This is a genomic window from Shimia sp. R9_2 (assembly GCF_017743735.1).
GTDB lineage: Bacteria > Pseudomonadota > Alphaproteobacteria > Rhodobacterales > Rhodobacteraceae > Shimia.
Window position 1 is genome coordinate 1 of record NZ_JAGHRO010000009.1, and the last position, 115343, is coordinate 115343.

Annotated in this window: 96 protein-coding genes (1 of these 96 running past the window's edge); 31 read left to right on the forward strand and 65 right to left on the reverse strand. The window is 60.3% G+C overall.

The window, feature by feature from the left end; genetic code table 11:
• Nucleotides 1–298 precede the first annotated feature (298 nt).
• Genes J7400_RS17740 through J7400_RS17775 form a run of 8 tightly spaced genes read right to left on the reverse strand, consistent with a single transcriptional unit; the run spans nt 299 to nt 6535 of the window.
• The gene (locus J7400_RS17740) at nt 299–1279 is read right to left on the reverse strand and encodes a TonB family protein (protein WP_209065434.1); all 981 of its coding nucleotides are present in this window, start codon (nt 1277–1279) and stop codon (nt 299–301) included.
• Entirely contained in the window at nt 1276–1659 is a 384-nt protein-coding gene (locus J7400_RS17745; protein ID WP_209065435.1) for a biopolymer transporter ExbD, read from the reverse strand. The genes J7400_RS17740 and J7400_RS17745 overlap by 4 nt, the downstream gene beginning before the upstream one ends.
• Before the next feature lie 5 nt (nt 1660–1664).
• Entirely contained in the window at nt 1665–2042 is a 378-nt protein-coding gene (locus J7400_RS17750; protein WP_209065436.1) for a biopolymer transporter ExbD, read from the reverse strand.
• A gap of 1 nt (nt 2043) precedes the next feature.
• Complete coding sequence (locus J7400_RS17755; protein WP_209065437.1) at nt 2044–2709, reverse strand: MotA/TolQ/ExbB proton channel family protein; 666 nt, start codon at nt 2707–2709, stop codon at nt 2044–2046.
• Nucleotides 2710–2760: 51 nt separating this feature from the next.
• Nucleotides 2761–3537, reverse strand: coding sequence for a heme ABC transporter ATP-binding protein (locus tag J7400_RS17760; protein WP_209065438.1), 777 nt, complete (start codon nt 3535–3537; stop codon nt 2761–2763).
• Nucleotides 3538–3540: 3 nt separating this feature from the next.
• A complete protein-coding gene (locus J7400_RS17765) occupies nt 3541–4617 on the reverse strand; it encodes an iron ABC transporter permease (RefSeq protein ID WP_209065439.1) in 1077 nt (358 codons plus the stop codon).
• Nucleotides 4617–5486: an ABC transporter substrate-binding protein gene (locus J7400_RS17770; protein ID WP_348540194.1), complete on the reverse strand. Its 870-nt coding sequence runs from the start codon at nt 5484–5486 to the stop codon at nt 4617–4619. The genes J7400_RS17765 and J7400_RS17770 overlap by 1 nt, the downstream gene beginning before the upstream one ends.
• A complete protein-coding gene (locus tag J7400_RS17775) occupies nt 5483–6535 on the reverse strand; it encodes a ChuX/HutX family heme-like substrate-binding protein (protein WP_209065440.1) in 1053 nt (350 codons plus the stop codon). The genes J7400_RS17770 and J7400_RS17775 overlap by 4 nt, the downstream gene beginning before the upstream one ends.
• Nucleotides 6536–6768: 233 nt before the next feature.
• Between J7400_RS17775 and J7400_RS17780 the strand changes: the two genes are divergently transcribed.
• Nucleotides 6769–8796, forward strand: coding sequence for a TonB-dependent receptor (locus J7400_RS17780; RefSeq protein WP_209065441.1), 2028 nt, complete (start codon nt 6769–6771; stop codon nt 8794–8796).
• A gap of 115 nt (nt 8797–8911) precedes the next feature.
• On the opposite strand, the gene J7400_RS17785 is transcribed toward J7400_RS17780, so the two are convergent.
• The 5 genes from J7400_RS17785 to J7400_RS17805 all read right to left on the reverse strand — a co-directional run bounded on the left by J7400_RS17785 (nt 8912) and on the right by J7400_RS17805 (nt 11385).
• Complete coding sequence (locus J7400_RS17785; protein ID WP_209065442.1) at nt 8912–9175, reverse strand: WGR domain-containing protein; 264 nt, start codon at nt 9173–9175, stop codon at nt 8912–8914.
• A gap of 1 nt (nt 9176) precedes the next feature.
• Entirely contained in the window at nt 9177–9770 is a 594-nt protein-coding gene (locus J7400_RS17790; protein ID WP_209065443.1) for an SMC-Scp complex subunit ScpB, read from the reverse strand.
• A gap of 4 nt (nt 9771–9774) precedes the next feature.
• A complete protein-coding gene (locus tag J7400_RS17795; RefSeq protein ID WP_209065444.1) occupies nt 9775–10689 on the reverse strand; it encodes a DUF1403 family protein in 915 nt (304 codons plus the stop codon).
• A gap of 144 nt (nt 10690–10833) precedes the next feature.
• Nucleotides 10834–11127 (reverse strand): CcdB family protein, encoded by a 294-nt coding sequence (locus tag J7400_RS17800; protein ID WP_209065445.1) that lies wholly within the window; start codon nt 11125–11127, stop codon nt 10834–10836.
• Nucleotides 11128–11133: 6 nt separating this feature from the next.
• Nucleotides 11134–11385 carry a type II toxin-antitoxin system CcdA family antitoxin gene (locus J7400_RS17805; protein ID WP_209065446.1) on the reverse strand — a complete coding sequence of 84 codons (252 nt, stop codon included), beginning with the start codon at nt 11383–11385 and terminating at the stop codon, nt 11134–11136.
• A gap of 42 nt (nt 11386–11427) precedes the next feature.
• Here J7400_RS17805 and J7400_RS17810 point away from each other — a divergent pair, with 42 nt between their 5' ends.
• A complete protein-coding gene (locus J7400_RS17810; protein WP_209065447.1) occupies nt 11428–12378 on the forward strand; it encodes an integrase in 951 nt (316 codons plus the stop codon).
• A gap of 46 nt (nt 12379–12424) precedes the next feature.
• On the opposite strand, the gene J7400_RS17815 is transcribed toward J7400_RS17810, so the two are convergent.
• Entirely contained in the window at nt 12425–13549 is a 1125-nt protein-coding gene (locus J7400_RS17815; RefSeq protein WP_209065448.1) for a ParB N-terminal domain-containing protein, read from the reverse strand.
• A complete protein-coding gene (locus J7400_RS17820) occupies nt 13542–14945 on the reverse strand; it encodes an AAA family ATPase (RefSeq protein WP_209065449.1) in 1404 nt (467 codons plus the stop codon). The genes J7400_RS17815 and J7400_RS17820 overlap by 8 nt, the downstream gene beginning before the upstream one ends.
• Before the next feature lie 523 nt (nt 14946–15468).
• Here J7400_RS17820 and J7400_RS17825 point away from each other — a divergent pair.
• Nucleotides 15469–16665: a replication initiation protein gene (locus J7400_RS17825; RefSeq protein WP_209065450.1), complete on the forward strand. Its 1197-nt coding sequence runs from the start codon at nt 15469–15471 to the stop codon at nt 16663–16665.
• Nucleotides 16666–16683: 18 nt separating this feature from the next.
• Here J7400_RS17825 and J7400_RS17830 read toward each other — a convergent pair whose 3' ends face one another.
• Nucleotides 16684–17625 (reverse strand): aminotransferase class IV, encoded by a 942-nt coding sequence (locus tag J7400_RS17830; RefSeq protein WP_209065451.1) that lies wholly within the window; start codon nt 17623–17625, stop codon nt 16684–16686.
• Nucleotides 17626–17955: 330 nt separating this feature from the next.
• Here J7400_RS17830 and J7400_RS17835 point away from each other — a divergent pair, with 330 nt between their 5' ends.
• The 3 genes from J7400_RS17835 to J7400_RS17845 are packed head-to-tail and all read left to right on the forward strand — an operon-like array spanning nt 17956 to nt 20856.
• The gene (locus tag J7400_RS17835) at nt 17956–19011 is read left to right on the forward strand and encodes a C4-dicarboxylate TRAP transporter substrate-binding protein (protein WP_209065452.1); all 1056 of its coding nucleotides are present in this window, start codon (nt 17956–17958) and stop codon (nt 19009–19011) included.
• Between the two features lie 7 nt (nt 19012–19018).
• Nucleotides 19019–19516 (forward strand): TRAP transporter small permease, encoded by a 498-nt coding sequence (locus J7400_RS17840; protein WP_209065453.1) that lies wholly within the window; start codon nt 19019–19021, stop codon nt 19514–19516.
• Nucleotides 19516–20856: a TRAP transporter large permease gene (locus tag J7400_RS17845; protein WP_209065454.1), complete on the forward strand. Its 1341-nt coding sequence runs from the start codon at nt 19516–19518 to the stop codon at nt 20854–20856. The genes J7400_RS17840 and J7400_RS17845 overlap by 1 nt, the downstream gene beginning before the upstream one ends.
• A 61-nt stretch (nt 20857–20917) precedes the next feature.
• Here J7400_RS17845 and J7400_RS17850 read toward each other — a convergent pair whose 3' ends face one another.
• The 5 genes from J7400_RS17850 to J7400_RS17870 all read right to left on the reverse strand — a co-directional run bounded on the left by J7400_RS17850 (nt 20918) and on the right by J7400_RS17870 (nt 26801).
• Complete coding sequence (locus J7400_RS17850) at nt 20918–23239, reverse strand: PAS domain-containing hybrid sensor histidine kinase/response regulator (RefSeq protein WP_209065455.1); 2322 nt, start codon at nt 23237–23239, stop codon at nt 20918–20920.
• 258 nt (nt 23240–23497) lie between these two features.
• Entirely contained in the window at nt 23498–24553 is a 1056-nt protein-coding gene (locus tag J7400_RS17855) for an adenylate/guanylate cyclase domain-containing protein (protein ID WP_209065456.1), read from the reverse strand.
• 1 nt (nt 24554) lies between these two features.
• Entirely contained in the window at nt 24555–24917 is a 363-nt protein-coding gene (locus tag J7400_RS17860; RefSeq protein WP_209065457.1) for a group 1 truncated hemoglobin, read from the reverse strand.
• Between the two features lie 150 nt (nt 24918–25067).
• Nucleotides 25068–25940, reverse strand: coding sequence for a class I SAM-dependent methyltransferase (locus tag J7400_RS17865; RefSeq protein ID WP_247738900.1), 873 nt, complete (start codon nt 25938–25940; stop codon nt 25068–25070).
• A 33-nt stretch (nt 25941–25973) separates the two neighbouring features.
• Nucleotides 25974–26801: an alpha/beta hydrolase gene (locus J7400_RS17870; RefSeq protein WP_209065458.1), complete on the reverse strand. Its 828-nt coding sequence runs from the start codon at nt 26799–26801 to the stop codon at nt 25974–25976.
• Between the two features lie 264 nt (nt 26802–27065).
• On the opposite strand from J7400_RS17870, the gene J7400_RS17875 reads away from it, so the two are divergent.
• The 4 genes from J7400_RS17875 to J7400_RS17890 all read left to right on the forward strand — a co-directional run bounded on the left by J7400_RS17875 (nt 27066) and on the right by J7400_RS17890 (nt 32691).
• The gene (locus J7400_RS17875) at nt 27066–29294 is read left to right on the forward strand and encodes an ATP-binding protein (protein ID WP_209065459.1); all 2229 of its coding nucleotides are present in this window, start codon (nt 27066–27068) and stop codon (nt 29292–29294) included.
• Nucleotides 29287–30003, forward strand: coding sequence for a response regulator (locus tag J7400_RS17880; protein WP_209065460.1), 717 nt, complete (start codon nt 29287–29289; stop codon nt 30001–30003). The genes J7400_RS17875 and J7400_RS17880 overlap by 8 nt, the downstream gene beginning before the upstream one ends.
• A 371-nt stretch (nt 30004–30374) precedes the next feature.
• Nucleotides 30375–31310: a hypothetical protein gene (locus J7400_RS17885; protein WP_209065461.1), complete on the forward strand. Its 936-nt coding sequence runs from the start codon at nt 30375–30377 to the stop codon at nt 31308–31310.
• Between the two features lie 13 nt (nt 31311–31323).
• Nucleotides 31324–32691 (forward strand): sigma-54 dependent transcriptional regulator, encoded by a 1368-nt coding sequence (locus tag J7400_RS17890; protein WP_209065462.1) that lies wholly within the window; start codon nt 31324–31326, stop codon nt 32689–32691.
• Nucleotides 32692–32701: 10 nt separating this feature from the next.
• Here the strand turns inward: J7400_RS17890 and J7400_RS17895 are convergent, their stop codons facing one another.
• The 18 genes from J7400_RS17895 to J7400_RS17980 all read right to left on the reverse strand — a co-directional run bounded on the left by J7400_RS17895 (nt 32702) and on the right by J7400_RS17980 (nt 57504).
• The gene (locus J7400_RS17895) at nt 32702–35854 is read right to left on the reverse strand and encodes a hypothetical protein (RefSeq protein WP_209065463.1); all 3153 of its coding nucleotides are present in this window, start codon (nt 35852–35854) and stop codon (nt 32702–32704) included.
• 38 nt (nt 35855–35892) lie between these two features.
• On the reverse strand, nt 35893–36798 hold the full coding sequence (locus tag J7400_RS17900) for a hypothetical protein (RefSeq protein ID WP_209065464.1): 906 nt from the start codon (nt 36796–36798) through the stop codon (nt 35893–35895).
• Between the two features lie 14 nt (nt 36799–36812).
• Entirely contained in the window at nt 36813–41558 is a 4746-nt protein-coding gene (locus tag J7400_RS17905) for a hypothetical protein (RefSeq protein ID WP_209065465.1), read from the reverse strand.
• Complete coding sequence (locus J7400_RS17910; protein WP_209065466.1) at nt 41558–43153, reverse strand: hypothetical protein; 1596 nt, start codon at nt 43151–43153, stop codon at nt 41558–41560. Before J7400_RS17910 ends, J7400_RS17905 begins: the two co-directional genes overlap by 1 nt.
• Nucleotides 43153–43620: a hypothetical protein gene (locus J7400_RS17915; RefSeq protein ID WP_209065467.1), complete on the reverse strand. Its 468-nt coding sequence runs from the start codon at nt 43618–43620 to the stop codon at nt 43153–43155. Before J7400_RS17915 ends, J7400_RS17910 begins: the two co-directional genes overlap by 1 nt.
• A 16-nt stretch (nt 43621–43636) precedes the next feature.
• Entirely contained in the window at nt 43637–43969 is a 333-nt protein-coding gene (locus J7400_RS17920) for a hypothetical protein (RefSeq protein WP_209065468.1), read from the reverse strand.
• A gap of 9 nt (nt 43970–43978) precedes the next feature.
• Nucleotides 43979–44779 (reverse strand): phage baseplate assembly protein V, encoded by an 801-nt coding sequence (locus J7400_RS17925; protein WP_209065469.1) that lies wholly within the window; start codon nt 44777–44779, stop codon nt 43979–43981.
• Nucleotides 44776–45789, reverse strand: coding sequence for a hypothetical protein (locus J7400_RS17930; protein ID WP_209065470.1), 1014 nt, complete (start codon nt 45787–45789; stop codon nt 44776–44778). The genes J7400_RS17925 and J7400_RS17930 overlap by 4 nt, the downstream gene beginning before the upstream one ends.
• Nucleotides 45786–46205, reverse strand: a complete 420-nt coding sequence (locus J7400_RS17935; RefSeq protein WP_209065471.1) for a hypothetical protein — start codon at nt 46203–46205, stop codon at nt 45786–45788. The genes J7400_RS17930 and J7400_RS17935 overlap by 4 nt, the downstream gene beginning before the upstream one ends.
• A 9-nt stretch (nt 46206–46214) precedes the next feature.
• Complete coding sequence (locus J7400_RS17940; protein ID WP_209065472.1) at nt 46215–50117, reverse strand: peptidoglycan-binding protein; 3903 nt, start codon at nt 50115–50117, stop codon at nt 46215–46217.
• A gap of 15 nt (nt 50118–50132) precedes the next feature.
• Nucleotides 50133–50552, reverse strand: coding sequence for a hypothetical protein (locus J7400_RS17945; RefSeq protein WP_209065473.1), 420 nt, complete (start codon nt 50550–50552; stop codon nt 50133–50135).
• A 17-nt stretch (nt 50553–50569) separates the two neighbouring features.
• Nucleotides 50570–51112, reverse strand: a complete 543-nt coding sequence (locus J7400_RS17950) for a DNA circularization N-terminal domain-containing protein (RefSeq protein WP_209065474.1) — start codon at nt 51110–51112, stop codon at nt 50570–50572.
• Nucleotides 51113–51123: 11 nt separating this feature from the next.
• Nucleotides 51124–52344, reverse strand: a complete 1221-nt coding sequence (locus tag J7400_RS17955; RefSeq protein WP_209065475.1) for a hypothetical protein — start codon at nt 52342–52344, stop codon at nt 51124–51126.
• The gene (locus J7400_RS17960; RefSeq protein ID WP_209065476.1) at nt 52341–52802 is read right to left on the reverse strand and encodes a hypothetical protein; all 462 of its coding nucleotides are present in this window, start codon (nt 52800–52802) and stop codon (nt 52341–52343) included. The genes J7400_RS17955 and J7400_RS17960 overlap by 4 nt, the downstream gene beginning before the upstream one ends.
• A gap of 6 nt (nt 52803–52808) precedes the next feature.
• Entirely contained in the window at nt 52809–53348 is a 540-nt protein-coding gene (locus J7400_RS17965; protein ID WP_209065477.1) for a hypothetical protein, read from the reverse strand.
• A gap of 12 nt (nt 53349–53360) precedes the next feature.
• Nucleotides 53361–55043 carry a phage tail sheath subtilisin-like domain-containing protein gene (locus J7400_RS17970; protein WP_209065478.1) on the reverse strand — a complete coding sequence of 561 codons (1683 nt, stop codon included), beginning with the start codon at nt 55041–55043 and terminating at the stop codon, nt 53361–53363.
• A 25-nt stretch (nt 55044–55068) separates the two neighbouring features.
• On the reverse strand, nt 55069–56082 hold the full coding sequence (locus tag J7400_RS17975; protein ID WP_209065479.1) for a hypothetical protein: 1014 nt from the start codon (nt 56080–56082) through the stop codon (nt 55069–55071).
• A 213-nt stretch (nt 56083–56295) separates the two neighbouring features.
• Nucleotides 56296–57504: a hypothetical protein gene (locus J7400_RS17980; RefSeq protein WP_209065480.1), complete on the reverse strand. Its 1209-nt coding sequence runs from the start codon at nt 57502–57504 to the stop codon at nt 56296–56298.
• A 386-nt stretch (nt 57505–57890) separates the two neighbouring features.
• On the opposite strand from J7400_RS17980, the gene J7400_RS17985 reads away from it, so the two are divergent.
• From J7400_RS17985 to J7400_RS17995, 3 genes are all read left to right on the forward strand, one after another.
• Entirely contained in the window at nt 57891–61070 is a 3180-nt protein-coding gene (locus tag J7400_RS17985; RefSeq protein ID WP_209065481.1) for a CHRD domain-containing protein, read from the forward strand.
• 66 nt (nt 61071–61136) lie between these two features.
• Nucleotides 61137–62882, forward strand: a complete 1746-nt coding sequence (locus tag J7400_RS17990; RefSeq protein WP_209065482.1) for a type I secretion system permease/ATPase — start codon at nt 61137–61139, stop codon at nt 62880–62882.
• A complete protein-coding gene (locus tag J7400_RS17995) occupies nt 62879–64249 on the forward strand; it encodes an HlyD family type I secretion periplasmic adaptor subunit (protein ID WP_209065483.1) in 1371 nt (456 codons plus the stop codon). The genes J7400_RS17990 and J7400_RS17995 overlap by 4 nt, the downstream gene beginning before the upstream one ends.
• Before the next feature lie 9 nt (nt 64250–64258).
• Here J7400_RS17995 and J7400_RS18000 read toward each other — a convergent pair whose 3' ends face one another.
• The 4 genes from J7400_RS18000 to J7400_RS18015 all read right to left on the reverse strand — a co-directional run bounded on the left by J7400_RS18000 (nt 64259) and on the right by J7400_RS18015 (nt 68108).
• Nucleotides 64259–65179 carry a LysR family transcriptional regulator gene (locus J7400_RS18000; RefSeq protein WP_209065484.1) on the reverse strand — a complete coding sequence of 307 codons (921 nt, stop codon included), beginning with the start codon at nt 65177–65179 and terminating at the stop codon, nt 64259–64261.
• A gap of 112 nt (nt 65180–65291) precedes the next feature.
• Complete coding sequence (locus J7400_RS18005; RefSeq protein WP_209065485.1) at nt 65292–66935, reverse strand: pyridoxamine 5'-phosphate oxidase family protein; 1644 nt, start codon at nt 66933–66935, stop codon at nt 65292–65294.
• Nucleotides 66936–66989: 54 nt separating this feature from the next.
• Nucleotides 66990–67613, reverse strand: coding sequence for a glutathione S-transferase (locus tag J7400_RS18010; RefSeq protein ID WP_209065486.1), 624 nt, complete (start codon nt 67611–67613; stop codon nt 66990–66992).
• A gap of 18 nt (nt 67614–67631) precedes the next feature.
• A complete protein-coding gene (locus tag J7400_RS18015; protein ID WP_209065487.1) occupies nt 67632–68108 on the reverse strand; it encodes a nuclear transport factor 2 family protein in 477 nt (158 codons plus the stop codon).
• Nucleotides 68109–68236: 128 nt separating this feature from the next.
• Here J7400_RS18015 and J7400_RS18020 point away from each other — a divergent pair, with 128 nt between their 5' ends.
• Complete coding sequence (locus J7400_RS18020; protein ID WP_209065488.1) at nt 68237–69133, forward strand: LysR family transcriptional regulator; 897 nt, start codon at nt 68237–68239, stop codon at nt 69131–69133.
• Nucleotides 69134–69146: 13 nt separating this feature from the next.
• On the opposite strand, the gene J7400_RS18025 is transcribed toward J7400_RS18020, so the two are convergent.
• The 14 genes from J7400_RS18025 to ugpC form a co-directional block, all read right to left on the reverse strand.
• The gene (locus tag J7400_RS18025; RefSeq protein WP_209065489.1) at nt 69147–69842 is read right to left on the reverse strand and encodes an RraA family protein; all 696 of its coding nucleotides are present in this window, start codon (nt 69840–69842) and stop codon (nt 69147–69149) included.
• Nucleotides 69839–70534 (reverse strand): alpha/beta hydrolase, encoded by a 696-nt coding sequence (locus J7400_RS18030; protein ID WP_209065490.1) that lies wholly within the window; start codon nt 70532–70534, stop codon nt 69839–69841. Before J7400_RS18030 ends, J7400_RS18025 begins: the two co-directional genes overlap by 4 nt.
• Nucleotides 70531–71664 carry a cobalamin-independent methionine synthase II family protein gene (locus J7400_RS18035; protein WP_209065491.1) on the reverse strand — a complete coding sequence of 378 codons (1134 nt, stop codon included), beginning with the start codon at nt 71662–71664 and terminating at the stop codon, nt 70531–70533. The genes J7400_RS18030 and J7400_RS18035 overlap by 4 nt, the downstream gene beginning before the upstream one ends.
• 126 nt (nt 71665–71790) lie before the next feature.
• A complete protein-coding gene (locus J7400_RS18040) occupies nt 71791–72750 on the reverse strand; it encodes a cupin (RefSeq protein ID WP_209065492.1) in 960 nt (319 codons plus the stop codon).
• Nucleotides 72751–72916: 166 nt separating this feature from the next.
• Nucleotides 72917–73906 (reverse strand): ester cyclase, encoded by a 990-nt coding sequence (locus J7400_RS18045; protein ID WP_209065493.1) that lies wholly within the window; start codon nt 73904–73906, stop codon nt 72917–72919.
• Between the two features lie 5 nt (nt 73907–73911).
• Nucleotides 73912–74952: a LacI family DNA-binding transcriptional regulator gene (locus J7400_RS18050; protein ID WP_209065555.1), complete on the reverse strand. Its 1041-nt coding sequence runs from the start codon at nt 74950–74952 to the stop codon at nt 73912–73914.
• Entirely contained in the window at nt 74949–75713 is a 765-nt protein-coding gene (locus J7400_RS18055; protein WP_209065494.1) for an SDR family oxidoreductase, read from the reverse strand. Before J7400_RS18055 ends, J7400_RS18050 begins: the two co-directional genes overlap by 4 nt.
• Nucleotides 75713–76762: an ester cyclase gene (locus J7400_RS18060; protein ID WP_209065495.1), complete on the reverse strand. Its 1050-nt coding sequence runs from the start codon at nt 76760–76762 to the stop codon at nt 75713–75715. The genes J7400_RS18055 and J7400_RS18060 overlap by 1 nt, the downstream gene beginning before the upstream one ends.
• A 63-nt stretch (nt 76763–76825) precedes the next feature.
• Entirely contained in the window at nt 76826–78157 is a 1332-nt protein-coding gene (gene hisD / locus J7400_RS18065; RefSeq protein ID WP_209065496.1) for a histidinol dehydrogenase, read from the reverse strand.
• A gap of 78 nt (nt 78158–78235) precedes the next feature.
• Complete coding sequence (locus J7400_RS18070; RefSeq protein ID WP_058239333.1) at nt 78236–78769, reverse strand: ester cyclase; 534 nt, start codon at nt 78767–78769, stop codon at nt 78236–78238.
• Between the two features lie 126 nt (nt 78770–78895).
• On the reverse strand, nt 78896–79780 hold the full coding sequence (locus tag J7400_RS18075) for a carbohydrate ABC transporter permease (protein ID WP_058239334.1): 885 nt from the start codon (nt 79778–79780) through the stop codon (nt 78896–78898).
• Complete coding sequence (locus J7400_RS18080) at nt 79780–80808, reverse strand: sugar ABC transporter permease (protein WP_209065497.1); 1029 nt, start codon at nt 80806–80808, stop codon at nt 79780–79782. The genes J7400_RS18075 and J7400_RS18080 overlap by 1 nt, the downstream gene beginning before the upstream one ends.
• Before the next feature lie 78 nt (nt 80809–80886).
• Nucleotides 80887–82122, reverse strand: a complete 1236-nt coding sequence (locus J7400_RS18085; RefSeq protein ID WP_209065498.1) for an extracellular solute-binding protein — start codon at nt 82120–82122, stop codon at nt 80887–80889.
• Between the two features lie 80 nt (nt 82123–82202).
• Nucleotides 82203–83252, reverse strand: a complete 1050-nt coding sequence (ugpC, locus tag J7400_RS18090) for a sn-glycerol-3-phosphate ABC transporter ATP-binding protein UgpC (protein WP_209065499.1) — start codon at nt 83250–83252, stop codon at nt 82203–82205.
• A gap of 183 nt (nt 83253–83435) precedes the next feature.
• Here ugpC and J7400_RS18095 point away from each other — a divergent pair, with 183 nt between their 5' ends.
• The gene (locus J7400_RS18095) at nt 83436–84458 is read left to right on the forward strand and encodes an ester cyclase (protein WP_209065500.1); all 1023 of its coding nucleotides are present in this window, start codon (nt 83436–83438) and stop codon (nt 84456–84458) included.
• Entirely contained in the window at nt 84448–85323 is an 876-nt protein-coding gene (locus J7400_RS18100) for an amidohydrolase family protein (protein ID WP_209065501.1), read from the forward strand. Before J7400_RS18095 ends, J7400_RS18100 begins: the two co-directional genes overlap by 11 nt.
• 10 nt (nt 85324–85333) lie before the next feature.
• Here J7400_RS18100 and J7400_RS18105 read toward each other — a convergent pair whose 3' ends face one another.
• Nucleotides 85334–86131, reverse strand: a complete 798-nt coding sequence (locus J7400_RS18105; protein WP_209065502.1) for a sulfotransferase — start codon at nt 86129–86131, stop codon at nt 85334–85336.
• A 228-nt stretch (nt 86132–86359) separates the two neighbouring features.
• Here J7400_RS18105 and J7400_RS18110 point away from each other — a divergent pair, with 228 nt between their 5' ends.
• Nucleotides 86360–87040: an AraC family transcriptional regulator gene (locus J7400_RS18110; protein ID WP_209065503.1), complete on the forward strand. Its 681-nt coding sequence runs from the start codon at nt 86360–86362 to the stop codon at nt 87038–87040.
• A 144-nt stretch (nt 87041–87184) separates the two neighbouring features.
• Here J7400_RS18110 and J7400_RS18115 read toward each other — a convergent pair whose 3' ends face one another.
• The gene (locus J7400_RS18115; protein WP_209065504.1) at nt 87185–90628 is read right to left on the reverse strand and encodes an SdrD B-like domain-containing protein; all 3444 of its coding nucleotides are present in this window, start codon (nt 90626–90628) and stop codon (nt 87185–87187) included.
• Nucleotides 90629–91299: 671 nt separating this feature from the next.
• On the opposite strand from J7400_RS18115, the gene J7400_RS18120 reads away from it, so the two are divergent.
• A complete protein-coding gene (locus tag J7400_RS18120; protein ID WP_209065505.1) occupies nt 91300–91935 on the forward strand; it encodes a hypothetical protein in 636 nt (211 codons plus the stop codon).
• A 3-nt stretch (nt 91936–91938) separates the two neighbouring features.
• A complete protein-coding gene (locus tag J7400_RS18125) occupies nt 91939–92832 on the forward strand; it encodes a hypothetical protein (protein ID WP_209065506.1) in 894 nt (297 codons plus the stop codon).
• Here J7400_RS18125 and J7400_RS18130 read toward each other — a convergent pair.
• The 6 genes from J7400_RS18130 to J7400_RS21425 form a co-directional block, all read right to left on the reverse strand.
• Nucleotides 92740–93834: a glycosyltransferase gene (locus tag J7400_RS18130; protein ID WP_209065507.1), complete on the reverse strand. Its 1095-nt coding sequence runs from the start codon at nt 93832–93834 to the stop codon at nt 92740–92742. The genes J7400_RS18125 and J7400_RS18130 overlap by 93 nt on opposite strands.
• Before the next feature lies 1 nt (nt 93835).
• On the reverse strand, nt 93836–94789 hold the full coding sequence (locus J7400_RS18135; RefSeq protein ID WP_247738901.1) for a glycosyltransferase family 2 protein: 954 nt from the start codon (nt 94787–94789) through the stop codon (nt 93836–93838).
• Between the two features lie 183 nt (nt 94790–94972).
• Complete coding sequence (locus J7400_RS18140) at nt 94973–95137, reverse strand: hypothetical protein (RefSeq protein ID WP_209065509.1); 165 nt, start codon at nt 95135–95137, stop codon at nt 94973–94975.
• A 1-nt stretch (nt 95138) separates the two neighbouring features.
• The gene (locus J7400_RS18145) at nt 95139–95465 is read right to left on the reverse strand and encodes a hypothetical protein (protein ID WP_209065510.1); all 327 of its coding nucleotides are present in this window, start codon (nt 95463–95465) and stop codon (nt 95139–95141) included.
• 13 nt (nt 95466–95478) lie between these two features.
• A complete protein-coding gene (locus J7400_RS18150; RefSeq protein ID WP_209065511.1) occupies nt 95479–97068 on the reverse strand; it encodes a GMC family oxidoreductase in 1590 nt (529 codons plus the stop codon).
• 210 nt (nt 97069–97278) lie between these two features.
• Nucleotides 97279–98031: an acyltransferase gene (locus tag J7400_RS21425; RefSeq protein WP_209065512.1), complete on the reverse strand. Its 753-nt coding sequence runs from the start codon at nt 98029–98031 to the stop codon at nt 97279–97281.
• A gap of 224 nt (nt 98032–98255) precedes the next feature.
• On the opposite strand from J7400_RS21425, the gene J7400_RS18160 reads away from it, so the two are divergent.
• The 12 genes from J7400_RS18160 to J7400_RS18215 all read left to right on the forward strand — a co-directional run.
• Entirely contained in the window at nt 98256–99827 is a 1572-nt protein-coding gene (locus J7400_RS18160) for a glycerol-3-phosphate dehydrogenase/oxidase (protein WP_209065513.1), read from the forward strand.
• Between the two features lie 671 nt (nt 99828–100498).
• Complete coding sequence (locus J7400_RS18165; RefSeq protein ID WP_209065514.1) at nt 100499–101989, forward strand: UbiA family prenyltransferase; 1491 nt, start codon at nt 100499–100501, stop codon at nt 101987–101989.
• Nucleotides 101986–102405: a GtrA family protein gene (locus tag J7400_RS18170; protein WP_209065515.1), complete on the forward strand. Its 420-nt coding sequence runs from the start codon at nt 101986–101988 to the stop codon at nt 102403–102405. The genes J7400_RS18165 and J7400_RS18170 overlap by 4 nt, the downstream gene beginning before the upstream one ends.
• A complete protein-coding gene (locus J7400_RS18175) occupies nt 102402–103748 on the forward strand; it encodes an FAD-binding oxidoreductase (protein WP_209065516.1) in 1347 nt (448 codons plus the stop codon). The genes J7400_RS18170 and J7400_RS18175 overlap by 4 nt, the downstream gene beginning before the upstream one ends.
• Nucleotides 103745–104488, forward strand: a complete 744-nt coding sequence (locus J7400_RS18180; protein WP_209065517.1) for an SDR family oxidoreductase — start codon at nt 103745–103747, stop codon at nt 104486–104488. Before J7400_RS18175 ends, J7400_RS18180 begins: the two co-directional genes overlap by 4 nt.
• Nucleotides 104489–104504: 16 nt before the next feature.
• Nucleotides 104505–106139 (forward strand): hypothetical protein, encoded by a 1635-nt coding sequence (locus J7400_RS18185; RefSeq protein ID WP_209065518.1) that lies wholly within the window; start codon nt 104505–104507, stop codon nt 106137–106139.
• Nucleotides 106140–106145: 6 nt separating this feature from the next.
• On the forward strand, nt 106146–107603 hold the full coding sequence (locus J7400_RS18190) for an oligosaccharide flippase family protein (RefSeq protein ID WP_209065519.1): 1458 nt from the start codon (nt 106146–106148) through the stop codon (nt 107601–107603).
• A 498-nt stretch (nt 107604–108101) separates the two neighbouring features.
• Nucleotides 108102–109847 (forward strand): hypothetical protein, encoded by a 1746-nt coding sequence (locus tag J7400_RS18195; protein WP_209065520.1) that lies wholly within the window; start codon nt 108102–108104, stop codon nt 109845–109847.
• Nucleotides 109848–109992: 145 nt separating this feature from the next.
• Entirely contained in the window at nt 109993–110985 is a 993-nt protein-coding gene (locus J7400_RS18200) for an NAD-dependent epimerase/dehydratase family protein (protein WP_209065521.1), read from the forward strand.
• A gap of 347 nt (nt 110986–111332) precedes the next feature.
• Nucleotides 111333–113504: an exopolysaccharide transport family protein gene (locus J7400_RS18205; RefSeq protein ID WP_209065522.1), complete on the forward strand. Its 2172-nt coding sequence runs from the start codon at nt 111333–111335 to the stop codon at nt 113502–113504.
• A gap of 90 nt (nt 113505–113594) precedes the next feature.
• Nucleotides 113595–115007 carry a GMC oxidoreductase gene (locus J7400_RS21430; protein WP_209065523.1) on the forward strand — a complete coding sequence of 471 codons (1413 nt, stop codon included), beginning with the start codon at nt 113595–113597 and terminating at the stop codon, nt 115005–115007.
• A protein-coding gene (locus J7400_RS18215; protein ID WP_209065524.1) for a hypothetical protein crosses the window boundary here: on the forward strand, nt 115004–115343 show its 5' portion. It continues 86 nt past the right edge of the window; only the first 340 of its 426 coding nucleotides appear in the window; its start codon is at nt 115004–115006; the stop codon falls past the right edge of the window. Before J7400_RS21430 ends, J7400_RS18215 begins: the two co-directional genes overlap by 4 nt.

Consider the following 115343-nt stretch of genomic DNA (forward strand, 5'->3'; position numbering starts at 1 on the left):
TCAAAAACTTTCTTGCAAAAATAAACAATATCAATGACTTAACCACACGCAACCACGCCAGAAATCCCACAAACCATACCCAAATCCCAACAAATCAACCTTATCCACAGAATAACCCACAGACTCGACGAAAGACTCGCTGAAGACTCGCTCCAAAATCAGAACGATCTCCCGAAACACACCGCGCAACACCAAACTCAAACGTCGGTATCGCGTCGGTAACGCATACGTATCGCGGAGGTGGAATAATCGGACTGCAGGACCCAACGCACGCTGAGAGGCGAAAACCGCAACTGGGTTATTTGGAAGAAATGGGGATGTCCATTTTCAGGCTGGGCACACCGAGACCGGCTGGGGCCTTTGGCATACGGCCTGCCGCGCGCACGGCTTTGAGGGCGGCTTGATCCAATCGGGTGTTACCGGAGCTCTTTAATAGAGAGATGCCGGAGACCTTGCCGTCTGCAGAAACGGTGATCCGCACAAAGGCTTTGCCTTTGCCCACACCACGGGGGGCGCGTTGGGCAATGCGGGCGCGCACTGACTGGGCCCATTTGCGGGCGAGGCTTTTGCGTTTGGCGTTGGACACCGAAGCGGTCTGTTCATCGCCGTTTTTGCCTTTGGCGGTTTTGCCGCCTTCGCCCTGTGCACGCCGTGCGTTGATCTGAATGGAGTCTGTGGCCGATTGCGCGGCTTTCTTCTCCGTCTTCTTCTTCTCAGGTGCCGGAGGCTTTGGCGGCGGGGGCGGAGAGGCCGGTGCCTTGGGCGCGGCTTCTAATACCGGTGCCTCCATGGGCTTGGGCAATTCAGGGGGCGCAGCTCTGGGGGGGACCTGAGATGGGGCCGCCTGAGGAGGGGCCGGTTGCTCCGGGGGCAGCTGTGCCGGAGGGGTCGCCATATCTGATTGCAGGTTTGGCGCTTGGGCCGCAGGTGTGACGGGCAAAGGCGGGCCATCTGCAGAGGGCAGGTTCAACGCCTGCATTTCACTCATCTGGGGTGAGACCTCTGCAGCGGTCACCGGCATTGGCGGCGGCGCGTCTTGCGGCGCGCTGTGTTGTGGCATGGAAAGGTCCATGGCCTCGGGTAGATCAGGCGGCGCATCCCAGGTTTCCACCAAAGCGGCAATGCTGGCATTGGAGGCCATCATCTGCAGAAGGTCGGCACCTGCATCCCCTGCGCTTTGCAGGCCGCTTTCCAATTGCGGAGCAAAGAAGGCGAGATGGCCAGCGGTGACGATGCCACCAAACACAAGGGCTTCGGAGGTGATGCGCGCCAATCTCATTGCAGGGCCGACACCAGTTTGAGATCCCGTACGCCTGCTGCCGCGAGTTTTGGCAGAAGTGCTGCGATCTCCTGTGCGGAGACGGCGCGATCTGCGCGCAGCATCAGGGGCTCATTTTCGGGATAATCGGTCAATGCGGCGAGAACATCCGCCTCGCCGCGTGCCTCCTGATACGCCAGCTCCCCTTCTGCGGAGACATGCAAGATGGCCTGACCGTCTGCGGGTGTGTCCAAATCGGCAGCGGGCGGGGAGACTTCGAAAGGTTCCGGCGGCGTGATCTGCGCGGTCATCAGAAAGAAGATCAGCAACAGGAAGACCACGTTGATCATCGGGATCACACTTTCGGCGGCGGCACGTTTGGGGGCTGTCGCAATGCGCATGAGGGTTACTCCACCAGAACCAATGTTTCATATCCGGCATCAGACAGGCGCTGCATCACATCCACGACGCGCTGCAGATCGGCCTCGTCGCGCGCGCGCACCACAATGGCGTCGCTGTGTGAGAGCATCATGGTGCCCAGTTCCGCCAGCAGATCTTCGACCGGTGTGGCCACCCCGTTTAGGCTGACACTTTCGGGGCGCACTTCGACCAGTCGCGGCGGGCCTTCATAGGGGCGATCAGAGGCAGCACTGAGCGGCAGCGGGATTTCCATTTCCTGCCCAAAGCGCGAGGCCAGCATGAAAAACACCAGCAACAGAAAGACCACGTCGATCATCGGTGTCAGGCTGGGCCTGCGGCGCGTGGGGGCAGCGGCGAATTTCATCTTATTCCGCCGCCATCAGCTGCGTGCTGTTGTCTTTGCCGCTGGTGAGAATGCGGGTGGCCGCATCTTCCATATCTTCTTGTGAGCGCGTGACCACGGATTCAAACCATGTGAGCGCGATGGAGGCCGGGATGGCCACAGCCATTCCGGCGGCGGTGGTCAAAAGCGCTTCCCAGATGCCCCCGGCCAAAGCGGCGGGATCGGCGCGCGAGCCTGCCTGTTGCAGGGTTTGGAAGGCGGCGATCATGCCAAGCACTGTGCCCAGAAGCCCAAGCAGCGGCGCGATGGTAGCAATCAGTTCAAGCGCGCGCAGGCCGCTGCGGCCATCCGCCAGCTTGCGGCGCGCAACCCGTTCGATCTCTTCACGTTGCTCTTCGGGCGAGAGCCGCCCCTCAGCACAGACCTGCATGGCGGCATTGGCCACAACCGCGCGCAGGGAGCGCCGACCGTTGAGCACCGAAAGCGCGCCTTTGCGGTCTCCCTTGGTCCAGAGGGTCACAGCGTATTCGGTTTTCTCCCCCGCCCAGGCCCCGAGCAGCAGCAGACGCCAGATTTTCCAGAGGATCAGCGCGCCAGTGATGACCGACAGCGCCGAGATGGCCCAGATTGCCGGGCCACCCTGCTCCAGAAACGCCAGAGCTTCCAACCAACGAGACTCAAGATGCATGGTATCTGTCCTTATTCATTGCGGCGCATTCCCTATAAGGCGCTTGCCGCCTCACGCCTGCGCCACATGGGGCAATAAGAAGGTGCCGGAGGGCGGCGTGGTGTTGACCTGAACCGCGCAGTGGTAGGCTTGGCTCAGCAAGGTGTTGGTGAAGACCGCTTCCGGCGTGCCTTGCGCGAGAATGCGGCCGTCGCTGATCAGGGCGACGTCATCGGCAAACATGGCGGTGAGATTGAGATCATGCATCACCGCCACAACGCCGCCGCCCGCATCGGCAAAATCGCGGGCGATCTGCATCACCAGAAGCTGGTGGCCGATGTCGAGCGCGGAGACCGGCTCGTCCAGAAACAGCCAGCGCGGGGTGTTGTTGTGCATCGGCTCCCAGACCTGCGCCAGAACGCGGGCAAGCTGCACCCGCTGTTGCTCACCACCGGAGAGCTCCTGATAAAAGCGCGCGGCATAGCCGCTGAGGCCGACACGTTCCAAGGCGGCGGGCACCAGATGCGGGCTGCCGCCAGAGGTGCCGTTCATCAGCCCCAAACGGACCACTTCGGCCACGGTGAAGGGAAAGGCCAGCGGCGTGGCCTGAGGCAGCACGCCGCGCATGGCGGCAAGCTGCCAGGGTTTGGCTGTGTCGATGTCGGTGCCGTTGAGCAGCACTTTGCCGTCGTGGGGCACTTCGGCGGTCATGGCTTTCAAGAGCGTGGTTTTGCCGGAGCCGTTGGGGCCGACGATGGCGGTCAACGCGCCGGGGGCGGCATTGAAAGACACATCATGCAGCACGTCGCGGCGGCCAAAGGTGACGGTGATATTTGTGGCTGAGAGCATGGCTTACATATCCACGAGGCCGCGGCGGCGCAGCAGGATCCAGAGGAAGAAGGGGCCACCGATGACGGCCATGATGATGCCGATGGGCAATTCGGCGGGCGCGATGATCATGCGGCTGATGATGTCGGCCACCAGCAGGAGCGTGGCCCCCAAGAGCGCGGAGTTGCGCAACAGATAAGTGTGGTCGGGCCCCACAGCGAGGCGCAGAAGATGTGGCACCACAATGCCGACAAAGCCGATGCCACCGCTGACCGCGACAGCTGCGCCCACGGCCGCGGCGACCGCAAGGATGGCGACGTTTTTGGTGCGCTGCACGTCGATGCCCATGTGGCTGGCGGCGGCTTCGCCAAGCGCCAGACCGTTGAGGCCTTTGGCAATGAAAGGCGTGGCAATCAGGGCGGCCAGCATCAGCGGCAGGGCGGCAAAGAGTTTGGACCATGTGGCCCCGGCAATGGAGCCCATGCCCCAGAAGGTGAGTGTGCGCAGTTGGGCGTCATCGGCGATATAGATCAATACGCCGCCAACAGCGCCGGTCAGCGCCCCAAGACCGATCCCCGCCAGCAGCATGGTGGCGACAGAGGTGCGCCCCTTGCGAGTGGAGACATGATAGAGGATCAGGGTCATGGCCCAGCTGCCCGCAAAGGCAGCAATCGGCACAATGTAATAGCCAAGCGCGGCGCTGATCGCGACGGGCAACAGGCCGCCAAGCACGATGGCGACGATGGCCCCGAAGGCAGCACCGGCGCTGACGCCGATCAGGCCGGGGTCAGCCAATGGGTTGCGAAAGAGCCCCTGCATGGTTGCGCCGGACACCGCAAGGGCGGCGCCAACCGCCACGCCCATCAAGGTGCGCGGCAGGCGGATGTCCCAGAGCACGACGCGCTCGCGCAGCTCAAGCTCTTCGCCGCGGGCCAGATCCCAGAGCGCCTGCCAGAGCGAGGTGCCCGATGCGCCGATGGCGAGAGAGGCCAGCATGGCAAGCAGCAGACCACCCACCAGCACCAAAGTGAGCCGATGGGCGCGCAGGCTGCGGTCGCCCTCAAGGGCAGTCGCAGCTGGGGAGTGCAGTGCGAAGGCCATCAGCTTTCAAGGTCCGCCAAAGCGTCGGCCAGCTCGGAAATCGCCTGCGCGGTGCGGACGGAAAAGCCAAGCAGCAACATGCCATCCATACGCACCACCGCCTCGTTGAGCGCGGCCGGCGTCTGGCCAATGGCAGGATGGGCGCGCAGGGTTTCATTGCTGGCGCTGTGATCGCCCTGACGGCCCATCATCAGAATGACCTCGGCCCCGCTGGTGGCGATGGCTTCGTCGGTCATGGGTTTGAAGCCTTCAAAACCGGTGGCGGCGTTCTGGCCACCAGCGAGCGAGATGATCGCATCCGCGCTGGTGTTGGTGCCAGCCGCCATCACGCGGCCCCCTGCGGCGGACAGGATAAAGAGCACTTTGGGGCGGTGGGTGGTATCAACTTTGGCAAGCGCCTCAGCGATGGCCGCGTCGGTTTGAGCCGCCAGCGCCTCGCCTTTCTCCTGAACACCGAGGATTCCGGCCACGGTGAGGATCTTTTCGCTGATCGCTTCGCGGGTGAAGCCGTCGTTGATTTCGGCCACGGGAATGGCGGCCTCGCGCAGAAGTTCCATGGTTTCCAGCGGACCAGCGCCCGCCTCACTGATGATCAGATCAGGATTGACCGACAAGAGGCCTTCCGGGGACAGGCGGCGGATGTAGCCCACATCGGGCAGATCGCGTGCCTCAGCCGGGAAGTTGGAGGTGGTGTCACGCGCAACAAGGCGGTCTTCTTCCTCAAGCGCGTAGACGATTTCGGTGACCGCGCCGCCAACCGCGACAATGCGGGAGGCTGGTTCATCCGCCTGCAAGGTGGTGCCCAGCAGGATCGCCAGTGCGCCCGCCATCACAGACTGTGTGGCCGCTATTCCGCTCAACTTCATCATGCCGGAACCTCCGCAAAGCTGTCTTCAAGATCGGCCATCAGGGCATTCCAGCCCGCCGCCGCATCGTCATCACGCAGCACACCGAAGAATTGCGCAATCAACGCGCCCTCGGCGTCAAAGGCCTCGACCGAGATAGCCGGCCCGCGACGGGTGCTTTTGGTGACCGCATAGACCTCGGCGATGTGGTCCTTGCGCAGATGCAGATCGTGGCCGGGATCAAGCACATTGATCCATGGGCCCATTTCCACAATGCGCGACACCGGGCCGGTGTGAATTTCGATGCAGCCCGCATTGCCGACGAAGATCATCACCGGCACTTCTTTCTCAGACGCGCGGTGCAGCAACGCTTCGACGGATTTGGGCGCAAGCGACCGGGCATAAGGCGCGCCCGCAATGCGGTAGGCCCCAAGACGGTTCATCTTCATTTTACGGGTGAGCTGCATGAACTGATGGGTGTCGGTAAGCTTGTCCCACTCCGCGCGCAGCTTATCAGCTTTCTCCGCATCGCCCTTCGCGCCCTCAACAGGCTTGCGCGGCTCGACGGTCAACGCATCGGATTGCTCAGACAGTTTCAGATCCGCAACAATCGCGTCCCAGTCTTGTGTGTTGGAGGCCTCGCGCAGGTGGACCTTGTGCACCGCATCACCAGCCGCATCAAACACCTGAATGGAGCGCTTCACGCCTTTGTCGGTGGACTTCTCCACGGCAAAGGCATGTTTCCAGTGGCCGGGGAACATGCGCAGGTCGATCTCTTCATTGACCACCAACGCCGCGTGGTCGCCTGACCGGTAGTTGGCATATTCGCCCACCTTCTCGATCACGCAGGAGCGGTTGCGGGTCAGGGCCATCACCTCGCCCAGACGCTCAAAGGCGGCAAACAGCGGATCCAGCTCTGCGGTCACGCAGGTCACGCCCTCGCCAACATGGGCGGCCATCAGCTCCGCTTCGGAAATGCCAAGCTGGTCTGCGAGGTCACGCTCCCGAAGGGTGCTGTGTTCTGCGCGAGCGTCGCGGATTGCTTGCGGAGTAAGGGCGGAAGTGGCGGCCATAGTGCGCGCTCCTGTCAGTCGTCAAGGCGTAAAGGTCTGGAGACAGGCTGGCGTGTGCAGAATAGTCACAGGGAGCTGGCGTCGGTGATCGAGTTGAATCACATTGTTGACAGAAATAGTGTGATTTATTAACGAGCGCAAGTCGTTCGCCGGAGAGCGAACAGACTCACTCAACAAGTCGTCGCCAGCCTCCCCCGCCAGCATCTTGAAAAGACTATTGGAAGGGGATTTCCATGTTTGCCTGCACCTCTCGCAGAGCAGCACTGCTCTGCAGTGCCGCGCTCATTTCAACCACATCCGTCATGGCGCAAGACAGCCTGGGCGACGGTGTTCTGGACGGCGTGACCGACGGTATCATTCTGCTTGATGAAATTGTGCTGAAACGCTCCAAGCGCGACATTCAAACGGACACGGCCAACTCCATCACTGTTATTGAACAGGAAGAGATTGATGACCGTCAGGCCACCACCGTTGCCGAGCTGATCGACAGTGTGCCCGGTGTGACCCTGATCAACGGTGCAACGCCACAAGGCTCCGGCATCAATATCCGTGGCTTTGGCGCAAACAGCACCTTTGGCAGCGACCAGAAAGTTCTGATCCAGGTGGACGGCGCCTCTGTTGGCTCCGAAGAGCTATACCGGATCAGCACCCAGCTGTTCACCGACCCGGCGCTTTATAAAGAAGTCTCTGTTCTGCGCGGTCTGGGCGGCTCTTTTGAATATGGCTCCGGTGCCATCGGCGGTGTGGTTCTGTTGGAAACCAAAGACGCTTCTGATTTCACCGGTGGTGAAGTTGGCTTCAAGTTCCGCCAAACCCTGCAAGGCAACTCCAACGGCAGCGGGTTCTCAAGCTCCTCCATTCTGGCCTGGCAGCCAACTGAGAATTTCGAGGTGCTCGGCAACTTTACCTACAGCGAGCAAAAAAACCAGAAAGATGGTGCTGGCGAAATCATCGGGAACTCTGCGTTTGAACTGCCGTCTTATGCGCTCAAAATGCGCGGCGTTTTTGGGGACGATCTCTCCCACCGTCTGGAGCTTAGCCTGAGCCACACCAACTCGTCTGAAAAAGACGTGCCATACGACAGCTTTGGCACCACCACTGATGCCTTTGGCAACGTGGACCGGGATCTGGAAAACACCATTGGCGTGCTGACCTATGGCTACAATCCGGCGGACAATGACCTGATCGATCTGGAAGTGAAGCTGAGCTACTCCGATCAGACCATTGACCAGAGCTATGTGGCGGGGTCGTCCTCTCTGGAAGGCACGCCAAGCTTCCCGTTCCTTGAGCCTCTTGTCGAAGCCGATCACCAGTATGAAACCACCAAGCTGCTGGTGAAGAACACCTCGCTGTTCAGCACCGGGCAGGCCACACACGATATGCGCTACGGTGTTGAACTCAGCCGTCGCGATCGTCTGGATGCGTCTTCTGCGCCGGGCGGCACCGATGACCGGATTGCTGTGTTCGTCGTGGATGACATCGACTTTGGCAACGGGCTGACCCTGACGCCGGGTGTGCGCTTTGAGGATCAGACCATTGAGGGCAACGGTTCTGCAGCTGGAAAATATGACAACAGCGCCCTGATGGGCGGCGTGTCTGCGCAGTATAAATTCGCCAGCGGCTGGTCGGTTTTGGGCAGCGTGGGCTACACCGAGAGCATGCCGATTATTGATGACCTCGGCACGCCGGTCTTCATGACCCAGAGCGAAAAAGCACGCAACTATGAGATTGGCACCTCCTATGCCAACACCGGTGTGTTCCGCGAACAGGACAGCATCGCGTTTAAGGCAACCGTGTATCAGACCGACATCTGGGACATCACCTCTTACCGCAACGTGGACAGCGTGGAACTGACCGGTATCGAGCTTGAAGGCCGTTACGCGCTGGAGAGTGGTTTTTATGCGGATGTGAACGCCAACTTCCAGGATGGCGACGAGATCCGCACCAATGGCGATGTGCTGGACTGGCGCAACCTGCCTGCTGATCAGCTGCGCCTGACACTTGGTAAGCGCTTTGACCGCAAGTGGGATCTCAGCTGGGAAATGGTGGCCAATGCCGAAACCGAGGTCAACGGCAGCGAGGCCCCGGGCTATGTGGTGCACAATCTGCGTGCCACCTATCGCCCGCAGGAAGGCGCCTTTGAAGGGCTGGAAGTGCGCATGGGTCTGGAGAACGCCTTTGACAAACTCTACACCCCCTACCTTGCCACCCGCCCGGCGCCGGGCCGGACCCTTAAGGTCTCGCTGGCAAAAACCTTCTAAGGTTTGAGACATAAGAATTTCCGGCGGCTGCGGTCGCCGGAAAACGCGGATTACCCCATCCCGTAAACGGGTTCCCCAACACTATACTGTACCAGATCCGCGCCAAGTCTGCGCGTCAGAGGCTGTCGCCAAACAGGGTCAGCTGCACCGGGATTGAGGCATAGCCGTTGCGCATCTTGGCGGCCTTCAGATCAATACAGACATCATGAGCCGCGGCCTCGGTTGCGAGATACTCGATGCGGCTTTTGCTGCCCTTGTGGCCAAGGCGGCCCCATTCGTGGATCACGCACCATTCGCCAAAGAGCGTCTGCGTGACATAGAGCACGTAGAAGCGGCGCTGGCGGCGGCCAGGATTGATTTTCTCTAGTCGGATCAGCACCTCAACCCTCCGGATGCAGACCCGCATCTGTCAGCATTTCACGATCGGGCAAATCTCTAAGGCTTTCCAGATCGAACGCCACCAAAAACTGATCGGTTGTCACAAAAGTGTAAGGCGCGCCGCGTCTTGGGCTGCGGGGGCCGGTGCTGATGAGGCCGCGATCATGCAGGCGGCCGATGAGATCGCGGCTGATGTCTTTGCCAAAGATGTCTTTGAGACCGTCGCGGGTGATCGGCTGGCGGTAGGCGATGGCGGCGAGCACGGCGATTTCAAACTCGCCAAGGTCCACCAGATGCGCGCCCAGATGCGCGGCGGCATGGATGGCGGGCGCATAGGCCGGGCGGGTGCGCAGGACCCAGCCGTCATTCACGGCGGCGATCTCAAAGGCGCGGCCTTCCAGATCAGCGGCAAGATCATCAATCAGCAGATCCACAGACGCCCCCTGCCCCACCACGCGGGCCAGATCCTCCTTGGGCACCGGGGATGCGGAGGCAAAGAGCACCGCCTCAATCCGGCGCATCCATTCGCGCCAGCGTAGGGCGGGCTCAATGCCCTGAAGTTCGCGATCCAAAACAGGCTCTGTGCGGTCTTTCATCGGCTCAGATCCCGTAAAGCCGGAAGCTTTCGCGCCCGGTCAATTCGCGTGCGACGCCGAGGCTCACCAGCCGTTCACAAAACCGCCGCGCGGCACGATCTGACATGAGATGGGTCAGCGTCTGAGGGGCCACGGCATCATGAGACAGAAAGAGGTCGACCGCCTGCGCTGCTCCTTTGGCGCGCAGCTTTGGCGCAATAGCGCGCAGAGCCTCTGCCTTGCGGATCAGGCCAAGCGCCAGTCCGATGGCCTGCTCTGCACCAGAGGCTGCGGCCTGATGGCAGGCCATATGCAGCGCATCGCCGGTTTTGCGCAGATCGCGGGGCGTGAGGCTGAGCGCGAGCAGCGGGATCTGATAGGACCAGCGCATCTTTTTTGACAGGGTGGCATCCGCAAGCGCCAGCGCCAGGGGCTCGGCCTTTGGCTGATCGCGCAGAACCGCCTCCAGAGTCGCGGCGGCGCTGGACAGCGGGTTGCGCGAAGCCCCCGCGCCCGCAGCGGCCATCCAGGTTTCGATCTCCGCCGTGTCATATTGCGGAAACGCCCTATGCAAGGCGACCGCGCTCAGCGGTCTTGCCGCCGCGCGCCGCCAGCTTTGGTAGGTATCTCCGGCCGGGCCGGGTTGATCCTCGGGGCGCAGAAACAGAACCGCATCCCGCAGCTCCGCCAGACGCTCCGGCCGACCGGTTGCAATCACACAGGCTTCGGCCGCGCGCAGGGCCAATCGCTCACGCAGCAAGGGCTGTGGCAAAGCCGCCTGCGAAAGAACGATATTGAGCCGTGACAGCGCTGTGCCTGAAAGAAAAGCGGCATCTTCCAGCGATTGCGCCGCCAGCGAAGAGGCCGCGCGCCCCTGATCCAGCGGAGGCAGATCAAGACTCAAATCCTGCAAAGAGAGAGAAGACGGCGCGACTATCATATTTGAGAGCCTAATCGCGCACGGCGCTTATGGCCAGATATTTCCACAAAAAGCGCCGCAACATGCAAGACCCAGTAATGTCCAATAATCTTGATTTATCGGTCACAGTAGGCGAATCTCACGCTTATGAGGCCTTTAAACCGCTCATATGCCATTTATCAGGATGTCCAACGCCCTCTTCAAGGGCTCTTTATGCGCCGCCAGAGAGCCCAGAGGGCCGCTCAGCGCGCCTTGTGGCACCGCTTGCACCTCCGGGACGCGCACAAGCCACAGAGCGCCCTCAAACGCGACCTCAGGGGTCAGACTTGGCAGTGCCGTGAACCGCGCGGCCTCCCGCAAGGGCGCGACGATGCGCGAGGCCTCAATGCCGATCAGATCGGTCTGCAGATCCACAACCAGTTGCCCGTCCGCAAGACGGTAGACATCAAACTGCGCCATGGTCCCCTACCCTCGCTTTGGCCCCTGTTTTGGCCCCCGTGTTGGGACCGTTTCAGACGGTCTGACAGCCCCGCTGGCAACCTCCTGACCATAGGCCTCAATCGCGGCACGGTTTTCCTCGCGCCAGCGGCGGTTCTGCTCCGCTTTGCAGGCCTCGACGATGGCCGCCTCCGCAAGACGCGACATGTTCAAGCCCAGATCCCGCGCTTTGGCGACCACCTCTGCCTCCAGCGTCAGATTGACTTTGATACGGCTCATCACGGCCCTCAAAAATTTATACGTATATTTTAAGAGTATATTGTGACCGAGACCTCCAAACAAGCCACGCCCTCTTCGGAAAACACCAACAAAGCCTATGCGGCGGATTGGCGGCATTTTGCGCGGTGGTGCCGGATGAACGGGGCGGAGCCCCTGCCCCCGGCCCCGCTGATCGTGGCGCAGTATTTGACTGAATTGGCCAAGCCCTCAGGCGGCACCCCTGCCCTGCAAAGCGCGAGCATTCGGCGGCGGCTCTCCGGGTTGGTCTGGAACTTTGCGCAACGCGGGCTGGCCCTTGATCGCGCGGCGCCAGAGATCGCAGCCGTGCTCGACACGCTACGCAGCACTGAGGCAACGCCGAAGCGCAAAGACCCGATCCGTCCGGATGAGATCCTGATGATGACCGCCACCCTGCCCTTTGATCTGCGCGGGTTGCGGGATCGTGCGCTGCTGTTGATTGGATACGTCGGCGGGTTGAGCCGCTCAGAGATTGTCGGGCTGGATCTAGGCGACGCGCCCGGCCCGGAGGCCACCGGCTGGATCACGATCCTTGAGGGTGGCGCGGTGCTGACCCACGCCACGCGCACTGGCTGGCGTGAGGTGGAAATCGGGCGCGGCTCTGGTGAGCAAAGCTGCCCTGTTCATGCGCTGGAGCAATGGCTGCATTTCGCAAAGATCCAATCCGGCCCGGTGTTTGTGCGCACCTCGCGCAATGGCAAACGCGCGCTGGAGACGCGGCTGAATGACAAACATGTGCCGCGGCTGATCAAACAAACAGCCCTCGCGGCGGGCCTGCGACCGGAGCTTTCGGAAAAGGACCGGATGGCCCTGTTTTCCGGGCATAGCCTCCGCAGCGGGTTGGCCCATGCGGCGAAGGTTGATCGAACTGTGGGGGTAAATGCGGCCGGCGTGGCATCCGCCGAAATGACCCACCCCTCTGAGGACAACCGCGTCAGGTTTCAGGTGAACCTAACCAAAGCGGCGGGTCTGTAAATCTGGGTCCGCGAAACCCGCACAAAGGTTTCGCGGCGAAACCCTCTTAGGGGCGTTCCAGGAAAACGCGGATCTCTTCGAGCAGGTTTTCCATCATTTCACCGTCAAGCTGACGGCCTTCAAAGCGCAGCGAATAGCCATCCGCATCGGCCTGACGACGGATCGTGATGCCGTTGGATGTGACCAGCGTTTCCGCGTCGCGCCAGCCAGACGCCGGTGTCGTGGTGCGCGGACGACCGCCACGTTTGGGATCCCGCTCTGGCGCGTCCAGCGTAGAAATCACCCCTTCGATCACCGCCCATTCCTCATCGGCTGTCGCCGAAGACGCCGCCGCGAGGCCGTTGCGAATGCGGGTCTCGCCGCCCTGACGCAGCGCCTGCGCCAGTTTCAGGCCGCGCTTTTCGCTGAGCGCATCGGGGAATTCCAGCATGTCGCCAAGCTCTTCAAAGATCAGAGCAAAGCTGCGGACTTTGGAGCGCTTGGCCTTGGAGCCAGTTGCGAAGAGATTGTTGACCGCATCCTCGACATTGAGGAACGCGCCTTGCTGCGCAGAGATCACCGCAATGCGGCCGCGCTCAAAATGGCTCAGCTCGGAGCGCACTTCGTTTTCTTCGACCATAGCGACAAAGGCGGCATCGGTTTCCGCCGGTGGACGGATGATGGCGCGAATGGATTTAAACTGGGCTTCCTCTGTCAGCCCCAGCAATTCGCGCACCGCCATCAGACGACGGTAACCGGACAGCAATCCGTAGCGCGGCGCATCCACCCGATCGCTCGCGGGCAGCTCATAAACCTCGATGGGCAAACGCAAGCCGTTGGCGGAGATCGAAAGACGCAGCTCCAGCATATCGTCGGCATCCAGCGCCGCGCGGTCTCGCACCATGGCGTCGGCGTCAATCTCGCCCACGGGGATGTCGACCAGCAGGCGGCCATCTGTCTCTGCTTCCTGCAGCTTAGCCTCGCTGGCCTCAAGTTGCGCCTGACGCGCGCGATCTGCGGCACTGGCCGGTTGGGAGACCGCAGCAGCCTCCGCGGCAATCTTGGCAATGGGGGCCACGCCGCGCACCTGCGAGGCGGCGGGTTCGGGGACGGAGGTTTCGCGGCGAAACTCCTCTTCCAGTTTGCTCAGGTCGGCGCTGCTTGGCGCCACAAGTTTTCTGCGTTTAGCCATCGTTTGCCTCCGTGTTCATCTGCTCTGCTTTGAGGTCTTCGAGATCGCGCCACCATGTGCCGACGATGATCTCTTTCACCTCGGCCCATGTGCGGTCGAAAGTTTCGCGCCCACGCACATAGGTGTCGCGGTTGAATTCGCGATAATCCGCCTCGTAGATGCCGTTCACCTGTTCGCCGGCCTGACCAACCATTGCGGTCATGTCCTGACGGTAGGTTGTCATGAAGTCGCCGAAATAGGCCTGAATGACATTGGCGAGATCGGTCTGTTGCCCGGCATCAAAGCGGGTGATCAGCGCGCGCACCGCATCCCATTCAAACTTCACCTCCGGCAGGCCATCGCGGCGGCGGGCGGCGTTTTCGCCTTCTTCGACACTGGCGAAGGTGGAATAGAGCATGTCAAAGAACCGGCCCGTGGAGTCAAACTCAAGGAAAGACGCGCCGAGCGGGACCAGCAGGATGTCGGCCGCGGCAAGCGCGTTGATCGTGAGGTAGCCGAGGGCAGGGGGGGTATCGAGGAAGATGATGTCATAGTCGTCCACGATGCTCTCGTTGGTGAGCGCGTTTGTGAGCGCATCCCACAGCGGCCAGCTGCGCAGCCCCATGCGCCAGACAGGGATCTGGAATTCCGCCCAGTAGAGATTGAGCTGCGCGCCGAGCAGGTCGATGTTCGGCCAGTGGGTTTCCTGAATGATGTCGCGCGCGGTGACATTGAGCGCTTCGGTCAGGGTTTCATCGAAGGGCAGGGGGGTGTCGCCGGAGGCTTCGCGCACGCTGTTCTCTGCCAGCACCGCCTGCGCGTAGTCTTTGGCCATGAGCGGGAAAGCGGTGGACCATTCGTCCTGCACATCGCCGCCCATGATGGAGGTCAGCGAGCCCTGGCTGTCGAGATCGATCACCAGCACCTTATAGCCGTCAAGCGCGGCGGACATGGCGAGGTGCGCCGTGGTCGTGGTTTTCGACGTGCCGCCCTTGAAGTTGGAGACAGCGACGATTTTCGCGGGGAGACCCTCAGGGCGCCAAGGCTGGTACTCACGGTCTTGCGCGCCTTCAGCGGCGAAATGTGCGCGAAGGGCCAGAACGTCCTCCAGAGAGAACCACTTGGAATTTCCTTCGCCCACGCCCTGGGGAAGTTCCGGATATTTCTTCAGCACGCGCCGGAAGTGGGCCGGTGCCACCGGGATCAGAAACTTGCAGATCTCCCAAGTGGAGAATCGGCGGAGCCTTTTCTTGCCGTCAGGGGCGTAGCCGCGTCGAGCGAGATCTTGTCGCCCCTTCGTTGCGAAGGCCGCCGCTTTTGCGAATCGGGCGGTGTCGATAGGGTCAGATAGCTTGGCGGCGGCTTCGGCTGGGTTGATGTTGAAATATGGGGGCAGGTTATCTTTGCCTGATACCATCTCAGTTCCTCTGCGATGTACTGCTTCGATCGTGATTTTGCCGGAACTATCGCACATGAATTTGCCAATGTGAATCAAAGATGGCGGTTTCGCGGCGAAACCTTCCAAAAATCACAAAAAACAGCGACGTAAAGCTTGTAGTGTTTTTAGGATATTTAGAATCTTTACGATCAGGATCAAAAATAAAATCAAAGGCTTAGATAAGTTTGGGGACCTGCCTACGGGATCAAAGGGACCCAACTACAGGATAAGAGGTGCCTGTTTGCAGGGGGTAGGGGCCCGATTCGCGGGAATAGGGGTACCAGAGTCCAGTTTTGGCTCTTTCAGCCCCAGATTTTGCAAAATCCTGTGGATAACTCAGTGGGGCATCCCGTATTTGGGTCCCTTAAGGGGGGTGCCGGTCCCGGTGGAAATCCTATAGGTACCCGCCTACGGGATCAGTTATCCACAGATTTAAGCACCCATATTGAGTTTGCGTTAAGGTTCCTTTCAGCGCATAATGTGCGCAAAAAAGGGCAGAGCGATGAACGATATTCCTCGCGACCAACTCACAGGCGCATTGCGGCGTGGAGCGGTGAAAAAACATGTGGCGGCGATTCACGTCTCCGGCAAACTGACGCTGTTGCAGCGGAAGTTGTCGAACGTGCTGTTGCTGAACGCCTATGACACACTCACCAGCCAGAGCAAACACTCAATTGATGCGCGCACCCTGTGTATGATGATTGGTTACAACTCCAATGACATGGAAACGCTCAAGGCCTCGCTGCGCGGATTGGCGGAAACGGTGGCCGAGTGGGACATGCTGGACGAGAAAGGCCAGCAGGAATGGGGTGTGTCGAGCCTTCTGAGCTATGCCAAGCTGAAAGGCGGCGTCTGCGAATACTCTTATTCCCACGCATTGGCTGAGAAATTGCATGACCCGAAGGTCTTTGCTCTCATCAATCTCAACATTCAGCGTAAATTCACCTCGGGCCACGCGCTGGCGCTTTATGAGAACTGTTACCGGTTTATCCGCACCGGCAGTACCGGCTGGTGGTCGATGGATCTGTTCCGGCGGCTGATGGGGCTGGATGGTTCGAGCTATTATGAGAGCTACAAGCATCTCAATGCGAAGGTCATCAAGCCTGCGGTCGCCGAGGTGAACAAGACCAGCAATATTCTGATCGAACCTGAGACCCGCAAACAGGGCAGGGTGGTCACGGATATCCGTTTTCGTATCAAAGAGAACCCGCAGCTGGCGATTCTGGACATTGATGACGGGGAAGGAATGCGCCACGGGCCGGTCTATGCGCGGCTGCGCGAGCTTGGGGTCAGTGACCGTCTGGCGCGGCAATGGCTGGGGGCCTATGGCGAAGAGCAGGTCATGGCCAAGCTGGATTACGTGCGCCAGCGCAAAGATGTAAAAAGCATGGTCGGATATCTGACCGCGGCGCTGAAAGAAGATTACAAAGAGGTCGAAGAGGTGGCCGCGCCTGCGGTGCCCCGATCTGAGCGGGCCGAACGGCTGCGGCGTGTTCAGGCGGCAATTGAGGCGCGCACCCCAACGCAGCGGGATGCGGACAAACGCCTGTTTGCAAGCCAACTTGAAGATGATGTGGCGCGCGGAGACTTTGAGCGCTTTGGCTGGGTGTCACCGCTGAACATCCGCGCGATCTTTGCCTTCTGGGAAGACATGGATCCGGAGATTTTTGAGGGGTTGGAGGCCGAGCCGGTCTCCTGACCCCGATTTCTGTGCGGATTACCCGCGCGCCGCTTTCTGAGCGGCGACGTTTTCGGCCACCAGCTCTTTGTAAAGCGCGCGAATGCGGGCCATCACCGGACGCTCGCCGGTGCCAATGGGCTTGCCGTCGATCTCTGCCACCGGGGTTTGCGCGCCAAAAGTACCTGTGAGAAAGGCCTCATCGGCGCCGTAAGCCTCGTATAGCGAATAGTTTTTCTCGCGCACGGGGATGTCGTTGGCGCGGCAGAGGTCGATCACCTTCTGACGGGTCACGCCGTTCATGCAGTAATCCCCGGTGGAGGTCCAAACCTCGCCCCGGCGCACAATGAAGAAGTTGCAGGCGTTGGTGGTGTTCACAAAGCCATGCGGATCGAGCATCAGACCTTCGTCTGCGCCCGCCTGTTCGGCCTGAAGGCAGGCAATCACACAGTTGAGCTTGGAATGGCTGTTGTATTTTGCGTCCTGGCTCATCGGCAGGCCGCGCACCTGCGGCACGGTGGCCAGACGGATGCCCGCGTTTTGCAGGCTGTCGACCGGCTTGGAATGTTCGATGATGGCGACGATGGTGGGCCCCCATTTGGAGAGGGCAGGGTGCTGGAACGGTTTGGCCTTGCGGCCACGGGTGATCATCAGGCGGCAATGGGCATCGCCGGTCATGCCGTTGGCGGCCGCGGTGTCGTCGAGGATTTTGCGGATATCCTCCGGCCCCATGTTGAGATCAATCGACACCGACTTCAGCGAGTTGAAGAGCCGGTCCATGTGTTCGTCAAAGAAGGCCCACTGCCCGTCATAAAGGCGCATCCCTTCCCACATGCCGTCACCCAGCATGAAGCCGCTGTCATAGACGGAGACCTTTGCCTCGTCTTTGGGGACGATTTCCCCATCCACATAGATCTTGATGTGATCGTTGCGGTCGTCTGATTTGGCGTCATGGGTGGAGTGGCGATCTGTGTCGGTCATGGGCGGCTCAAAGCTGATTGATGGGCAATCTGCGCCTGATGGGCACAGCTATGAGCGAGACCTTAGAGCGTTGAAATTGCTTTGGAAAGAGCGATGTTGGCGGGTCGGCTCCCGGTTTGGGGTACAGGTTGGGGCCAGTGGGCGTCACCGGTTCCCAATGCGCTTTTGAGCCCGGCTAGCAACGGTTTTTGGCTGTCGTGACGCAGCGGATCGCGTGAGGGGGCGCGCGCACAAAACACTTGCGTGGTCTCTGACGCGGCACTAGCGTTAACTTATCTTCGCGAAATTAAATTTCGCATAGCGGAAAAGGCATGTCAAGGGAGGAGTGATATGTTGAAGATCAAACAATTTTTGGGAGCCGCCGTTCTGGCGGGATGCGCCGCTACAGCCGGGGCGGAAACAGTTTTGATCCACGGGGAAGCCGGGCCGAACCGCGGGGCGCGGGCGGCGGCGTTGTCGTGGTATGCCGAACAGGTCGCGGCGCGCTCGGAAGGCGACATGCGTATCGACGTGCAGTGGGGCGGGGCCTTGTTCAAAGCCAACGCAGCCCTTGCAGGCGTGAAAGACGGCATTGCGGATCTGGGCACGGTGATTGCAGTTTACTACCCGCAGGAGCTGGTGGGTTATGGCATTGCGGATCTGCCGCTGAACAACCCGGACGCCTGGGTTGGCATGCGCGCAACCGATGAGTTCATGCGCACGAACGCGGCGATCCAGGCGGATCTGGACGCAAAGAACCTTGTCTATATCGGCACCTGGACAACCAGTCAGGTGAACATTGGCTGCAAAGACGCCGCCATCCGCACCGCAGAAGACGTCGAAAACCTGAAAGTGCGCGGTGTGGGCGCTTATGGCAAGGTCTTTGGCGAGATGGGCGCAAATATGGTGCGCATGTCAATTTATGATGCTTATCAAGGGCTTGATACCGGTCTGATTGATTGCTCGCAGGGCTATTCCTATGCGGTGGCCGCGCTGAAGCAATATGAGGTCATGGATAGCTACACGATGCTGAACTGGGGTCAGGTTGGCGGCGTTGGCATGTTCATGAACAAGGACAGCTATCAGTCGCTGAGCGCGGATCAACAGGTGCTGTTGCAAGACGTTGGCTCTGATATGGCGGATGAGTTTGGCCGCATCATCACCGCAGCCAATGAAAAAGCCATCACCCAGATGAAAGACAACGGTGTTGAGGTGATCGAGCTGGCGCAGGAAGAACGCGCCGCGCTGGTGGAAAAAGGCCAGCAGTTTGTTGCGGCCTGGTCTGAAAATGCCGCCAAGGCGGGCATGCCGGGTGAAGAGATGCTTGCGGAATATCAAGCGCTGATCGCCAAGTGGACCGAAACACGGGACAGCGAGGGCTATCCCTGGGATCGTCAGACGAACTGAGCTGAAGATGATCAAACGATGCGAGCGGGCGCTGCTGGCTTGCGCGGCATTGGCGGTGATCGGGATGGGTGTCCTGATCACAGCCAATGTGATTGCGCGGAGCTTTGGCGGCAATATCCCTGACAGCAATATCATTGTCGAAGAACTGATGGTGGCGGCGGTGCTGCTGCCGCTGGCCATCGCAACCGCGCAGCGCGCCCATGTGGTGGTGGAGTTTGTCTCCAACCGCTTTCCGGCGCGGCTGAGATCATGGCTGATCGTGTTTGGCTCCCTCGTCGGGCTGCTGGCGCTGGCGCCGATGATCTATGCCGGAGGGCGGGCGTTCTTGGCGGAATGGAGCTCGGGGAGCTTCTATTTTGGTGATCTTGGTCTGCCAAAATGGCCGGGGCGGCTGTTGTTTGTGCTGGGGCTGTCGGCCTGTTGGCTGAGGCTTCTGATGCTGGCCATCTCCGATATCAGAACGATCCTGAACGGCGAGGCCGTCAGTGACCAAGGAGGCCATTGATGGATCCGGCAACGATTGGGCTGATCGCCTTTGCAACCGTGTTGGTTTTGCTGGCGCTGCGGGTGCCGATTGCCTTTGCGCTTGGCGCGGTGGCGGTTGTGGCGACCTTTGTCATCTTTGCGTTTCGCACCGGCACCTTCATGCCGGAACGCGCGATCCGCGCCACCACGTCGATGGTGTTTAACAACGCCTTTGACCTCATACACTCTTATTCTCTGTCGATGATCCCGCTGTTCGTGGCGCTGGGGCATATCGCCTATCACGCTGAAATCACGACAAAAATCTACTTTGCCGCCAAGGTCTGGATGACCCGCATTCCGGGTGGGGTGGCTATGGCCAGCGTGATTGGCTGTGGCGGGTTTTCGGCGATCACCGGATCCTCGATTGCCTGCGCCTCGACCATGGGGCGGATCTGTACGCCGGAAATGCTGCGGATGGGGTATGATCCGCGACTGGCCACCGCCAGTGTGGCGGCCGGGGGCACGCTGGGATCGCTGATCCCGCCATCGGTGTTGTTCATCATCTTCGGGATTTTCACCGAAACCTCGATTTCAAAGCTGTTTCTCGCAGGCATTCTGCCGGGATTGCTGACGCTGCTGGGTTTTGTTGCGGTGATCTGGATCTGGGTGCTGCGCGCGCCGCATATCGCGCCGGATGTTGGCGAAACCTACACCACCGAAGAGCGCAAGGCCGCCGCAATTGCCGCTTGGCCCGCGCTGTTTCTGTTTGTGGTCATTGTGGGCGGCATCTATGGCGGGATTTTCACCGCGACCGAGGCGGCGGCGGTCTGTGTGTCCGCAGCCACTGTGATCGGGTTTGCCCAAGGCACGCTGACCTTGCAGGGGCTTTGGGACAGTGTGAAGGAGACCTGCGTTCAAACGGCGGCGATCTTCTTTATCGCGGCGGGGGCCAAGGTCTTTGTGTCCTTCATCGCGCTGACCGGCATTGCGCCAGCGATTGTGGAATTTGTGTCGGCGGCGGATATGTCCGTTGTGGTGCTGTTGTTCTGTATTGCGCTGATCTATCTGGTGCTGGGCATGTTCCTTGATCCGATTGGCATCATGGTGCTGACATTGCCGCTGTTGGTGCCGCTGGTGGAGAGCTACGGGTTGAACCTGATCTGGTTTGGCGTGGTGGTGATTAAGCTGCTGGAGATCGGGCTGATCACGCCGCCGGTGGGGCTCAATGTCTTTGTGATTGCCAATGTGGTGGGGAAAGAGGCGCCGATTGACCGGATTTTTGCCGGGATCGCGCGGTTCCTGTCTGTGGATATCATCGTGCTGGGGCTGATTATGGCCTTCCCGATCCTGTCGCTGTGGATTCCCACCGGTGCGGGGTAAGGCGCGGAGTAGGGCGTGAACTGGCGGCCCTTGATCTGAGAGAGGATCGGGGGCCGGGTGCCTAAGAGGCGGCTTTCAGGCAGCTGTCGATCTTGCCAAAAAGCACGTCGCGGCGGACCGGTTTGGCCACATGGCCGTCACAGCCCGCGTCCAAAGCGTCGCGCACATTGTGGGCCATGGCGTTGGCCGAGAGCATCAGAATGGGGGTGCGCTGTTTGTTGGTCTGGGCCTCAAAGGCGCGCATCCGGCGCACCGATTGTTCGCCATCCATGACCGGCATCCGCATGTCCATCAACACAAGATCAATCGGCTTTTTGGGGGATTGAAAGATCTCCAAAGCTTCCAAACCGTTGGAGGCAAAGGTGATTTCGCATTCGGCAGATTGAAGCACGAGGCTAATGACCTTCTGATTGACCATGCTGTCCTCGGCAATCAGCACATGGCATCCGCGCAGGTTCATGTCATCGGCGATCCCCACTGGCGCTGCGACCGTGGATGCGGCGGGCTGTGCCGCCTGAAGCGGGAGCTGCAGCGTGAAGGTGGCGCCTTCGCCCGGGGCAGAGGTCACACTGAGCGCGCCGCCCATATTCTGCGCCAGAGCGGAGCTTATTGCGAGGCCAAGGCCTGTGCCGCCAAATTTGCGACTGTCGCTTTTGCGTTGCTGCTGGAAGCGTTCAAAGACGTTGCCTTCCGTTTTGGCGGGGAAGCCGATGCCGCTGTCGGCGATGATAAACACGAGGGTGGGTTTGCCGGCGGTTTTCTTGAGGGACAGCGAGCAGGTGATATGGCCCTGATCGGTGAATTTGACGGCGTTTGAAGCGAGGTTTGAAATGATCTGCCGCAGGCGGAGCGGGTCGCCGCCCGCAAGGTCGCTTTCGTCTAGGTCACTGGCCAAAGTGAACGTCACACCTTTGGCATCGGCCTGTTCCCGATGCAGCTTGAGCGCGGCGGACACCTCTTTGAGCGGGGCGAAAGGAATGGTTTCAAACTGCAGCTTGCCTGCTTCGACTTTGGAGAGATCCAGAATGTCAGACAGCAGCCCTTCGAGCATGTCGCCGGATTCGTAGATTGTCTGCACGAGATCCCTTTGCCGCGCGCTGAGGCCTTCGTCGCGGTGGAGGCTGTCGGCAATGCCGATGATTGCGTTAAGCGGCGTGCGGATTTCATGGCTCATATTGGCAAGGAACGCGGTCTTGGACTGGTTCGCCTCTTCTGCGGCCTTGCGGGCCTGTGCCAGAGACTTTTGCCGCTGCCATTGCTCTGTGATGTCGTTGGCGGAGCCGAAGATTTGCCCCTCAAACCGGGTGAAACGCAGATCTAGAATGCGTTTGCTGCCGTGGCGATCCTGCAGCGCGGTTTGCAGGGCATTGGCCTTCTGCCCAAGCCGCGCTTTGCGCAGGGCCTTGGTGACCTTGTCGTGGTCATGGGGCGCGATGAAATCGCTGATGTGGTGATGCAGCAGGTGGTTTTTGGAATGGCCGGACGCGGCGCAGAAGGCCGGATTGACCCGCTGAATGCAGCCGTTGTCATCTAAAATGACATTTGGGGCGTGCGACACATCAAAGAAGGCTGAGATCAGCCGACTGGTGCGCACCTTCTCCGTGATGTCAAAACGTAGGGCAATAAACCGGATCGGGCGGCCATTTGGCCCCATTACGGGATAGATAATTGTGTCAAACCAGATGGTTTCGCCTTGCTTGCTGCGGTTGCAAATCTCTCCGCGCCAGATTTTTCCGCGTGAGATGGTCTGCCACATATGGTGAAAGAACGCCTTGCTGTGATGGCCGGAGTTCATCAGGTTGTGGTTTTTGCCGATCAGCTCGTCTTTGGTGTATCCGGACACGCGCAAGAGGTTCTTGTTGACGTGAAGAATTCTCCCGGCGGCATCGGAGACTGACAGGATCGCGGTTTCGTCAACAACGGCGTGCAGCTCCCTCAGGTCGTCCAGCGTGAGTTGGTCAGAAGGGCGATGGGTCTTGGCCGCAATGTGCTGGCCGGTTTCCAGAGGTTCGAAATGGCCAATGAGCTGTGTGGTTTTCCCATCTTGGCAAACGGGGTGGCCTGCGCTTGCGAGCTTGATTTCCTGACCATCGGGGCGTTTTGCGACAAATTCAAACCGCCAGGGCGTTGCTTCCTGAATGCTGCGGTGCAAGGCGTTTTGGATGACCTCACGGTATTGGGGCAGGCAAAATTCAAAAGCGTTTTCAAACCGTGGCTGATAGCTGGGGTCGACGCCGTGAAGCGCTTGTGCAGCGGGGCTCCACCAGACGGTTTTCTCTATCAGATCCACTTGCCAGAGCGCGGAGATCGGGGTGGAGGCTGGGTCAAAATCATCTGCCACGTCCGGCGCAGGCGCGCCAAAAAAGTCATAGGCAGTGGTCATCCAGGTCACCTCTCAGAACTTCGACCAAGTAAGGAACTCTCGGCCCAAATGAGAGCCAACCTCACGTGTCACCTTCTGGAGACCCGCAGTACGTGTGTAACAAGTTATCTATAGGGGGAAGAGATGCTCAAATCCATGATGAATACTCGCGAAAACGTAATTACTTCAATGAGTTAAATCTGTATTTGGGGCACATGTTTTATCCGCATTTTGCTCGAAAACTGAGCGGTGCGAGACCCGCGTTTGACCCTGCGGGCGCTATGATCCCGCAAGCTTTTTCTCGATGCCGACATCCAGCAGCCTCCAGACCTCCTGACGGTCAAAGCCACGGATGTCTTTTGCGCCCAAGGCTTGCAGGTCAAACTGATCTTTTAGGGTTGCGGCGACCTCGTCCTGTACAGAAATCTGCATCGGTTCGGCAAATTCCTGTAGCCGCGTGGCGAGGTTCACCGCCGGTCCAAAGATGTCATAGACGTATTTCTGGATGCCCACGACAGAGCCAACCACGGCGCCGGAGGCAATGCCGATGCGGCAGCGCCATTGGTTGGGGTGGCTGGTGTTGCGCCGCTCCAGATAGCGCACAAACCGGATGGCGGCATTTGCCACGGCGCGGGCGTGATCCGGTGTGGGATCGGGAAGCCCTGCGACGGTGATATAGGCGTCGCCGATGGTTTTGATGCGCTCGCAGCCAAATTGCTCGCCGATCCGGTCAAAGGCGCTGTAGATGTCGTTGAGTTCGGTCACCGTGACGCTGGGATCTGCGGAGGCCACCATGTCGGTGAAGCCGACAAAATCCAGCATCAGGACAGAGACCGGATCATAGAGCTGGGGCGTGACCACGCCGAAGGCCTTATATTCCTCATAGACGGAGCGGGGCATGATGTTGAGGAGCAGCTTTTCCACCTGCTCTTTTTCGCGTTTGATTTCGCGCGTGTTGCGCTCAACCATCATGGAATAGGAATCGATCATCGACTCCAGCTCGCGGATGCGGGTGATGTTCTGGCAGACCAGCACGATCAGCTCTTGATCGCCATCGGTGGCGGAGGTGAAATCCGCTGCGATCACCAGCTGGCGACGCTTTTTGCGGTGGCGGATTTCGGCGGTGTATTGGCCCGCGTCATCAAGGGCGGCGTGAAGCTCCTCGGTGTTCAGATCCTCAAACACTTTGAGCAGCTCATCAGTTTCCAGCCGGTCCTCAAACCACTCCTCAAAAGTGTTGTTGTAAAACAGGAACTTGAGGTCGCTGCGGCCCACAAGGGCGACGCCGACACCAATCGCGCGCAGGAGCTGTTCGTTGATGGCTTCGATGGTCATCTCAGGGGCTCACAATCAGGGGGCGGCGGGATTCAAATTCTTGCAAGACGGCAGATATATCTCCTTCGTCAAAGCCGTGATCGCGCAGGGTGCCAGAGAGCACGACTTTGAGCTCGTCAAAATGCGGGTCCTGAATGTCGAGATGGGAATGCAGCTGGCGCAGCTGGTGGTCGGTGTAGGAGGCCGGGCCGCCGAGCAGGGTGGCGACGAATTTGGTCTGGTGGTCGACCATCTTGGACATGTCGATGTCGTCAAAGAAGGGGCCGATATCGTCGCTGTCCAAAAGCGTGTCGTAAAAGGCCATGACCACGCGGCTGACGTTGGAAAAGCCGCCGTATTTCTCGAAAAGTGATTGGCTTGACATAGTCCCCCCCTTTTCAAAGCCCGAATGCTCGGTGTCTTGCATCATACAAAAAATGGTTAATTTAGGAACCCTGCGGATATCGGGGGCATTGCCTTGGGGCAGGACCGCGCGATGTCCGCAGGGGGGAGGCATGTCGTCAGACGGGTAGCGTTACCGCTTGGTGATGACGATTTCCGCGTACTCGGATGGCACGATCATGGAGCCGTCCGTGGCGACGTTGAACTGCGCGATGGTGGCGCGCATGTCTGTTTCAAGCGCCTCTGCCGCGTCGCCAACCGCGAGGAAGGCTTTGTGCACGGGGCCATAGTAGGTGCGGAAGAAATCGATGAAATGATCCGGTGAAGCGTAGCGGAAATTGAAGTTTTTCAGTTCAAACGCAATGGTTTCGGCGGTTGCGCCAAATTGCGCCTCGATCCAGTCGCGATTGCCCCAGCGTGCGGGGGACTGCACCCCGGCAGGGGGCGGCACATGGCGGCCAAGCGTTTTGAAGAGATGGCCGATGAAGCTGTCTGGGGTCCAGTTGGCCATGGCGATTTTGCCGCCGGGGCGCACCACGCGGGACATTTCGCGTGCGGACTGTTCCTGATTGGGGGTGAACATCACCCCGAAGGTGGAGGTCGAGATGTCAAACTGCCCATCCTCAAAGGGAAGGTCTTCGGCGTCTGCCACCTGAAAGGTGACCTCAAGCTTATCAGCCTCAGCGCGGATGCGGCCTGCCTCCAAAAGCGCGGCAACGTAATCGGTGGAAGTCACGGCGCACCAGCGGCGGGCAAAGGCCAGAGTTGCGTTGCCGTTGCCGCCGGCGACATCGAGCACGGTTGCGCCATGGGCGGGGGCGGTGGCCTCAGCCAGCATCTCGCCGGTGATCTGCAGGGTGCTGCCGATTTTGGCGTAGTCACCGGAGGACCAAGCGGCGTTCTGCTTGGTTTTGATGGCTTTGTAATCAGGGGCTTGGGTGGTCATGGTGCTGTCCTTTCGGGGGGAGGTTTTGGTCAGGTTGAAGAGAGGGTTTGCGAGGGGCATGATGGTCTCCTTTGATGAGAGGGCGGGGCGGGATCAGGCCGCGACACGCGCAGGCCAGGTGACGGGGCGCGCGGCTTTCTGAACACGCGCGATGTGCTGCAGGATGCGGGGATTGACCCAATCGGGATCAAAGATCGGCGCCATGTGGCCCATGGCGGGGAGCAGGGCGAGCTCGGCGTTGTCGACCTCCTGCGCAATCATCTGTGCGGTGGCCTGCGCAAGGGCCGGAGATTCCATCCCGACCATGATCAGCGTGGGGATACGCAGGCTCTGCAGATCGCTGAGGTGCCATTGCTCGCTTTCCAGATCCCGAAAATCCTCCAGCAGCTTGGGGGCCAGTTCGACCAGCTTGTCCTGACGCTCCGGGGGCAGGGAGGCCCAGCTTTGCGGAACGGTCCAGTAATCGACGAAACCTTGAAGATCTGAGGCGGACTTGGGCTGAGACAGCTGTGTTTCCAAGGCGCTGAACCCCTCAAGCAGAGAACGGCCCTCGGCGTCGGCGGCTTTCAGAACATGAAAGGCTGCGGGTTCATAAAGCGTGAGGCTTTTCACCAGTTCGGGGCGCAGCAGGGCGATTTTGAGCGCCACGCCGCCGCCAAAACAATGGCCGATCAGATGCACGGGCTGCTTGAGTGCCTCGATTTTGCGGATGATCGGAAGGGCGGCGCGGGACACGCCTTGGCCTTCATCGGCGCGGTCGTCTGCGCTGCCATAGCCGGGCAGATCCCAGGCGTGCAGCTCAAAGCGATCGGAAAACTGGGTGCGCAGGTCGTCCCACTGATGGGCGCCGGAGGCTGAAGAATGCAAAGCGACCACCGGAGCCGTTTCGCGGGTGAGGCTGTTGGGGAGGGGGTGCATCATCATTACTCCAAACACTGGTTACGGACCCAGATTTGGCTTGTGGCTGTTTCACTGTGATGTCTGTGCAGGTGGGGTGATGTTTCAGTTGTTTCGCAGGCCAAATGCGGGGAGATGCGGGGTAGGGCGCAGGGATTTTTGGCGTTTTTGCCTGTGGCGTGCCAAACTGCGCCCAATTACTGAAACAATTGAAACACGCGAATTTGCTTCTGAAAACCAACTGAAACCTGGGCCGGATAGGGATAAGCCATGGCCTCTGAGACAGACATGGACACAGACGTTGATACGGGTTCGGATCGTTTTCACGAGCTGCTGAGCGATGCGATTGAAAGTCTGTCAGAGGGGTTTGCGCTCTATGACGACAACCGCAAGCTGGTGGTCTGTAATCAGAGATACATCGAGATGAATGCGGGGGTTGCCGATCTGCTGCATCCCGGGCTGGATTGGGAAATCCTGATGCGCGAAAGCGCGCGGCGCGGGATTTATCGCGATGCGATTGGGCGCGAGGATGCCTGGGTCTCTGACCGGTTGCAGACCACCCATGACTATGTGACCGACTTTGAGTTGGTGCAGACCGATGGCACCCATTACCTCGTGTCGACCCATCCCACCAAGATGGGCGGGTTTGTGGTGACCCGCACGGATATTTCCGACCGCAAGAAGGCGGAGGCCGCGACGCGGGACGGGGATCTGCTGATCCGGACGGTGCTGGATGCGAGTTCGGCGATTGTGACCATGGCGCGTGTGGGCGATGGCAGCCTGATTTACCGCTCTCCGGCGGCGCGGGAGCTGTTTGGAGACACCAAGTCTGCGCGCGACCATTATGTGAACCCCGATGACCGGGCTGATTTTGTCACCGAGTTGCTCGCGATGGGGCAGATCGACAATTATTACCTGCGGGTGCAGGCGAAAGGCCGCGAGTTTCCGGCCTCGATTTCCGCGCGGATCGTGGAGTATCGCGGCGAAGATGTGATTGTCTCTAGTGTTGTGGACCTGACCAAGGAGGTCGAGGCACAGCAGTTGATCCAGCAGGTGCTGGAAGCCTGTCCGATCCCTTTGCAGATGACCAAGGCGGCCACGGGAGAGACCTTGTTTTCAAGCCCTGAGACATTGGCGCTTTTTGGGAACGGAGACAGTGCGCAGAGCTATTATGTGGAGGCGCAGGAACGGGCGCGCTATCTCAGAGAGCTGCGGGCGGCGGGTGTCGTGCGCAACCGGAAGGCGGAATATATCAAAGGCGATGGCACCCGGTTCTGGGGAGCGGTTTCGGCGCAGCTGATCGATTTCAAGGGCGAGGAGGTCATTGTGTCGAGCACGCGGGACATGACCGATGAGCTTGCCTTGCAGGAGGAATTGGCCGCGCAGCGGGAGCTGCTGTATCAGAATGAGAAGATGTCTGCCCTTGGGGAGCTTTTGGCGGGGGTGGCGCATGAGCTGAACAACCCGCTGTCGATTGTGGTGGGCCATGCGCTGATGTTGCAGGAAGATGTGACCGATCCGGAAACCCAGCGGCGGGTGGCGAAGATCGGCGCGGCGGCGGAGCGCTGTGCGCGGATTGTGAAGACCTTTCTGGCGATGGCGCGGCAGCGGCCGACCTCCATGGAGCGGGTCAATCTGGACAGTGTGATCGGTTCTGCGCTGGATGTGGCGGGGTACGGGCAACAGCAGGATGGCATTCAGATTGCCTATGCGCCGGAGGCGGATCTGCCGGAAATCCTCGCGGATGCGGATCAGATCACGCAGGTGGTGATCAATCTGGTGATGAATGCCGGGCAGGCGATCAAGACCTCGGGCCTGGGAGATCAGATCCGCATCACGGCGCGGCCGGTCAAAGCGCGCAGCCAGATCGAAATCGCGATCAGTGACAATGGCCCCGGCGTGCCGGACCATATCCGTGCGCGGATTTTTGAGCCGTTTTTCACCACCAAGGAGATTGGCAGTGGGACCGGCATCGGCCTCGCGTTTTGTCATCGCATTATCCACTCCCACAACGGCCAGATCTGGCTGGATGGGCAGGCTGCCTCTGGCAGCCGGTTTGTGATCCGTCTGCCGGCCGCTCCGCAGAATGGCACGGCGCAAGGCGACAGCACCCGCGCGTCTGAGGCGCAGGCGGTGGGCCGTGTGCTGGTGGTGGATGATGAAGAAGACATTGGCGCGCTGATCGCGGAGGTTCTGAAGCGTGAGGGCTATCTTGTGGATCAGGTCGGCTCCGGCGCGCAGGCTTTGGAGCGGCTGGCGGGGCAGGGCTATGACGTGGTGCTGAGCGATCTGAACATGCCGGATGTGGACGGCAAGACGCTGTTTGCCACGCTCAAGCGCGAGCATCCGGAGATGGTGTCGCGGATCGCCTTCATCACTGGCGATACGATGGGGCCAACCTCGCAGAGGACCTTGCAGGAGGCGGGCCGCCCGTATCTGGAAAAGCCGGTTGCACCGGAAGAGCTGCGGCAGCTGGTGCAGGACATCATGGCGGAAGGTGGGGGGCGCGATGCGTGATCATGCAACCAAGATTCTGGTCTGTGACGATGAGATCGATGTGCGCGAGATGCTGGCGGAGTATTTGACCAAGCGCGGCTATGATGTGCTGAGCGCGGCCAACGCGGAGGAATTGCGCGCGACGCTTGGCAAGGGGCGGGTCGATCTGATTGTGCTGGATATCAACATGCCCGGTGAGGACGGGCTTTCGGTTCTGAGATCATTGCGCCCGGACAATCCGGTGCCGGTGATCATGCTCACCGCTGCGGGCGATGTGGTGGACCGGATCATTGGTCTTGAGATGGGCGCGGATGATTATCTGGGCAAGCCTGTGGATTTGCGCGAACTGGAGGCCCGGCTGAAGGCGGTTTTGCGGCGGCAGGGCGCGCCGCAGGCGCAGGGGCAGAGCAGTGATGGGGCCGCCACCGCGCGGTTTGGCGCGTTTACCCTTGATCTGGAGGCGGCAAAAATGGTCTCGGACGGAGGCGAAGAGCTGGCGCTGACAGCGATGGAGTTCAATCTCTTGAAGGTGTTTGCGCGCAACAAGGGGCGGGTGTTGAACAGGGATCAGATTCTGGAGCAGGCCCATGACCGCTCCTGGGATCCGTTTGACCGCAGCATCGATATCCGGATCTCACGGCTGCGCCGCAAGATTGAGCGCAATCCCGAAAAGCCGACCATCATCCGCACGGTGCGCGGCATAGGGTATGTCTATGACCCTGAGGACTGACGGGGCTTGAGGGGAACGTCGGGTCAGCTCTGATGTAGATAAACAATCTTAGGTAGAAATTTCATTTGCATAACGTATTCGGCGAAGACTTGCCGTTTTATTCTTTTGATCTTTTTTGTGCGCATGCCCATTTAAATCTCTGTTTTGTATATGCAATCATGCGAAATGGGCGTGATATTCACACTGCTGCAGGTGTGGAATCTCCTACTGGTCCCGGCACGCTCAGTTGCCCTAAGATACCAAAACTGTTAGAGTTTATTGAAGAATTTGAACGGCGTGCGCGCCTGAATTCTATTGCTGTAAGCCATTTGTGCGCGGCAAAGCGCATTCGCTAAATTGGACCGAACTTCTTTTGAGATGGGAGCGCAACTGTGTTTGGATCAGTTGTATTGGAGCTGTTTATTGGCGTTGCCTTTTTGTTTTTGGCATTGAGCATCGTGATCACCGCTGCGCAGGAGATGCTGACGGGGCTGCTTGGCATGCGGTCTGCCAATCTGGTAGTGGCGCTCAGGAACCTGCTAGAAGATCCGGACGGAAGCTTTGTGCGTGAGGTCATGGAGCATCCGGCGATGCGCCATCTCTATCGCGGCAAACCGCGCAGCGGGGTGTTTGGCCTGATGGGGAATGGGCCGTCATATGTGCCAAGCAGCGCTTTCGCGACGGCGCTGTTGGATGCGTTGCGCAGCAAGAACGGCAATGGTGCCACCTTACCGGTTGCGGTGGATGAGCTGTTTGGCATGGCACCCGAGATCGTGCGGGACATGCCGGAGGGTGTGCTCAAACGCTCGCTGACCTTGATGATCGGGCAGGCAAGTGATCTTGACCGGCCTTTGCAGCGGCGCGCCGAAATGGCGGAGCGGCGTTTGGCGCAGTGGTTTGATGAGTCCATGGATCGGGCAAGTGGCTGGTACAAACGCAAAAGCCAGTTTGTCAGCGTGCTGTTGTCGATCGGGCTGGTGGTGGCGATCAATGCCAATGCGCTGACCTATATGGAGCTGCTTTGGAAGGACTCAAACCTGCGCGAGGGGATTGTGGCGGCGGCGGAGGCGACGGCGGCTGAGGGCCAGCCGCTGCCAGATGATACGCAGGCGCGGCTGGACGAATTGGCCATATTGCCGCTTGGCTGGCAGGGGCAGAGCTTTTCCGATGCTTTCTGCACCGCGCAGGAGAGCCTCAAGACACTGGCGGGGTGGGCCATCACGGTGCTTGCCATCAGCCTTGGGGCGGCGTTCTGGTTTGACGTGATGAAGAAAGCGCTCGCAATTCGTGCGAGCGGGCCGAAACCCGCAAACCCCGCAGCAGGGTGAGGTGGGAGCCACCATGTCACTGGATGATACAGACCGCAGGCTGACGCTGGTTTCTCAGGAAAAATCAGACCGTTTTGAGGCGTTTCTTGGGGCGCTTGGCGCGCTGGATTACCGCGTGCAGCTGACCGGGCCTGAGGCATTGGCAAAGACCGCGAAAGGCAACAGTCTGGTCTATCTCGGCATGCGCGGCTGGGACGGGCGCACCATGCGGCGGCTGAAAGCCCTAGCGGCGCATCCGCATTGTATGCTGGCGATTGAAAAGAGCGCCTTCCGCTGGGCGGAGCCGACCATTCGCGATTGCCGTGAGTTTCTTACCTGGCCCTGTGCGCCTTCTGAGCTGAAGATGCGGCTGGAAAGATGTGGGCGCAGTGGCCCGTTGGGACGCCCGGCAGATGAGCGGGCCGCTGAGGTGAGCGCGCTGGGGCTGGTGGGGCAATCACGCTGTTTTGTGGACAGTCTGGTGACCCTGCGCCGTTTTGCTGAATGTGACGCGGCGGTGCTGATCAAGGGTGAAACCGGCACCGGCAAAGAGCTGGCCGCGCGGGCGATCCATCAGCTTTCGGCGCGCAGCGAAGGCCCGTTTGTGCCGGTTTGTTGCGGCGCCTTGCCGGACACTTTGATTGAGGCGGAGCTGTTTGGCCATGCGCGCGGGGCGTTTACTGATGCGCATGAGGCCCGTGCGGGGCTGGTGGAGCAGGCGCGTGGCGGCACGTTGTTTCTGGATGAGGTCGAGGCGCTGAGCGCCAAGGCGCAGGTGGCGTTGCTGCGGTTTCTGGAATCACTGGAGTTTCGCCGTGTGGGCGGCAGCCGGACACAGCGTGCGGATGTGCGGGTGATTGCGGCGGGCAATGAAGATCTGCGGCAACTGGCGCGGGACGGGCGGTTCCGTCTGGATCTGCTGTACCGGCTGGATGTGTTGTCGCTCGCGCTGCCACCGTTGCGCCAGCGTGGCGGGGATGTGGCCCTGCTGACACGGCATTTTCTGTCGCTGTTTGAGCAGCAATATCAGACCGGAGCGCTGGCGCTGGACATAAGGTCCAGCCATTGGATTGAAGAGTACACCTGGCCCGGCAATGTGCGGGAGCTGGAAAATCTGGTGCATCGCGGCGTGGTCACGGCGCAGGATGGCTTGGTTTCAGTATGCCCGACGGAGCCGCGCACGCGCGACAGTGTGGATGAGGCTTTTGGCGTGGCCAAGGCACGCGCGGTGAACGCCTTTGAGCGGCGCTATCTGGAAAGCGTGATGGCCCAGACGCAGGGCAATGTCACCAAGGCGGCAGAACAGGCGGGCAAAGAGCGCCGCGCCTTGGGCAAGCTCCTCAAAAAGCACGGCATTGATCCGGCCGGATTTGCCCAGCCCTCTCCCACAAACGGATTTTGAGCACCCGCTTTCAGCGCCGTCTGTTTGAGCCGCCCGCGGTCATTTCGCGCGCCTGAGACAGGATGTCCTCGGCAAACTCCGCAGACACATCAAGGATTTGTGCAAGCTCGGTTGCGCTGCGGCGGGCCACGGCGCGCACCGAGGTGATGCCTGCGGTTTCCAGAACCGCCGCGCGCCCTTCGCCAATGCCGTGAAGCTCGCGCGTGGGGCGGTCGGGCAAAGTGGCGGCATTGAGGGTCGGATTTGTGGCTGGCGTCAAAACCCGCGCGTGGTCCGGAAGGCTGAGAAACGCGGTGCTGCTGGCATGGGTGCGCAGGCGCGCGGTGGCGCTTTCGCGGGGCAGGCGGGCCACGCTGTCAAGGCGGGGCTGCGCGATGGTGCCGACGGGCAGCTCGGTTGGCAGACGGGTGATGAGCGTGGCGCGCGCGGGCGTGGTTTCGCCTTTGTCTTTGCAGGGCGCGCATTCGCAGATGTCCTCCGGTGCGGTATCGGCGGGGGTGGGCACACATGGGCTCTCTGGTGGCGGCAGCTGTGTGGCCACGGCGCGCGGTCGGAAGGCGACGGTGAAATCGCGCACGGTCATGCGGCCCGGCGCCTCCGAGAGGAAGGACACCGGAATGTTTTGCGGCGCTTCAAGCTCTGCGGAGGCGGCCACCAAGGTGAGGATGGCGCTTGGCCCGAGCTCTATCTCGATTTCCGCCGTTGCCGCGCCTGCCGGAACTGTGCCGCGCAGGCGGGTGATCTCGGCCCCCTCAGATTGGATTGATGCGGCAAGGGGCGTGTCGATCTGCGCGCCTGTGCTGTCCAGCCAGCGGGCGGCAAAAACCGCCTCTCCTTGCGAAAGCTGCGCTTCGAGAGCGGCGGCAAAAGGCGCGTCAGCGATCACCTCAGCGGATTGGGACAGGATCACAGAAGATCGGTCCGCCGTGATATTGGTGAAGGTGAGGCCCTCCGTGGCCGGAGCGATGGTCAGGGGCGGGTTCTCGAGGGTCAGCTCAGGAGAAAAGCGCCAGCCGCTCAGAAACTCAGTGGGGTCCACATCAAAGGCGAGCTCACTGAAATCGCCATTGCGCAGGCCGGTTGGCCCGCCCTCAAGGGAGATGGTATCCACAAACAGGCGCTGGTTTGCGGGAGTGCGCAGGCGGACCTCCAGTTGGTCGGCATCCTCAGGGGCCATGACATCCAGTGAGGCAGACAGGATGGTGCGCAACTGTGGGCCAGCCACGGCGGCCAGCTCCAGGCCGCTGTCAAAGGTGCCAAGAAACGGGGGCGGGGTCAGCACATCGGTGCGCGACAGGCCACAGCCGGTCTGACGCCAGATCAGCTCGATCACCGCACCGCGTTCAGGCGCGAAGCCGCGGAACACCGCGCGATAGGGGCAGCCGGGGGAGACTTTGACAATTTGCGAGAGTGCGCGGGGGGCGCTTTCCGCGTGACCAAGGCGCAGGAGCGTGACCGAAAGCGGCCCCGTGTCGCTGGGCACAGAGAAAGATTGCAGTGCAACCGCGCCGCCGCTGACGCTCCAGCCTTGTGGTTCATAAAGGTCATTTCCGGAGGCGCGATCCTCAAAGCCGCCATTGGTCAGTTGCTCACCGCGAGGGCAGGTTCCGGCGCTGCGCGCCGACAGAATACCATTGGCGGCCTCAGCAACAGAGCGGGACTCCAGCGCAAATTCCACCCGACCAAGGGGCTGGAACCGCTCAAGAGACAGGAGGCTGCTTTCGGCGTCACGTCCAATTTCGGCTGAGACCGGGACGCGAAACACCGGCGAGGCGCGGCGGAAGCGGTGTGCGGCCATGAGCGCATCGGGCAGGCTGGCCGCGCGGGCCGGTCGCCATGACAGGCCGCCGGTGTCGCTGGTCTGCAGCTCTGCGGCTGCTTCGGTTTCCGGATGGACGTGCCAAGCGATCGGCGCAGAGGTCGGCTCGACCACAAGCCAGATACGCTCTGCGCCGGCAGGCACGGTGATGGTCTGGCCCAGAGCGGTGCTGAGCCATCGCGGCCCGCCATGGGCGGAGACGCCAAAGGTACCGGTGGCGGGTTGCGCAAGAAGCGAGCTTTCGCTGGGTTTGCCGTCAAAATCTTCGCGCAGGTCGACTTTGACGTCCGCCTGTCGCGCTTGTGTGGAGAGCAGAACATCCACCGCGTCGAGAATGGTCTCACCTGTGATTGTCACCGGCTGGGCGGCGGCGGTGCCGACCGCGAGCGGCACAGACTCCGGTGGGGTGCGATCCATGGTGGGGCCAAGGCTGATTTCGCTGCCCTCGAAGGTGCCATCAATCGCGATGTGTGTGCCGGTTGGGTCGATCTCCATATTGGGCGGCACGGTGATTTGCAGCAGGTCATCGCCTGCCTCAGACACGCCGTCATAGGTGTATTCCAACGTGCTTTCGCGCAGCCCATCGGGCAGACCGCTGCGGCGCTCCTGAATTTCGTAGAGCACTTCGACAGCCACCTGAGCGGTGGTGTCTGACTTGATGTGCAGGGGCAAAACCGCAAAGCCGCCTTCGGTTTCCGCCGCATCCAATGCGGCCTGCGCGAGCGTGGTAAGATCCGTGGTTTCGGTGACGGCGGAGAGCTCGCCGGGCAGGGCCCAGGCGGCGGGCTGTTGCCCCATGGCAAGCGTGACATTGCTGGCCACTGCGCGCAGCCACAGGGTGTTTATGATCGGTTGCGCGCCTGCTGATGTGCGGGCAATGCGCAGGCGCTGCACCGTCAGCCCCGGCAGGGGTTGTTCCCCGTCACTCAATGTGAATGTGCCGTTTTGCGACGGCACCGTGCCATTGGCTGCAACATCGACAAACAGGCCGCCCAGATCCACCTGCAGCGTTGCCCCCGCCAAGCCTGCCCCGCTGAGGCGGGAAAGCGTGCGAAAGCCGCCCAGATGGATCTCCGCCCAAGGCAGGCTGCCACCGCCGCGCACCTGTGACACGGCGGTTTCGCGACTGTCATCAGACGGGTCGCGGCCCGCGATGCTGCCATCGACCGGCGGGGCGGTAAAACTGATCTGCTCCTCGGCAGGGCCGATCCGGTTGGAGGCGGCAATCGGGGTCAGGCGCAGGCGGAAGGACGACAGCTGCGCGCCTTCGGGAAGGCTGCGCAGATAAAGGGTCTTGGTGCCACGGAAAAACCCTCTCGCCGGAAAGCGCTCGACCTGTTGCATGCGTTCATTCTCCTCGCGGTGCCAAAGGCGCGTCGCTGTCAGACCTTGAGCAGGACCATCAGGCAGACATTTGCAAGATCATCGCCGTTGCCGATTGGGATGCGCTCGCGCAGCTTCAATGACAGTCGGTCAAAATCATGGTGTTCGACCAAGATTTCGGGCGGGTGGCGGTTGGTTGAGGTTGTATCGCGCTCTAGCGAGGGCGTGTTCACCGTCTTTACGGGCTGCATTTTGAGTTTCAGATCGTCCCAGTCTCCTTTGGCCTTGAGGCTGCCCACGGTACGTTCTTCGCGGCAGCAGCGCTCATACCAGGGCGAGTGGCAATAATCGCTGGGATCAAATGGGTCGTTGGGCGGCGCAAACATCGCCTTCCAAAGCTCGGTTTCCAGATCGCCAAGGCTGGTCTCATCGATGTATTCGACGCCGAGGTAGTCCAGCATTTCGCTCACCGGAATGCTGAAGGGCGTTTCGCCACGCTTTTCAATCTCGACGGTCTCAGTGCCGTTTGGCCCTTCCATCGAAATTTTCTTTTCGCTGGTGTGATAGAGAAAGAAGCGCGCCTCAACCTTACGCTTGTCATCATCATCGGCGCATATCACATCGAAGCTCTGCAGCTCATAAAGATCCACCAGCGGGCAGAGTTTGAGTTCGTGTTCGATGAGATTGGGCTCGTTAAACTCCAGCACTTTGAAGAGTTTCCGATAGCCTGTGTGTCCGGGGAATTTTTGCATGGCTTGCTCCAAAAATTTGCTGAGAAGATCCTGGGCGGAATGGCCTTCGAGCGCGTTGCTGTCTTTGGACAGGTCAACTTCGGTCAGGGCGGCGAGGGCCTCGGCGATCTGTTTGTGGATTTCGGCGCGCATCTTGGATTGCATGGCATTCATGGCTGCGGCGCTGATGATCTGACCGGGTTCAAAGGTGGTGAAAGGGTCGTTGTCCAACATCAAAATCTCCTTTTCTAACAATCAATGTCTTCGGGCGGGGTGCCGTCGCGGGTGACGGTGAGGTCGATGCCCGCCGCCTTGAGGTGCTGTACGCCGCGCGGGCCGGGGCGATTGAAATCCTCAACTGTGCCGGTGAGTTCTGGACCGTTCACCCGCGCGCGGGCGTTTTCAAAGCGCGCGCCGTCAAAGGTGACGATCAGGTCGTAAATCCCCGGTGCGGTGTCACAGACCGCGATGGAAATGCGGTTGCCAAAGAGACCCGGCGCGATGGCGGACATCTCGATGAAACCGGGCAGGCCCGGATCATTGAGGAAGGTGCGGGCGGCCTGCGTTTCGGTGCCGCCGGACAGCGCAACGGGGCGGGCGAAGGGGATGTCCGTGGCTTCAAAGCCGATGGGGATCACATCGGCAGCGCGCGCCGTCACAAGCGTTGATGCGGAGCCTTCGGGGGCGAGCTGTGTGGTAAAGAGCTGCGGGTCAGTGGCTGGCTCGGTGACGAGGCCGGAGATGATCTCCGGTGCGTCATCTGCCAGGGCAAAGCGGTCCTGATCAAAGCGTGCGCCAAACCGTGCGGGCATGTCGAGCGGCAGGTTGATCTGCGCCCGTCCGGGCGTGTGCTGTGCCCAGCTGAGGGTGACATCGGTGGCCGTGCCGCCGTCTGCAGGGGCAAAGACCGGAGTGGATTTTGCCCGTGGGTTTTCGGCGAAACGGCAGGCGTCAAAGACGCCAACCTCAAGGCAGTCTCCGCCGGCGAAATGGCTTTCGTCAAAATCGGTGGCGTCGTAGCGGGCGGTCAGGCATTCCACAAAGACGCGCCGGTTTGTGCCCGGGGTGAGCGAGAGCGCAGCCGCTTGATCGACGGCGCGGGCAAAGACAATGGGTGTGTCCTGCGCCGTTTCATTGATACGCCGCAGCAGGGACAGTGCGCCAAACTCCGGCCCCTGATCCAGCACCACGCCGTTGAAGACTTGCGGCGTGGCCGGGGGGATCGCGGTGATCTGCAGATCATAAAGGAGGCGGATCCGGCGCGGCAGCAGGCTGTCACCTAGGCGTTTGGCCAGAATGGCCACGGGGCAGCCGAGGAATTGCGTGGCATTTCCTTCGATCTGCACCTCCAGCTCTTTATCACCGTTGGTGAGCAACAGGCTGGTGCCGGAACACTGCAACTTCCCGACAAACACCTCTTCGGGGAGCTGATCCGGCAAAGAGTGCGCGTCAGTGATCTGCACCGCTGGAGCGACATCGCGGCGGGTGATTTCGGTGAGTTCGATGACGTCAGAGCCAAAGCTGTCAGAGATCAGGATGCCGCGCCGCCCGCTGAGGCCGGGGGCCATGAAGCGTGCAGAATCCAGCGGGACTTCCAGATGGGGCAGCAGGGGCAGGCCGTAGACGCGCGGGGTTGGGCTCAGCTTGGTGGAGACATTGAGGCCGTCTGCGCCTTCTGTGATTTCGGCGGTGTCACCGGGCAGAATGGCGCCGCGAATGCGCAAGGTGCGGCCCGTATCTATGTCGACCAAGCCGGGGGAGTCTGTGCCTTGCGGTGCAGTGAAACGGACTGAGCCCGGGGCATCAGATGGCCCGGTGTTTTCGGCAAAGAGCGCATCGCCGTGGTGCAGCGCGGTACCGGTTTGGGTGACCGGCTGTTGCGGGTAGTCGATCAGTTCGAAGTGGCGCAGGGGCTGCACACAAAGCGTGCTGTCTGCGGGCGCGGTCAGCAGGAGCTGGCCATCCGCGTTGAGGCTGGCGGTTTCCGGGAGCACCGCATTGATCGCTTCGGTGATTTCCTCAGGCGCGGTGGCGGCGGGGGCCTCTCCGGCAAGGTCTATGTCCAGCGGCAGGGCGTCATTCAGCGCGAGGCGCAGCACAGAGCGGTCGCTGAGGTCAACACCCTGGCGCAGGTCAACGCTGCCGGTGATTTGACCGGCCTGCGCTGGTGTGCCGGTGGCGCTGCGCGTGGCCTCGCCAAAAAGCGCCTGAGTGGCGTCGCCGCCGGTGGCGGTCTCCACAACCAACCGGCTTGACGCGCCAAGGGAGGGGGAGGTCAGGAGCAGGTGGTCCGCGCTGATCTGCGCAATGGGTGCGCCAAGGGCTGCGTTGATGGCGGCAGCGATCTCCGCTCCGGTGGCTTGCGTTGCATCGGCGGCGGCACTGGCGCAGTCGATGTCTTGTGGCGGTGTGGCGTCAAAGCCAAGGCGCAGGAAACGCGCGGTGCTCAGATCGATAGGGGCGGAGAGTTCGGCCAGCCCTGCGATTTGGGCGGGCTGTGCCGCCTGACCGGTATAGCTACGCTCTGGGGAGACGCCGAGAATGGCGGCGGTGGCGTCAGGCTCGGACGGGAGCAGAATGTCGAGGCGGCTGTCCGCGCCTTTGGTTGGGGCGGTGAGGAGCAGGTGGCGCCCGTCATGGCTAGCGATGCCCGCGCCGAGCTTGAGATTGATGGCGACGACGATCTGGCCAAGGGTTGTGGCCGCGGGATCAAAACCGCGGCAGTCAATCTCCTGCGGCGTATTCCCGTCAATTGCCAGCTTCAGGTGGGCGGCAGCCGTCAGATCAATGCCGCCGGAGAGATCGTTGGTGCCGACAAAGGCCACTTGCCGCGCGGCAGATCCGGTGGCGGTTTGCGGGCCGGTGGCGAGCAACGCGGGTTGGGCATCGGTGGCCTGTGGGGGCAGAAGCGTGATCTGACTTGCGGCGCCGAGGGTGGGCGAGACCAGCTCAAGGCTGGTGCCGGAGCTGCGCGCGGTGTCTGCGCCAAGCGCTGAATTTATGGCCTCAAGGACCTCATCAAGCGTGGTGTGGCGCGGGCGCGGGCCGGCGCAGTTGATGTCAACCGCAGGGGCGCCATCCAGTTGCACACGCAGGAAGCCCCCTGCGCGCAGGTCGACGCCGCGGGAGAGATTGGCGGTGCCCTGCAAGGTGGCTGCGGCAGCGGGGGCGGATTGGGACACCGCGCTGAGGGTGCCGAGCACCGCCATGGCGGCGTCCTCTGCGATGGGCACGCGGGAGACAAAATTGCGCTTGAGCGTAGTGCTGATTGGGATCAACTCCAGCTGTCCGGCGCTGCCTTCAAGATGGCTGGTCAGCATGAGCCTGTTGTCGGTGACGCTGGCCTGTGGCGCCTGCGGCTGGCTGTTGATTGCCTGCGCGAGACCTTGGGCATCCAGAGGGTCCGCTGCGGCCTCGGACAAATCAAAGGTTTGCGGCGCACGGCCATCCTGGGCGAGTTGCAACAACGGCTGCGCGGTGATGTCGATGCCTGCTGACAGGTCGAGAGCGCCCTGCAAGGTGGCGCGGGTGGCGGCCGATCCGGTGGCGATACGGTCCTCAAGACCCAAGAGGATCTTGGCGGCGTCGCCTTCTGGCAGATGGCCAATGCGCAGGCTGCCGGTGGGACCTGCCTCATTGCTTTTGAGGATCAGGTTGCGCCCGTTGGTGGTGGCGACATCGGCGCGCAGCGCGCTGTTGATGGCTCCGATGATTTCAGGAAGCTGCGTGTTGGCCGGGTCTGATCCGGTGCATTCGATTTCTACGTCTTCTTTGGTTTCGATGCTGAGCAGGAGGCGGCTGTTTGTGCTGAGATCGACGCCTGCGGAGAGATCCGGCGTTCCGGTGATCTGCGCCGGTTGGGCGTCGCGGCCGGAGCCGACGGTGGCGATGGGGCCAAACAGCGCCAGCCGCGCGTCCTGCGCAGCGGCGGTTTGGAAGGTGATGCCGGAGGTTGCCCCGAGCGTAGGTGAGATGAGCGAGAGATATGTGCCGTCATGGCTTGCAAGGGAGAGGCCAAGACCTGAGTTGATCGCGGCGGCAATCTCCTCAAGCGAAGTGGCCTCTGCCGAAGCGCCTGCGCAGTCTATTTCAGCAAGTTGGGTGCCATCCACCAAGAGGCGGATGTAGCGGTCTGTGGACAGGTCGGCCCCGGCGGAGAGGTCGATGAGGCCGGTGAGCGCTGCGCCTGTGGCGTCGCGGCCCTCGTAGGCGCGGGGGGCCAGGCCCAAAAGCTCTGGTGCGGCATCGTCGGTGGCATCATTTAATGCAATGCGGCTTGCCGGACCTGTGCTGGGGGAGGACAGTTTCAGCCGACCCTGTGTCAGTGTGGCGATCTCTTGGCCCATGGCTGTATTGATGGCGGTAATGAGCTCTTCGGGTGTGGTGACACCAGCAAGCGCGATGGCGGCAGGCGCACCGTCGTCAATCGCGAGGTGCAGCGTGCTGGCCATCAGGGTCAGCGGATCGGAGAGGGGCGTCTGGCCGGTGATCTGCGCCGAAGTGGCGTCGCTGCCTTGAGCAAAGGCGCGGTCAAAGCCGAAGATGGCGGGGCCTGCGTCGCGGCGGCTGGCGACTTTGGTGGTGAGCAGGCCGCCGTCAGCGCGCGTCCACCACGTATCAAAGGCCGCGTCGCTGTCATCAATCTCTAGCCCGGTGAGAATGGAAGTGGCGCGCAGCAGCCCGCGCACGGTGGCGGGGCCTTCCAGAATGAGGCTGACCCAGAGTTTCAGACGTCTGCGGAACTCTTCCACATCATCGCCTTCCTGCGGGGCCAGCCCGTAGAGCGCGGCGATCCGTGGCAGATCATCAAACAGATCGCGGCCAAGGTCGGCCTGTGTGCACCAATGCGCGCGCAGGATGGCGGCGAGGGTGTTCTCCGCGCCCTGCAGCTCGGCCCCATAGGTTTCGATCAGCTTTTGCAGCGGCGAATGGGCGGGCTGAGCCGCGAAGGTGCCCGGAAGCAAATCCAAAATGCGCTGCGTTTTGGTGACCATCAGGACCCGGCCTCCTGCAAGGCGATGTCGGCCGCATTCATGTCGATCACGATCCAGCCCGGTTCGCCCTCGACCTCGGCCTTCACAAGGAAAGTGGCGTCTTCGATGTCTTGATCTGTGGCCGGTGCGCTGCCTTCAGCATTCATCAGCAGGCTGCGGTCGGGTATGCGGCGTCCGGTGGGCGCGCCGGTGTCCACCTCAAAGAGCAGGGTGTTGAGTTCGGCGCGCAGGGCGGTCTCTTCTTTGGGGGCGCCGCCCGCGATGAATGCGGTGAGCGCGTCGACCACGGTTTCGCTTTGCGTTGGGGTGGCGTCGGCGCGGGCGACCTGCACGTCGACAATCTGTGCGTCCTCGAGATCCTCAACCGCTTTGATCGCTTCCAGCAGCGCGCCACCCTCAAGCGCATCGCCCGTGGTCAGCGGCTCTGCAAAGGCCTGCACGGCGGCGATGATCTCTTCGGCCACTTTGGCCTTGCCGTCAGAGGTGAGACCGCCCGCGATTTTTGCAACAATGCGCGGGGTGACAAAAACGTAGCGCGCCACAATGGTGGCGGCGATGCCCGCGGCGCGCTGGTTGTTGACCTGTGCAGACAAGCTGGCAAAGCGCTCAGGTTCGCTTTCCACAAGCAGCGCCACGCGGCCCGGGGCGGTGCGGCGCGCGATAGGCGCGTTGGGATCCCAGTATTCTGTGAGCCTGGCAAAGCTGTCGCGCACGCTGGCGTCGAGCGCAGGCAGGGTGGCGTTGCCCAGTTTGTAGAGTTCGGCCCGCGCGCGGGCGCGCAGCTCCGCATCTGTTTCCGGAGGCGCGCCAAAGACCGTTGGCTCGGTGTTTGAGACCCGGGCGATGCCCGCAAGCGGCCGCAGCTGGGTGTCGATGTCACCGGCTGCAACCTGCCCGGTCTCGCCGGGGTGATCAACGCTGGCGCGCACCGGCACATCCATGCGCGCCTGACCGCGTTGCAGGGTGCGCTGTTGGGTGGTTTCAAAGATGACCGCGCCGTTTTGGGCTGTCAGTCTGGTGCCTGAGGCGATGGTGACATCGCCCACCACCAGCGGGTCACGAAAGAAGGCCACAAGACCGGAAGCAAAATCGCCGGTTTTGCGTTTCAGACCCAGAATGGCGACCACCTGATCCAGCGCGGCGCCTTCGGCAGAATTCACAAAGCCCGAGCGGTAAGTCTGATTGAGCTGTTCATAGAGCGTGGCGATTTCGCGCGCGACGGCCTCTGACAAAGTGCGGGCGACGCTGCCGACATTGATGTCGGTGATCGGGGAGGAGGCGCCAATAGGGCGGTAATCCACATAAAATACGCTGCCATCCACGGGGCGCGCGCCGCCCGGAAGCCACTGCACCGCGCCCAGATCGGGCTCATAGGCAAAATCAATCCCGGCCTCAAAGGTGTGATTGGCAGTCTGATCGTCAATCTGCCCGGTCAGCATGCGGATGCCTTCGGCAGCCTGCGCCAAAGGGTAGAGATCGGATTTCACGTCAAAGATAATCGGTTCGTTGACGATGCCGCCGATGAGGCTGGTGAGGATGTCGTTGGACACCTCGCCGAAATTTCGCTGAATCAGATGGATGGTGTCAGGCGTCATCAGGTTTGCTCCGTGGAAAAGAAGAACGGCACAACAAGATTGAGCGGCGTTGCGGTTTCAACGATTTTGAGCTGCATGTCGATGTCGACGCCGCCACGGTCATCGCGGCGCTGGCGCACATCGGCGCGCAGGATTTTCTCGACCCGCGGCTCCTGATTGATGGCGCGCAGGGCGTAGAGTTTGGCGAGGTTGCGGTTGGCCTCGGTGTTGGGCTCGCCGATCAGCTTGTGCAGGCGGGAGCCATAGGTGGGATGGCCCAGCTGGCGCAGCTCGCCCTCTGAGGTGAGCATCCGCAGCAAGAGCGCCTGCGCCATGTTTTCCGGGCCAAAGACGGTTTCCAGATCGCGCTGATTGGTTTCCGGACGCACCCGTGTGGAGAGGTCGCGCCCGCGATCGCGTGTCGTCTGATCCCGCCGGTTGCGCAGCAGTAGGAGGTCTTGCCCCAAGAGAGCATTGTCCCGTGTCATATCAAGCCTCCCTGTTTCATGGCGGCCACGTGTCGGAGATGTAAGGCGCAGCCGGTGGGCCAAGGATGGTGAGCACGCCCGGCGGAGAAGGGATGAGATCGAGCATCCGCACCAGCGCTTTGCCCGCGATGCGCACGCCGGAGCTGGCGATGGGGCCGATGACAAGCGGATAGGGCACGCCGGTCAGCGAGTTGATCATGGTGCAGAGCGACCCTGAGGTTGCGAGCGGAAGCCCTCCGGCGGTGATCAGCGGCGGGAAGATGCCGACGATCGTGCCGGTGTCCGGTGGCCCCGCAGCGCCGGGGGTCACGATGACCGCACATCCAATTGTGACCGGTGGTCCCGGCATGGTTTCCTCCTATGGGCTGAAGTTGGTGATGCCCTGAATGTTGACAATCCCGCCTTTCAGCGTGGTCGGGCCGCTGCCTTCGACCTGTGTGATCGTGCCTTTGAGAGAGGCCTGCACACCGGCCTCCACCTCGGTGTTGATCTGGCCTTTGATTTTCACATTGAGGCCTTCGATGGTGACGTCCTGCTGCGCCTTCAGATTCAATGCGCCAATGGCCTCCACGGTGGCGTCTCCGTCCTGATTGAGCGTGATCTTGGTGCCGCCGGTGACCACGGTGACGGTGCCGCCGGATGCGCCGGTCTGATCTATGAACAGCTCTGACGGTCCGGCAGTGGCGCGCACGGTGCCGTCGGTCACGCGGATGGTGATTTTCGGATCCATCTCGATGATCAGCTCACGCGGCGGGTTGTCCGTTTGATGATTACGGATCGCGGCCTTGATGGTCTGATCGTCGGCTTCCGCCAGCGGCAGGCGGAAGATCACCTCATCTGAGGTGTTGATCGGCGGGCGGTCCTCATCGTTGTAAAGACGGCCGGTGATGATCGGCTGGTTGATGTCGCCGCGATCAAAGGCGAGCAACACCAGATCGCCGACATTGGGGATCGCGACGGTGCCGATATGGCCGGTGGCGACCGGCACGCGGGGCAGCTCCAACCCGGTGTTTTTGAGGCGCACATCACAGCTGTAGTTGTCGCTGTCCCCGCCATCCGCATGGGGGTGCACCGCCGTCACAATGCCAAGCTCGGCAATGCGCAGGGTTTCCAACTCGCGGCGGATGATGGCCTGCAATGTGGAGACAGTGTCGTTCATAGGCTCAGCTCCAGCGCCTGAAAGGTAAGGTGGGTCAGAAAGCCTGTGGCCTTGGTGATCCGGTGGCGGACGCCGCGGATCTGGAAAGTGGCGTTGAGGTCAGGCTCGGGCATGGACTGCAGGCGGATCGTGTCGCCAAGGGTGATGGCCGGATTGCCAAGCACGGTGAGCTGCCCCCGGATGCGGCGGTTCTCAATGCGGCGCAGCAGAGCACTTGCTGCGCGCTGGGCGGTTTCACCCGTGCGCAGCGCGGCGTGTTCCAGAACACGTAAACTCCCGCTGGTGCCGGCGCTGCCTTTGCGCGGTTCAAAATCCTTGGTGAGCCATGCCCAGCTGTCTGCGCCCTGTGCCGCGCCGGGGCTTTCGCCCCAGGCCTCAACGCGCTCAGCAGAGGCCAGAGTGCTTTCGATCTGATAGGCGATCACGTCTTCGCCGTAGTCCAGCGGGAAGAGTGTTTTGCCATTGCCGAAGCCTTTGAAGATCAGTGCATTTTCGGTGTCGCAATAGAGATCAAAGCCGGTCAGTTCGGAGAGGGTAACCATGTGTTGAAAGGCGCTGAGGCGGGCGTCTGCGATGTAGGTGGGGAAAATCTCGCTGGTCTCGGTGTCTGCCACTTTGACGCCTGAAGCGTTGGCTAGATCGCTGACGATATCGGCGGCGGTTTTGTCCCGGAAGCTGTGGTTTTCATTGCTGCGCGAAAGGAGGGCACCGGCGCCAAAGCCGACGATGCGGGTGTGCTCCGGGCCTGCGTCGACCTCTTCGATCTCGCCTGTCATGACACGTTCAAGGCCGGTGTCAGACCCGGCAAAGCCCAGCTCGATCTCCGCTTTGTCGCCGCGTTTGGGAAGGCGCGTGCCAAGCTTGACGAGGGTCAGCTCAAACCGATCCACCAGCGGCGCCATAGCGCGCTGTACATCAATCTGGGTGACGGTGCTGGCGCGCGGTTCGCTGCCCATGTCGATGCGTTGATCACCTAGGGTGAGCCGGTATGTGGGGGACAAGAGGCTCATGGGGCATCCTCCAGAAGCGGGCGCAGGCGGTTGCGCATCCGGTCAAGGCGCTGATGCATGGCCAGCACATCATCAGGCAGCAGCGCCTCAAGCTGGGTTTTGTCGCTGGCGCTGTCGTAAATCACCAGCAGGCCATCAAGATGGGTGAGCAGTTTTGTTGCGGTTGCGCCGGTGGTTTCCGGATCGCTTTCCGCCAGCAGCTCAAGCGCGGCACCGGGGCGCAGTCTGGAGAGCATGCGCGCGTCAAAGTCGCCGCCGAGATAGGTCTGGATCAGCGCGTTGAGGTAGCGTTTGGGCTCGGCCTTGGCGCGGGCCGCGACCGCCTCATAGGCGGCGGGGCCAATGCCGTCAGGCGTGAAGCCACCGCCGACGATCAGCGCCAAATCTTCGCGAATTTTTGCAATGGGCGTGGTCATGTCGGGTCCTTAAAACGGTCCAACCAGCGTGTTGCCGGTGGTGGCGTCAGGGGCTGGTCCGGGACCGGCCTGAGCGGGTTGGCGGGCGGTGCGGGTGCGGCGCACCCAGTTCAGGATGTTGTCATTGTTGGGGTCGTTGTCGGGGTCGGCGCTGTGCTGGTTCTGGATGCGGCGATAGATGCGGGCATCCGGCAGAGCGATGCCGCGCGCCGCCCCTACAGCGGTGCCGGGATTGGTGTTGAACGCAAAGAAAGCGTCGTTCACGGCCCCGTCAAAGCGGTTGAAGAAGATGTGGTGCATCTCGTGGCCCAAGGTGACGTCCTGCACGTCCAGAGTGTTGTCAATGAAGACAAAGAAGCGCGCATCCAGCGTCAGGTTTGCGCCGGGAGGATTGGGGATGGGCGCGCGGTTGGCCACGGTGGCGTAGGCGTTTGATCCGGCGACGCTGGTGAAGACCACGGTGAGCGTGTTGTCAGGGGTGATCGGGATCAAATCGCGCAGCGCGGCCTGCTCAAAGGCGTTGTTGGCCTGCCCGCCGTAGTCGCCACCCCCATCCAGCGCGGCGGCGGGGATGGCGCGATCCACGGTGGCCTGCGCGTCGATTTGCACACCCACGGCGTTCCAGCGCCGGTTGGCCTCGGCAAACTGATCGGCGATGCGTTGATCAGTCACCGGCGCATAGGTGGCGGAGGTGTAGCGGATCACGCGCACCGAGATGCGGCGGCGTTCATCGGGGTTGCGCGGGAAGACCGGCAGGGTGATGCCAAGGCGGGTGCCCGGCTGCGCGGCTGGGCTGTATTCGGTGCGCACAAAGCCGTCGATGCGCGCGCGGCGCAGGCGGTGATCGCTCTGTCCTCTGGCACGTGGCTCCGCCAGTCCGGGCTGCGCGGGCAGGCCGCTGGGAACCGCGACAGCGGCGTCGGTGTCATCGGTCACAAGCATGACGCCGTTGGAGATGAAGTGTCCGCTGCCCGCTGCGGTTTCCGGCAGGGTGAGCACTTGTGAGGCGGGGGCGTCGTCATCGGTGGCCTGATCCGCCAGCAGGCTGCGCCAGGTGACGGTGATCGGGCCAGCGCCTGCTCCGGCGTCGCGGACGCGGTAATGCAGGCGCCGCTCATCTGCGGCGATGATATCAGCGACAAATTCTCCTGCGCCATTATAGGCCTGATCCCAGACCCCGAAGCGCGTCGCGGTGACGGCGGCGGTGGCGGGCAGATCGTCGGGGGCGGCGTCAATGCGCACCATGGTCATCGGAGCGCGGTCGCCATCGGGCTCGCCACCTGACAGGCCGAGCATGAAGCCACTATCGCGCACAGCGGCGCTGTGATCCAGCCCTTCTGCAAAGAGCGCAAGACTGGTGGCAGGGATGCTTGCCACGGGGATCACATGCGGATTGGCCAGCGCGGCTTGGCCGGTTGCGGGTTGTTCGCTAGCAAAGAGCGCGGCGCGCGGGCCGATGGGGGCCAGCGCCAGATCGCCGGTGAAATCCGCTGGTTCTGGTGGCTGGACACGCAAAAGCGTGCGTTCGTGGCTGAAGGTCGGATCGGCAACCTGTGTGAAGCGACCGATGGCGATCCGGTCTGCCGCGCTCATTTCCGGGGCGTCGCCGCCGCCGACGGGGCGGGAAAGGGCCACATCCAGGGTGAGGCGCACCACCGTCATCTGGTGGGAGACCGACAGGCCGGGGGTGCCGCCCACGGTGAGCTGCAGAGTGGCCGCAACATCCCCAGCCGTTGCGCTGGGGTTGGGGCCGCCTTCGCAAAATAGGGTGACCCCGGCGGTGAGCTGGTCTGATGTGAAGACATTGTCAGTGCCATCAAAGGTGAGCTCGGTGCCGCCCGCGGCCGCATCAAAGACGCGCAGACGATCTGTGCCGTTGGTCAGCGTCAGCGTGCCTGTGCCCGCAAACGCCTGATTTGCGCCCAGCGTCAGGGGCGCGCGCGCGGGTGTGGTGTGGGCGCGGGTGACTACCACAGCGTCCGGTCCGGTGAGCGTGGGGCGGGTGTCAGCCACGCTGCGGTCGGTGATGACCACATCAAACCGGTCTTGCGGCCCGGCAAGCCGCTTGCAAACCACGGGGCCTTTGGCCTCTGTGATCGGCGCACCGGAGGGGCGGGCAATCACGTCGGCCTCCAGCTCCAGAATGAAAATGCCGGGTGTCTTCAGCGGGGTGTCATAAGAGAAGCTGCCATCGGGCGCGGGTGTTTTGGTCTTGGGGGTTCCGGCGCGGGCGCTGCCTGAGGTTTCTTTGCGCTCGCCAGCCATGTACTCGCCATCCGGGGCGGTGATGAAATAGGTGCCGGTGTAGGGCGTGCCGTCTTCGAAGCGTATGGAGCCTTGCACCTTGAATTGGGGCGTCGGCTCAATCGGTTCGCGGGTAAAGGCGGGGCCGCGCGGCAAGGTGCCGGGGCAGGTTTCGTGGCGTTTGCTTTTCACATTGGGGGCGACAAAGCAGCTGCGGGCGGAGCCGCTGCTTTCATTCAGGCACCAGTCGCTGCCAACCGCGCCGGGCGCGGGGAGCTCAAATGTGACCGGCGTGTCGATGTCGGCGGGGAGCTCGGTGGCGCGGGTGAACAGCACCTCGGTCCGCCGGTTGGGGCGCCATGCGAAGGTGACATTGCGCAGCGGGTCAAGCTCTCCGCAGCCAAGCCACTTCAGCCCTTCACCGGGGCAGTTGGGCAGGAGGCGGTCGTCCGGCACAGACAGGGCTTCGGCGGCAAGATAGGCGTCGATCAGGAGGGGCCATGTCGCGCCGTTCATGGTGCCGGTTTCAGGCAGGCCGTTGGCCGCTTGGAACTGGCGCACGGCAGCATCTGTCATCGGGCCGTGGTCGCCGTCGATCTGGCCATTGTAAAAATCCCGATCCTGCAACATCTGCTGGTATTCGCGCACGCCCCAATTGTCGTGCAGATTGGTGGTGCGGGCCTGTCGCAGCTCATCCCACTCGGCAACGGCGCCTACTGGATCATTGCCATAGCGCAGGGCGGCAAAGACGCTGCGGGCGCGCCGTTCTGAGAGCGCCTGATTATACTCTTTTGTGCCGACCAGATCGGTGTGGCCCACCACCAGCATTTTCTCGTCCGGGTGGGCGCTGGCGTGATCGGCGACCTGTTTGAGGACCTGCTTGAGGCAAGGCTCCACAAAGGCGCTGTCAAACCGGAAATGCACGAGGAACCGTTTGGCGATGGCGGCGGCATCGGGCAGGACAATGGTGACCTCGGTGGTGGCGCCTGCGCGCACGGTGGCTGTTGCCGATCCGCTGAGATCGCCGCCATCCGCCGCCGCGCCCGTCGCCGTGGCGCGCAGAGTAAATTCTCCGGCGGGGAAGGGATCTTCGGTCCACCGGGTGTCTGTTTGGCCGGAGAGGGCGGTTTCAGGGAAATCGCTGCCGTCCTGCAAGGTGCCTGCGGCCAGCACGGTGGTGTTTTTAGCGGCAAAGGCGGGATCGCCATCTTTGATGACATTCACCACCAGAACGCCTTCATCTTCTGTGACCTCAGGCGGCTCGGGCGGTTCCGGTGGCTCTTGCGGATCGGGGGCTGGCGCCGGGGTGCATTCGCGCAGCAGCAGGCGGTATTCAAAGGCGTCGGGCAGGCCCGCGTGTTCGCTGATCTCAAAATGCTCGATCAGCACATCATCCAGCGTGGTTGCGGTCACAATATCGGCGGCAAAGGTCAGCGGCGCGGCGGCGCGATAGGCGTCGCGCAGTTTGGTGAGTCCTTCGCGGGCGTCCGGGCCGCTTTGCACGCCGGTGAGCTCAATCGCGGTGCCAGCGCGCCCAAGCCTTTGAAAGAAATCGCCTTCCAGTGCGGGGATGTCGTGCCGTGTCAAAATCTGATCTTCGTCCACCTGCACAAGCTGAACCTGTGCAAGTTCAATCTCGCCAAGCATGGGACGGATTGGACGGTTCACGACAGCCTCCCCGGATTATGCGTTTTTCAGCGCGTTGAGATGGCCGACGATGGCGTCGATCAGGGACAGGATTTCGCCTTTCACCTCGTCAATGGAGGGCAGGCCACCGACCACATCGGCCACATCGGTGATGGCGTCAAAGTCATCGGCGTTGTCGGGCAACAGGGCTTTGGCGGAGTTGACAAAACCTTTGACCTGATCGGTGAATTCCGCCGCTTCGGCGAGACCGGGGATGGCGGAAACGTCGAGTTTCTCAACCTCGGATTTGAGCAGGTTCATCAGCTCGATCAGCTTGTTGAGCAGATTGTCGATCTGATCAGGAATAATGGCGCGCAGGGCGGCCACGGCGGGCTGGATCACGCCCACCTTGTCATCGAGAAAATCCTTGAAATCTTGCAGGACCTCTTTGAGGTCTTCGAAGAGATTGTCGGCCATGGCATCGATCTCCTTTGTTAGGCGTTGGAGGTGTTGTTGAGGGCTTGCAGGCGGGTCAGCAGACCGGTGAGCGGCTCCACAAAGCGCTCAAGCCCGGTGTCAAATTCCGGCAGCAGATCGAGACCGTCGATCAGGTCATCGGTGAGGCTTTGCGCTTCGCTGAGGATGTCATTGTCCAGAAGGCCCACGGCCTCCGGTTCCACCGGCTCCTGATACTCGCGCAGCACCAGCGCGTAGGCGTAGCGGTCGGGTTTTCCCGCCACTTCGCGCAGGCGGAAATCGTCGATGAGGACGTTTTCAATCTCCGCATCCGCAACGATGTCGGAGATGAAGCTCACAGGTGCGCCAGCGTCGAAGGTTGCGGTGAGTTTTTCGAGGGTGTCTTTCGCATCGCGCCCGCTGGCCACACCGGCCACAAGGATCGAGGTCGCGTGGCGGCCCATGTTCTGGCAATAGCTGCCGTCCATTCCCGGGGCGCGGTGTTCGGCAAGGGCGCGGATGTCGCGCAATTTCAGGGTCTGAACCTGTGGGAGCGGGATATCATCAAGCATCGGGCGCATGGGCAGGCTCCTCACACATCAATGCCGTGGCGGCGGGCTTCGTCCCGAAGGATGAGCGCCAGCGCGTCGGTCAGTGCCTCGCGGTCAAAGCCCGCGGTGGCGCGTGGCTTGGAGCGGTCTGGCAGTTCGGTTTGCGGCTCATCGGTGACGGCCTCCTGAAAGCGGGAGAGATGGGCGCGGTCGGACGGCGGCAGGATTTCGGCAAATGGCGGATCAAGATCGGGCTGCGCGGGCAGGGGCACAGGGGTGGCATGTGGCGGGCGGGACAGGGTTTCGCGCTCCAGCGGGTCCGCGCCGTGGATCGGTTCGCGATGAAGCTGCACCGGATCGGGGCTGTTTGAAGCGCGTGGGGGCGGAGAGAGCGGCGCGGCATTTGCAGGCTTGGGCTGCTTTGGGGATTGGGCAAAGGCGGATGGGGTATGTTTTCCTGCGTGCTTTGGGGCTTGCGCGCTTTGGGGATCTTTTGGGGCGCGCTGCGGAGGCGTCGCGGTGTCGTTTTGCGCGGCCTTTGACGGCTGTGCGTCGCGCGATGTGAGCGCGCTGAGGGTGGTGTGTGACGCCTGCGGGCCAGCGAGCAGGGATTGCCAAGGTGTTTTGGACGGCTGGTTAGATGAGGCCGGGAGGGCGCGCGGATGTTTTGGCGCCGCAGTGTGGGTGAGGGGAGCAAGCTTTTGCGCCGTTGTCTTTGCCCAAGGGTAGCTCAGCGCGGTGGGCAGGGGGCTGGCAGGCCTTGCTGTAAGAGGCTGCGCGGAAGGTTTGGAACGCGGTGTGGTTGGGCCTTTGCCAAGATCTTCGGGATCGGTACCTGCATGCAGTCTGAGCGGGCCGCCGGAGAGGCGTGTTGGCAGTGTCTTGGCGGTTTCACAGCGGTGCGCCTCCGGTCTGGGGCGGGTGTCCGCTGGCGGGTGATGCCATGCTGGGGGCTGGCGTTTCTGCTTCGCCGCTAACTTCTGCGCCGGGGTTTGCTTGTAAGATGGCGTTTCCTTGGGGGCAGGTTTGCGCTCCGGTTCTGAGGTTTCCCAACGGGTCAAGCTGCGTTCCATGGCCTTGCGATCAGACAGCTCGGCGCAGGTTGAGAGCCATGTGAGATCCGCGCCCGACGCCGACACGCGGCGCGCAGTGGCCTGCATCTTTTGCACGCGCTGGGGCGCAAGCTTGGGCACCGATCCAGCGGCGGCCAGAGCGGTTTGGCGCAGGCGTTGAGGGGCAGCGGAGGCGAAGGCGCGGGTCATGCTTCTGCCGCCTCCCGCCGTCCCATTTCAAGATAGAGCAGGATTTGCCCGATGGTGAGGCCACTGACCTCTTCGGGTGTCCAGCCAAATTCGCGGGCCAGAACAAAGCAGGCTTTGGCCAAGGGCGCCTGCACTATCTCCTCCAGCGCGTCGCGCGGCAGATCAATGCCGCTGATGCGGTTGACCTCCTCCACCAGATGGCGGGCCAGCCCCGCCGGAAGCTGACGCACCTCATCCAGAGACAAAGCGGGTGCCACCAGCGCCTGCTGGATCATCAGCGCGGCGGAGAGGTTTTCATCCTCCTTGGCGGCGCGGGCGATGAGTTGCAGGTCTTTCACCGACAGGGGGCGCAGCTCCACCTGCTGCTCCCCGTCCTCGCCTTTGATCAGGTCGGCAGGGAGATCATGCAGATGCGTGGCCGAAGCCCCGGCCAGAAGCGCTTCGCTGGTGAGCGTCATGGCAGATTACTCCTGATCTACGAAGGCCGGGCCAGCCGAGACGCCGCTGTCATCGTCAAAGTCTGCGATGTCGATGCTCTTGGCGCGGAAGCTGACTTTCTCCATGACGATGTCGTCTTCGGGCAGGGCAAAGGACCAGGTCTGAAATTTCACGCCATTCAGGGTGAGCCGCGCTTGGCCTTCGACCGCAGGGTCATTGAGCTGCAGCGTCATGTTGAATTCGGGCTGAAAGGTGCGGGCATTGTTGTCCAGAAAGGATTTGCGCCCCATCAGCAGGCCAAGCAGCGCACCGTTGATATAGGCGCGGTCGCATTCGCCGCAGATGTTGATGTTGCCCTCATGCAGCGAGGTCACATGGCGAAAGCCGATTTCGTGAAAGGAACGCAGGTCGGTGTCGACGGTGAATTTGACGCCGGTGACCCGGCCCACAGCGGTGGCGATTTCATAGCGCGCGATGATCGACTCGGCGTCGACGCCCGGCGGGGTGTCCAGCGGCGCAAGGGTGAGCGTGGCATCCGCCCCCGTAAAAACATTGGTGTTGGCCATTTATCTGGTCTCCTATTCGAGGAACATCGTGACTTTGATGAAGTCGATGCTGAACGTGGGGCGCAGGACGATGGTGACCCGGGCGATGCCGCGGATTTCGTCGTCGCGGGTGGCGGACACGTCGAGCTCGTAGCTCACCAGCTCTTCGTCCAGCACCATCTCTGCGAGGAAGGAATTGATCGTGGAGCGCATGGCTTCGCGGACGCGCTCGTTGTTGAGCAGACCGATGTAGGGGTTGGCCGCCGAGCGCACGCCGATTTTGGCTTTGTCCACGATGCGCCGGGTGGTGATCTGATGCCAGGCGGTGTTGGTGGAGGTCGTGATGCCTTTCACCGTGCGGAAGCCGAGGCGGCTTTCCAGCGCAAGCACGCGGTTTTGCACCATCTGGCGCAGCTCGGCTTGGGTGAAGACATCTTCCAGACCTGCGACATTGAGCACCTTATTGGTGAGGCTGCGGTTGACCGGCGCGCCGGAGATCATCCCTGCAACGCAGGCCGCCGCATAGCCGCCGGAAAGGGTCACCGCGTCTCCGGTCACCACATCAGAGACGGTGACACCGGGCGCGACAAAGACGATGCGATCGGAGTTCAGCGTGTGATCAAGGATGTCATTGAGGGAGGCCCCCGGCGCGGAGCCGATCACCCCGATACGCTCGCGTTTGTTGGCATCAGAGCTGGCTGCGGCCACATGGGCGGAGAGGTCCGCGCCGATGGTGCTGGAGTTGTCCTGTCCGGCGGCGACAATGATGAAGGCGGGTTCGTTGGCCAGTTGTTCAAAGCCGTCGGTGTAGTTGCCACCTGTGGCCCCGTCGGTGCCGGTGGTGTTGGTGCCAGCGCCGAAGGTTTCAAAGGTGAAGGCATCGGCAAAGGTGGTGGGCGACTCCGCTGCGTTTGCGAGCGCGGTGCCGTCCACCAGATCCGAGCCGCCAGTGGCCTGATTGACCAGATCGACGAGATGCGCGCCGCTTGCCGCGGTAAAGACCTCTTCCAAGGCTTCGGTGCGCAGGGTGATCTTGGCGCTGTTGGCCGCTGGCACCACATAGGTGACCGTCACCGTGTCGCCGACGGCGGGGGCTTCGCCTGCGGCAAATACCAGAGCGCCGCTTGCGGGGTCAATTTCCACTTGGCCTGCTGCCGGGGTGCCGGTAGCTCCGTGGACAACGGCGGGCGTGGTGGGGGTTGAGGCACCTGCCGCGAGGACAGACACGCTGTTGCGTACGCTTTCGGCAATGGTGGTGTGGGCGAGTTGCAAACCAACCGCGCCGGTACCTGCGATTTCTTCCCCACTCACAACCGCGCTTTCCTCTGCGGCGGTGATGTTGATCTCCATGGTGTTGGCCCAGGAGCCGGGGGTTGCGGCGGTCAGGCGGCAGCAGTCTCCGCCCGCTGAGGCGATGAGAAAATCTGCGGCTGCGGTCGCGCCTGCAATGCGCACGGCCCAGACGTCACGTGCGCCGTGGTCATAGGCGAGATCAATCGCGCGGATCAGCGTGAGCTCCTGCCCGGGCGTCACGATTTCATCGGCGTCGCCGAACACCTCGCGGGCGGCTGCGGGGGAGCCAATGAGCACCGGCGTGTTGACCGGCCCTTTGTTGGCTGTCCCGACCATTCCGATGGCGCTGATGGATACAACGCCCGGAGTGATCAGGCCTTCTGGGCGGACGGCAATCGACACGCCGGGTAAGATCTGTTCCATGGCTTACTCCTGATTTGACCGGTTCCTAACGACCGGCTCGAAGGTGATCCGCCTGAAGGCGGAGGTAGAGTACGGCCGGGGCTGCGAAGGCCGGCGCGTCATGACGGATGGCAAGAAAATCGCGGCCCGAGCGCAGGGTGACGGGCGTGTCAAAGCTGCGGGAATGGGGCACATAGAGATCGCGGATGAGGTTGGTGTCCCAGTCGCCAAGCTCAAAGGGCGCACCGGCAGGCCCCAGTGCGGCGAGAAACGCGGCTGTGCTGGGCAAGGTGACAATGGCCTGCAATTGCGGGTTGGGACCGTCAGCGATGGCGTTGAGAAAACTGTCGAGCGTGGCATGCAGAACCGGCGCGCCCGTGGCGCCGGACACCCCGCGTTCGAGCGTGACGGCGCCGCCTGGAATGCCGTTGAGAAAGGCCATGGCGTCCAGACCATTGAGGCGCAGGGCGCGTGGCCCGCCGTTTGGCCGCAGGATCAGAGAGGGCGCGCGCTCATTGTCCCAGCGCTGCATTGCGCCGGAAAGGATCTCAAGGCTGCTGTTGGTCCCGTCGCGTTCCTCCAGATCGGTGCGGTTGGGAATGCGCACGATGAAGCTGTCTGCGTCATCAGAATCCCGCGCGCGGTATTCATAGAGGAAAGGAAGCTCCGCCGTGCGCCGCCATGCATTGAGTGCAGAGACATGTTCCGCCGGGGCGCTGTCTCCGAGCGCGAGGCGCAGAAACCCCATGCTGCGCAGGCTTGCGGCGGCCCCCAGAACATTGGCCTGCACCGCATCAATGGAGGTGTTCACGGCATCGGGGGTGGTGTCCCAGAGTTCAAATCGCGCCACCCCGTCCAGCTGTATCCCGCGCAGGGCAGAGACGGTGACACCAAAGCGCGTGTCTGAACCACGGCGATCACCAAGGCCGACCCCGCGCCGCTTGGCTTCAAAAATCTGGACGGTGTTGTTGGGAAGACCACCCGGTGCGACGGGCAGAAACGGGCTCAAATGGACGTTGAGCACTTCGTTGATGGCGTCATCAAGTGGCAGCGGCGGCATATGCCCGCGCTCCTCTGTTGAAAATTGGTTTCTTAAAATCCATGCGCGGTAAGCGCGCTTACCTGACATCATGCAACTTTCGTGCCAGCGCGCATTTTGGCGTCAGTGGTCTGAAATCGCTGGGAAAGGTTGAGGCAGATGGGGCTGGTCGGGTCAAAAGTGACCCACGGGCTGCCCATCGGGTGTCGCTGTTCATGCGGCGATGCGATGATTTTAATGAGAGCGGTGTTGCCTGCGTGCGTGCGCCGCCGGGATGTTTGCCTGTGCACGGTATTTCGCGATGGTGCGGCGCGGGATCGCAATGCCTGTGGACGCCAGAGCCTCGGCAAGCTGGGCGTCGCTCAGCGGATGGGTGCTGTCTTCATCAGACACCAGTTGTGTGATGCGGTGCATCAAATGCTCCGGTGACAGGGCATGGCCGCGCAGTTTCGGGCCAAGCAGGTGGCGGAGGGGAAGGACCTCTGCGTCGATCTCCACCGTGGCCCACTGAAAGACCCGGCTGAGCGTGCTTTTGTGGCGGGCCACATCGGTTGCGAGGGCGCACATGGTGATCGGGGTCAGAGGCGTTTTGGAGGTGAGATGGGTCTGTTGCAGGGCGACCAGCCGCTTGGCGATGGCCAGCAGGGTGGCATTGCGGGCGGAGAGCGCGTTTTCAAAACGGTCTGCTTCTTGCTGCGCCTTTGGGTCAATCGACGGCAGACGATTGAGGTGCGTGGCAGAGTCTGGATGGAGGCTGACAGACCAGTGCCCCTGCTTGCATTGGAGCAGCAGGTCGGGACCGCGGGTGGGCGGCGGCGGGGCGATGGCAAATTGCAGGCCGGGTTTGGGATCGAAGCTGCGCAGTTTCTTGAGACCGTTCAGGATGTCCTCGACGCTGCAGCCACAGAGGGCGGCCAGCTGTTTGGTGGTCTTGTGCTGCACTTCCGGCAGATGGTGCAGAAGTTGTGCGACAATCGGGTCGGTGTCTCCTGCGGCTTTGACCTGAAGGGCGAGGCACTCGGTCAGGGAGCGGGCAAACAGACCTGCAGGTTCGATGGCTTGCAGTCGTTCAAGCACGGCAGAGCCGGTGGTGATGCTCACGCCTGCGGTGGCGCAGATGCGCTCAAGGCTTTCACCGAGCCAGCCCCAAAGTTCCAGCGCATCCAAAAACTGCAGCGCAATGGCGCGTTCGTCTGCTGTAAAATGCGCGTTGATCCACAAGGCGGCGTGTTCATAAAGGCCGCTGGTCTGCGCGATCTGTTCTGCTTGGGCTGCTGGCGCGACGCTTGGGTTTGTCAGCCCGAACTGGCGAATTTTGCGCGCGGTGGAGGTGCCGTCCATCGACAGACACTCAACGATCTGCCGCATTTGCGGCGTCATGGTGAGTTTCTGCTGTGTCTGTGTGGTCTGGTCGAGCGATAGGGGCATTGGGGTGTCCCTCATGTCAGACTCTGAGTGTGACATGGCTGCGCGCGGCGCGAAAGTGCGGTGATCCTGAGTCGTGTCAAAGGCCGGGATCAATCACGGCAACAGCCTTGTCCTATCCGCGATTTTGGGACCGGTTTTCTGATCACCTTGGCTGACCTTTTTGTGAATTGGCACCAATGAACAGTTTCCCAATTTGCACTTCGAGCATCTAAGCCCTTGAAAAATATGATGACGCCTTTGCGGGACTCTCACGGGATGCGTGAGTATTTCTCTGGGTTATGGCCACCATTCGGACGAAGAATTTCAAAGTCTAACTGTCTTGGGCGCTTGCTGTTGTCAGCGGGGAGGCCACGTCAGGGCTTTGATCTCCGCACTCAACATAGTCAACGCGGAGTTCTTTTATGCTTTCCGAGATTCTTGCCAGCTTGCGCGCCAGATTGATGACGTCTTCGTCACTGGCCCAAGAAACCGTCCGTGACGGACAGACTCTGACCAACGGCTTTTTCCAAAACACTGTGGTCGACAACACCCCTGCCTTCGTTCTGAACAACGACCTTGCACGGTTGCTGAACTTTGGTGAAATCGAAACCAATGACGCGCCATCCGCCGTGTCTGTAGACGCCGAAGACGTGCAGGTCTTCAACTTCCGCACCGGCAGCATTGAAGCCAATGGTGATGTGGCAACCGGCGTCGAAGTGACCGACGGTTCCAGCGCGGACATTCGCAACTTCGGCAGCATCGCAGGTGAGCTGAACGGCGTGGAATTCTCCGGCGCAAACAGCTCCGGCTCGCTCGACAACTTCAGCGGCGGCGTCATCTCCTCTGACAGCCGTGCGGTCGAAATCGAAGGCCAGGGCATCAGCGTGCGCAACTTTGGTGACATCGTTGGTACCGGCGATCAGCGCAACGGCACCATCTACACCAATGCCACCGCCGAAGACGTCAGCATTTCCAACTTCACCGGCGCAACCATTGACGCAGGCGCAGAGAACAGCGGTGCCGGTATCTCCTTCCAGGTTGGCGATGAAGCCGGTGACACGGTTTCCAACACTGTCTTCAACGGCTTTGGCGCAACCATCCAAGGGCGCGGTCAGGCGGCCTCTGATACAGGTGGCGCAGGCGACGGTATCCGTCTGAACAATGGGGCCGAAGGCGCGGTGTCTGACACCGACATCACCAACAGCGGCCTGATTTCCTCTGAAAGCAACCAAGGCACTGCTGCGGGTATCCGCGTGGCGGATGGTCTGGCTGCTGAGGGGCGCATTCTGAACACCTCCACAGGTGTGATCGAAGGCGTGCGCAATGGTCTCTATATCGGTGAAGCCGAGCATGATCTGGATGTGCTGAACTTTGGCACCATCCAATCTGACAGCCGCGCGGTGAACATCGACGGCACCGGCGTCGACCTGCTGAACGCAGGCACCATTCAGGGCACCGGCGATCAGCGCAACGGCACGGTTTATGCCGATGGCACAGCCGATGACTTCTCCGTTTCCAACCTCGTGAACGGCACGATTGATGCGGGCGAAGGCAATCAGGGCTCTGGCTTTGGCGCAGAGATCGGCGGCGCAGAAGACGGTGCAAACACCTTCACACTCAACAACGCCGGAACCATCCAAGGCCGTGGCAATGCCAGTGCCGGAACAGGTCTGGCAGGTGATGGTGTGCGGGTTGGCAACCCTGGCAACCAAGGCACCACGGATGCCACGATCACCAACAGCGGCTCGATCCTGTCTGAAGGCGCAAATGGCACGGTTGCCGGTGTGCGCTTTGTCAACGGTGTGAACTTCCAAGGCACGTTCACCAACTCCGGCACCGTCGCAGGTGTGCAGAACGGTGTGTACTTTGGCACCGGCGATCACTCTGGCGGCTCGTTTGTGAACTCCGGCGTGGTCTCCTCTGACAGCCGTGCATTGAACATCGATGGCGAAGGTCTGGAAGTGACCAACTCCGGCGCAATTCTCGGCACCGGCGATCAGCGCAACGGGACTGTCTATGCTGATGGCACCGCAGACAACTACACCTTCACCAACACCGGTCTTGTAGACGCAGGTGTGGGCAACAACGGCTCTGCCGTGTCGCTTCAGACAGGTGATGAAGCGGGCGATGTGGTTTCTGCAGCGGTTGTGAACGAAGGCATCCTGCAAGGTCGCGGCGATGCAACCGAAGGCAACACCGTTGGTGACGGTCTGCGTCTGTTCAGCAATCAGGAAGACGCAAGCTTTGCCGGCCTGGTGCAGAACTCCGGCGTGATCGCAGGCTCTGAGGACAGTGACGCAGCGGCGGGTATCCGTGTGGACGGCGGCCTGAACATCCTTGGCGCGATTGTCAACGAAGGTCAGATCACCGGTTCTGTAAACGCGATTGATGCGCGTGATGCGGGCTCTGTGACCTTTGTGAACGATGATGACGGCGTGGTAGATGGCAACGTGCTGCTGGGTGCAGGCGAAGACATCGTGGTCAACCTTGGCCAGATCGACGGCGTGATTGACGGCGGTGCCGGCAACGACGTTCTGATTGCTGGTGACGGCGACAATGTGATTGTTGGCGGTCTGGGCAATGACTTCATCGAAGGTGGTGCAGGCAGCGATACCGTTGACTTCTCCGATCAAGATGTGGCGGTGAAAGTGGATCTTGGCTCCAGCGGCACTGGCACAGCCACCCGTGAGACAGGCTTCTCCGTTTCGGTACAGAATGTGACCGTGGGGGCTTCGCTGCAGCCGACGCCAAACATCAACGACGGTGCTGGCTTTGTGTCTGAGGCGCTGGCAGGAAATCTCTACTACAACATTCACACCTCCGATTTCCCGGCGGGCGAAATTCGCGGGCAGTTTGAAGTGGTTAGTGATGTGATGGACAGCCACAACGCACGGGTCATCACCCTGCGTGCCGAGCTGGATGCATCCCAGGAACCTGGTCCGACATCTGACAGTGAAGCGACGGGTACAGCGACGCTGACCATCGTGCAGAACCCGGAAACCGGTGAGGTGGTTTACTCCTCCGAGCTGACTGTGACCGGCCTGAACGAAGCAGATCTGCAGACACCGGTGCCAGGCGTTGTTTCTGCCATCCACCTGCACAATGCGCCTGCCGGACAAAACGGCCCAATCGCGCAGGACACGCTGGTGGACGCAGGCGCCACGATCGACGCCAACTCGCCCACAGGTGTGTCCGGTGCGGATGTCATCAACGAAATCTCTGAAACCGACACGCTCAGTTCCATTGAGAATGTGATCGGCTCCAACGACGGTGACACCATCAACGGGTCTGATCTGGCCAACACCCTGTCGGGTGAGGACGGCGACGACCTGATCAACGGTGAGGGTGGCGACGACATCCTGATCGGTGGTGACGGCGCGGACACCTTCCTCTTTGAAGGTGACTTCGGCAACGACACCATCCGTGACTTTGAGACTGGCGTGGACCGGTTGGATTTCTCCGACTTCGGCCCGGACTTTGCCACTCAGCTCACCGTGTCTCAGGACGGCGACGACACCCTGCTGACCTTCTCCTCGGATGCCTCTGTGCGCCTTGAAGGGGTCCTCAGCACGGATCTGACCGACGACGACTTCATCGCCTGATCGCACGCAACAGTGGGATGGCAGCCAAGGCTGCCATCCCCTTCACCCTGAAAAGAGATCACCAAAATGTTTCAGAAAAAATCCTTCGTTAAATCCGCATGGCGCTCCCTGCGCGGCGGTTTCATGGCTGTCGCCTTCTTCAGCATGATCCTGAATTTGCTCGTTTTGGCCGCGCCTCTCTATATGTTGCAGGTCTATGACCGGGTGCTGACCAGCCAGAACATGGACACGCTGATTGCGCTCAGCATCCTTCTGGGTGGCGTCTTTATTGTCAGCGGCATGCTTGATCTGGTGCGCATGCGCATCCTGAGCCGCCTTGGTGCGCGGTTTGAGCTGAAAGTGGGCGCTCCGATCCTTCAGTCTGCCATGCGCAAGCGGGTGCAGGGCAAAGGTGCGGGCGACAATCCGGCGGCCGATATGACCGGGCTGAGAGATTTCATCTCCGGCCCCACACTGACCGCTTTCTTTGATGCCCCCTGGATTCCGCTGCACATCGGCGTGCTCTTTCTGCTGCATCCCTACCTTGGCGCTCTTGGTCTTGGCGGTGCGATTTTCCTTACAATTATGGCCCTTGTGAACAACGCGCGCGCATCTGATGTGATGCAGGATGCCGCCCGCGCCCGCGCAAGGTCCGACGCTTTGTTCACCACAAGTGAGCAAAATGCAGAGCTCGTCCAGGCAATGGGTATGACTGGTGATCTCGCTCGTCGCTGGACGGCTCTGCAACATCAGGCCCATGAGCTCAAGGCGCGTGTGTCTGACCGGATTGCGAGCTTTTCGGTGATTTCCAAGACCACACGTATGGCGCTGCAATCCGGCATGCTGGGTCTTGGGGCGGCGCTGGCGATCACCGGTCAGGCCACTGCAGGTGTGATGATTGCAGGCACCATCGTGCTGGCCCGTGCGCTGGCACCGATTGACCAGCTGATCGGGCAGTGGCGCACGTTTCTGGCGGCGCGTGGCTCCTACAAAACCCTGCGCGCCCTGTCTGAAGCCTACCCGGAGCCTGCCAAACGTCTGGCGATGCCACGCCCGCAGATCTCGCTGAACGCCACCATCGCGCAGGCAGGTCCGCCGCTGGCACAGAATGCCACCATTGGCGGGATCGACTTTGTCCTTTCTGCCGGAGATGTGGTTGCGGTGATCGGGCACAGCGGGTCGGGCAAATCCACCTTGGCGAAAATGCTGGCCGGGATCTGGGTACCGCAGCGCGGGGCGATCCGTCTGGATGGCACGCCGATGGCGAAATGGGACACAGAAGAGCTTGGCCAGCTGATTGGTTATCTGCCACAGGATGTGCAGCTGTTTGACGGCACCATTCGGGACAATATTGCGCGGTTTTCCACCACGATTGATGACAGCAAAGTGCTGGAAGCGGCAATTGCGGCGGATGTGCATGGTTTGATCAGCAGCCTGCCCGATGGCTACGCCACCGAGATCGGCAACGGCTATCATCTGTCCGGCGGCCAGCGTCAGCGCATCGCGCTTGCGCGCGCGCTTTACAATGATCCCTTTGTGCTGGTGCTCGATGAGCCCAATTCCGATCTGGATGCCCAGGGGGAGCTGGCGCTGCGCAATGCCATTCGCGGCGCAAGTGCGCGGGGCGCGATCACCTTTGTCATGACTCACCGCCCGAGCACGCTTGAGGCGGTCAACAAAGTGCTGACGCTGAACAAAGGCGCGCAAACCGGCTTTGGCGACAAAGAAGACATTCTGCGCCCCCGCCAGCAGACATCTGTGGCGCGTGCGGCAAACCTGCGGCTGGCGGAAGGCCAGGCGGCACCAGCGAGCAAGAAAGGAGCGAACCAATGACCCCTGCTTTGAGAAAACAATCCAACGGCTGCGTTCTGCGCCTTGAGGACTACAACCGCGTGCAAACAAAGGCAGCGGGCATCGGGATCGGAGGCTTTGTCTTCTTTGGCATCCTGACCGTGGCGGGTTTCCTTGGTGGCGCGGCCTATTGGGCGAGCACCTCGCAGCTTGACGGTGCGGTGGTGGCCCCGGCTTCCTTTGTTGTGGAAGGCAACCGCAAGACGGTTGAGCATTTCGAGGGCGGCGTGGTGCGCAATATCTTTGTCAGCGACGGGGATCTGGTGGAGGCGGGGGACACGCTTGTGGAACTCGACAACACCGATCTGGGGGTGGATCTGGATGTGTTGAGCAGCCAGATTGGCGACCTTTCTGCGCGGCGCGCGCGGCTGGAAACACAGCTCGACAGCGCGCCTGTTTTTGCGGAAGAGCGTGTGGCAAATGCGCTGCCTGTGGCACTTGAGCCGGAAGTCTGGCAGGCGTCATTTGTGCGGCAAAAGGCCTTGTTTGATGCGGAGCAGCGCTCTCGTGATGCCGAAGCAGCACTGATTGAGCAGCGGTTGGTGAGCCTTCAGGATCAGGTGGAAGGGCTGCAGGCGCAACAGGTGTCAAACCGCCGTCAGGTGGAGATCACACAGCAGGAGCTGGTCAATCTCGAAAGCCTGTTGGATCGCGGTCTGGTGGCTGTCACCCGTGTGAATTCCCGCCGTGTCGAGATTGAGCGCCTCAATGGTGTTGAAGCGGCCCTGCGCACTGATGAGGCGCGGGCGCGCAATGAAATTAGCGAGTTGCGCCTGTCCCAGATTGGCACAGAGCGCCTGCGTCAGGAGACGGCCTCCACTGAAATCGCGCAGATTGAGGCCCAGCTAGAAACGCTTGAAGCGCAGTATCTTGGGGCCAGTGAGCGCTTCAATCGTGTGGCGATCACCGCGCCGGTCAGCGGGCGGGTCGTGGAAATGACGGTGTTCACCAAAGGCGGCGTGGTGCGTCCGGGTGCGCCGATCCTCGATATTGTGCCGCTGGATCAACCGCTTGTGGTTGAGGCGCGTGTGGAGACCGGGGACATTGAAAAACTGCATGTTGGCCAATCCTCGCGCGTGCGTCTGTCGGCCTTTGATCAGGGCGATGTGCCGGAGGCCAATGGCATGATCGTCGACATCTCCGCTGACAGTCTGGAAGACGAGCGCACCGGGCAGTTCTACTATGTGGCCAAGGTGAAGCTTGATGAGGCGCAGCCGCGAGAGGTTGCCGCGCTTGAGATCGTGCCGGGGATGCCTGCGGATCTGTTTGTGAACACCGGAGAGCGCACCGCGCTGAGCTATCTCACCAAACCTCTGAGTGACCGTCTCGCGCGGACCTTCATCGAGTAAATACCTGTGTCACGCCGCAAATGTCGGCGTGACACCCTTTGGCGGGTTCTTGGCGATGTAGGCGCCGATCTTGGCCAGGAGGGGTTTGCGCGGGCAGGTCAGGCGCGAGGCCGCACCGAGATTGCGCAGGTTGCCTGGGGCCTCAAAAGGCACAAAAGAAAGCGGCCAATTGTCTTCGCGAAACTGCTCCGCGGCCAGCGCTGAGACAATGGTGCAATCATCAGAATGCATGATGTGGCGGCAGATGGTTTCAAACCGCAGGGCCGTGAGATCAAACCGCTTGGAGGCACGGGATTCCGGTCGGGGCGTGGGCAGGCGATCTTCCAGTTCATAGCCAAAGGAATGCGGCAGGCGGATGAAATCGCTGACCGGCACGTCTTCGGGGTGAATGGCAGATAGCGTCGCAAGCGGATGGCCGTGGCGCATGGCCAGATACAGCGGCTCTGTCCAGATCGAGGTGAAATCCAGTGTTGGATTGTGATTGAGCTGCGCCACCAAGGCGACGTCAAGCTCGTGGTTTTCCACCATTTGCAACATGTTCTGCGGCAGGTCTTCGATCATCGTGACCCGCATACGGGGGAACAAGTTATTGAACAGAATGGAGAAATACTGCGTGAGATAGGGCGCAAGCGTGGGGGTGAGACCAATTTTGAACGGCACGGCCTCTGGGTCGCGGAACTCGGTTGCGGCGTCCTTGATGCGTTGGGCATCAGACAGCATACGGTCGGCAATGCGGGCCACCCGCTCGCCAAAGGCCGAGAGCCGGGTTTCACCGCTCATGCGGATGAAAAGGTCCGCGCCCAGTTCCTTTTCGAGTTTGCGAATTTGGTTGGACAGGGCCGGCTGCGTCACGTTGCAGGCCTCGGCAGCGCTGCTGAAGTTTTTCAGCCTCGCAACCGCCGTGACATACTCAAGGTCTCGCAGGTTCATCTCTCAGCGCCATCACATGTGTTCCTAATGCCGAATTTAACTCGGCTGAGGCACCCTAAGTCGCTCAAAGACCTTACGATAGGGTGCACACAGGCCTGTGATGGGAAGTGAGCTATCGCGCCGAGGGGCCAAAGCTCTCAAAATGGATCTGCTCAGCGGGCACGCCTGCCGCTTCAAGGCCGCTGCGCAGCTCTGCAATGAAGCGCGCGGGGCCGCACAGCAGGTAGTGCGCCGTGGCACCGGCCTCCAGTTGCAAAAGTGCCTGCGCGGTGATCCGGCCATGGTGGTCAAAACGGCCTGCAGCCTGATCCGCTGCGCTGGGGCGGCTGTAAAAGAGGCGCTGGTGGAGGTGGTCGTGTGCTTCAACCAAAGCATCCGTTTCGCTGCGCAGCGCGTGGTGCGCGCTGTCTTTTGCGCCATGTACAAACCACACCGGTCGAGCCGCTTTGTCTTGCGCAAGGGTGTGCAGCATGGAGACCATCGGGGTGAGCCCGACACCGGCGCTGACCAGCACCAGCGGGGCGCTGTCTTGAGGGATCACGAAATCCCCCGCAGGCTGGGACGCGCGCAGCATCGCGCCTTCCTCCAACCCATCATGTAGATGCCGTGAAGCCAGCCCGTGGCTTTCTCGTTTGATTGTAAGGCGATAGGCCGACTTGTCGCTCGGATCACCCGAGAGGGAATAGCTGCGTTTCACGGGGCCGGTGTGGCCCGGCACGTTGATTTCTATCGGCAGGTGCTGACCAGCGGCGTAAGGCGTGACTCCCTCGCCATCTACGGGGGACAGATAGAAGGAGGTGGTCTCCTCACTTTCCTTGACGCGCTTTGACACCGTGAATTGGCGCAGGTCCGCATCCGGCTTTGACCAGCGCAGACCAAGCGCGTTGGGGCGCTCGATCACCGCGTCGATTGTGACGTCGATCACGCGGTGGGCCTCTGGGTCAAGTTTTGCGTCCGGGTGCCAGTTGATGCTGGCGCGTCCGGAGATGTGCAGCAGGCTTCCGCTGTCAAAATCGACAAAGACCAAGCCCACACGCGGATCGGCGAGCAGGTTGCCGATGGTGTTGAAAAAGTTGTTGCCCGCATAATCCGGGATGTGCAGATGCGTGGCATCTGACACGCGCACAAACCCCGGCAATCCGCCCCGGTGGGAGGCATCAAAGCCGCGCGAGGGCACATCGGCACCGTACTGATGGCCGGAGCCGATGAACAGCGTGTCAGCATTGGTGATCCACGCCGTTTGTGACGGTGTGAGCGCCTCCGTGCGCTTGGCTGGCGCGGGGGTATTGGCGGACACACGGCGCAAACTGCGCTCGTGGATGTATTGCGGGCAATTCCCGAAAGTCTGTTTGATATCGAGCGTATAGGCGGCACCTGATCGCTTGAGGCGTCCGCTAAAGCGGTTGCGACGGCGGCTGTGCAGCTCGATGCCGACGGCACCGATGTCGGTGCCCGCATCCACGGCGGCGCGCAGCGGATCTTGTGCATCAATCTCTGTGTTCAGCGTAAGCGCGCGCGGGTTTGGCGAGCGGATAAATCCGTCCGGCCCGTCCAGCAGCGTGACCCATGTGTGGCCATCTGCACCGGCGCCAGACACCACCAGAAACGGCAAAGACGTGTGAAAATCCCGGTGCTGTTGCGGTAGATAATCGCGGATGAAACCGCTGGCCCATTGGGCCACGTCACCGGCGCCTGCGCGTTTCTGGGCGGCGCGTTCTCCGGCGTGAAACGGGGTGCGTTCTGAAACGGTGTCCATGTGATCTACCTTTCTGAAAAGGGGGCTGGCGCTGAGGCGCGCCAGCCTGCTGGATTAGGCCAGTTCCGGGACCGGAGAAGCCACCATGCCGACAAAGTTCGGCTCGGCCTCAACACGCGCGATCCAAGCGCGCAGGTTGGGGTAGGGGGCGAGGTCGACGCCGCCTTCTGGTGCATGGGCGATGTAACTGAAGCAGGCCACGTCGGCGGCGGTGATGACATCGGCGGCCAGCCAGTTGCGGTCCGCGAGATGCGCTTCCATGACCTTAAAGAGCGCATGGGCCTTGGCGATGGCGGCCTCGTGATTGAGCGGTGCACCAAACAAGGTGACCAGACGCGCGGCACAGGGGCCGGAATAGACGTTGTCTGCGGCGATGGTCAGCCAGCGCTGCACCTCGGCTGCCACTTTTGGATCGGCGGGCAGCCAGTCGCTGTCTGGCGCATAGGTTTTCACCAGATAGACAAGGATGGCGTTGGAATCCGCGAGAGTATAGCCATCGTCCTCAATGGCCGGAACCAGACCAAAGGGGCTGACTTTCAGGAAGTCCGGTGCCTTATGTGCGCCAGCGGCCATATCCAGATCGATGGTTTCATAAGGCAGGCCCAGCAGGGCGAGCATCAGCTCGACCCGGTGACAGTGGCCGGATTTTGGGGTGCGGTAGAGTTTGATCGGTTTCATATCGTGATCCTGTTGTGATTAGAGGCCAAGGTCGCTCAGGCCGGGGTGGTCGTCGGGGCGCCGGCCCAGAGGCCAGCGGAAGAGCCGCTCTTCTTCGGTGATCGGTTTTTCGTTGATGGAGGCATGGCGGTTGGCCATGTAGCCATTGGCGTCAAATTCCCAGTTCTCATTGCCGTAGGCGCGGAACCAGTTGCCGCTGTCATCGTGATATTCATAGGCGTAGCGCACCGCGATGCGGTTGTCGGTATAGGCCCAGAGCTCCTTGATCAGGCGGTAGTCGAGCTCCTTGTCCCATTTGCGGGTCAGGAAGGCTTCGATCTCGGCCCGGCCCTGCGGGAACTCGGCGCGGTTGCGCCACTTGCTGTCCGGCGTATAGGCGAGCGCCACTTTGGCAGGGTTGCGGCCGTTCCAGCCGTCTTCGGCGAGGCGCACCTTTTCGATGGCTGTTTCTCGCGTAAACGGTGGCAGGGGCGCGCGGGGCGGTTCTTGAGACATGGCCAAATCCTTTGATTGGAAATCTGCGTTTCATCGCTTGGCCAAGAGATAGATTGATCCGGAAAGCGAATGAATATACGAAATATGAAAGTCATTATTTTGAAAAATGATCATATTGGAGCTGTGCTTTGGATCGTTTGCAAACCCTCGAAGTCTTTGTGGCTGTGGCAGAAGAAGAGAGCTTTGCGGCCGGGGCGCGGCGGCTGGGGTTGAGCGCACCTTCGGCAACGCGGGGGGTGAACACGCTGGAGGCGCGCCTTGGGACGCCGTTGTTCACACGGACCACGCGGCGGGTGCGGTTGACCGAAGTGGGGCACACCTATCTGGAGGATGCGCGCCACATTCTGGCGCAGATGCAGGCGGCGGATGACGCGGCCACGGGGGCGGCGACCAATCCGGTGGGGCAGCTGCGGATCACCTGCCCAACGGAATTTGGCCGGATTTATGTTGCACCGATCCTGACGGATTTTTTGGACCTCTTCCCGGCGGTCAGCGCTGATGTGCTGATGGTGGATCGGGTGGTGAATATGGTGGAGGAGGGCTTTGACCTTGCGGTGCGGATCGGCGATTTGCCCTCCTCAGGCCTGACGGCGGTGCGTGTGGGGCAGGTGCGGCGTATGGTGGTGGCTGCGCCGGAGTATCTGGCGCGTCACGGGATGCCGCAGACGCCGGCAGACCTGCCACAGCACCAGATCCTCACCGCCGCGCCGGTCAGCCCGACCACCGAATGGCGCTTTGGCCGGGAGCTGCAGGGCGGCGTAAAAATCAAGCCCCGCTTGACTTTAAGCAGTGTCGCAGCGGCAATTTCCGTGGCGCAAAGCGGCTGGGGTCTGTGCCGGGTGCTGTCCTATCAGGTGGCCGCTGATCTGGAGTCCGGAGCGCTGCTGGCCGTGCTGGAAGAACATGAGCCCGCGCCGCTGCCGATCCATCTGGTGCATGCGGAAGGGCGGCGGGCGCCAGCAAAAATCCGGGCCTTCATTGATATGGCGCGAGACCGGCTGCGCGCGGTCCCGGGGCTGGCTTAGGGGCCCTCAGCGCTCAGGTGCGCGCGGCTTCGAAGGCCTGCCAGGCGGCTTCAAACTTTTCAAAATCAAAGTCGTCGGCGCGGGCTGGTTCCAGCACCAGCTTTTCTGTGTCCAGAAGCTTCAGAATGGCGTCTTCCAGCATCGGCAAGACGGCTTCGGGTATGACCAGCGCGCCGTGGCGGTCTGCGTGGATGAGGTCGCCGTCGTTCACCGTCATGCCAAAGATTTCCACGGTTGTGCCAACCTCGCGCACATGCACAAAGGCGTGGCTGGGGCCGATGGAGCCTGCGACCACGGGGAAGCCCTCCGGCAGGTCGCCAAGGTCACGCATCACCCCGTTGGTGAGCGCACCCGACACACCTAAGCCCTTGTGAACCGTGGTGTTTATCTCTCCCCAGAACGCGCCAACTGCATCCGGGTAATCCAGATCTTCGACCACAGTCACGCGGGGAGACGGGCCTTCGGACATGTGTTTGTAGTACGCCATGCGGCGCGCGCGGATCACGTCGGGGGCTTCTTGAGAGGGTTCCTGTGCGGCGATTTTGGCGGTGCGGGCATAGCCGACCATGGCGCCTTCCTCAGGGGCGGAGCAGAGCATGGTGCCGCGGGTGAATTGGGCAAAGCCACGTTTGCCCTGGGCGACTTCGATGGCGTTGCAGACGGTGGGTGTGTCGACAGATTGCAGGAGCTTGAGCAGGGAGGGGGTCATAGGGTCTCCAACCAGGTTTTGAGCGCCGCGGTGGTGGCGTCGGGTTGTTCGAGGGTCGGCAGGTGGCCTGCGTTTGGCAGCACTTTTAGCGTGCTGTCGGGCAGCAGGTCATGCATGAGTTCGTGGCGGGCAACGGGGCAGAGGCTGTCATCCTCGCCGCAGAGCGCCAGCGCGGGGCCGGTGAAAGATTTTAGCGTCTGAGACTGATCTGGCCGGTCGCGTAACGCGATGGATTGGTTGATAAAAACCTGATCCCCGAGGGCGGTGGCCATGTTCATGCAGAGATCGAGAATGGCCCCCTGATTGGGGCCATCGGTGAGGTAGTTGGGCTTCATTTCCTCGCGCATCACACGGCGCAGCTCGCCGCGCTTTACCGCCTCGATCTGCGGGCCGCGTTTGGCTTTCACCGCGTCCGCTTCGGCGAGTGGGTTGGTGTCCATCAAGGCGAGGCCCGCGACACGTTCGGGGGCCTGACGGGCGATCTCCATGGCGACGATGCCGCCCATGCTGAGGCCTGCCAGCGCGAAGCGGGGTGGGGCGTGGGCCAGCACCTCTTCGGCCAAAGCGGCCATGGTCTGGTGGTGCCCGATGGGTGCGACAGAGACCGTGCGCTGAGCGGAAAAGGCGGCGATCTGCGGGGCAAAAAGCCGCGCGTCACACATCATGCCGGGGAGGAAAACGAGCGGGGTCATGCCAGATCTGAGGCCAGTTTTGCACCCTCGCTGAGGGCGGAAAGTTTGGCATAAGCGATGTCGGGATCGACTGCGCCGAAACCGGCAAACGTGCCAAAGCCACAGTCGCTTCCAGCGACCACACGCTCGGCCCCTACGATGTCGCTAAAGCGTTGAAGTCTTTGGGAAACCAGCTCCGGATGCTCTACAAAATTGGTGGTTGTGTCGACGACGCCCGGCACCAGAACCTTGTCCTCCGGGATCTCGGATTTGCGGTCGCGGAACACGGTCCATTCATGCGCGTGGCGGGGATTTGAGGTCTCAAAGAGCACATAGCGCGCTTTGGTGTCCATGAGCGTGGTGAAGACCTTGTCCATACCGATGTCACAGCAGTGGGGGCCTTCGTAGTTGCCCCAACAGATGTGGATGCGGACGCGCTCTTGCGGGACGTCGCGCAGGGCGTGGTTCAGCGCCTCGACATGCAGGTTGGCGATCTGAACAAACTCATCGTCGCTGAGGTCGGTAAACAACATATGACGGGACAGGGCGAGGTCGGGGCAATCCAGTTGCAGATCAAGCCCGTGGGCGATGATGGTGTCGTATTCTTCTTTCATCGCATCGGCCAAAGCGGCGAGATAGGCCTCGCGATTCTTGTAAAAATCATTCTGCAAAAACAGCGAAACCACCCCCGGAGAGGCGGCATTCATGAAGCCCTGTTCGGCGCCATGGGTGGCCATGGCGGATTTCAGGTTATTGATATCTTTTAGTAATTCGCCTTGGCCTTTGCTACGGACTTCGCCGGTGCATTTGGGGCGGGCGTATTGTGGAGTGCCGCCGCCATCCGCGAGACGCTTGAGAAAACTGGGGAACATTTTCAGATCCGCCGGGGCGTTGCGCTCGCTGTCGCCAGAAAAACCGGTGTAGCGGTCTTTGACATAGGTGGCGTAGGAAATTTTGCTGGTTTCCCCGTCGCTTACAACGTCGACACCTGCCTCGACCTGTTTGCGCACGGTGACGTCCACCGCAGCGGTCATGGCGGCGTCAAAAGCGGCGGGATCGTAGGGTGTTTCGTTCTCGCGTGCGAAGATGAAATCCACCACCTCCTGCGTGCGGGGTAGGCTGCCGACGTGGGTCGTTAAGATTTTGCTCATGGGCCAAAATTTCCTGTCGGTATCGCGTCGGTATCGCGGCTGAATTGCGGAGGTGCAATTTTCAGCGGGTGGCGTTAACTTTTGGGGGTGTTGCGCGGCGTACGTTGCGCCGCGCAGGGGGTCTTATTAACCTTTCCACGTCGCCCCGGCGGGGTCGTTGGTGGCGGTGATGCGGTAAAGCCCGGCTTCGCCGGTCATGGAGGGCGCGGCACTGTAGCTTTCGCCGGGCATGGCCAGGGCGGTGTCCCCGGCGGAGAGGGTGACCTCCACGTCATCAATCTTGATGCGCCAGTGGCCGCTGGCGGGCATCAGCACCACGGGCTGATCGGTTTTGACCTGCTCGGCCATCGCGGAGCCACGGGTGAGGAAATCCACTTCAAAGCCGGGTTTGTCTTTGATCATGGCGTCCTCGCCAATCACTTTAGCGGGTTTCTTTGACCCAAGCGCCATCAGATCCCAGTAGCGGGCGACGTATTTGCCAACCACATCCTCGACCGGCACTTCGGGGTAGGCTTTCAGCTCTTCCTCAGACAGGAGCGGCATAGGGCGCACATTGTGGGGCAGCTCCTGACCTTTCTTGCTGTCATAAAGCACGCCGTTGTCGCCCAGCATCAGGCCGTGGGCCTGCGCGTCCTCGATCACCTGCGGCGCCCATGTGACGCCGCCGCCCGCATCGTCACCGCCAAGGATCGACATGATCATGCCGTAGTCTTGGCCGACGTTTTCAAAGCCCCGGAAGATGCCGGTGGGAATGTTGAAGATGTCGCCTTCTTCGGCGATGAATTCACCGGCGGTGCCATAGCGGCCCCAGAAGAAGCGCCAGCGGCCTTTGGCGACAAAAAACACCTCGGCGGTGGTGTGGCTGTGCAGGGAGTTGCGGCATTTGGGCGGCTGGCCTGCCGCACCGATGTTGAAGCCGATCTTATCGGTGATGTGGACGTGCTGATCGGGGGATTCAGACACGCCGCCGCCGACGATGGTGAAGTTCTCTTTCTGATCGGACCCCGGCGTGTGGGCGTCGATGAAGGCGGTTTTGCAGGGTTGAAGCTCGCCGTAGCGGACGATGCGGGATTGGATGGTGCTCATGATGTGTCTCCTTTGGATTGGTTGGAATTTGAGGGGGGATCAAATTCCTTGTCCGGGAGGACGGTTGTTCAAGCGCCGGGCACGCAGAGAGGCGCGGTGTGCATGAAAGCGCCGCGCCGCCTGTGTGGCGTTGAGATATGAGTTTGCTGCCAGCACCAAGCGCGCCCTAGAGCTCGCCGGTGTGCAGCAGGATTTGTTTCCAGACGGCGGTTTCGTCAAACAGGGTCCATTCGCGGCGCAGGCGGATGTCGCCGCCAATCAGCTCGCCCCATTCCGCGTGGCTGATGCCGAGCACATAGAGATCGGCCCCTGTGGGCGCGCCAAGCGCGCCCCAGCCGTCGTGTTTACCGTGCAGGCTCCAGCGGATCGCTGAGCGGGGCGGCATGTTGGGATCGTCGCGGCCGATCTGGTGATGGATGGTGAATGTGGCCGAGGGCATGGAGGCGCGCAGGGACATCCAGAAACGCTCGACCGGATCCCAGCTGTGGCCGATGGCCCCACCGGGATACTCGCTTTGCACGGCGCGGTTATAGTGCCGTTTGATCGCCGCCATATCGGCATCCACCATCGAGGTCAGCAGATCGGCGTGGCGCTGGCCCCATGCATTGTCATTGCCGGTGCCCTTGTAAGGGCCGTCGATGTCATTGGCCGGGGTGAAAGGTTTCACGCAGGCTTCTGGGCCGCCTTCGCGGGCAATCAGATCACGGGCAAAGTCTTTGGGATCCCAGCCCATCTGGCGCACCACCGCGCCGTTGTCGCGGATCAGCCATTCGTCATCAATGGCGTTATTCTTGGCGTGGCAATCCGCCAGAATGCGGTAGGTGAGCTTGCTGCCGGTGGCCTTGCCAAAGACGCCATCGCCCAGATGGGTCGCGGTGGACATGATCCGGTGGCTGGAGAGCATGCCCTCCTCCGGTGTGCCGGACCAGATCACATCTTCGCCCAGCAACGTACGATCAGGAAATTCTGCAAGCGTCGCCATGGTGGCGCCAATCACGCCTGCGTTGCCGCGCGACACAGAGCCGGGCATGCGCACCGCCACATCCGGGGCGTAATAGTCATGCAATGTGGCCATGCCGCGGTCTTCCCAAATCTCTTTGGTGATGCCGATGATGTAGTCGGGGAAGTCCTTAAACTTCGGGTCAAAGCCTTGCATGGCGTTTATCCTTCTTGCGGGGGCCAATTGGCAGGCACGCGGGCGGAGCCGCGCACGATCAGCGGGGCCGTTATGGAGACCTGGCGGGGGGCTGCGTTGGCGGGGTCTTCGATGTGGGCGAGCAGAGCGTCTACGGTTTCTGCCACCATCAGATTGGCGCGCTGGCGCATGGTGGTGAGGTCATAGGCCCGCCAGGCGGCGGGGGGCACATCGTCAAAGCCGACCACAGAGACATCTTCTGGGATCTTGAGATCAAGGCCAAAGCGCAGCTCGTCCATCACTGCGAAAGCCATGTGATCATTGGCGACAAACACCGCGTCGGGACGCTCGTCTGCGGGCACGTTGAACATGGCGTGGGCGGTTGCGCGGGTGTGGTCGGTGTCAAACTCGCCGCAGCCGCGGGCAAAGAGGCTCTGGCCCAGTTCTTCCAAACCGGCGCGGAAGCCCGCCTCGCGGTCGCGCTGTGTAGACGCCCCTTCCCAACCGGCGATATAGGCGATTTTCTTATGCCCGCCAGCAACGAGGAACTGCGCAAGCTCGCGTCCACCAGCGAAGTTGTCTGAGGTCACCGAGCTCACGCCTTGGGTTTTCTCAAACCGGTTGAAATGGACCACCGGCACATTGGCCTGAATGCATTTCTGCGACAGTTTGGAGGACATGGCGACAGAGGCGGTGACGATGCCATCTACCTGATAATCCAGAATTTCCTGAACCACATCGTCGATGGGCCCTGCGGTTTGCGAGGCCATGAAAACCAGCACGTGGTAGCCTTTTTCCTGAAGCGCGTTGGAGAGGATTTCCAGCGTCTCCGGGTAAAAGTAGTTGTCCAGATAGGCGACCACGAGGCCAATGATGCGGCTTTTGCCGGAGACCATGGCGCGGGCGAGCACGTTGGGGCGGTAGCCCAGCTCCTCAGCCGCCTTGCGCACTTTGTCTACGGTTTTCTGGCTCACCGAGGCACCGGGAGTGAAGACGCGGCTGACCGCAGATTGGCTGACGCCAGCACGCTCGGCCACTTGCAGGGAGGTGACTTTCTCCGCCATCAGTCTGCCGTCCAGCCGCCGTCGATCAGCATGGAGGTGCCGGTGACCAATGCGGAGGCCTCTGTGGCGAGATAGAGGACAGCGCCCATGATGTCCTCCACTTCGCCGATGCGCCCAAGTTTGATTTTCTCTTTGATCCAGGCGGCGCGCTCCGGGTTGTCAAAGGTCGATTGCGTGAGTGGTGTGCGGATGAAGGTCGGGCAGACGGTGTTGATGCGGATCTTGGACTGGCCCCATTCGATGGCCATGGCTTTGACCATGCCTTCAAGCCCATGTTTGGAGGCGCAGTAGACCGCGCGGTCGATGCCGCCCACATGGCCCATCTGGCTGGAGATATGAATGATTGAGCCGGGTTTGCCTGCTGCGACCATGGCCTTTGCAGCATAGGCCGAGAGGAAATAGGCCGACCGCAGGTTCAGCCCCATCACGGCGTCGTAGTCTTCCGGTGTGGTCTCCATCGCGGGGCCGTGGCGCGCCAGACCGGCGGAGTTCACGACCACATCAAAGGCGCGTTCCGCCATCACGGGGGCAAGTGCCTCCAGATCGTTCTGATCCAGCGACAGCGCCTCGGCGCTGTGGCCCGCTGAGGTGAGTGCGGTGACGGTGTCGTTGAGTTTGTCCACACCGCGCGCGGCGCAGACCACATGCGCGCCTGCCTCAGCCAGCGCCACGGCGCATCCCTGACCGATGCCGGAGGAGGCTCCGGTGACAAGCGCGGTCTTGCCAGCAAGGGAAAAGGACGGGGTGCGGGGCAGTTGGGTCATCAGGTCATTCCATCAGGCAGTGTCAGGCGCGCAAGGCTGCGCGCTTTGTTGAATTCCCGCAAGCGGGCGAAGACATCAACACCCAACTGCCGGTAGATGTCGAGCAGATCGACAAGCACCCAGTTTTCGCGGATCTTGTCGCCTTCTACGCGCCAGAAATCGAGGCTGCGCAGGCTGATCTTTTTGCCGGAGGGGGCAATCCCCATCCAACCGTCCGCGCTGAGGCTCTGCATCATATTGGGCCAGCCGGTGACGGCGGCATAAGCCCCGTCCCCAAAGAAATGATGGGTGATTTCATCTTCATGCTGGCCGCGATCCGGCATGGCCTTGAGGAAAGGGATCTGGTGCCAGTTGCGAAAGCCTGCGGTGCCACGCGCGGTGCCGATGCCCGCCGGGCCATACCAGCTCATGCGGGGATGCCAGAAGCGGTCAAGCTCCATCACACGCGGGTCCGGATCTTTGGGATGTTTCACCAAAGCCGTGAGCATATCGAGGATCAGCTGGCAGCTCTGCGCGCTTTGCTCTGAATCATAGGGCCTGGCCACCAGCCCGTCACAGGTGGCCGGGCCGGGCACCCGCCATTCACGCCCCAGCGAGGGCGCCATGGGCCATGCATGGGCCTGCATCATCACCTCAGGAATGTCCCAGATCGCCTGTATCTCCACCACTTTGCCATCTTCAAAACGGAAAAATTCGTGGTAGCGCATGGCGATTTGGTGGCCGGTGGGCGGGATGTCGAGCCACGGGGCGAGAAACACGCCAGTGTAGTGACCGCCACAGCCGACCCAATCCTGACCAAAGGCATCTGCGCCCGCCATGACAATAAAGTCGCGCCGCTCCAGATCGGGTACCGCCGCAAACAGCGGCGCGAAGGCGCGCTCATAAAGCGCCTCTGGCCCGGTCAGGTCGCCAAACGGATGGCACAGATGGACGTCTACATCCGGCGCGCAGAGCTGCGCCAAGGCATTCTGCACTGCGGCCGCGTCAAAATCATAAGCCGCCTCACGAAACGTCTTGATCGCTGCCTTATGCCGGGTGTGTCTGTCCATTTTCCTCTTGCTCAAAATATCCCGGGGAGTCTGAGGGGCTGGCCCCTCAGTCCCGAAATCACCTCACTCGGCGGCGTCACGGTAAGGCGCGCCGGTGCCATAGGGCACGTTGATGCCGCCATAGCGGCGCACGCGGACGTTGCATTGCTCTGCGTGGCCCACAAAGCCTTCGAGCATGCAGAGGCGCGAGCCATATTCGCCAATCAGCGTCGCTGCCTCATCTGTGGTGACTTTCTGATAGCTGTGAGTTTTCAGGTATTTACCCACCCAGAGACCGCCAGTATAGCGGCCCGCCTTTTTGGTGGGCAACGTGTGATTGGTGCCGATCACCTTGTCGCCGTTGGAGACATTGGTGCGTGCGCCGAGGAACAGCGCGCCGTAGCAGGTCATGTTCTCAAGGAACCAATCGTCGCGGTCGGTCATCACCTGCACATGCTCAGAGGCGATGTCATCGGCCACCTCAAGCATTTCCTCATAGGTGTCACAGACAATCACCTCGCCGTATTCATCCCAGCTCACGCGCGCGGTGTCTGCGGTGGGCAGGATCTGCAAGATACGCTCGATCTCCACAAGGGTCTCTTCGGCGAGTTTCTTGCTGTTGGTCAGCAGCACACAGGGGCTGTTGTAACCGTGCTCTGCCTGACCCAGCAGGTCGGTGGCGCAGAGTTCGGCGTCAGCGGCGGTTTCATCTGCGATCACCATGGTTTCGGTTGGACCGGCAAAGAGGTCGATGCCGACGCGGCCAAAGAGCTGGCGCTTGGCTTCGGCCACAAAGGCGTTGCCGGGGCCAACCAGCATATGCACCGGATCAATGGTCTCGGTGCCGATTGCCATTGCACCAATCGCCTGAATGCCGCCCATCACATAGATCTCATGGGCGCCGCCCAGATGCATGGCGGCAATCACGGCTGCGTTGGGCTTGCCCTGAAATGGCGGGGTGCAGGCGATGATGCGGGGCACACCGGCCACAGAGGCGGTGGCCACGGACATATGCGCCGAGGCCACCATGGGGAATTTGCCGCCGGGCACGTAGCAGCCCACGGATTGCACCGGGATGTTTTTGTGGCCGAGGATCACGCCCGGCATGGTTTCCACTTCGATGTCCAGCATGGAATCCCGCTGAGCCTGAGCAAAGTTGCGCACCTGCTCCTGGGCAAATTTGATGTCGGCCAGCTCGCGCTCGGTCAGCGAGGCGATCAGCGCGTCGATCTCTTCCTGGCTCAGGCGGAAGGACTCGGGGGAATAATTGTCAAATTTCTCAGACAGCTCGCGCACGGCAGCATCGCCGCGGGTTTCAATGTCTTTGAGCGTGGCTTCGACCACAGCGCGGGTTTTGGCATCGTCTTCGGCGCGTTCCGCTTGGTCTTTGCCGCGTTTCAGATACTCGATGGTCATCTCAGTGTCTCCCGCCCCGCAGGATCGGCGGGGCCTCATTCATAGAGTGGGGTCCCGGACTTGTGCCCGGGACATGGTTTATTTTGCCTCTGGACGGGGCGCTTCTTTTTCACCGCGGTCATAGGCTTCCCAGCCTTCGCCGTTGAAGATGTCGACCCCCAGCTGGGCGGCCACATGGGCGAAATCCACGTTCACCCAGTTGTCGACAATCTTGCCGTCCACCACTTTCCAGAAATCCATGTAGCGGATTTCGACGCGTTTGCCGGTGGGGGCAATGCCGAGGAATTCACCGGAGTGGGTGGCTTCCTGACGGCCAAAGGCCGCGGCCCATTCGCCCATGTAGAGGCGGGCCTCATCGATGCAGGTCTTGTCGGAAAATGCCGCTTGGAACGGGCGTTGCCAATTGTCCTGAAATTCCTTGAGGCCGGTTTTGGTGCCGCAGCCCTGGTTGCCCATCCAGCGGAAGCCTTGGGTGAAGAATTCGCCGATATCGTCGATGCGGTGGTCGTTGAGACCATCCACCATGGTTTCGATCACGCGGCGGGTGTCTTCGGTTTTGCTCATATCCGTGTCACGGGTCAGAACGGCTTGTTCGGGGCGAGAACCTTTCATGGTTAGTCTCCTAGTAGAATGCGTTGTTTGTTTTGAGTTGGGCGTAAGAAGCCCCACTCAAGAAATCACGGGGCATCCTGTTGAGCGCAGGGTGGCGCGCCATGGCGCTGTGGCGGGCGGTGGCGCTCATCCTTTCACGGCCCCTGCGGTCAGGCCCGAAACGATCTGGCGCTGGAAGAACATCACCAGCACAAAGAGCGGTGCGGTGGCGGAGACCACGGAGGCAACAGCAAACATCACGTTGCCCTCTTCCTGTGTGGAGCCAAGGAAGCCGTAGATCGCAGGCACCATGGTGCGGTTCTCTTCGCTGAGCAGCATCGAAGTGACCGAGAAGTCATTATAGGCCAGCAGGAAGGAGAACAGGCCGGTGGTGATCACGCCGGGCCACATCACCGGGATGATCACATGGCGGAAGGCCTGGAACTGGTTGCAGCCGTCGACCTTGGCGCTTTCGTCCAGATCCTTGGGGATGTTCAGGAAGAAGGAATGCAGCATCCAGAGCGTGAATGGCTGGTTGATGGCGACAAGCACGATGATTGCGGTGGGGATATGGCCCCAGAGGTTCCATTCAAAGAATGGCAGCAGGTAGCCCGAAACCAGCGTGATATGGGGCATGGCGCGAAACACCAGCGCGATCATCAAAAGCCAGAAGGAATAGTTGTGACCCGAGCGCGCCAGCGCATAGCCGCCCAATGTGCCAAAGGTCAGCGAGATCACAACGGTGAAGAACACGATGATGAAAGTGTTGATCGCCGCGCGCCAGAATTCTTCCTGCACCCAAGCGCCTTCATAGCCTTTGCCGGTGAAGGTGCCGCCGGTTTCAATCAGCGTGCGCGTGCCGGTGAGGGCCTGGGTCCAGTCCGCCTTGGAGAAGAAATCCCCCTGCACTTTGAAGGAGCCCCAGAGGGTCCAGAGGAAGGGGAAGGAGGCGACAATCACCCAGAGCAGCACGAAGGCTGAGGAGATCACAATCAGGCTGCGGGAGGAGCGGTTTGCAATGGTGGAGGACATCAGACAGCCTTTCCTTTGAAGTCGCGCCATGTGCGCACCAAGACTGGAGCAAGCAGGATTGTGACCCCGATCACGGTCAGCACCGAGGTGGCGGCGGCGGAGTTGAAGCGGGTGATGTCGCTGCGCATATCCGCAAAGATGATGTAGGAGAGCGAGGGTGCATTGGCTTGGGCTGAGAAGCCCACCACCGGTTCAAACACCCTGAAATTGTCCATCAGCTGCATCAGCGAGATAAACACCGCCAGCGGCATCAGATGGGGGATCACCACATAGCGGATCTGTTGCCATTTGGTGGCCCCGTCGATCATGGCGGCCTCAAGAGAGTCGCTGTTCACAGTCTGAAGCCCCGCGTAGAAGACCACAAAGGCAAAGGGCGCGCCGCTCCAGATGCCGTAGACGATGAGGGTGATCCATGTGAGTGGCGGGGAGGCCTTCAGCGAGAGTTCCGGATCATCAAAGATCCACTGCAACGATTTGCCGATCACCCCTTGGGCGTCGATCATCCAGAACAGGATCAGCGAGCCGATCAACGGCGTGATGATCATCGGCAGCAGGGAGACAAAGATTGTCGGACCTTTGAGCGCAGGCGTGAGGCGGTTCACCCCCAGCGCGATCAGCAGACCGAGCACGATCACCATCGGCGTGACCACAAAAGTGTAGGTCAGGGTGAAGGCGAGGGCCTTGTAAAACGGCAGGTTATAGAGTTCGGCGAAGAAGTCTCCGAGGCTTTCGCGATTGGCCCAGGCTTCGGCGATTTCTGCCGAGGCGAGGTGGCCGCGGTCAAAGTAGGTGGCAAGGCCCGCAAACCGCCCAAGCGGCTGCTCGGCGCGCAATTTGGCGGTGGCCTCAGTGTCGACAGAGCTTTCCTGCGTACAGCCGAAGGGGCCGCAGTTTTCGGTCACAACAAGGACCTGCTCATGTTCGATGTGCATGGACTGGACAACCACTGACACCAGCGGCAGCGCAATGAAGAGGATCATCGCCGCAAGGCTGGGCAGAATGAACCAGAGGAAGGTTTTATGGCGCATGTCAGATCGTCCCGTTCACGAAGGGCCAGGGGCGGCAGAACCAGGGGGAGGGGACCGGTTCTGCCAAGGGATGGCTTCTTACTGAAGGAAGCCTTTTTCTTTGGCGGCAGAGACATAGGCTGCCTCAACATCGGCCAGAGCCTGCTCAGCAGATTCAGAGCCTTGCAGGAACTCGGAGAGTTCCGCGCCAAGTGCGGAGTGCATCAGACCCATGAAAGGGATCATCGGGTAAGGCTTGGTGCCGCCGGTGGCGGTTGCCAGAACACCCGCAGAGGCCGCAGAGGGCTGATAGCCTTCGACAAGCCAGACGGCTGCGTCGTTGTTGGCTTTCACATTCTCTTGGCTGATGCCGTTGAGCATGGCGACAAAGCTGGCTTCGGCGTCCTCGTCACTCACATTGGCAGCGATGGCAAAGCCGTCCCACCACAGGGAAGAGGCAGGTGTGCTGCCGCCGCCAACGGTCGGGGAGGAGACCAGCACGGTGTTGCTGACGATCTCGTCCGTGGAGCCTTCTGCATCAAGAATACCGGTGCCGCGTGAGCCCCAGAGGTGCGCAATCGCCAGATCGCCCGCTTCCCAGGAGGCCTGAACTGCGTTGGAGTCAAAGGTCAGGAAATCCGGGTTGGACTGCTCGGTCAGCGACTTGAGCATGTTGAGCGCGGCCACGCCGGTTTCGTTGTTCACATTCGGCTCTGCGGTGCCGGGTTTGAAGAACTCGCCGCCAAAGCCGAGGTACATGTTCACAAACTCTTCGCCGAGGTTCCAGCCGGTCTGGCTGGTGGTGGCGAAGGGGTGCTCCATCAGGCCTGCGGCTTTGATGGCTTCGCTTGCGGCCACAACATCCTCATAGGTGGTGGGCACCTCTACACCGGCTTTCTCAAGGATGTCGGTGCGCACAAACAGGTGCTGGGCATTGGCCATGAAGGCCACCGCCATCACTTTGCCATCCACAGTGATCAGCTGGTTCTTGGAGATGTTCTGGCCGTGTTTGGCAATCAGATCATCCAGCGGGCGGATCAGGCCTTCGCCAATCAGCGGCACGATGGCGGCGTTGGTGGTGACCACAGTGGAATATTGCGCCGGATTTGCGGTCAGCGCGGCGATTTGCAGATCGCGGTAATCTTTGTTGAGGTTGCTCTCGACGGTCACGCCGTCACCGGCGCATTGCTTGGCGCCTTCGGCAACCGCCTGAATGGCGGCAAAATCATTGCCCAGAATGCTGACGTTGCCGGAGGTCACGCCGCAGCCCGCGTAAGCGGTGGTTCCCATGAACACGGCCGCTGCGCCGAGCATTGAAAGTTTCATCATAGACATTTGTGTCTCCCTGTTTTGGTCAATTGGGGCGCTTTCACCCCGGTTGGCCTTGGCCGCTTATGCGAAGGCAGAACGCTGGGTTAAGATCCCAGTCTTGCGCCATCTTCTGCGTTGAAGAGATGGCAGATTTCAGTCGGGATGCTGAGGGAAACCAGATCGCCGATTTCGGCGCGGTAGGTCTTGTCAGCTTTCACGGAAACCAGTGCATCCCCGACACGCACGGATATCATCGTGGCGTCGCCAAGAAGCTCCAGCGTGTAGATGGGAGCGGTGATCTGGCCTTTGCCTTCGGCAACAGCCGCATCCTCTGCGCGGAAGCCGAGGGTTAGTGGGCCATCAGGGGCATCAATGCCGGAAATTTCCACATTTTGCGCGCGGAACACGCCGCCCGCGACCTCGCCATCCATCAGGTTCATGGCCGGAGAGCCGATGAAGCTTGCCACAAAGGTGTTGGCGGGGCGGTCATAGATTTCGGTGGGGGAGCCAACCTGCTGCACCACGCCTTTTTTCATCACCACAACGCGGTCCGCCAGTGTCATCGCTTCGATCTGGTCGTGGGTCACATAGATGGTGGTGGCCTGAAGATCATGGCTCAGGTTCTTGATCTGGGCGCGGGTGGAGACCCGCAGCTTGGCATCCAGATTGGAGAGCGGCTCGTCCATCAGGAAGACTTTGGGCTTGCGCACAATGGCGCGCGCCAAGGCAACGCGCTGACGCTGACCGCCGGAGAGTTCCGCCGGTTTGCGGTGCAAAAACTCGCCCAGTTCCACACGCTCTGCGGCCTGCATGATCCGTTCATGATGGGTGGCCGGATCAATGCCGCGCACCTTCAGCGGGAAGCGGATGTTCTCATAGACGTTCATGTTCGGGTAAAGCGCGTAGCTTTGAAACACCATGGCCACGTCGCGGTCTTTGGGCTCGAGCTCGTTCACCACAGTGTCGTCGATGCGGATTTCCCCTTCGGTGACATCCTCAAGCCCGGCGATCATCCGCATGGTGGTGGTTTTGCCGCAGCCGGAGGGCCCGAGCAGCACAAGGAACTCTTTGTCGGCGATGGTGAGGTCGAAGTTGTGAACACCCACAAAAGTGCCCCAGCGCTTGCCAACATTGCGAAGCTGAATTTCGGCCATTTTGGTCCCCCGAGCAGCATCCGGTTGATCCGGGTGCGTTTTGCATACGTTTGCAAAATGGTAGTGACGCGGCGTCGGTTTTGGCAAGACATTTTTGCATACGTATGCAAAAATACTGGAAACGACTCCGGAAGCCGCGTTGTTAAATGAGCAGCAAATACATGTTTAATATGGGAAAATCACATGAGTGATGTTCAAGAGGCCAAGCACATTATTCGGGCATTTTATGCCGATCTGGACGCTGCACCGGCGGAGGGCGCGGCAGAGGTGATGGCCAAATACTGTGATTCTGAGCTGTTGTGGCGTGGATTTCATCCCTTTGATGAAATCCGAGGCGCGCGCGCTGTGGGGGATAAATTCTGGACCCCGCTGCGCCAGAGCCTGACACGGATGCAGCGCCGGATGGACATCTTTTTTGCCGCGCAGAACCGGTTTGACGATCAGGGCGGTGTCTGGGTGAGCTCAATGGGGCATCTGATGGGGCTGTTTGATCAGCCGTGGCTGGGCATTGCTCCCACCGGCAAGTTGGCCTTTCTGCGCTATTGCGCCTTTCATCGGGTGTTGGATGGCAAGATTGTCGAGACCGCGATGTATTTCGACATTCCGCATCTGATGGTGCAGGCGGGTTTGCAGCCTTTCCCGGAGCAGACCGCCGCGCAGCTGGTGCAGCCCGGCCCGCTGACCCATGATGGGTTGCTCTATGAGGCGCAGCCCGCAGAAGAAGGCACCAAGACGCTGGCGGCGATTGAGGCGATGATTGGTGATCTGGGGCAATGGGACAATCCGTTGCCGCTGGAAGAAGAGCTGGCGCTGACGTGGCATGACGACATGATCTGGTGGGGGCCAACAGGGATTGGCGCGACCTACACCATTGAACGCTACGCCAAGCAGCATTCCGGGCCATTTCGGGCGGGTTTCACTGAGCGCTCCAAGACCAATCACATCTGCCGTATGGCGGAAGGGCACTATGGCGGCTTCTTTGGCTGGCCCAATTTCACCGCCGTGCCCAGTGGCGGGTTTATGGGCATGCCCGCAACCGGCAAGGCCGGAGAGTTTCGGGTGATCGACATCTATCGCCGCGAGGGCGACAAGCTGGCGGAGAACTGGATTTTCATCGATCTGCTGCATTTCTGGAAGCAGCAGGGCGTTGATATTCTGGCGCGGACCACAGGCATTTCAGGCACGGGAGCAGGCCATGCGGATTGATGCACATCACCACCTTTGGGATTTGAAGGCGGTCAGCTATCCGTGGCTGATGGCCAAAGGCGTGGCGCGGTTTTTTGGCGACCCGGCCCCGATCCAGCGGGACTACCTGATCGCGGAGTTTCGCGAAGATGCGGCGGCGCAGGGCTTTGGTGGCTCGGTGCATATTCAGGTGGGGGCCGAGGATGGTCTGGCAGAGGCGCGCTGGGTGCAGACCGTGGCAGAAGAGACGCCGGATTGGCCGATGGCGCAGGTCGTCTTTTGCGATCTGACCGCGCCGGATCTGGACGCGCAGCTGGATGCGTTTCAGGCGCTTTCGACCGTGCGCGGAGTGCGCCAGATTGTCGGACGCGCCCCCGGTGAGGATGCGGTGACCGGCACCAACGCGCTGCTCGATGATCCGGCGTTTTTGCGGGGATTGCAGTTGGCGGGAGCGCGTGGGCTGTCCTTTGATTTGCAGCTGATCCCGGAGTTGATGGAGAAGACCGCGCGGGTGCTGGCACAGGCGCCTGAGACGCAGGTGGCGCTGTGCCATGCGGGCAGCCCGCATGATCGCAGTGCGGCTGGTTTGGCGCAATGGGCCAAGCAAATGAAGGCGCTTTCCGCATTGCCTCAGGTGACGTGCAAGCTTTCGGGGCTGGGCATGTTTGATCACGACTGGACGGTGGACAGCATCCGCCCGATCGTGGCGGAATGCCTTGCGCAGTTTGGGGCATCGCGGGTGATGTTTGGGTCGAACTTTCCCGTCGACAGCCTCTCGTCAGACTACGCGACGCTCGCCGGCGCTATGCGGGAGTTGGTGCCCGAGGCGGACCACGAAGAGGTCTTTGGCGGCACGGCGGCGCGGTTTTACGGGATGGGGGCGTGATCCGGGCGGATCACTCCTCAAACAGGGGCGCGTAGCGGGTGCCCGCAAAGGCGTCCTTGAGTTCGGCGAAGTTTTTGACAACTTCGGATTTGGGGCGCTTGTTCTGTTTGGACATTTTGGAGTGAAACGGCGCTGGCGGGACATCGAGAAAGGCACAAAGACGCTGCATCTCGGCCTCTTTCTGGGCCACCAGATCTTCGTAGGTCATCTGCAAAAGACGTGAGGGCGGGAACGCCTCGGCAATCCGCGCCTCCCAGCTTTCCAGCCATTCAAAACGATCCCGGACCCAATCCACAGGCAGCTCCAGGGTTCGGTCGCCATAAGACCCGCCGACCCATTCGCCGCTCTCATAAGCCAAGCGCGTTGAAATGAGGACGGCGAGTTTGTCTTTGCGTCTGAGGTGGATGAGCCGGATGTCCTCTGCCGCGCGCAGATAGGGCAGCACGCCGCTGGTGTCGCTGATCCCGAATTTCTCGCCATAGTCGCTTTCGAGGTGGCGATAGAGCAGTTTGACGCCGACGATGTCTTCGTTGGACATGCGCGATAGGCGGCGCTCGAGATAGGACTGCGCACCCGCGCCGGTGATCCGGCGGCGGACCGCTGCGCTTTGCAACTGGTATTCACCGATGATTTCCCCGTGCTGCCGGGTTTTGGGGATGCTTTTGATCAGGGAGACCAGCAGGTTTGAGCCTGACCGTCCGGCAGAGAGGATGGCGTATTTCTTGACCGGGGGCAGGAAGAGATCGGAGATCCGTCCGGTTGAGGCGTGCAGGCAATCTTTGATCAACGCGGCGTTGGCAGGTTTCATGGCGTCTGGAACAGCAGTTTGGAAAAAATTTCAAATTCAAAAAGTCTGTGCGGGCGGACAAAAATCGCGTCCGGCGCAGGGGTGAGTTCAGCACAGGTTGCCCCCTGTCGCAAATGAATTTGGCTGTCGGGCCGCGCTCTGGAGACGGGTGTTGCAACTTTGGAAGGTTCTGCCTGCAAGACCTGCGCGGCTGTTGGCAGAGAAAGCCCCTGAGGGGCTTTCTCGTTGGTGAGAGAGGTCTCTCCTGAGGGCAAGCGTGCCTCAGCCGATGTGCTGCGCCATCATCACGAGGCCCACGAGGCTGATCGCCCAGACGATGGTCCGCAGATAGGGCACGCCGGTGAGGTAGAAGATCTGGCCGAGCGCGTGTTGCAGTCATTGCCGCAGGTGATCGTACTGGACGGGTTGGCGGAAGACCCTATCGAGTGGCTTGATGAAATGTGCGGCTTGGTGCTGCGCGAGCTGGGCGCGACGCAGCCGGGGGCAAGTTTGATGGTGTCCCGGCTTTTGGATTTGCTGCTGGTGGTTATTCTCAGACGCTGGGCGCAATCTGATGACAGCTTGCCCGGGTGGCTGGCGGCGGCGAAAGATGAGCGGATCGCGCGGGCGATTGCGGCGATCCACTCCAACAGCGGCGGCAGTCTGAGAAATGCGGAGCTGGCCGATATTGCCGGGATGTCGGTGTCTAACTTTGCGGATCGGTTCAAACAGGTGATGGGGCAGGGGCCGGGGGCCTATCTGAGAGGCTGGCGGCTGGATCAGGCCGCTGAGGCGCTGCTGCATTCTAGCGCATCGATTGAGGCGATTGCCGATCGGGTGGGCTATGCCTCAAAAGAGGCGTTCAGTCGCGCGTTTCAGGCGAAGTTCGGGCAGTCTCCCTCGGCCTGGCGCGGTGCGCGGCACGCTTGACCTTCGAACAGACAAAGAAAAGCTCCCGAAGCTGTTTCGGGAGCTTTTGATTTTGTCGCCAATGCGCTGTGAGGCTGAGGTAAGTCCAAGAGGCGCATCACGACCTGAGGGTGAGCAGGCCCCCGATTGAGGGCCTGATCTGTTTTAGATGAGCACCACTTCCTCGAAGTTGCGGATGTCGAGATCCAGCGTGGTGAAGCTGAAGGTGTCTGTGAGGATGCTGCCGTCGTTGATGCTGCCTGCTGCGGGCGCATTGAGGGCAACCAGAGCGAGGTAGGCGTCGACTTCGGCCTGAACCGCAACCGCATCGGCGCCGTCCAGCTCGATTTCGAGGCGGTCGATCCCGCTTTCCCCATCGAGGAAGTCCCGTTCGCCCGCATCGCTGGCTTCTGACCAGATGAACTCGTCGGCACCAGCGCCGCCAAGGATCACATCTGCGCCGTCGTTGGGGCTGAGGAACCGGTCATCACCCGCGCCGCCTGAGACATAATCCGAGCCCTGCAGGCCGCGGATGAAGTCATCGCCGTCGCCGCCAAAGAGTGTGTCGGCACCCGCTTGACCGGCAAGTGCGTCATTGCCGATGCCACCCAAGGCGAGGTCGGCCTGACCGTCGGCGTTGATGGTGTCGTCGCCTTCACCACCGAGCAGGGTGTCAAAGCCAGCGGTGCCCCGCAGGTTGTCGTCGCCCCGGCCGCCTTCGATGAAGTCGTCGCCGCCGCGCCCTTCGATGGTGTCTTCGCCGCGTGTGCCAAGGATGTTTTCATCCAGACCCGTGCCGGTGAAGCTGACCCCGTTTTCGCCCAGAGGCTCGACCAGCACGATGGTGCTTGGGTCCGCTGGGTCCAGCGTTGGAACGTCGCCGACCTGCACTTCGACCGTGCGGACAAAGCCGACACCGTTGGTGACGGTGTAGTTGAAGGAGTCATAGCCGGTGAAGTTCGCGCCAGCCGTGTAGGTCACGGTGCCATCCGCTTCAAGCACCACGGTGCCGTAGCCGCCGTTGTTGACCTGAGCGACCTCAAGCATGCCTTCGCTGAGCTCGATGTCATTGGCGAGCACGTCGATGTTGACGGAGCCGCCCGCACCCGGTGCGGCCACCTGATCGCTGGTGCCGCCTGGTACAAGCTCTTCCACGGCCACGGTCATATCATCAAACTGCAGGAATTCGATGTTGCGCAGGCGGTCGACGCCATCCACGGAGGTGATGATCAGCTCACCGGTGAAGATGTCGACGATTTGGATGTCCGCATCGGCAAAGTTGCCGCCAAACACCGCGGTGTCGACCTCGCCGTCGCCGTTGAGATCATCATTGCCAGCGCCGCCGATCAGGATGTCATTCTCGGACCCGCCGTTGAGATCATCCTCGCCTTCGCCACCTTCCAGCAGGTCGTCATAGCTGCCGCCTTCGAGGGTGTCGTTGCCGCCGTTGCCCATCAGGGTGTCTTCGCCGGAGAAGCCGATGATGCTGTCATCGGTTTCACAGCCCACCAGCAGGTCAAAGCCGCCGACCGGTGAGTTTTCATCGGCCTGGCTGGTGCCTTCGATCAGGCCGCAGCGCAGGATACCGGCGTCCAGCGTGAGGTTGGATTCGCCTTCGGCCAGGGTGACCACCTGAGTCATCGCGAAATCAGCGCTCATTGGCACCGCATCGGAATCGCGCGCATCATCGCCGCCCTGATTGGCCGCTGTGAAGGCAAAGCCCTCAGGCAGGATGAAGCCGACCTTGTAGTCGCCTGCAGCGAGACCGGTGAAGAGATAGTTGCCGTTCTCATCGGTCATCTGCTCAGCAAGCACCATGCCGGAGGCGGTCAGGAGCTGAACGGTGACGCCCTGCACGCCCTGTTCGCGGCCGTTAAAGAACGGATCGAATTCCTCGTCATTGAGAATGCCGTCGCCAAACAGGTCCAGCCAGACGGTGTCGCCCAGCTCTGCGGTCATCGGGTCGGTGTCACGCACACCGGCGTCATTATCGCCAGTGTCTTCGCCGGACACCACGGTGATGTTTTCAATGACGGACATGGTGGTGTCGCCGATAGCGTCGCTGTCGGAGGTGTCATCCGCGCCAACATTGGGGTTCACCAGCTCTTTGCCAACCAGCACGGCATCCGGGTCTTCGAATTTGACGCCATAGGTGCCGGGTTCCAGATCAGAGAACTGATAGTTGCCATCCGCATCGGTCAGAGTGGTGATGGCGTTGCCGCCAGCGTCCAGCACCGGATCGCCATTGGCATCGAGCAAGGTGACAAGCACACCCTGGATACCAGGCTCGTCGCCGTTGTTGTTGTCGAGGTCATCTCTGTCCACGTCGCAGAAATAGCGCCCGGAGAGGGAACCGGGATCTTCTTTCACGCAGACGCCGAGGTCGATGTCGGTCTCGCTGTCTGCGGTGACCGAGACCACGCCGGACATGCCGTTCTCATCTACGTCGGAATCGATGCTGTCATCTGTGCCAGCGTCCTGAATGGTGAATTCTGTGCCATCCGGGGCGACGCCCATGATTTTGTAGTCACCCACAGGGACGTCATCGAAACGGTAGTTGCCATCTGCATCGGTCTGGGTGGTTGCAACCACATTGCCGTCCAGATCCAGAAGCTTGATGGTAACGCCCGCTTTGGTGGGTTCAGAGACCACTTCGGTCTGATCCTGACCTTCCAGAACGATGTTGTCGATGCGGACATATTCGTAGTCGTCGCCAAAGGCTTTCAGGGTGACATCCTGACCGGATTCAATCGCAACATCTTTGATTACATAGGTGGAGAAGCCACCATCATTGGAACCCCAGCCGTCGGTGTCTGCATCCAGACGGACGGCTTCGACGACCTGACCGCCGACCTTAAGCTTGATGACGCTCTGGCCGTCTTTTTCATCCTGCACACGGATTTTTACGTCATAAACGCCGGTTTTGCCGTCAAAGGTGGTGCAAAGCTCACCGTAGCCACCTGCGCAGTAGAGCTTGACCAATTCGCCACCGGAGGCCTGCGCGCCTTCGACGGTTTTGAAGCCATAGCTGGCCATGTCTTCGGCTTCGATGGTGTAATCGCAGCCGGGGATGACGGTGACTTCGCCGTTGATGCCGTCACAATCCACATCGCAGAAGACGGTGCCGGAGATCGCGCCGGTTTCGACCTTTTCGCCTGCGCTGAGGCATTTGTAGTCGACCCAGTTGCTTTTCACGTTGCAGGTTTTGACAACGGTCAGCTCGGTGCCTTCTGGCGGCACTGCGCCGTAGAAGCTGAAATAATCGTCGCCTGCGCCGGGGGCGTTGTGATCTTCGATTTCGATTTCGATCATGTAGTAGGTCTGGCCATCAGAGCCTTTCAGCACGTGATAGCTTTCCGCATACATCTGACCGCCAACTTTTTCACCGTCGACATAGGCCTGCTGACCGGAGCGGTCGTTGGCGTGCTCATTGCGGCAGTTGTCGCCGGAGAGGAAGTAATCGTTGTCTTTGGTTGAGAGACAGACTGAGGCGCTGTCCGGCATGGTGAATTTATCGCCACAGCCGATGCTGGACCCGTTGCCGCCCTGATCCAGAAGATCGGATTCCTTGAGAGCGGTCCATTCATATTCGCGGTAATAGTATGACACTGTTAATTCCCCCTAATTACTCGCAACAAACGCGTATTTTTCGCCAAATAAGCGGGAGAGCAGCGGAGCGGGGATTCAGAGCGGAATTGCGCCGAATGTTAAACAAATAGGTCCACTTTGATGGACCGAACATCAAAGAGGCAAAAGTATAAATTTTATGCAGGCAAAAAATGGTCCTGCGGTTTGGAATTGTTAAATTCCCCCGATATTCCGCCTGTTTGATTACCCTTCCCACAGACACATCACAAATAAGATACGGAGATTTCAGCGGCGTCAATAAGTATTAATAATCTATTAAAAAAACATTTAAAATTAGATGCTTGTGAATTTCCAGTCAGGGTTTTGATACCTACCCAAAAGAGTAGCGTGCGGGGCGTGGCGTTTGGCCGTGAAATTCGCCGCTATTTCGCGCGGTTTTTATTGACGTAGCGCGCGTCGGAGGCTGATATTGAGAAAACACATTATTGTCTCTATTTGGGCCAAATCTATTGAATAACAATGATCTAGAGGCTGCTGCTGGCGGTCTGAAACGCTGCCATATTGATGGCCATGTGCATATTCATTCCGCGTTTTCTGTGGAAAAGGCGCTCGATAATGCGCGGTCGACTATGGGGCTAATGAGAAACAGTCATTCTGACCTCGGTTTTTTGTTTCTCACAGAGATATCAGGCGTGAATTTTTATGATTCTCTCCCCGAAAAGGCGGGAGAATGGGAAATCACACAAACCCAAGAAGAGATGACCAAGCTGGCGCGCACGCCGGATGGGAGCTACATCTATATTGTCGCCGGGCGGCAGGTTGTGACGCAGGAGGGGCTTGAGGTTTTGCTGCATGGGACCTCTGCGGCACCGCCTGACGGGGCGCCCTTGGCAGAGGTAATCAGCGCGGCGGTCGGGCAGGGGCTGCTGGTGGTGTTGCCCTGGGGCTTTGGCAAGTGGCAGGGCGCGCGGGGCGAGGTGGTGCGGTCGCTGATTTCGCAACCGCCGACCGACACGGGGGTCTTTGTCGCAGACAGTGGCGTGCGGATGCGTGGTGCGCAGCGGCCAGCCTTGCTGGCGGAAGCCGAAGCCCATGGCTGGCGCGTTTTGGCTGGGTCAGACCCGCTGCCGTTGCCCAATCAGGAGCGGGCCGTTGGGCGCTATGGGTTTGTCGCGGACTGCGCGATAGATCCGGAACGTCCGTTTGGCAGCATGGCGGGCTGGTTGCGACAGGTTGAACGCTCGCCGGCGTGTTTTGGGGCACTGACGACCCCGACGGCCTTTGTTGCGGCGCAGATTCGGATGCAGTTGCGAAAGCGGTTTGGCTGAGCCGTGCCTGCCACCTTGGGGCATATCGGCGCGCAGATGCTGCTCACCCGGATTGGACTGCCGCAGGCGGACACAAAATGGATTTTGGCAGGATGTGTGATCCCGGATCTGCCATGGATTTTGCAGCGTGTGGTGCGCGCCGTTGGCGATGTACCTGCGATTGAGCTGCGGCTCTATGTTGTGGCGCAAAGCAGTCTGCTGATGAGCCTGGTGCTCTGCGCCTGTTTGGCGCTGTTCAGCCGGAGAGCGTTGAGCGTTTTCAATGTATTGGCTTTTGGTGCGCTGCTGCATTTTGCTTTGGATGCGCTGCAGACAAAATGGGCCAACGGTGTGTTGCTTTTTGCGCCTCTGCGTTGGGAGCCGTTGAATTTCGGGCTGTTCTGGCCGGAGGATTGGCCCACCTATGCGCTTTATGGGCTGAGCCTTGGTGTGGTGTTCTGGATGGTTTTCAGAGATGCGCCCAATGGTGACGATTTGCGGCGCCCGAGGGGCGCGCGTGCGCGGGCTGCGGTTGTGCTTTTGGCGGTCTATTTCTGTGCGCCACTCGCGATGGAGAAAGCCGCTTTTGCGGCCAATGTGCATTCCACCAAGGTACTGGCAGAGTATGGCCAGCGTGCGGGGCGGGAGATTGGCATTGATCGCAACCGGATTGTTTTTGAGAACGGAGTGCCGCATCTGCGTGTGTGGACCGGCGAGCGCCTTGCGCTGACAAACTCAACGCTGGGCGCAGGCGCGCTTGTCTCTGTCAAAGGAGTGTTTGAAACGCCCTCAACGTTGCGGGTTGAGGACGTCCATCTGCATGCGTCAGGCGTCCGCGATATCGCTTCTTATGTCAGCCTGCTGGCGATCGCCCTGTGGTGGGGTCTCTGTATCGCGCGGGCGCGCGGTGCGTTCTGAGGCCGCCTCTTCTGCAGCGGTCGGGCGGCCCCGCAGGACTTGATCGATCTCGTAGCTGCGCAACCTTCGGCTTGAGGAGAAGATGATGATTTCCCCGACGAGGCCGAGGGCAACGATCTGGATGCCAAGCACCAGCATCAGAACCGCAAACACCAGCGCCGGGCGGTCCGCGAGGGCCGCGCCAAAGAACAGGCGCTCAATCACCAGATAGGTGGTCAGCAAGGCGCCAACCAAGATCAGGGGCACGCCGACCGAGCCAAAGAACCGCAGGGGGCGGCGTAGGTATTTCAGGCCGACAAACAGGGTCATCAGATCCACCAGCGCACCGACATGGGCGTGGGGTTTGAATTTGTAGATGTCCTGTTCGTTGAGGTTCTGCATCACCGTCACATCCACCTCCTTGACCTTATAGCCTTCAGAGGCGGCGATCAGGGGCAGGAAGTGCTGGCGGACGCCCAGTTCAGAGACCTTCTGAAACACATCGCGACGACCGGCGCGGGCGCGGCAAAACACATCGCTGAAGCTTTGTTGAAACAGGGCGCGCAGCAGGCCGTGGGTGGCCCATGAGCGGAACTTCTGGATGCCGTTGCGATCCACCTTGTCGCGTTTGCCCACCACCATATCGGCATCAGAAAGCCCATCGAGCAGCGCATTGATGGAGCCCGGCTCAATCTCGCGCCACGATGGCAAGGTGAGGACGATATCGCCCACCGCCTGGCCAATGCCGTGTTTGATGGCCGCGTCTTCGCCGGCCCAAGGGCGCTGGCCGATGGATTTGAGGTTGGGCCAGCTGTCTTGCAGCGCGCTGAGCGCCTGGGTGATGCCGGATGAGGATTGCTCATAGACCACCACCAGTTCGTAAGGCTCGGGGCGGGCATCAAGCACCGGGCGGAAATCAGACAGCAGCTCTTTCAGCCCTTTGCCATCCCCATCGGCGGTGACAATCACCGTGAGAAGTTCGCTTGCTGCTTTTGCGTCATGGGTATTTTGACTGTGAATCATTTTATTCTCCATTCGGCAGCGCGGTCACGGAATGGCCGCCGAGCCAATACAATTTGTCGGGCCCAATCTGGCGATGCACCAAGGCACAGACCACGCCGACCAAAAACAAGAAAAGGGACAGAGAGCCGCAGAGCATGGCCACGGATGTAAAGACCATGACGCTGCCGGTTTCAGCAGCGCCGGGGCCAAAGACGATGGGCCAAGCAAAGAGGCAGGTCAAAAATGCAAAAGTGACGGACAGCCCGGTGAAGCGCCGCATGGGTTTGCGCGAAAACATCAGCAGGGTTTTGATCGCAATCAGATCAAGCAGCACTTTGAAAATGCGTGACAGGCCATATTTGGACTCGCCAAATTGGCGGGCATGGTGGCGCACGCCCACCTCAGCAATGCGCGCGCCCACGGGCAATGTCATCGCCGGAATAAAGCGGTGCATATCCGAATAGAGCGGCACCCGCTTGATGGTGTTGGCGCGGTAGACCTTGAGGGAGCAGCCGTTGTCTTTCACCGGCAGGCCGGTGACCTTGCCGATCAGACGGTTGGCAATCATCGAGGGCAACTTGCGTGACAGCCATTTGTCCTGACGGTTGATGCGCCAGCCAATGACCATGTCATAGCCTTCGTCAATCTTGGCCAGCATCATGGGAATGTCTGCGGGATCGTTCTGCAGATCGCCATCCATGGTGACCAGAACCTCGCCGCGCGCATATTCGATGCCCGCCATCATCGCTGCGGTCTGTCCGTAGTTTTTGCGGAACTTCAGCACCACGACACGCGGATCCTCTGCGGAAAGCTCCGAGAGCTTTTCAAAGCTGCTGTCGGTGGATCCGTCGTCAACAAAGATGAGTTCAAAAGACAATTTGGACTCATCAAAAACGGTGGCGACTTTCTGATAGAGCAGTCCCACACTTTCTTCCTCGTTCAAAATTGGAACGATGACAGAGTATTTAACGGTCAAAGTATGACTCCTGACCAAAACAAAATAATTAAAAATACCTAAAGCAAAATGCCTTCGAATTGGCTCAAACTCTAGCAACCGCTGTGGGCTGTGGCAATTGCGGAGTGAGGTGACACGTTCACGCAACACCTTGGGCAGTGAAAATAGGCAAAAACCGCTGTGGAATTGGACAATACCGCTGGCTTAATTGGCTTTGTTTCCATTGCGGTGTTTGCGGCCGAATAAAAGAAAACACAGAGTCGCAATAAGCGCGCCGATCAGGGTGCCGGAATAGAGGCTTCCAGGGACAAAAACGGACAGGAAGAGGCCCCATGCGGCGATCAGAATCAGAAGGATGAAAACCCGCATGTCAGGCCCCTTCTTCCTGCAAAGCGATCCATGCGCAGACGCAGGCTTCGGTCTCACTCATCACCCAGCCATCGACCTGAACGGTGTGGCCTGCGGCAAAATCCTCCGCGACTTTCGCGTTTAGGGATCCGGTGTGATCAGACAGGGTCGCGTGGCGATGCAAGCCAAGTGCAGCGCGCAAGGCCGCAGGGTCCGCCGGAACGGCGCCTTGCGCAAGGGCGGCGCGGCCAATCTTTTTGAGTGCGTCCAAGGAGGGATTGGGCATGGCTTTGGCGAGCGAGGCCACCGGGCTGAGGGCGGCGGCCAGAAGCAAGTCACGTCGTTTCATAGGGTCGCCCTCCTTACAGGCTGCCTGCGCGTGCGTCGGCTTTGAATTTGTCTGCCATGCGGATCGACAGGGCGGCGATGGTTACGGTCGGGTTGGCGTAGCCATTGGTGGGGAACACGGATGAGCTGCTGATGAAGAGGTTGCTGATGCCATGCACCTGACAGTCGGCGTTTACCACGCCGGTGTCCGGCCCCGCTGACATGCGGGTGGTGCCGCAGTGGTGTTTGCCGCGGGCGACAAAGCTTGGCCAGTCGTAGTCCTCGCTGAGCACATCGGTCCAGACGCGACCTGCACCTGTGCGGCTGATCTCTGAGGCGAGCAGTTCTGTGGCGCGTTTGACGGTGCGCATTTCCTGATCCGTGAGCTGCCAGTTCAGCGCGATCTGGCGCTGGCCGAAGCGGTCTGTTTCTTCCACCAGATGCACGGTGCTGTCGTAATTTGGCACGCATTCAAACCCAAGCCACGGGCCAACCCATTCGCGGGTGATCAGATCGTCTCTTGTATCAAGGGCGCGCCGCCAGATGCCGTTGACCGCGCCATCCAGATCGGTCAGCACGTTCTGGATATGCGGGGCGAGGCCGTTGCCTTTGCCGCGGAGCTGTTTGGTAAGCTGGCCAATGGCCAGATCGCCGGGGGAGCGCGCGGCGGGGAACATGTGGAAAATGAAGCTTGCGATTTGTTCGCGCCGGAGCAGATCATCTGACGGCACAATGGCCGCAAACATGCCGCCCACATCGTCAAACTCGTATGGCTCGGCATAAAGATCGATGTTGGGGGCGTTGCGGCCCGCCAGAATGCGCGCGGCCGGGCGGATGGCGGCGTGGTCTGCAAAGAAGCGGCCCACAAGGTCATTGCCGTTGCCAATGCCGGTGTTTTGCACCTTGTTTGACAGAAGCATCAGGCGCGGGATTTCGATGCCGCCCATGCAGAGGACATAACGCTTGGCCTCGCAGCGCAGCCTTGGGCCGTCGATGCAGGCCAGATCAATGCCCGTGATCTCGGAGGCGGTGGACGTGCTGTCGATGTTGAGCGCATTGGCGTTGAGAAACACCGTGACATTCTCAGACGCCCGGAGCGCGTCCTCGTAGGTATAGCCAAAAGCCGTTGGCGGGCTTTGGTTGATGGAGACGTTTTCCAGAAGATCCGGGTTGAGGTCAAAGAGGTCAAAGCCAAGACGGTCCGCCCAATAGGCGATGTCATAGGGGCGCTCTTCATGAAGCTCGAAATAGGGCTGCGCGCGGTCATAAAACGGGGCGACATCATCATAGGTGATGGGCCAGCCGGACCATTTCATCCAGTCGCGCACCTCAAAATCCACCGGTGCCAGACGCATGGCGTGGCCGCTCCAGTGGTTTGAAGAGCCACCAAGAAAGCGCAGGCGGGCCTCATCCAGCGGGTCATATTGAAAGCCGAGGTTCGGCCCCTTGTAGAGTTGCTGGGTTTCATCCTCATAATAGATGCCACCGCTTTCAATCAGGGCAACTTTTAGAGGGGAGCCAGAGAGTTCCAGTGCAAGGGTGATGCCCGCAGGGCCACCGCCGACGATGCAGATGTCGGCGTCGATAACCTCGCCGTCAGGTAAGCTGCGAGCGTCAATAATCATCTCGTCTTCACAATATGCTATGTCAAAATTTGAGGGCGAGGCCCTCCTTAAAATCTAAGGCCACGTTAGGTCGTGGTGGCGGTTTGTGGCAAGCTGTTTGCGCGAGAAAGCGCGCGGGGGCGTGGTTTTGATACATCGGTGCGGCTCAAACACCCAAACGGGATGCACGGATTTGGAAAAGGGCCGTCCGGCGTAGAGCGGCAGCGCTGATCAGCTGCGGAGGCGGATAACACGGGCGGGAACGCCTGCGACAATGGCGTTGTCGTCCACATCGCTGGTGACCACCGAACCTGCCGCTATCACCGCGCCGTTGCCGATGCGGACCCCGTCCAGAATAGAGACATGCGCGCCGACCCAGACGTCATTTCCAAGCACCACAGGGCCTTTGGTTTCCAGACCTTGTGTCACCATGGGGCCTTCGCCAAGGGCCATTTTGTAGCGCCCGCCGCCGAAGTAGCATTGGCCTGCGATGATGCAGTGATCGCCAATTTCAATGCCCGATACACCGCTGAGATTGCACTGGCTGCCGATGGAGCAATCCGCGCCAATGCGCAGGTGGTTGTTTTTCACGAGCAGCACGGTGTCGCGCGCAATCAGGGTGCGCGGGCCAATGGAAAAATCATCGGCAGAAGCCGCGCCGCGCGCGTCTAGCGCGCAGCCGTCATCAATGGTCACGCTCTCGCCCAGCGACATGCGGGTGGGGCAACGCAAAGATATATTGCGGCCAAAATTGACGCCTTTTCCGGTTTTGGCAAATAGGCCGGGGAATAGGTGTTTTCTGAGAAAGAAGCCCAAAGCGCCGCGCGTGCCAGCCGCAAACATCATGGCAAATTCATACCGCAGAAAGGCGCTGAAACTGGAATTGCCGACAAAGAATTTCTGATATTTTTGCAGGGCAGAGCTGTCGTCGTTTAACGCATCAACGACGCGGTCTTTTTTAAGAGTGTCGCGCTCACTTTCCACCAGCGTCCCCTATAAACAACCCAAGCCTGAATTGCGTAGCACCAAAAAAGCGCGCCTCGCAAGATGCCTGCGCAGAGTGTTGTGATGTGGTCACGCAGGTGATGCCTCAATTCCTCAGCGCGGCAATTGGCAGCATGACAAACGGTGGGAAATTGCGTCTTATCAAAGGCGGTTATTTGATTAAGTGGCCGTTTTTAATAGATTCGTGCACCATTGGTGACTTTATGAAACGTGATTTGTCAGAGCTGTCGACGCGGCAGTTTGATCTGGTTGTTGTGGGCGGCGGTGTGCTGGGGGCCAGTGTGGCGCGGGATGCGGCGTTGCGAGGGTTGAGCGTGGCGCTGGTGGAGCAGGCCGATTTTTGCAGTGCCACAAGCCACAACTCCCTGAAGACCATTCACGGCGGCATCCGCTATCTTCAGCATCTCAATTTCAAGCGGGCGATTGAATCGATCCGTGAGCAGCAGATTTTTCTGCAGACTGCGCCGCATCTGGTGCAGCCGATGCGGTTTTTGATGCCGGCTTACGGGTTTGGCATGCGGGGGCCTGCCGCGCTTGGCATTGGGGTGGCGCTTTATGAGTTCCTCAATGCCTGTGTGGCCCTACGCGACGGTCGCAGGCTCAAGGCCCCCAAGGGGCGCGTTATGGGAGCGAAGCGCTATCGTGAGATGGTGCCGGGCATGGAGGATCAGCCCCTGAGCGGCGGGGCGATGTGGATGGATGCGCAGGTCTCGCTGGCGGATAAGGCGGTGCTGCAGATGTTGCAGCAGGCGGCGGAGTATGGGGCTTCGGTGGCCAATTATGTGACCGCAGATGCGCCGCTGTTTCGGGAGGATGATCCGCAGGTGATCGCTGGCGTCAAAGCGCGGGACATACGCAGCGGGACGTGTTTTGACATTCAGGCACGCGCAGTTGTCAACGCAACCGGTCCCTGGGCGGCGAGCTGGATCAACGGTGCGGGGGAGCCCCAGCTGACTATGCAGCTTGGGCTGGTCAAGAGCATGAATTTGGTGACCCGCAAGCCGGCGCTGCCCCATGGGGTGGCAGTGCGCAGCAACCGCGCCTCTGACTCCAAGGTCGACAGTGCCAACCGCATGTTTTTTGTGGTGCCCTGGCAGGGCAAAACCATGATCGGCACCACCCATGTGGCGCATGAGGGGGCAGAGGTGGATGACCGGGTTGGGCCGGGTGATGTGGCTGATTTTGTTGAGGAGTTTAATGAGGTCTACCCGGAGCTGGGGCTGACTCCTGAGGATGTGCTTTACAGCTACGCGGGGCTGGCGCCTGCGATGCAGGAAGAGGGCGCAGAGGCGGTGCCGCTGCATGAGAGCGAGATCATCGATCATGGTGTTGTGGACGGGATTGTCGGGCTGTTCAGCATTGTCAGCGTGAAATGGACCACCGCGCGGCTGGTGGCGGAGCAGACGGTTGATCAGCTGTTGGGCGCACAGGCAAAAGCGCGGCCCTGCCAGACGCGCAGCGTGGGCTTGCCGGATTATGAAAGCATGCCGCATGAGATTGCAGGGATGACGGAGGCGCAGCTGCGCGCCTTTGTGCGCCAGCATGTGGACGGGACGCAGGCCTTCCGGCTGAGTGATGTGCTGCTCAGGCGCACAAATGATCTGGTGCTGGGCGCGATGAGCGCGCAGCAATTTGAGGTGGTTGTCAGCGAAATGGCGGCGCTTTTGGGTTGGAGCGAAGAGATGCGGAGCGAGGAGATTTCGCTGGTTTTGGAACGGCTCTCCAATGCGGCGCAGAAAGCGGATCTTTCTGCGCAAATGGATCTGATTTCCTGATGTTCGATCCAATGGTGTGCGTTTCAATATTCCTGTGAATGGGGCTGCTGATATGCGGCAATCATACCGCGTTTTTTGGCAAGTCGCGGATCAGAATTACTGTTGTCAGGATAAAGCTAGGCCGATCACAAGGCTTGGGCTAAATATTAGAGTATTGATTCTCTAATTTATGAGGCCCACCCATGGGTGTTGACGGTACTTTTTCTCGGCCTGTCAAAAACTTGATTGCCAGCAGCCTAAATTTTTTGTCGAAATCGGCCGCAGGGCGGCCCAAGTAGGACGCTGTCGCTGATTGTGGAATTGAGCCACAAATCGATAGCGCGCTTTTTGATGCGATGCCGCAAAAAAATCGAATAATTCGGCTGTGATGTGCGTGCGGATGGCCGCATAGGAACGCCTAAAAACGGGGACATGAATACACGCGTATTATTGGTCAGTGCTTCGAACCATTTTGGGTGAGGGCTGGTGCGTATTTCTGTGCCAACTTTCTGTGGATGGCGGGCCATTTGCCGCTCTGCGGCGTTTTTAAATGACTGGATATTGCGCAAATCGATATTTTGGCAACTCTGAGAGCCAAGTTACGCTTTCTTGAACAGCTATCGCTTGGTTTAGAATAGAGCTTGGGGTTTCCTACTTTTAGATTTTAGACTTTTTTGGTTTTGGATTAAATTATGACGACGATAGGAGCACAGCGCGGATCTGCGGACGCTCTTGAATTTGACATGTCTGATACTGTGGACATACCGTTGGTCGTTGATTTGGACGGCACGCTGACCAAATCAGATACGATGCACGAAGCGCTTTTGCTGTTGATTGCAAAGCAGCCTGCAAAATTGCCTCAGATTGTCTCTTGGCTGTTTGCGGGGAAAGCGCAGTTCAAAGACAAGCTGGCCGCCGAAATGGTGGTTGATGCCGACAGCGTGCCGCTGCGTGAGGATGTGTTGGCGCAGATTTCTGCGGCCAAAGAGAGTGGGCGGCAGGTGCTGCTGGTGTCGGCCTCAAACCACAGACAGGTGAGTCTGATCGGGGATCAGCTGGAGCTGTTTGACGAGGCGATTGGCTCGGATGCGCAGCGCAATCTTGCAGGCAGCGCCAAGGCGCAATGGCTTGTGGATCGGTTTGGCGAGCGGGGCTTTGATTATATCGGGGATTCCAGCGCCGACCTTGAGGTTTGGCCCAAGGCGCGCAAGGCAATCACCATCGGGGCCAAGCCGGCGGTGCGTGCGCGTGTGGATGCGATGGATGTCGAGGTCACCCATTTGGACAGGAATAGTGATGAAAGCGCGACGCGCAAAGCGCGCCATTACCTCAAAGCGATGCGGCCGCATCAGTGGCTGAAGAACCTTTTGGTGTTTGTACCTGCGCTGGCCGCGCATGAGATGTCGATGCTGCTGCCGTCGTTTTTTGCCTTTTGTGCCTTTAGTCTCGCGGCCTCCAGCATCTATTTGATCAATGATATGCTCGACTTGCACGTGGACCGGCAACACCCGCGCAAATGCAAACGCCCGTTTGCGGCGGGTACCATTCCGGTCGCCCATGGGGTTGTGCATTCGGCGGGGCTGTTTCTGACGGCGATGGTGATTGCGGCCTTCCTGCCATCGGCCTTTGCATTGGTTCTGGTAGGCTATGTGGCGCTGACCTTTGCCTATTCTCTGGTGCTCAAGCGCAAGCTGATGATTGATATCTGGACCCTTGGTGCGCTTTACACGATCCGGATCGTGGCCGGTGGCGCGGCCAGTGGCATCCCGCTGTCTGAGTGGCTTCTGGCGTTCTCGATGTTTGTCTTCCTTGCGCTGGCTGCGGTGAAGCGGATTTCCGAGCTCAAGGATCTGGAAGCGCGGGATTTGGACAGCACCGATGGGCGCGGATACAGCGTGGGCGATTTGCCTGTGGTGCTGGGGGCGATGTTGGCTTCCGGCTATTGTTCGGTGGTGATCCTGGCGCTTTATGTCTCCAACTCCAATGTGGCGAGCCTATACTCGGAACCAAAGCTTCTTTGGTTGGTGTGCATGATGCTGCTTTATTGGATCAATCGCGTGGCCATCATCTCCTATCGCGGAGAGATGGATGACGATCCCATTGTTTTTGCTCTCAAAGATAAGGTGAGCCTGATTGTCTTTGCCGCCTGCGGCGCGGTGTTTCTGGCGAGTGCGCAGCTATGACACTGACGCAACTTGTCACCCGCTACAGCGCGTTTGCGGTGGTGGCGACCATCGCGAACCTGCTGACGCAGCGCTTGTCCCTGGCGCTATATGAAGGCAGTTTTGGGGTTCCGCTGGCGATTTTTGTCGGCACGGTTGTGGGGCTGGTGGTGAAGTTTCACCTCGACAAGCGCTGGATCTTTTTTGATGTCTCCAAGGAGGCGCAGAGCCGGAAATTTGGCCTCTACACCCTGATGGGGGTGATCACGACGGTGATTTTCTGGGGCTCGGAGTATGGGTTCTGGCTGGTCTGGCAGACCGATTTGATGCGCGAAGTGGGCGCTGTGCTGGGTTTGAGCATCGGCTATTTCTGCAAGTATCATCTGGACAAGCGGTTTGTGTTTACCCCTGCGGCTGGCGTTGGGGGGCATGCATGATCAAGACGCAGACGCTCTCAGGCTGGGGACGCTGGCCGCAGCGCAAGTGCGCGACGGCGCCGCTTGATCCGGCAGGGTTTGACGCGCTGCCAGTGGCTGCGGGCAAGGGCATGATCGCGCGCGGCTTTGGCCGCTCTTATGGCGATATTGCCATGAACCCGGACCTCACATTGCTGGGCACAGCGCGCAATCGGATCCTGTCTTTTGATGAAGACACCGGCACGCTTGTGGCCGAAGCGGGCTTGAGCCTCACCGAAATTCTGGACGTGTTTGTACCGCGCGGCTGGTTTCCTGCGGTGACGCCGGGGACAAAATTTGTCTCGCTGGCGGGGCTGATCGCGGTGGATGCGCACGGCAAGAACCACCACAAGGTGGGCAGCTTTGGCGATCACGTTCTGTGGTTTGATCTTTATTGCGCGGACGGGCAGATCCGACGCTGTTCGCCTGAGGAGAACACCGCGCTGTTTCATGCCACGATTGGCGGCAATGGCTTGACGGGGCATATCCTGACGGTGTGCACCAAGCTGCTGTCGATCCCTTCGGGTTGGGTGCGGCAGACCACCCATGTGGCGGAAAACCTCGCTGACGCGATTGAGATTTTTGAGACCCACAACGATGTGACCTATTCTGTGGCCTGGATCGACTGTTTGGCCAAAGGTGCGCATCGCGGGCGCTCGCTGGTGTTTCTGGGAGAGCATGCCGCGCCTGAGGAATTGGCTGCGGCCCAGCGGGATCTGCCATTTGATATTCCCTTGCGCAAGAAGCAACGGATGCCGATGGATGCGCCCTCCTGGGCGCTGAACACCTACACCATTCGTGCCTTCAACCGGCTCTATCACAAGAAGAATTCTCAAAATCTCGCACCGCAGCTCGTTGACTATGACCGGTATTTCTATCCGCTGGATGCGATCCTTGAGTGGAACCGGCTTTATGGGCGCGGCGGGTTTGCGCAGTATCAATGTGCGCTGCCGCTGGCGGAGTCTGAGGCCGGGCTGACCAAGCTGTTGACCGCGATTTCCGATGCGGGGCTTGGCTCTTTCCTTGCAGTGCTGAAACGCTTTGGCCCCGGCGCGCCGCAGCGGCCTCTGTCGTTTCCGATGGAAGGCTACACGCTGGCGCTTGATTTCCAGCTGTCGCCGCGCGCGCTGACCCTGATGACCGCGCTTGATGAGATTACAACGGACCATGGCGGGCGTCTTTACATGGCGAAGGACAGCCGCATGAGCCAGCCGATGCTTGAGGCAGGATATGCCGAGGGCTTGCCTGCGTTTCGTGACCTGCGCGCCCAATCCGGTGCGCGCGGGCTATTTCAATCTATGCAATCCCAGAGGCTGAACCTGTGACACCTGCCGACACTCCCGCATTGATCCTTGGTGCCCGGTCCGGCATCGCCCGTGGCATTGCCGTCGCGCTGGCCAAGCGTGGGCATCCCATTATGCTGGCCGCGCGCAATGCGCAGCGGCTGGAGGCGGATGTCTCCGATATCTCTATCCGGCACAGCGTGGAGGTGTCCGCGCATGATTTTGATGTGCTGGATGTGGCGGGGCATCAGAGCTTTCTTGAAAGCCTGCCGATGAAGCCGGGCATCGTGGTCTGCGCCATCGGTGTTCTGGGCGACCAGGAGGCGGATGCGGGGGACAGCGCGGCGACCAAGCTGATTGTTGAGAGCAATTTCCTCGCGCCATGCCTGTTTCTGGAGCGGGTGGCGACGCAGATGTCCGCTTCAGGGCGGGGCGGGCATATTGTTGGCATAGGCTCTGTTGCCGGTGATCGCGGGCGCGCCAAAAACTACGTCTATGGCTCCGCCAAGGCGGGGTTTGCGGCCTATCTTTCCGGCCTGCGGCAGAAATATGCGGCCAGCGCGCTGCATGTGATGACGGTGAAGCCGGGCTTTGTGCGCACCGCGATGACGGAGGGGATGGATCTGCCCGGACCGCTGACCACCGACGCAGAGCCGTTTGCCGAGCGCGTCGTGGCGGCGATGGAGAAGGGCAAGCTTGTCTATTACGACATGCGGTGGCGTGCGCTGATGGGCGTGATCACGCATCTGCCCGAACGTATTTTTATGAAGACCAAATTTTGAAGAGATCGGACGGCAAATGGATCAGCCACATAAATTCCAAGATTTTATACTGGCCCTCGGGCTGACCTGCATCGGGGCGGCGCTGGCGTGGTTTCTGTCTGGCGGTCTGCCGTTCATTGGCATTGATGATGCTGCGATCACCCGATCCTATGCTGAAAACGTCGCCAATGGGGCGGGGTATGTTTACAATGTGGGCGGCGAAAAGGTCGAAGGTTCCACCGCGTTTCTGTGGATGAGCATTCTGACGGTGGCCTACAGTCTGACGCCCACGCCGGAGTTTCTGATCATCGGATTATGTGCGCTGTTTGCACTTGGCGCGGTCTATATCACCCTGCGTCTGGTGCGGGCGCTGACCGATTGGCTGGACGTGCCAACCGGACCGGCGCTGTGGACCATGGCGCTGTTCCTGATGGCCAGCCCGGGGTATTTCATGTGGTCGGTCTGGACCATGATGGAGCTGGCGCTGTGGTCGATGATGGTGATCTGGCTGGTGTTTCTGCTGGCCAAGCGGGTGGAGGACGATTTTGGCCCCAGCAACGGGCTGGCGCTGGTTCTGGCAGCCGCATTGATGCCCTTGGTGCGCCCTGAAGGTATTTTGGTGGCAGTGGGGCTGATCTGTTTGAGCTTTCTGCTCTCGCTGCGGTCCTGGCGCGTTCTGGGGCTGTCTGTCCTCGCGGCGGGCGGCTCTTTTGTGGCGGTCACCTTTTTCCGGCTGAGCTATTTTGGCCAGCCGTTTCCCAACACCTTTTATGCCAAGGTTTCCTCTGATCGGTTGCAGGGGCTGGCGGACGGGATGAAATATCTCTTTGATTTCCTGCTGCGCAGCCCGTTCACGGATATTTTGGTGATGATCTGGCTGGGGCTGACCTTTTGGGCGCTGTTTGAGGCGCGGCACAGCCGCCCCGGCACGCGCGCGCTGATCGTTGCGGCTGCGGCCATATTTGGCCTGCTGATGACCTATGCGGCGCTTGGTGGCGATCACTTTGTGCTCTGGCGGTTCTATCAGCCGGTGGCCCCGTTGCTGCCTGTTGCGCTGGCGCTTCTGGTTGCTTTGGGGGCTGGGATGCCCTCTACAACCCTCGGTGCGGCGAAGGTGGCCGGCGCGGTTGCTGCGCTCGGCATCATGCTGATTGGGTGGGGGCAATACTACCAATCACGCTTTGATATCCGCAAAGAATATGTGCTGGTGGAGCAGGGGCTCGATTTTGGTGCGTTCCTCAACGAGGTGGAACCGCGCCCCTCAATTGGCGTGGGTCCGGCGGGCGGCATTGCGCTGGCGTATGACGGGCACATCTATGATCTGCTTGGGCTGAACTGGGTTGAGATGGCGCATGCCAATCCCGTGAAGATCGGGATGCGCAACCACGCGAGTTTTGACAAGCCGACATTCTGGAAGCACCAACCGGACGTGCTTGCCGCCTTCAACCGGGCCTGCACAAAAGATCAGGGGCTGGCGTTCTGGTCACATGCGGACAGCGCCTTTGACGGGCTGTATTCGGATGCGGATTTTCAGGCTGCCTATGTGCCGGTTGCCTTTCGAAACACAACCCAATGTTGGCCAAGTTTCGCGCGGCACGAATGGTTGGCAAAAGCGACCCCAAGTGATGCGATCCTGGTCTATGATTGGGCAGATGTGATCAAACTGGACTGATCCGCCATGGGCTCTGAAAACGGCAACTCCGGCCATTCCACCAAGGGATTTTTTGTCAACGTCGGCTCCCTTGTGTCTGCGCGCCTGTTTCTGGCGTTGTCGCAGATTTTGGTTTTGCCGGTGGTGGCGCGTTATCTCACGGTGGATGAGTTTGCCCTGATTGCCATGGCGATGTCGCTGATCGTCTTTTGCAGCGTTTTGAGCGATGCGGGGCTTGGGCGGTCGTTGATCCGGACGCCGGAGTATGACCATGACGAATGGGTCAGTGTGTTCTGGCTGCTTGTGATGGTGGGGGGCGGTTTGATGGCTGTCATCCTGCTGGCCGCGCCGCTTTGGGCGTCATTCTTTGCGCAGCCGGAGCTGGTGAAGATCATTGCGGCGCTGTCGGTGGTGCCTCTGATGCAGGCCATTGCCGCCACGCCCAACGCGGAGATCGAGCGGCGGGAAAATTACACAGGCATTGCCAAGGTACAGACCATCACAACGGTGTTCAGCCTTGGCGCGGTTGTGATACTTGCGGTGCTCGGCGCCGGTGTCTGGGCGCTTGTCGCGCAACAGCTGGCGCTGGCCGGGGTCAGATTGGCCGGTATTCTGTACCTGTCCGAGTTTCGCCCCACGCGGGTATTCCGCCCCGCTCTGGTGAGGCCACACCTTGAGTTTGCCCGAAATGCTTTGATTGTGTCGGCCATTTCAGCCGTAAAAGCGCAGTCTGCGGTGATGAGCATCGGGAAGTTCAACGGGGAGGCGGCCTTGGGTCTGTTTTCCATGAGCGCCCGATTTTCCAAGTTGCCGCAGTTTGGCCTCGTCGGGCCAGCGTCCACGATTGTTTATGTCCGCATGGCGAAGGCTCAGCATGATCCCAAGCGGCTGGTCGACATCTATCTCAGCGCGATGAACCTGATGGCGACGGTTCTGTTTCCCATCCTGGCCGTGACAGCGGCTGCGGGGACGGCGGTGTTCACCGTGGCGCTCTCAGATGATTGGGCGCAGGTTGCACCGATTTTTGCCTTTTCGATTGCGGGGCTGACATTTGAGGCGATTGCGGTGGTTTTGCTGTCCTGCATTTTCCGGGCTACCAATCGCACCGACTTGCATGTGCGCCTTATGACGGAATCCGCGGTTCTCTATACGGTTATGGTACTCTGCGCCGCTGCATTTTCTGATGTGCTCGGCGTGGCGACGGTGATCACGGTCTGGGGGCTGGTCATTGTGCCGCGTGGTTGGATTTTGGCGCAGAAAATCGTGCCGATCAGCCTGGCAGATTGCGTCAATGCGATCGCTGCACCGCTTTTGCTTTCTGTGGGTTTGGTCTGCGCCCATATCGGGCTGCGGACACTCTGGGAGCCGGGTCATGTTGTGGAAATTCTATTGGCCGGAGGGCTGCTTGTGGTGGGGCTTGGCGGCACCATTTTGATGCGCCGTGAGACACTTCTGGAAGCGGTTGGGACGTTCAAACAGGCCTGAAAAAGTCAATTTGCGCAGAGTTTGTGCAGCGGTGTTTTTTCAACGCATGAAATGCGCGAACACGGGTGATCGCCATATTTGACTGGCAAAAATGATGGGAAGACGGTAAGAAATAGTATATTCTTTAACGTGTATTTTTCTGCATTTGTTCAATTTTGTTTTTGTTTTGAGGAGTTGGCGACGCATGTGCGGGCACAAGGCTGTTGTGGTCCCTGAGAGGGCATCTGTCTGAATATTGAAAATCCAGAATTCAGTCAGATGATTTGGGGGGATAGCGGAATTGTAATTTTGGGTGTTCACGCAATTTTGCATGCGGGAAAGCAACACTCGGGCTATCATCAACCAAAGACAAAACAACATGTATGCATATGATATTTGGTCGAATATTCTGATTATATATTGCTGAATTTCTTTTGGGGGTGCGGTTATTGGGATGCCGCCTGAAGACGAAGCATTTGGTCGCCCGTTAATTTCTTGGGCGATCCAAGGAAGTGAATTGTGTTTGGAAGTTTAGAAGAAAATACTGCGCTGCCCGGTCGGGATGACACCAAATCGCACCTGCTGCGACTTCTGGGAATTGGCCTGATTTCGTTTGTGATGGCGATGCTCACCCGGGTGGGGCTGATCAACCATCCTCTGATCTATGATGAGCTTTATCAGTATTTGCCCTCGGTGAGTTGGCAGGAAAATCAGACCTTCACGGTGCTTGATGGGATCTATGACCGTGCCGCCCGGTTCTCGCAGTTTATTGCCTTCAGTTTTGACGTGATTGGCGAGCAATCGGCCTTTTCGGCGCGGCTGATCCCCTCGGTGATCCCGGGCGCGCTGTTGGTGGCGCTGATTGTGTCTTGGGCCTACCACGTCAGCGGGCGTGTCGCGGCATTGATTGCGCTGTGCTTTCTGCTGTTTTGGCCCAACGGCATCGAGGTGTCTCAGTATATCCGGTTCTACTCCGCCCAAGGGGTGCTTTTTGTGGCGGGCGCGTTGCTGGTTTACATCGCGTTGACCGAGATCACTTCTGTGATCTGGCGCGCGGCGGCGTTGGTTGCTGCGGCCATTGCGTTCCTTGTGGCGCTGGATTTGCAGATGCTGACCGCGCTTGGCGTCGGGGCGATCCTGCTGTGGGTGCTGGTGGTTTTTATGCCCGGTTGGCTGCGACGCTACCCCATGCTTTGGTGGCTCAATGGTGCCATTGTGCTTGGCCTGGCGATCTTCTTTCTCAGCGGTGTGGCGTCGGAGGAAATCAACTGGCTATGGACCACTTACAACTGGGAACCTTGGCCGCATGTGGATGATACGACGTTTTATCACCGCAATTTCCGCGACAATTATCCGACCTTCTGGACGCTGTTTCCGGTGATTGCGATCATTGCGCTGCGGGCCAATTTTATGCCGGCCTCGTTTTGTCTGGCGCTTTTTGTCACCACCTTTCTGCTGCAGTCGTTTGGCGGTCTGAAAAACATCCGCTACCTCTATCCAACGATGCCGTTTTTCTTTGTTTTGTGGGGCATTGGCTTGCAGGCGGTGCTGCCGGTCTTTTGGCGTTTCCTGAAGACCAGCGCGACGGAGGCGTCGGGCAATTTTGTGCCATCAGTGCTGAAAAAGCCTCTGGCATTTGCGGTTTTGGGGATCAGCGCAGGCTTTTTGATCTTTGCCAATCCTGCCCTGCCGCGCAGCGCCAAGCTGATCCTGGGCCAAGATGAGAACATGCTGCTGGGTAAGACGCGCTGGCAGTGGGAGGGCGCGGAGGCGTTTTTGACACCCTGGCTGGCGGACAATCCTTTGATTGTCACCGACGAGGAGATGCGGGCTGTGGAATGGCTGGGGGACTTTGACCTCGCTTACAACAAACCCAGGTTCTCCGAGCTGCTTTACAGTGTGAGCCCTGACGCGCCGCCTTTCTCGGTAGATCGGCGCACCGGACGGCCGTTGATTGGAGACTATGCTGATTTCCGTCTGGTGGTGTTTTGCCATCCTGTCGGGGTTTTTGTCACAAACGAGGCGGGCGCGCGCAATGGCAATATCCTGCGTCTGCTGCAGGAGGCGCGGAGCGCGGATTTGAGTGTGTCGCTGCAGACCGGCCGGGGCATGGCGATGGTTGGTTGGCGGCACAAAGCGCATATGGAGCTGCCGGAAGACTGTCGAAAGGTTCCGAATTTTGGTGATCCGTCTGCGGCCGGTCGTATTCTGTCTGGTGAATCCGTGCCGTGGAGTGTCGCGTCGTCCACAGTTCGGACACATTGAGAGGAGGATTTTCTGTCGGCCAACAACGTGACCGCTTTCCGTATTTGAGGACAAGATGTCACGAAACTGCGCCGCAGGTCGTTTAAGTTTTGGAGCAGATATTATGGATCTGCTTTTGAGAAATGATTTTTAGGAGTGCGAATTTATGAGCTCGGAGCCAATTTATCTCGTCACAGGTGCCGCGGGTTTTGTGGGGGAGCACCTCGTGCGGCACCTGAAAGGCGCTGGCGTCAAAGTGCGGGCGATGGTGCGCAAGCCCGCGCAGGCGGAGGCGCTAAAGTCTCTGGTCGATGAGGTGGTTGTCGCGGATCTTGCGCAACCCGAAAGCTTGCCTGCAGCCGTGGAAGGGGTGGCTGGCATCTATCATCTGGCGAGTATTTTCCGGCAAGAAGGGCTGCCGGATGAGACCTTCTATGACATCAATGCCGAGGGCACGCGGCGCATTTTTGAAGCGGCGATTGCGGCCGGGGTGCCGCGCATCATTCATTGCTCCACAAATGGTGTGCACAGTGACATTGATCACCCTCCGGCAACCGAAGACTATCCTTTCAAGCCCGGCGACATTTATCAGGAAACCAAACTTGCGGGCGAGGAGATCGCGTCAGAGTATTTTGCGGATGGTCGTATGGCTGGCGTGGTGTTGCGGCCGACGATGATCTGGGGGCCAGGCGATGACCGGACGCTCAAAATGTTCCGCATGATCCAAAAAGGGCGTTTCTTCTTTGTTGGAGATGGCGGCACGCTTCACCATTGGGTTGATGTGCGCGATCTGGCGGCGGCGTTCCGGCAGGCGATGGAAAGCGAGGTCAACAATGAGGCTTTCCTGATTGGCGGGCGCGAATATGTATCATTGCGCAATATCGCAAATGAGATCGCCGATCAGCTGGGCAAACCCAAACCAAGTTTGCGTGTGCCGGTTGGGCCTATGATGCTTTTGGCACATGCCACGGAAATTGTCTGCAAGCCCCTGGGAATTGAGCCACCGATTTTTCGACGCCGCGTCGGGTTCTTTATCAAAAATCGCGCATATGACATTTCAAAAGCGCATCGCATTCTCAATTTCCAACCCAAGCAGGATATTGCAGGGGAAATTGCAGATATTATCGAGGCTTACAAGAGTGATGGAAAATTGGCCTAAGGCCATTTAATTTAAGATTGCCGCCCAATTTGCGCCTGATTTTTCTGGTAATATTTCAATTATGAAGAAAGGATAGTGACGTTTAAACCACATGCTTTGTCGATATTGGCTGCCGTTAACCAGCTTAACGTAATTTTATTGTAGGAAAGTTGCGTGCATTGCTTAGCATAAAATTGATTTTGCGGTTTGAAGCCGAAGTTTAATAATACCACTGGGGAAGGGGTAAACGCTCGGTAAGTCTATGAGATTTCGAAATACTGTCGGGAAGAACCGCGACTCGACGGAATACAAATGAGTTTCTTTGAATACCAATGAATAGAGTTCTTTCACCTGATAGAAAGTTGGAGATGCGTCTGCCCAAAGCTGCGACATCTGCTCCGAAAATGCTGGAATTTTCCGATGTTATTCGCGCGCTGCGGCATCGGATCGCGCTTGTGCTTGCCACAGGCGTGCTTTGTTTGGGGGGCGCGGTTTACTACCTGTCGTCCATCACGCCGACCTATAGTTCCGGCGGCCAGCTTTTGTTGGGTGGGCAGGGGCTCAGTGAACAGAACTCGTTTGATCTTGTGGAAGCTCAGGTGCTCAGCAATGCGGTGATCGAGGGGGAGATCGCGATTATGCGGTCCAATGAAATCCTCATCAACGTGGTGCAGAAGCTCAATCTGGACGAAGATCCTGAATTCAATCCGAGTTTGCGTGAAAAGCAGGTGCCCAATCCGGTGGTGTCCTGGCTCAAGGATACAGCCAAAACCATTCTGGGCCGAGGCGAGAGCGCAGCGGATGATGAGGTGGTTGTTGTTGAAACAGCCTCCAATACAGCGGTTTTGGAGGCGGCCTCTCTGAACGAGCAGACCCTTGGTGAGTATGGCACCTCGGTCGGGATTTTGCGCAAGGGTCTGTCCATTCGCCAGCAGGGCACATCGTTCCTGATGGCGGTTCAGGCCACGTCGGAGAGCCCACAAAAGGCGGCGGCGATTTCCAACACGGTTATGACGGAATATATACGCGTGCTAGCGGATAAACGTTTCCAGACGGCAAGCCGTTTCACCGGCTGGCTGGAGGGTCGGGTTGAGGAGCTTGCGAGCAACCTTGAAGAATCCGAGCGTGCCGTTTTGGAGCTGCGCAGCGTCATGGAGGCGGATGCTGACAATGGTGCCCGTCTGGATCAGCAGATGCAGGAGTTCACCACCAAGCTGGTGAACGCGCGGGCGGAGCTGGCGCAGGCAGAGGCGCAGGTGCGTCGGGCGACGCTGGTGAATGAGCAGGATGGCCCGCTGGCGACCGCGAATATTCTTTCCAATGATGCGATTTTTGAGTTCCGTCGGGCGCTGGTGGATCTGCGCCGCGAAGAGGCAGAGGCCTCACTGAGCTTTTCAGATGAGTCCGCGCGGATGGACTCGATCCGCCGCGCGATTTCCAAAACCGAAGCGGAGCTGGCCAATGAGGTTGAAAACCTGATTTTGCAGCTCAACAACCGTGTGGAGACACTTCGGCTCAACGTGCGCACGTTGGAGACCAGCCTGCGCAGCTTTGAAGGATTGAACCTTGAGCGGTCACGCCAGTTGATCGAGATGAACCAGTTGCAGCGTGTGGCGGACATCAACCGCCGTGTGTATGAGGATTTCCTGGGGCGGTATCGCGAAATCAGTGAGTTTCAGGAAATTCCGATCTCTGATGCGAAGATCATTCGCTATGCCTCACCACCCAGCAGCCCGTCTCACCCACGCAAGAAAGTGGCGGCGATTCTGGCGCTGGTTGGAGGGCTTTCGCTGGGGGCGGCTTTGGCCTTCATGCTGGAGTGGCGGCCCAGACGGCTCTCTGAGCCGAGGCAGGTGTCGCGTGCAACCGGATTGCCGGTGTTTGGCAACACACCCCGTTTGAAGAAGATCCGCTCGGCTGAGAAGCTGCTTGCACAGCTTTCCAATGATGAGGCCTTTGCGCAGGCGGCGCTGAAACTGGCGGACAACATCAATCTGCACAGTGAACGATCGCTGAGGTCTCTTTTTGTGACCTCCTATGATGCCAATCAGAGTCGGACCAATACGGCGATCTTGCTGGCCTGGGCCAATGCGCAGCGCGGCCGGAAATGTGTGCTGGTCGACGGAGATTTCCGCACCGCACAGCTGACAGATAGTTTTGGTCTGAATGAACAGGCTAATTTCTTGTCCGCCATCCATAGCGACAAGCCTTTGAGTGAATGTCTGGTGGTAACGGATACGACGGATGGATTTGACTGTATCGGCGCGGAAGTATCGGCGGCGGATCCCTCTGTGCTCTACAGCTCTGAGCGGATGCAGGACATGATTGCCCTGCTGCGCAAGGTTTATGATGTGGTCATCATTGACGCGCCAAGTCTGGAGGACAGCTCCAACAGCTTTGCCGGTTTGAATTCGCGTGATCTGGGGATTTTCACCATCGAGACCAATAAGATGACGCGTGATGGCATGAACCGCAGCCTGAACATGTTGAGAGATATGGATCTGGGCGGCGCGGGCATTGTCCTGAATGGGGCCAAGTGAAGCGCAAAGCTGAGTGGCGGATGCCTGAGTGCATCTGCCCCTTCGCCGTACCCCGCGTGACATGTGTTTTGATCCAGACATAGGTGCCGAGTGAAACCGATTTCCGCCGCAGACGCTCAGAAGACATCCTGGGATGTCATTTTGGTTGGGACGAGCTTTGCCTCCTGTTTTTTCGCCTACAAGTTGAAGGGTCGCGGCCTGAGGGTTCTGTTTCTGGAGCGTGGTCCGTTTATTGACCATGACACCCAGCTGGAAACCCGCGTTCCGCACCCAACAGGCGGTGTGGTGCAGGAAAACAGCTCTGGCCAGCGCAAGGACTGGACCGTGCGGCACCAGTTTGGCGGCTGCTCAAACTGTTGGTGGGGGAACACGCCGCGCCTGCAGCCGAGCGATTTTGAGCTGTTTTCAAGATATGGCGTGGCGCAGGACTGGCCGGTGTCTTACGGCGACATAGAGCCTTACATGGTGGAAGCCGAGTATCTGATGGATATCGCCGGTTCCGATGAGGCGGGATATGCGCCCCGGAGTGCCCCGTTTCCGTTTCCGCCGCATGCGCCAACGCGGGCGGAGCGCAAGCTGTTTGCCCAAGAGCCTAGCTGGCAACCGATGCCCTGCGCGCGTTCCAATGGGGGGCGTCGCACCACCTGTTGTGTGTCTGGCGCCTGTAACCTGTGTCCGGTGGATGCGAAGTTCACGATCCTCAATTCTCTGGAGCTGTTTGAGGATGAAGGGTTTCATTATCTGCTGGATGCGGAGTGCCGCACTGTGGAGACTGCTGCGGGTCTCGCCACCGGTGTTGTGGCGCAGACAGCCGAGCTGGGGCCGATCACCTTACGGGCGGATTTTGTCGGGCTTGGGGCCAACCCGATCTTCAATTCGGCAATACTGCTGAGATCAGGCATTGGCTCTGATCTGGTGGGGCGTGGGTTGCATGAACAGGTGGGGCAGTTTGTTTGGGTGAACATTCCGTTTGACAACTATTATGGCGGCACTTCGCTGACCGGGATGGGATACGGATTTTACGATGGGGAGTTTCGTCGCGAGGCGGCGTCTGTCCTCATTGAAAGCTGGAATGCACCGCCGTCCTTGCGCCTTGAGAAAGGAAAATGGCTGCAACGCCTGAAGTTGAAGCTGGTGGCCGAAGATTTACCGCAGGCGCAGAATCGCGTTGTGTTGAAAGATGACGCGCCGACGATTTTGTGGTCCGGGCACAGCGCCTATGCCTATGCCGGCCTAGCGCTGGCGCGTGAGCGTGTGTCCTCACTGATCCCGTTTGACCATGAGATTGTCGGGATCGGGGGCATTGAGCCGACGGAAGCGCATATTATCGGAGGCACGCCGATGGGTACGGACAGCGCAACGGGTGTGGTGGACAAAAACCTGCGTGTCTTTGGTGTCTCCAATTTGGCCTGTCTTGGGGCTGGGACCTTCACGACCGGGGCGGCTGCGAACCCGACGCTCACCCTATCGGCGCTGTCGCTTTATGCGGGAGAGCAGCTATGAGTTTGAGGCGGCGCGCGTTTTTGGTGGGGGCAGCCGGTCTGGCGGGAGCGGTTCTGGTGCCTTTGACGCTGGGCGGCACCACGTCATTCCTGCGACGCACGCTGAAGGATCACTTTGGCCCTGAGGTTCTGGAGTTGGCGGGTATTGACGATTTTGTTGACGAGTTCGCCGCCTTGGCCGGGGAGGATGACCCGGCAAAGAAGATCGCGGCAGAGATGTATTTTGGCTGGCATGGGGATCGTGTGAAAATGATCGGCCCGGCCAAGGCGATGCAGGAGCGGTTTCTTTTCACAATCCTGCACCGGAGCAACATCATCGCAGTCCAGCAAGGTCGCG

Excerpts from the sequence above, each read along its gene's own strand:
- J7400_RS17845 (WP_209065454.1), top strand. The coding sequence starts at position 19,516 with ATGGATCCGGCAACGATTGGGCTGATCGCCTTTGCAACCGTGTTGGTT.
- J7400_RS17895 (WP_209065463.1), bottom strand. The coding sequence starts at position 35,854 with ATGCAACAGGTCGAGCGCTTTCCGGCGAGAGGGTTTTTCCGTGGCACC.
- J7400_RS18095 (WP_209065500.1), top strand. The coding sequence starts at position 83,436 with ATGAGTGATGTTCAAGAGGCCAAGCACATTATTCGGGCATTTTATGCC.
- J7400_RS18025 (WP_209065489.1), bottom strand. The coding sequence starts at position 69,842 with ATGACCCCCTCCCTGCTCAAGCTCCTGCAATCTGTCGACACACCCACC.
- J7400_RS17760 (WP_209065438.1), bottom strand. The coding sequence starts at position 3,537 with ATGCTCTCAGCCACAAATATCACCGTCACCTTTGGCCGCCGCGACGTG.
- J7400_RS17930 (WP_209065470.1), bottom strand. The coding sequence starts at position 45,789 with ATGAGCCTCTTGTCCCCCACATACCGGCTCACCCTAGGTGATCAACGC.
- J7400_RS17970 (WP_209065478.1), bottom strand. The coding sequence starts at position 55,043 with ATGGAACAGATCTTACCCGGCGTGTCGATTGCCGTCCGCCCAGAAGGC.
- J7400_RS18100 (WP_209065501.1), top strand. The coding sequence starts at position 84,448 with ATGCGGATTGATGCACATCACCACCTTTGGGATTTGAAGGCGGTCAGC.
- J7400_RS18075 (WP_058239334.1), bottom strand. The coding sequence starts at position 79,780 with ATGTCCTCCACCATTGCAAACCGCTCCTCCCGCAGCCTGATTGTGATC.
- J7400_RS18055 (WP_209065494.1), bottom strand. The coding sequence starts at position 75,713 with ATGACCCAACTGCCCCGCACCCCGTCCTTTTCCCTTGCTGGCAAGACC.
- J7400_RS18000 (WP_209065484.1), bottom strand. The coding sequence starts at position 65,179 with ATGAACCTGCGAGACCTTGAGTATGTCACGGCGGTTGCGAGGCTGAAA.
- J7400_RS18080 (WP_209065497.1), bottom strand. The coding sequence starts at position 80,808 with ATGCGCCATAAAACCTTCCTCTGGTTCATTCTGCCCAGCCTTGCGGCG.
- J7400_RS18170 (WP_209065515.1), top strand. The coding sequence starts at position 101,986 with ATGACACTGACGCAACTTGTCACCCGCTACAGCGCGTTTGCGGTGGTG.
- J7400_RS17910 (WP_209065466.1), bottom strand. The coding sequence starts at position 43,153 with ATGACGCCTGACACCATCCATCTGATTCAGCGAAATTTCGGCGAGGTG.
- J7400_RS17780 (WP_209065441.1), top strand. The coding sequence starts at position 6,769 with ATGTTTGCCTGCACCTCTCGCAGAGCAGCACTGCTCTGCAGTGCCGCG.
- J7400_RS18005 (WP_209065485.1), bottom strand. The coding sequence starts at position 66,935 with ATGGACACCGTTTCAGAACGCACCCCGTTTCACGCCGGAGAACGCGCC.
- J7400_RS17755 (WP_209065437.1), bottom strand. The coding sequence starts at position 2,709 with ATGCATCTTGAGTCTCGTTGGTTGGAAGCTCTGGCGTTTCTGGAGCAG.
- J7400_RS17990 (WP_209065482.1), top strand. The coding sequence starts at position 61,137 with ATGTTTCAGAAAAAATCCTTCGTTAAATCCGCATGGCGCTCCCTGCGC.
- J7400_RS17855 (WP_209065456.1), bottom strand. The coding sequence starts at position 24,553 with ATGACCATCGAAGCCATCAACGAACAGCTCCTGCGCGCGATTGGTGTC.
- J7400_RS17980 (WP_209065480.1), bottom strand. The coding sequence starts at position 57,504 with ATGAGGGACACCCCAATGCCCCTATCGCTCGACCAGACCACACAGACA.
- J7400_RS17815 (WP_209065448.1), bottom strand. The coding sequence starts at position 13,549 with ATGGCTAAACGCAGAAAACTTGTGGCGCCAAGCAGCGCCGACCTGAGC.
- J7400_RS17995 (WP_209065483.1), top strand. The coding sequence starts at position 62,879 with ATGACCCCTGCTTTGAGAAAACAATCCAACGGCTGCGTTCTGCGCCTT.
- J7400_RS17965 (WP_209065477.1), bottom strand. The coding sequence starts at position 53,348 with ATGGCCAACACCAATGTTTTTACGGGGGCGGATGCCACGCTCACCCTT.
- J7400_RS18030 (WP_209065490.1), bottom strand. The coding sequence starts at position 70,534 with ATGACCCCGCTCGTTTTCCTCCCCGGCATGATGTGTGACGCGCGGCTT.
- J7400_RS18035 (WP_209065491.1), bottom strand. The coding sequence starts at position 71,664 with ATGAGCAAAATCTTAACGACCCACGTCGGCAGCCTACCCCGCACGCAG.
- J7400_RS17770 (WP_348540194.1), bottom strand. The coding sequence starts at position 5,486 with ATGATGAAGTTGAGCGGAATAGCGGCCACACAGTCTGTGATGGCGGGC.
- J7400_RS17820 (WP_209065449.1), bottom strand. The coding sequence starts at position 14,945 with ATGGTATCAGGCAAAGATAACCTGCCCCCATATTTCAACATCAACCCA.
- J7400_RS17945 (WP_209065473.1), bottom strand. The coding sequence starts at position 50,552 with ATGGCCGACAATCTCTTCGAAGACCTCAAAGAGGTCCTGCAAGATTTC.
- J7400_RS17935 (WP_209065471.1), bottom strand. The coding sequence starts at position 46,205 with ATGACCACGCCCATTGCAAAAATTCGCGAAGATTTGGCGCTGATCGTC.
- J7400_RS17915 (WP_209065467.1), bottom strand. The coding sequence starts at position 43,620 with ATGACACGGGACAATGCTCTCTTGGGGCAAGACCTCCTACTGCTGCGC.
- J7400_RS17960 (WP_209065476.1), bottom strand. The coding sequence starts at position 52,802 with ATGACGCTCACCAGCGAAGCGCTTCTGGCCGGGGCTTCGGCCACGCAT.
- J7400_RS17800 (WP_209065445.1), bottom strand. The coding sequence starts at position 11,127 with ATGGCGCAGTTTGATGTCTACCGTCTTGCGGACGGGCAACTGGTTGTG.
- J7400_RS17880 (WP_209065460.1), top strand. The coding sequence starts at position 29,287 with ATGCGTGATCATGCAACCAAGATTCTGGTCTGTGACGATGAGATCGAT.
- J7400_RS17890 (WP_209065462.1), top strand. The coding sequence starts at position 31,324 with ATGTCACTGGATGATACAGACCGCAGGCTGACGCTGGTTTCTCAGGAA.
- ugpC (WP_209065499.1), bottom strand. The coding sequence starts at position 83,252 with ATGGCCGAAATTCAGCTTCGCAATGTTGGCAAGCGCTGGGGCACTTTT.
- J7400_RS18130 (WP_209065507.1), bottom strand. The coding sequence starts at position 93,834 with ATGATTCACAGTCAAAATACCCATGACGCAAAAGCAGCAAGCGAACTT.
- J7400_RS18200 (WP_209065521.1), top strand. The coding sequence starts at position 109,993 with ATGAGCTCGGAGCCAATTTATCTCGTCACAGGTGCCGCGGGTTTTGTG.
- J7400_RS17975 (WP_209065479.1), bottom strand. The coding sequence starts at position 56,082 with ATGCCGCCGCTGCCACTTGATGACGCCATCAACGAAGTGCTCAACGTC.
- J7400_RS17950 (WP_209065474.1), bottom strand. The coding sequence starts at position 51,112 with ATGCGCCCGATGCTTGATGATATCCCGCTCCCACAGGTTCAGACCCTG.
- J7400_RS17835 (WP_209065452.1), top strand. The coding sequence starts at position 17,956 with ATGTTGAAGATCAAACAATTTTTGGGAGCCGCCGTTCTGGCGGGATGC.
- J7400_RS17805 (WP_209065446.1), bottom strand. The coding sequence starts at position 11,385 with ATGAGCCGTATCAAAGTCAATCTGACGCTGGAGGCAGAGGTGGTCGCC.
- J7400_RS17745 (WP_209065435.1), bottom strand. The coding sequence starts at position 1,659 with ATGCGCATTGCGACAGCCCCCAAACGTGCCGCCGCCGAAAGTGTGATC.
- J7400_RS18070 (WP_058239333.1), bottom strand. The coding sequence starts at position 78,769 with ATGAAAGGTTCTCGCCCCGAACAAGCCGTTCTGACCCGTGACACGGAT.
- J7400_RS17920 (WP_209065468.1), bottom strand. The coding sequence starts at position 43,969 with ATGCCGGGACCACCGGTCACAATTGGATGTGCGGTCATCGTGACCCCC.
- J7400_RS17875 (WP_209065459.1), top strand. The coding sequence starts at position 27,066 with ATGGACACAGACGTTGATACGGGTTCGGATCGTTTTCACGAGCTGCTG.
- J7400_RS17925 (WP_209065469.1), bottom strand. The coding sequence starts at position 44,779 with ATGAACGACACTGTCTCCACATTGCAGGCCATCATCCGCCGCGAGTTG.
- J7400_RS18190 (WP_209065519.1), top strand. The coding sequence starts at position 106,146 with ATGGGCTCTGAAAACGGCAACTCCGGCCATTCCACCAAGGGATTTTTT.
- J7400_RS18165 (WP_209065514.1), top strand. The coding sequence starts at position 100,499 with ATGACGACGATAGGAGCACAGCGCGGATCTGCGGACGCTCTTGAATTT.
- J7400_RS17750 (WP_209065436.1), bottom strand. The coding sequence starts at position 2,042 with ATGAAATTCGCCGCTGCCCCCACGCGCCGCAGGCCCAGCCTGACACCG.
- J7400_RS18085 (WP_209065498.1), bottom strand. The coding sequence starts at position 82,122 with ATGTCTATGATGAAACTTTCAATGCTCGGCGCAGCGGCCGTGTTCATG.
- J7400_RS17795 (WP_209065444.1), bottom strand. The coding sequence starts at position 10,689 with ATGATAGTCGCGCCGTCTTCTCTCTCTTTGCAGGATTTGAGTCTTGAT.
- J7400_RS17900 (WP_209065464.1), bottom strand. The coding sequence starts at position 36,798 with ATGTTGGACAACGACCCTTTCACCACCTTTGAACCCGGTCAGATCATC.
- J7400_RS18045 (WP_209065493.1), bottom strand. The coding sequence starts at position 73,906 with ATGCAAGGCTTTGACCCGAAGTTTAAGGACTTCCCCGACTACATCATC.
- J7400_RS18150 (WP_209065511.1), bottom strand. The coding sequence starts at position 97,068 with ATGATTATTGACGCTCGCAGCTTACCTGACGGCGAGGTTATCGACGCC.
- J7400_RS17985 (WP_209065481.1), top strand. The coding sequence starts at position 57,891 with ATGCTTTCCGAGATTCTTGCCAGCTTGCGCGCCAGATTGATGACGTCT.
- J7400_RS17905 (WP_209065465.1), bottom strand. The coding sequence starts at position 41,558 with ATGGTCACCAAAACGCAGCGCATTTTGGATTTGCTTCCGGGCACCTTC.
- J7400_RS18205 (WP_209065522.1), top strand. The coding sequence starts at position 111,333 with ATGCGTCTGCCCAAAGCTGCGACATCTGCTCCGAAAATGCTGGAATTT.
- J7400_RS18010 (WP_209065486.1), bottom strand. The coding sequence starts at position 67,613 with ATGAAACCGATCAAACTCTACCGCACCCCAAAATCCGGCCACTGTCAC.
- J7400_RS17840 (WP_209065453.1), top strand. The coding sequence starts at position 19,019 with ATGATCAAACGATGCGAGCGGGCGCTGCTGGCTTGCGCGGCATTGGCG.
- J7400_RS17825 (WP_209065450.1), top strand. The coding sequence starts at position 15,469 with ATGAACGATATTCCTCGCGACCAACTCACAGGCGCATTGCGGCGTGGA.
- J7400_RS17860 (WP_209065457.1), bottom strand. The coding sequence starts at position 24,917 with ATGTCAAGCCAATCACTTTTCGAGAAATACGGCGGCTTTTCCAACGTC.
- J7400_RS17955 (WP_209065475.1), bottom strand. The coding sequence starts at position 52,344 with ATGACCCGCGCCTTCGCCTCCGCTGCCCCTCAACGCCTGCGCCAAACC.
- J7400_RS17775 (WP_209065440.1), bottom strand. The coding sequence starts at position 6,535 with ATGGCCGCCACTTCCGCCCTTACTCCGCAAGCAATCCGCGACGCTCGC.
- J7400_RS18185 (WP_209065518.1), top strand. The coding sequence starts at position 104,505 with ATGGATCAGCCACATAAATTCCAAGATTTTATACTGGCCCTCGGGCTG.
- J7400_RS18060 (WP_209065495.1), bottom strand. The coding sequence starts at position 76,762 with ATGGACAGACACACCCGGCATAAGGCAGCGATCAAGACGTTTCGTGAG.
- J7400_RS18105 (WP_209065502.1), bottom strand. The coding sequence starts at position 86,131 with ATGAAACCTGCCAACGCCGCGTTGATCAAAGATTGCCTGCACGCCTCA.
- hisD (WP_209065496.1), bottom strand. The coding sequence starts at position 78,157 with ATGACCATCGAGTATCTGAAACGCGGCAAAGACCAAGCGGAACGCGCC.
- J7400_RS17740 (WP_209065434.1), bottom strand. The coding sequence starts at position 1,279 with ATGAGATTGGCGCGCATCACCTCCGAAGCCCTTGTGTTTGGTGGCATC.
- J7400_RS17850 (WP_209065455.1), bottom strand. The coding sequence starts at position 23,239 with ATGACCACTGCCTATGACTTTTTTGGCGCGCCTGCGCCGGACGTGGCA.
- J7400_RS18175 (WP_209065516.1), top strand. The coding sequence starts at position 102,402 with ATGATCAAGACGCAGACGCTCTCAGGCTGGGGACGCTGGCCGCAGCGC.
- J7400_RS17790 (WP_209065443.1), bottom strand. The coding sequence starts at position 9,770 with ATGAAAGACCGCACAGAGCCTGTTTTGGATCGCGAACTTCAGGGCATT.
- J7400_RS18015 (WP_209065487.1), bottom strand. The coding sequence starts at position 68,108 with ATGTCTCAAGAACCGCCCCGCGCGCCCCTGCCACCGTTTACGCGAGAA.
- J7400_RS17870 (WP_209065458.1), bottom strand. The coding sequence starts at position 26,801 with ATGATGCACCCCCTCCCCAACAGCCTCACCCGCGAAACGGCTCCGGTG.
- J7400_RS17865 (WP_247738900.1), bottom strand. The coding sequence starts at position 25,940 with ATGCCCCTCGCAAACCCTCTCTTCAACCTGACCAAAACCTCCCCCCGA.
- J7400_RS18040 (WP_209065492.1), bottom strand. The coding sequence starts at position 72,750 with ATGAGCACCATCCAATCCCGCATCGTCCGCTACGGCGAGCTTCAACCC.
- J7400_RS18140 (WP_209065509.1), bottom strand. The coding sequence starts at position 95,137 with ATGCGGGTTTTCATCCTTCTGATTCTGATCGCCGCATGGGGCCTCTTC.
- J7400_RS17765 (WP_209065439.1), bottom strand. The coding sequence starts at position 4,617 with ATGGCCTTCGCACTGCACTCCCCAGCTGCGACTGCCCTTGAGGGCGAC.
- J7400_RS18145 (WP_209065510.1), bottom strand. The coding sequence starts at position 95,465 with ATGAAACGACGTGACTTGCTTCTGGCCGCCGCCCTCAGCCCGGTGGCC.
- J7400_RS18160 (WP_209065513.1), top strand. The coding sequence starts at position 98,256 with ATGAAACGTGATTTGTCAGAGCTGTCGACGCGGCAGTTTGATCTGGTT.
- J7400_RS17830 (WP_209065451.1), bottom strand. The coding sequence starts at position 17,625 with ATGACCGACACAGATCGCCACTCCACCCATGACGCCAAATCAGACGAC.